Origin of the sequence: Myroides sp. (assembly GCF_032073645.1) — a bacterium.
GTDB lineage: Bacteria > Bacteroidota > Bacteroidia > Flavobacteriales > Flavobacteriaceae > Flavobacterium > Flavobacterium odoratimimum.
In genome coordinates, this window is the sequence record NZ_DAMANB010000015.1 from 1 (window position 1) to 107413 (window position 107413).

97 protein-coding genes, 2 tRNA genes and 1 pseudogene are annotated in these 107413 nt (G+C 35.1%); 57 read left to right on the forward strand and 43 right to left on the reverse strand.

Features of this window, described 5'->3' with window-relative positions; genetic code table 11:
* The first annotated feature begins 187 nt into the window (after positions 1 to 187).
* The 10 genes from RT228_RS11575 to RT228_RS11620 all read left to right on the forward strand — a co-directional run bounded on the left by RT228_RS11575 (position 188) and on the right by RT228_RS11620 (position 13690).
* Positions 188 to 556: a 3-hydroxyacyl-ACP dehydratase gene (locus tag RT228_RS11575; protein ID WP_006257934.1), complete on the forward strand. Its 369-nt coding sequence runs from the start codon at positions 188 to 190 to the stop codon at positions 554 to 556.
* 2 nt (positions 557 to 558) lie between these two features.
* Positions 559 to 1038: a hypothetical protein gene (locus tag RT228_RS11580; RefSeq protein WP_006257935.1), complete on the forward strand. Its 480-nt coding sequence runs from the start codon at positions 559 to 561 to the stop codon at positions 1036 to 1038.
* Positions 1039 to 1052: 14 nt separating this feature from the next.
* A complete protein-coding gene (locus RT228_RS11585) occupies positions 1053 to 2246 on the forward strand; it encodes a DUF2062 domain-containing protein (protein WP_006260470.1) in 1194 nt (397 codons plus the stop codon).
* Positions 2246 to 5920: a 1-acyl-sn-glycerol-3-phosphate acyltransferase gene (locus RT228_RS11590; protein WP_313138683.1), complete on the forward strand. Its 3675-nt coding sequence runs from the start codon at positions 2246 to 2248 to the stop codon at positions 5918 to 5920. The genes RT228_RS11585 and RT228_RS11590 overlap by 1 nt, the downstream gene beginning before the upstream one ends.
* A gap of 5 nt (positions 5921 to 5925) precedes the next feature.
* Positions 5926 to 7464, forward strand: a complete 1539-nt coding sequence (locus RT228_RS11595) for a phytoene desaturase family protein (RefSeq protein ID WP_006260468.1) — start codon at positions 5926 to 5928, stop codon at positions 7462 to 7464.
* Positions 7448 to 9103 (forward strand): C45 family peptidase, encoded by a 1656-nt coding sequence (locus RT228_RS11600; RefSeq protein ID WP_313138689.1) that lies wholly within the window; start codon positions 7448 to 7450, stop codon positions 9101 to 9103. The genes RT228_RS11595 and RT228_RS11600 overlap by 17 nt, the downstream gene beginning before the upstream one ends.
* Entirely contained in the window at positions 9103 to 10395 is a 1293-nt protein-coding gene (locus tag RT228_RS11605) for a phenylacetate--CoA ligase family protein (RefSeq protein ID WP_313138684.1), read from the forward strand. The genes RT228_RS11600 and RT228_RS11605 overlap by 1 nt, the downstream gene beginning before the upstream one ends.
* Before the next feature lie 94 nt (positions 10396 to 10489).
* Complete coding sequence (gene gltX / locus RT228_RS11610) at positions 10490 to 12004, forward strand: glutamate--tRNA ligase (protein WP_006260465.1); 1515 nt, start codon at positions 10490 to 10492, stop codon at positions 12002 to 12004.
* A gap of 110 nt (positions 12005 to 12114) precedes the next feature.
* Positions 12115 to 12630, forward strand: coding sequence for a hypothetical protein (locus tag RT228_RS11615; protein ID WP_006260464.1), 516 nt, complete (start codon positions 12115 to 12117; stop codon positions 12628 to 12630).
* Positions 12631 to 12703: 73 nt separating this feature from the next.
* Positions 12704 to 13690 (forward strand): SPFH domain-containing protein, encoded by a 987-nt coding sequence (locus RT228_RS11620; RefSeq protein WP_006260463.1) that lies wholly within the window; start codon positions 12704 to 12706, stop codon positions 13688 to 13690.
* Between the two features lie 46 nt (positions 13691 to 13736).
* Here RT228_RS11620 and RT228_RS11625 read toward each other — a convergent pair whose 3' ends face one another.
* From RT228_RS11625 to RT228_RS11640, 4 genes are all read right to left on the reverse strand, one after another.
* Entirely contained in the window at positions 13737 to 13988 is a 252-nt protein-coding gene (locus tag RT228_RS11625) for a DUF6327 family protein (RefSeq protein ID WP_006257944.1), read from the reverse strand.
* A 10-nt stretch (positions 13989 to 13998) separates the two neighbouring features.
* Positions 13999 to 14349, reverse strand: coding sequence for a phage holin family protein (locus RT228_RS11630; protein WP_006257945.1), 351 nt, complete (start codon positions 14347 to 14349; stop codon positions 13999 to 14001).
* 18 nt (positions 14350 to 14367) lie between these two features.
* Positions 14368 to 14709 carry a YtxH domain-containing protein gene (locus RT228_RS11635; RefSeq protein ID WP_006257946.1) on the reverse strand — a complete coding sequence of 114 codons (342 nt, stop codon included), beginning with the start codon at positions 14707 to 14709 and terminating at the stop codon, positions 14368 to 14370.
* Between the two features lie 107 nt (positions 14710 to 14816).
* Positions 14817 to 16499, reverse strand: a complete 1683-nt coding sequence (locus tag RT228_RS11640; protein WP_006260462.1) for a glutamine--tRNA ligase/YqeY domain fusion protein — start codon at positions 16497 to 16499, stop codon at positions 14817 to 14819.
* A 128-nt stretch (positions 16500 to 16627) separates the two neighbouring features.
* Here RT228_RS11640 and folB point away from each other — a divergent pair, with 128 nt between their 5' ends.
* Both folB and RT228_RS11650 read left to right on the forward strand, forming a co-directional pair.
* On the forward strand, positions 16628 to 16984 hold the full coding sequence (gene folB / locus RT228_RS11645) for a dihydroneopterin aldolase (protein ID WP_006257948.1): 357 nt from the start codon (positions 16628 to 16630) through the stop codon (positions 16982 to 16984).
* A gap of 88 nt (positions 16985 to 17072) precedes the next feature.
* Positions 17073 to 17143: transfer RNA gene (locus tag RT228_RS11650), tRNA-Cys, on the forward strand.
* Between the two features lie 104 nt (positions 17144 to 17247).
* Here the strand turns inward: RT228_RS11650 and RT228_RS11655 are convergent.
* The 5 genes from RT228_RS11655 to RT228_RS11675 all read right to left on the reverse strand — a co-directional run bounded on the left by RT228_RS11655 (position 17248) and on the right by RT228_RS11675 (position 22741).
* Complete coding sequence (locus RT228_RS11655) at positions 17248 to 17931, reverse strand: LysE family translocator (protein WP_006260461.1); 684 nt, start codon at positions 17929 to 17931, stop codon at positions 17248 to 17250.
* Between the two features lie 90 nt (positions 17932 to 18021).
* Positions 18022 to 18690: a head GIN domain-containing protein gene (locus tag RT228_RS11660; RefSeq protein WP_006260459.1), complete on the reverse strand. Its 669-nt coding sequence runs from the start codon at positions 18688 to 18690 to the stop codon at positions 18022 to 18024.
* Between the two features lies 1 nt (position 18691).
* On the reverse strand, positions 18692 to 20869 hold the full coding sequence (rnr, locus tag RT228_RS11665) for a ribonuclease R (protein ID WP_006260457.1): 2178 nt from the start codon (positions 20867 to 20869) through the stop codon (positions 18692 to 18694).
* A 404-nt stretch (positions 20870 to 21273) separates the two neighbouring features.
* A complete protein-coding gene (locus RT228_RS11670; RefSeq protein ID WP_006260456.1) occupies positions 21274 to 21867 on the reverse strand; it encodes a toxin-antitoxin system YwqK family antitoxin in 594 nt (197 codons plus the stop codon).
* Positions 21857 to 22741, reverse strand: a complete 885-nt coding sequence (locus tag RT228_RS11675; protein WP_006260455.1) for a toxin-antitoxin system YwqK family antitoxin — start codon at positions 22739 to 22741, stop codon at positions 21857 to 21859. The genes RT228_RS11670 and RT228_RS11675 overlap by 11 nt, the downstream gene beginning before the upstream one ends.
* A gap of 263 nt (positions 22742 to 23004) precedes the next feature.
* Between RT228_RS11675 and RT228_RS11680 the strand changes: the two genes are divergently transcribed.
* Both RT228_RS11680 and rpiB read left to right on the forward strand, forming a co-directional pair.
* Positions 23005 to 24618 (forward strand): AMP-binding protein, encoded by a 1614-nt coding sequence (locus tag RT228_RS11680; protein WP_313138685.1) that lies wholly within the window; start codon positions 23005 to 23007, stop codon positions 24616 to 24618.
* 48 nt (positions 24619 to 24666) lie between these two features.
* Positions 24667 to 25098 carry a ribose 5-phosphate isomerase B gene (gene rpiB, locus RT228_RS11685; RefSeq protein ID WP_006257955.1) on the forward strand — a complete coding sequence of 144 codons (432 nt, stop codon included), beginning with the start codon at positions 24667 to 24669 and terminating at the stop codon, positions 25096 to 25098.
* Between the two features lie 112 nt (positions 25099 to 25210).
* Here rpiB and RT228_RS11690 read toward each other — a convergent pair whose 3' ends face one another.
* The 5 genes from RT228_RS11690 to RT228_RS11710 form a co-directional block, all read right to left on the reverse strand.
* Positions 25211 to 25417 carry a hypothetical protein gene (locus RT228_RS11690; protein WP_006257956.1) on the reverse strand — a complete coding sequence of 69 codons (207 nt, stop codon included), beginning with the start codon at positions 25415 to 25417 and terminating at the stop codon, positions 25211 to 25213.
* Between the two features lie 6 nt (positions 25418 to 25423).
* Positions 25424 to 25894 (reverse strand): DUF6934 family protein, encoded by a 471-nt coding sequence (locus RT228_RS11695; RefSeq protein WP_006260453.1) that lies wholly within the window; start codon positions 25892 to 25894, stop codon positions 25424 to 25426.
* 176 nt (positions 25895 to 26070) lie between these two features.
* Complete coding sequence (locus RT228_RS11700; RefSeq protein ID WP_006257958.1) at positions 26071 to 26286, reverse strand: hypothetical protein; 216 nt, start codon at positions 26284 to 26286, stop codon at positions 26071 to 26073.
* Positions 26287 to 26292: 6 nt separating this feature from the next.
* On the reverse strand, positions 26293 to 26763 hold the full coding sequence (locus tag RT228_RS11705) for a DUF6934 family protein (RefSeq protein WP_006260452.1): 471 nt from the start codon (positions 26761 to 26763) through the stop codon (positions 26293 to 26295).
* An 82-nt stretch (positions 26764 to 26845) separates the two neighbouring features.
* Complete coding sequence (locus RT228_RS11710) at positions 26846 to 27991, reverse strand: Atu1372/SO_1960 family protein (protein WP_313138686.1); 1146 nt, start codon at positions 27989 to 27991, stop codon at positions 26846 to 26848.
* A gap of 66 nt (positions 27992 to 28057) precedes the next feature.
* Here RT228_RS11710 and RT228_RS11715 point away from each other — a divergent pair, with 66 nt between their 5' ends.
* The 5 genes from RT228_RS11715 (at position 28058) to RT228_RS11735 (ending at position 32910) form a co-directional block, all read left to right on the forward strand.
* A complete protein-coding gene (locus RT228_RS11715) occupies positions 28058 to 28858 on the forward strand; it encodes an AraC family transcriptional regulator (protein ID WP_036471076.1) in 801 nt (266 codons plus the stop codon).
* 73 nt (positions 28859 to 28931) lie between these two features.
* Positions 28932 to 29561 carry a hypothetical protein gene (locus RT228_RS11720; RefSeq protein WP_313138687.1) on the forward strand — a complete coding sequence of 210 codons (630 nt, stop codon included), beginning with the start codon at positions 28932 to 28934 and terminating at the stop codon, positions 29559 to 29561.
* A 347-nt stretch (positions 29562 to 29908) separates the two neighbouring features.
* Positions 29909 to 30646 carry a hypothetical protein gene (locus RT228_RS11725; RefSeq protein WP_006260448.1) on the forward strand — a complete coding sequence of 246 codons (738 nt, stop codon included), beginning with the start codon at positions 29909 to 29911 and terminating at the stop codon, positions 30644 to 30646.
* A 91-nt stretch (positions 30647 to 30737) separates the two neighbouring features.
* Complete coding sequence (locus RT228_RS11730; protein WP_006260447.1) at positions 30738 to 31682, forward strand: hypothetical protein; 945 nt, start codon at positions 30738 to 30740, stop codon at positions 31680 to 31682.
* Between the two features lie 25 nt (positions 31683 to 31707).
* Positions 31708 to 32910, forward strand: a complete 1203-nt coding sequence (locus tag RT228_RS11735; RefSeq protein WP_006260446.1) for a hypothetical protein — start codon at positions 31708 to 31710, stop codon at positions 32908 to 32910.
* A gap of 79 nt (positions 32911 to 32989) precedes the next feature.
* Here RT228_RS11735 and RT228_RS11740 read toward each other — a convergent pair whose 3' ends face one another.
* A complete protein-coding gene (locus tag RT228_RS11740) occupies positions 32990 to 33253 on the reverse strand; it encodes a DUF1294 domain-containing protein (protein WP_006260445.1) in 264 nt (87 codons plus the stop codon).
* Between the two features lie 56 nt (positions 33254 to 33309).
* Here RT228_RS11740 and RT228_RS11745 point away from each other — a divergent pair, with 56 nt between their 5' ends.
* Positions 33310 to 35436, forward strand: a complete 2127-nt coding sequence (locus RT228_RS11745; protein ID WP_006260444.1) for a Tex family protein — start codon at positions 33310 to 33312, stop codon at positions 35434 to 35436.
* A 421-nt stretch (positions 35437 to 35857) separates the two neighbouring features.
* Here the strand turns inward: RT228_RS11745 and RT228_RS11750 are convergent, their stop codons facing one another.
* On the reverse strand, positions 35858 to 36073 hold the full coding sequence (locus tag RT228_RS11750) for a twin-arginine translocase TatA/TatE family subunit (RefSeq protein WP_006257970.1): 216 nt from the start codon (positions 36071 to 36073) through the stop codon (positions 35858 to 35860).
* A 190-nt stretch (positions 36074 to 36263) separates the two neighbouring features.
* Here RT228_RS11750 and RT228_RS11755 point away from each other — a divergent pair, with 190 nt between their 5' ends.
* The 15 genes from RT228_RS11755 to purD all read left to right on the forward strand — a co-directional run bounded on the left by RT228_RS11755 (position 36264) and on the right by purD (position 54375).
* Complete coding sequence (locus tag RT228_RS11755; RefSeq protein WP_006260443.1) at positions 36264 to 37145, forward strand: murein hydrolase activator EnvC family protein; 882 nt, start codon at positions 36264 to 36266, stop codon at positions 37143 to 37145.
* Positions 37146 to 37151: 6 nt separating this feature from the next.
* Positions 37152 to 38639, forward strand: coding sequence for a GH3 auxin-responsive promoter family protein (locus tag RT228_RS11760; RefSeq protein WP_006260442.1), 1488 nt, complete (start codon positions 37152 to 37154; stop codon positions 38637 to 38639).
* Positions 38640 to 38675: 36 nt separating this feature from the next.
* On the forward strand, positions 38676 to 40355 hold the full coding sequence (locus RT228_RS11765) for a DUF6909 family protein (RefSeq protein WP_006260441.1): 1680 nt from the start codon (positions 38676 to 38678) through the stop codon (positions 40353 to 40355).
* A 126-nt stretch (positions 40356 to 40481) separates the two neighbouring features.
* Positions 40482 to 41030 carry a dTDP-4-dehydrorhamnose 3,5-epimerase gene (gene rfbC, locus RT228_RS11770; protein ID WP_006260439.1) on the forward strand — a complete coding sequence of 183 codons (549 nt, stop codon included), beginning with the start codon at positions 40482 to 40484 and terminating at the stop codon, positions 41028 to 41030.
* Positions 41027 to 41800, forward strand: coding sequence for a dTDP-4-dehydrorhamnose reductase (gene rfbD, locus RT228_RS11775; RefSeq protein ID WP_006260438.1), 774 nt, complete (start codon positions 41027 to 41029; stop codon positions 41798 to 41800). The genes rfbC and rfbD overlap by 4 nt, the downstream gene beginning before the upstream one ends.
* Positions 41801 to 41868: 68 nt before the next feature.
* Entirely contained in the window at positions 41869 to 43284 is a 1416-nt protein-coding gene (locus tag RT228_RS11780) for a D-glucuronyl C5-epimerase family protein (protein WP_155116042.1), read from the forward strand.
* Positions 43284 to 44507: a lipopolysaccharide biosynthesis protein gene (locus RT228_RS11785; RefSeq protein ID WP_006260436.1), complete on the forward strand. Its 1224-nt coding sequence runs from the start codon at positions 43284 to 43286 to the stop codon at positions 44505 to 44507. The genes RT228_RS11780 and RT228_RS11785 overlap by 1 nt, the downstream gene beginning before the upstream one ends.
* A 3-nt stretch (positions 44508 to 44510) precedes the next feature.
* Positions 44511 to 46331 carry an asparagine synthase (glutamine-hydrolyzing) gene (asnB, locus tag RT228_RS11790; RefSeq protein WP_006257978.1) on the forward strand — a complete coding sequence of 607 codons (1821 nt, stop codon included), beginning with the start codon at positions 44511 to 44513 and terminating at the stop codon, positions 46329 to 46331.
* On the forward strand, positions 46331 to 47455 hold the full coding sequence (locus tag RT228_RS11795) for a glycosyltransferase family 4 protein (protein WP_006257979.1): 1125 nt from the start codon (positions 46331 to 46333) through the stop codon (positions 47453 to 47455). Before asnB ends, RT228_RS11795 begins: the two co-directional genes overlap by 1 nt.
* A complete protein-coding gene (locus RT228_RS11800) occupies positions 47452 to 48672 on the forward strand; it encodes an O-antigen ligase family protein (protein ID WP_006257980.1) in 1221 nt (406 codons plus the stop codon). The genes RT228_RS11795 and RT228_RS11800 overlap by 4 nt, the downstream gene beginning before the upstream one ends.
* A gap of 1 nt (position 48673) precedes the next feature.
* Positions 48674 to 49951 carry an O-antigen ligase family protein gene (locus tag RT228_RS11805; protein WP_006257981.1) on the forward strand — a complete coding sequence of 426 codons (1278 nt, stop codon included), beginning with the start codon at positions 48674 to 48676 and terminating at the stop codon, positions 49949 to 49951.
* Complete coding sequence (locus RT228_RS11810) at positions 49932 to 50669, forward strand: WecB/TagA/CpsF family glycosyltransferase (RefSeq protein ID WP_006257982.1); 738 nt, start codon at positions 49932 to 49934, stop codon at positions 50667 to 50669. The genes RT228_RS11805 and RT228_RS11810 overlap by 20 nt, the downstream gene beginning before the upstream one ends.
* Positions 50666 to 51649, forward strand: a complete 984-nt coding sequence (locus RT228_RS11815; RefSeq protein WP_006257983.1) for a UDP-glucuronic acid decarboxylase family protein — start codon at positions 50666 to 50668, stop codon at positions 51647 to 51649. Before RT228_RS11810 ends, RT228_RS11815 begins: the two co-directional genes overlap by 4 nt.
* Entirely contained in the window at positions 51649 to 52998 is a 1350-nt protein-coding gene (locus RT228_RS11820; RefSeq protein WP_006257984.1) for an exopolysaccharide biosynthesis polyprenyl glycosylphosphotransferase, read from the forward strand. The genes RT228_RS11815 and RT228_RS11820 overlap by 1 nt, the downstream gene beginning before the upstream one ends.
* Positions 52999 to 53103: 105 nt before the next feature.
* On the forward strand, positions 53104 to 54375 hold the full coding sequence (gene purD, locus RT228_RS11825; RefSeq protein WP_006260435.1) for a phosphoribosylamine--glycine ligase: 1272 nt from the start codon (positions 53104 to 53106) through the stop codon (positions 54373 to 54375).
* Between the two features lie 9 nt (positions 54376 to 54384).
* On the opposite strand, the gene RT228_RS11830 is transcribed toward purD, so the two are convergent.
* Positions 54385 to 54615: a DUF6341 family protein gene (locus tag RT228_RS11830; protein ID WP_006257986.1), complete on the reverse strand. Its 231-nt coding sequence runs from the start codon at positions 54613 to 54615 to the stop codon at positions 54385 to 54387.
* A 111-nt stretch (positions 54616 to 54726) separates the two neighbouring features.
* On the opposite strand from RT228_RS11830, the gene RT228_RS11835 reads away from it, so the two are divergent.
* Positions 54727 to 55665, forward strand: coding sequence for a DUF6427 family protein (locus tag RT228_RS11835; RefSeq protein ID WP_006257987.1), 939 nt, complete (start codon positions 54727 to 54729; stop codon positions 55663 to 55665).
* Here RT228_RS11835 and upp read toward each other — a convergent pair.
* Positions 55660 to 56313 carry a uracil phosphoribosyltransferase gene (gene upp, locus RT228_RS11840; RefSeq protein WP_006257988.1) on the reverse strand — a complete coding sequence of 218 codons (654 nt, stop codon included), beginning with the start codon at positions 56311 to 56313 and terminating at the stop codon, positions 55660 to 55662. The two genes, RT228_RS11835 and upp, sit on opposite strands and share 6 nt — an antisense overlap.
* 59 nt (positions 56314 to 56372) lie before the next feature.
* Here upp and RT228_RS11845 point away from each other — a divergent pair, with 59 nt between their 5' ends.
* From RT228_RS11845 to argH, 11 genes are all read left to right on the forward strand, one after another.
* Positions 56373 to 56978: a DUF4254 domain-containing protein gene (locus tag RT228_RS11845; RefSeq protein ID WP_006260432.1), complete on the forward strand. Its 606-nt coding sequence runs from the start codon at positions 56373 to 56375 to the stop codon at positions 56976 to 56978.
* A 75-nt stretch (positions 56979 to 57053) separates the two neighbouring features.
* The gene (locus RT228_RS11850; protein WP_006260431.1) at positions 57054 to 58100 is read left to right on the forward strand and encodes a glycosyltransferase family 9 protein; all 1047 of its coding nucleotides are present in this window, start codon (positions 57054 to 57056) and stop codon (positions 58098 to 58100) included.
* Positions 58101 to 58129: 29 nt separating this feature from the next.
* Complete coding sequence (locus RT228_RS11855) at positions 58130 to 58642, forward strand: adenine phosphoribosyltransferase (protein WP_006257991.1); 513 nt, start codon at positions 58130 to 58132, stop codon at positions 58640 to 58642.
* A 685-nt stretch (positions 58643 to 59327) separates the two neighbouring features.
* Complete coding sequence (locus tag RT228_RS11860) at positions 59328 to 60008, forward strand: N-acetyltransferase (RefSeq protein ID WP_006257992.1); 681 nt, start codon at positions 59328 to 59330, stop codon at positions 60006 to 60008.
* An 18-nt stretch (positions 60009 to 60026) separates the two neighbouring features.
* Positions 60027 to 61223: an argininosuccinate synthase gene (gene argG, locus RT228_RS11865; protein ID WP_006257993.1), complete on the forward strand. Its 1197-nt coding sequence runs from the start codon at positions 60027 to 60029 to the stop codon at positions 61221 to 61223.
* A gap of 4 nt (positions 61224 to 61227) precedes the next feature.
* Entirely contained in the window at positions 61228 to 62199 is a 972-nt protein-coding gene (gene argC / locus RT228_RS11870; protein ID WP_006260429.1) for an N-acetyl-gamma-glutamyl-phosphate reductase, read from the forward strand.
* Between the two features lie 12 nt (positions 62200 to 62211).
* Positions 62212 to 63351 carry an aspartate aminotransferase family protein gene (locus tag RT228_RS11875; RefSeq protein WP_006260428.1) on the forward strand — a complete coding sequence of 380 codons (1140 nt, stop codon included), beginning with the start codon at positions 62212 to 62214 and terminating at the stop codon, positions 63349 to 63351.
* 13 nt (positions 63352 to 63364) lie between these two features.
* Positions 63365 to 64363, forward strand: a complete 999-nt coding sequence (locus RT228_RS11880) for an acetylornithine carbamoyltransferase (RefSeq protein WP_006257996.1) — start codon at positions 63365 to 63367, stop codon at positions 64361 to 64363.
* Positions 64364 to 64366: 3 nt separating this feature from the next.
* Entirely contained in the window at positions 64367 to 65146 is a 780-nt protein-coding gene (argB, locus tag RT228_RS11885; RefSeq protein WP_006260427.1) for an acetylglutamate kinase, read from the forward strand.
* A 43-nt stretch (positions 65147 to 65189) separates the two neighbouring features.
* Positions 65190 to 66248: a M20 family metallo-hydrolase gene (locus tag RT228_RS11890; RefSeq protein ID WP_006260425.1), complete on the forward strand. Its 1059-nt coding sequence runs from the start codon at positions 65190 to 65192 to the stop codon at positions 66246 to 66248.
* Positions 66249 to 66251: 3 nt separating this feature from the next.
* Positions 66252 to 67583: an argininosuccinate lyase gene (argH, locus tag RT228_RS11895; RefSeq protein WP_006260424.1), complete on the forward strand. Its 1332-nt coding sequence runs from the start codon at positions 66252 to 66254 to the stop codon at positions 67581 to 67583.
* A gap of 936 nt (positions 67584 to 68519) precedes the next feature.
* On the opposite strand, the gene RT228_RS11900 is transcribed toward argH, so the two are convergent.
* The gene (locus tag RT228_RS11900) at positions 68520 to 69572 is read right to left on the reverse strand and encodes a ferredoxin--NADP reductase (RefSeq protein ID WP_313138688.1); all 1053 of its coding nucleotides are present in this window, start codon (positions 69570 to 69572) and stop codon (positions 68520 to 68522) included.
* A gap of 321 nt (positions 69573 to 69893) precedes the next feature.
* Here RT228_RS11900 and RT228_RS11905 point away from each other — a divergent pair.
* Positions 69894 to 72356, forward strand: a pseudogene (locus tag RT228_RS11905) (DUF5686 and carboxypeptidase regulatory-like domain-containing protein).
* Between the two features lie 136 nt (positions 72357 to 72492).
* Here the strand turns inward: RT228_RS11905 and pheS are convergent.
* Positions 72493 to 73509: a phenylalanine--tRNA ligase subunit alpha gene (gene pheS / locus RT228_RS11910; protein WP_036471075.1), complete on the reverse strand. Its 1017-nt coding sequence runs from the start codon at positions 73507 to 73509 to the stop codon at positions 72493 to 72495.
* 86 nt (positions 73510 to 73595) lie between these two features.
* On the reverse strand, positions 73596 to 73952 hold the full coding sequence (locus RT228_RS11915) for a hypothetical protein (RefSeq protein WP_006258004.1): 357 nt from the start codon (positions 73950 to 73952) through the stop codon (positions 73596 to 73598).
* A gap of 95 nt (positions 73953 to 74047) precedes the next feature.
* Between RT228_RS11915 and RT228_RS11920 the strand changes: the two genes are divergently transcribed.
* Positions 74048 to 74590, forward strand: a complete 543-nt coding sequence (locus tag RT228_RS11920; RefSeq protein WP_006258005.1) for a CvpA family protein — start codon at positions 74048 to 74050, stop codon at positions 74588 to 74590.
* Here the strand turns inward: RT228_RS11920 and RT228_RS11925 are convergent.
* The 8 genes from RT228_RS11925 to RT228_RS11960 form a co-directional block, all read right to left on the reverse strand.
* Positions 74587 to 75345: a tetratricopeptide repeat protein gene (locus tag RT228_RS11925; RefSeq protein WP_006258006.1), complete on the reverse strand. Its 759-nt coding sequence runs from the start codon at positions 75343 to 75345 to the stop codon at positions 74587 to 74589. The two genes, RT228_RS11920 and RT228_RS11925, sit on opposite strands and share 4 nt — an antisense overlap.
* A gap of 6 nt (positions 75346 to 75351) precedes the next feature.
* Positions 75352 to 77112, reverse strand: a complete 1761-nt coding sequence (locus RT228_RS11930) for a BatD family protein (protein WP_006260421.1) — start codon at positions 77110 to 77112, stop codon at positions 75352 to 75354.
* A 6-nt stretch (positions 77113 to 77118) separates the two neighbouring features.
* Complete coding sequence (locus RT228_RS11935) at positions 77119 to 77994, reverse strand: tetratricopeptide repeat protein (RefSeq protein WP_006258008.1); 876 nt, start codon at positions 77992 to 77994, stop codon at positions 77119 to 77121.
* Position 77995: 1 nt separating this feature from the next.
* On the reverse strand, positions 77996 to 79027 hold the full coding sequence (locus tag RT228_RS11940; RefSeq protein ID WP_006258009.1) for a VWA domain-containing protein: 1032 nt from the start codon (positions 79025 to 79027) through the stop codon (positions 77996 to 77998).
* Positions 79028 to 79033: 6 nt separating this feature from the next.
* Positions 79034 to 80038 (reverse strand): vWA domain-containing protein, encoded by a 1005-nt coding sequence (locus RT228_RS11945; RefSeq protein ID WP_006260420.1) that lies wholly within the window; start codon positions 80036 to 80038, stop codon positions 79034 to 79036.
* A 2-nt stretch (positions 80039 to 80040) separates the two neighbouring features.
* Positions 80041 to 81663 carry a BatD family protein gene (locus tag RT228_RS11950; protein ID WP_006260419.1) on the reverse strand — a complete coding sequence of 541 codons (1623 nt, stop codon included), beginning with the start codon at positions 81661 to 81663 and terminating at the stop codon, positions 80041 to 80043.
* 5 nt (positions 81664 to 81668) lie between these two features.
* Complete coding sequence (locus tag RT228_RS11955) at positions 81669 to 82532, reverse strand: DUF58 domain-containing protein (protein WP_006258012.1); 864 nt, start codon at positions 82530 to 82532, stop codon at positions 81669 to 81671.
* A gap of 92 nt (positions 82533 to 82624) precedes the next feature.
* Positions 82625 to 83629, reverse strand: coding sequence for an AAA family ATPase (locus tag RT228_RS11960; RefSeq protein WP_006258013.1), 1005 nt, complete (start codon positions 83627 to 83629; stop codon positions 82625 to 82627).
* A gap of 169 nt (positions 83630 to 83798) precedes the next feature.
* Here RT228_RS11960 and RT228_RS11965 point away from each other — a divergent pair, with 169 nt between their 5' ends.
* Genes RT228_RS11965 through RT228_RS11975 form a run of 3 tightly spaced genes read left to right on the forward strand, consistent with a single transcriptional unit; the run spans position 83799 to position 86278 of the window.
* Entirely contained in the window at positions 83799 to 84947 is a 1149-nt protein-coding gene (locus RT228_RS11965) for a DUF5929 domain-containing protein (protein ID WP_006260418.1), read from the forward strand.
* Positions 84940 to 85680: a metallophosphoesterase family protein gene (locus RT228_RS11970; protein WP_006260417.1), complete on the forward strand. Its 741-nt coding sequence runs from the start codon at positions 84940 to 84942 to the stop codon at positions 85678 to 85680. The genes RT228_RS11965 and RT228_RS11970 overlap by 8 nt, the downstream gene beginning before the upstream one ends.
* Before the next feature lie 40 nt (positions 85681 to 85720).
* Positions 85721 to 86278 carry a DUF3575 domain-containing protein gene (locus tag RT228_RS11975; RefSeq protein WP_006258016.1) on the forward strand — a complete coding sequence of 186 codons (558 nt, stop codon included), beginning with the start codon at positions 85721 to 85723 and terminating at the stop codon, positions 86276 to 86278.
* 71 nt (positions 86279 to 86349) lie between these two features.
* Here RT228_RS11975 and RT228_RS11980 read toward each other — a convergent pair whose 3' ends face one another.
* The 6 genes from RT228_RS11980 to dut all read right to left on the reverse strand — a co-directional run bounded on the left by RT228_RS11980 (position 86350) and on the right by dut (position 92240).
* A complete protein-coding gene (locus tag RT228_RS11980; protein WP_006258017.1) occupies positions 86350 to 87897 on the reverse strand; it encodes an aldehyde dehydrogenase family protein in 1548 nt (515 codons plus the stop codon).
* Between the two features lie 85 nt (positions 87898 to 87982).
* Positions 87983 to 88516, reverse strand: a complete 534-nt coding sequence (locus RT228_RS11985; protein WP_006258018.1) for a 3-hydroxyanthranilate 3,4-dioxygenase — start codon at positions 88514 to 88516, stop codon at positions 87983 to 87985.
* A gap of 15 nt (positions 88517 to 88531) precedes the next feature.
* On the reverse strand, positions 88532 to 89788 hold the full coding sequence (locus RT228_RS11990; RefSeq protein WP_006260416.1) for a murein hydrolase activator EnvC family protein: 1257 nt from the start codon (positions 89786 to 89788) through the stop codon (positions 88532 to 88534).
* Positions 89789 to 89811: 23 nt separating this feature from the next.
* Positions 89812 to 90597 carry a DUF4292 domain-containing protein gene (locus tag RT228_RS11995; RefSeq protein ID WP_006260415.1) on the reverse strand — a complete coding sequence of 262 codons (786 nt, stop codon included), beginning with the start codon at positions 90595 to 90597 and terminating at the stop codon, positions 89812 to 89814.
* A gap of 168 nt (positions 90598 to 90765) precedes the next feature.
* Positions 90766 to 91776 carry a sugar nucleotidyltransferase gene (locus RT228_RS12000; protein ID WP_006260414.1) on the reverse strand — a complete coding sequence of 337 codons (1011 nt, stop codon included), beginning with the start codon at positions 91774 to 91776 and terminating at the stop codon, positions 90766 to 90768.
* A 26-nt stretch (positions 91777 to 91802) separates the two neighbouring features.
* Positions 91803 to 92240: a dUTP diphosphatase gene (dut, locus tag RT228_RS12005; RefSeq protein WP_006260413.1), complete on the reverse strand. Its 438-nt coding sequence runs from the start codon at positions 92238 to 92240 to the stop codon at positions 91803 to 91805.
* A 439-nt stretch (positions 92241 to 92679) separates the two neighbouring features.
* Between dut and xseA the strand changes: the two genes are divergently transcribed.
* Together xseA and xseB are read left to right on the forward strand one after the other, a co-directional pair.
* On the forward strand, positions 92680 to 94161 hold the full coding sequence (gene xseA, locus RT228_RS12010) for an exodeoxyribonuclease VII large subunit (RefSeq protein ID WP_006260412.1): 1482 nt from the start codon (positions 92680 to 92682) through the stop codon (positions 94159 to 94161).
* The gene (xseB, locus tag RT228_RS12015; protein WP_006260411.1) at positions 94128 to 94322 is read left to right on the forward strand and encodes an exodeoxyribonuclease VII small subunit; all 195 of its coding nucleotides are present in this window, start codon (positions 94128 to 94130) and stop codon (positions 94320 to 94322) included. Before xseA ends, xseB begins: the two co-directional genes overlap by 34 nt.
* A gap of 132 nt (positions 94323 to 94454) precedes the next feature.
* Here the strand turns inward: xseB and RT228_RS12020 are convergent, their stop codons facing one another.
* From RT228_RS12020 to RT228_RS12030, 3 genes are all read right to left on the reverse strand, one after another.
* On the reverse strand, positions 94455 to 95798 hold the full coding sequence (locus RT228_RS12020) for a mechanosensitive ion channel family protein (RefSeq protein WP_006260410.1): 1344 nt from the start codon (positions 95796 to 95798) through the stop codon (positions 94455 to 94457).
* 237 nt (positions 95799 to 96035) lie between these two features.
* Positions 96036 to 96941 carry a flagellar motor protein MotB gene (locus RT228_RS12025; RefSeq protein WP_006260409.1) on the reverse strand — a complete coding sequence of 302 codons (906 nt, stop codon included), beginning with the start codon at positions 96939 to 96941 and terminating at the stop codon, positions 96036 to 96038.
* Between the two features lie 31 nt (positions 96942 to 96972).
* Positions 96973 to 97737: an exodeoxyribonuclease III gene (locus tag RT228_RS12030; RefSeq protein WP_006258027.1), complete on the reverse strand. Its 765-nt coding sequence runs from the start codon at positions 97735 to 97737 to the stop codon at positions 96973 to 96975.
* A 194-nt stretch (positions 97738 to 97931) separates the two neighbouring features.
* Here RT228_RS12030 and RT228_RS12035 point away from each other — a divergent pair, with 194 nt between their 5' ends.
* A complete protein-coding gene (locus RT228_RS12035) occupies positions 97932 to 99767 on the forward strand; it encodes a GNAT family N-acyltransferase (protein WP_006260408.1) in 1836 nt (611 codons plus the stop codon).
* Positions 99768 to 99800: 33 nt separating this feature from the next.
* Here RT228_RS12035 and RT228_RS12040 read toward each other — a convergent pair whose 3' ends face one another.
* The 5 genes from RT228_RS12040 to serS all read right to left on the reverse strand — a co-directional run bounded on the left by RT228_RS12040 (position 99801) and on the right by serS (position 104591).
* Complete coding sequence (locus RT228_RS12040) at positions 99801 to 100745, reverse strand: 2-hydroxyacid dehydrogenase (protein ID WP_006260407.1); 945 nt, start codon at positions 100743 to 100745, stop codon at positions 99801 to 99803.
* A 24-nt stretch (positions 100746 to 100769) separates the two neighbouring features.
* Positions 100770 to 102122 carry a magnesium transporter gene (gene mgtE / locus RT228_RS12045; protein ID WP_006258030.1) on the reverse strand — a complete coding sequence of 451 codons (1353 nt, stop codon included), beginning with the start codon at positions 102120 to 102122 and terminating at the stop codon, positions 100770 to 100772.
* The gene (gene rsmA, locus RT228_RS12050) at positions 102112 to 102891 is read right to left on the reverse strand and encodes a 16S rRNA (adenine(1518)-N(6)/adenine(1519)-N(6))-dimethyltransferase RsmA (RefSeq protein ID WP_006258031.1); all 780 of its coding nucleotides are present in this window, start codon (positions 102889 to 102891) and stop codon (positions 102112 to 102114) included. The genes mgtE and rsmA overlap by 11 nt, the downstream gene beginning before the upstream one ends.
* A 7-nt stretch (positions 102892 to 102898) precedes the next feature.
* Positions 102899 to 103213 (reverse strand): DUF4286 family protein, encoded by a 315-nt coding sequence (locus tag RT228_RS12055; RefSeq protein WP_006258032.1) that lies wholly within the window; start codon positions 103211 to 103213, stop codon positions 102899 to 102901.
* Positions 103214 to 103319: 106 nt separating this feature from the next.
* On the reverse strand, positions 103320 to 104591 hold the full coding sequence (gene serS / locus RT228_RS12060) for a serine--tRNA ligase (protein WP_006260406.1): 1272 nt from the start codon (positions 104589 to 104591) through the stop codon (positions 103320 to 103322).
* 315 nt (positions 104592 to 104906) lie between these two features.
* On the opposite strand from serS, the gene rseP reads away from it, so the two are divergent.
* Together rseP and RT228_RS12070 are read left to right on the forward strand one after the other, a co-directional pair.
* Positions 104907 to 106250 (forward strand): RIP metalloprotease RseP, encoded by a 1344-nt coding sequence (gene rseP / locus RT228_RS12065; RefSeq protein WP_006258035.1) that lies wholly within the window; start codon positions 104907 to 104909, stop codon positions 106248 to 106250.
* Positions 106251 to 106340: 90 nt separating this feature from the next.
* Positions 106341 to 106414 (forward strand) — tRNA-Asn (locus RT228_RS12070).
* The last annotated feature ends 999 nt before the right edge of the window (positions 106415 to 107413 follow it).

Genomic DNA, 107413 nt, shown 5'->3' on the forward strand with positions numbered 1-107413 from the left:
TTATTGTTATAGGACTAAAGAAATTTCAGAAAACTAAAAAGTCAAGATGACTTCATAGATTAAATAAGAAAATAAATGCTAGAACTTCTGTTTTTTTTGTGAAGAAGTTAAATGGCGTTTAAATAACAGTATGTTTTTTTTAATTAGTTTTGCATTAAAGTTTTTTTAAGAAATAATATAGGTATTTATGCTTATCGACAATTTTTATGAAGTAGTTAATTTAGAAGAGACTACAGCGAATCAATATACTGCCTTAGTACGATTAAATACCACGCATGATGTATTTAAAGGACATTTTCCAAATAATCCTGTAATGCCTGGTATATGTATGATGCAGATCATTAAAGAATTGTCTGAATCAATCTCGAAGTGTGAACTTTTTATGGAACAGGTAATCAATGTGAAGTTTATGGCCTTGATTAATCCTGAGAAGTGTAATGAACTAACGTTTTCGCTACAGGTAGATGAGGTAGACGAAATCGTAAAGGTGAAGAGTACTATCGACTTTGTAGGTACTATCGCTTTAAAAATGAGTAGTACTTATAGCAAGAAATAGATATGAAATTCTTAACTGTTATTTTCATTAGTGCAATGATGCTGTTTCAGACTTCGACGACTAGTATCAGAGAACGTTTTGAACACGCGGGAGAGTCTGTAGAACTAGCAGAAGCGTTCTATAATCAGACTCTAAAATTAGATAACACAGATTTGGGCAATGCTTACAAAGGAAGTGCGCTAATCACGAAAGCTAAATTCGAGAAAGGTATTAAGAATAAAAAAGCGCTAATCGTACAGGGGGCTGCACTGCTAGATGGAGCAGTAGCTAGTAAGCCAAAGGATGTAGAAATAAGATTAATCAGGCTCATTATACAAGAACACGTACCGAATATCGTGAAGTATAAAGCGAATATACAAGAAGATAAACTGGTAATACTAGAGAACTATAGCAATCAGTCTGCTGATGTAAAGAAATGGATTAGTAGTTATGCGAAACAATCAAAAGCATTTACTACTGATGACAGAAATAAACTTCTGTAATGGAAGATGAATAAATGAAAGAAGACCTTACCTTACCTAACATACATAATACCATAGGCGAATTGGGCATTTGTGTCTTGATTCCCACTTATAATAACCACAAGACTTTACGGCGTGTTATCGATGGAGTATTGTCTTATACGAATAAGATAATTGTCATTAACGATGGCTCTACAGATGATACCTCAGCTATTTTAGCAGATTATAACAGAGAGTTGCATACTATTCATTTACCAGAGAATAAGGGGAAAGGAAATGCACTGACTGTTGGGTTTAGAGAAGCTATACGCCAAGGGTATCAATATGCTATCACAATAGATAGTGATGGACAACATTATCCGAGTGATATTCCTGTGTTTGTCCAGGCGTTGATGGAGAGTGAAGAGAAGAAACTATTGCTTATTGGTTCTCGCAATATGGAGCAAGAGGGTGTACCGAAGAAGAGTAGCTTTGGCAACCGATTTTCTAACTTTTGGTTTTGGTTTGAGACGGGTATTACTTTGACAGATACTCAATCAGGGTATCGCTTATATCCTTTGCAGTCTTTGGCAAAGAAATATTACACAAATAAATTTGAATTCGAAATAGAGGTTATTGTGCGAGCAGCATGGAATGATGTAGCTGTGCGCAATGTACCTGTACAAGTACTCTATGATGAGTCTGAGCGGGTATCTCACTTTAGACCATTTAAGGACTTTACGCGTATTAGTATACTGAATACAGTTTTGGTAACCTTACTGTTGGTCTATATTATCCCAAGGAATTTTTTTAGACGTTTCAAAAAAAAAAGGTTTAAAGATTTTTTGAGAGAAGATATACTAGGAAGTGATGATTCGAATAGGGTCAAAGCGATATCTATAGGACTAGGGGTATTTATCGGTATAGCGCCACTGTGGGGACTACAGTCGTTCTTATCTATTTTTTTAGCTATCACATTCAGGTTGAATAAAGTGTTGGCATTTACGTTTTCGAATGTGAGTATACCACCGATGATACCTATTATCGTATTTGCATCTTTGCAGCTAGGATATTATTTGGTTCCACATGGGACGAAAGATATTATCTTAGATGAGTATTCTATAACCTCTATGTCTGCACACTTAGTACAGTATCTAGTGGGAAGTATCGTCCTAGCAAGTGTAATGAGTGTACTGTTCGGAACAGTGAGTTATGTATTATTATCTGTATTCAATAAAAAAAGGAAGTAATGTCAAGTGTATTTTATCATATTTATAAATGGGGAGAGAAGAAGAAAGTAATGTTCTTTATACTATCCTTACTTTTTGTGGTATTAACAGCTTATGGGGCTTTAAATATTAAGTTTGAAGAGGATATCACTCGTATATTACCAAAGAATGAAAAGACAAGCATTACTTCGAAAGTACTTAGTCAGCTGCGTTTCTCAGATAAGATATCAGTTATCATAGAGAAACAACAAGAGGGAACTACAGAAGACTTAGTGACGTTAGCTGATCAGTTCTTAGATTCTCTAGCGGTGAAGAACGAATATGTCAAGTCTATACAAGGCAAGGTAGATGATGAGAATATCAATGAAGCAATTAACTTTGTCTATGCACACTTGCCCCTGTTTTTAGAAGAAAGTGACTATGAAAAAATAGCTGTCAAACTGAATAATGATAGTTTAAAGCAAGTCGTAGAAGCCAACTATAAGACACTAATCTCTCCTACGGGAATGGTAGCGAAGCAGTTCATACAGCGAGACCCAATGGGGATAGGCTTTATGGCACTACAGAAGCTGCAACAACTCAATATCGGTGATGACTTCCACCTTGTGGATGGGTATATCATGAACAAAGATGAGGATAAGCTACTCTTGTTCATCGATCCTGTATATGACGGTACAGAGACGGAGCACAATACTATTTTTATCAACTATTTAGAAGAGGTAAAAGAGAGCTTGAATGGAACGTATGCTGATAAAGTAAGTGTAGATTATTTCGGAGCTTCTTTTGTAGCTGTAGCTAATGCTAAGCAGATCAAGAGTGATATACAGAAGACCGTAGCTATATCTGTGACAGTGCTCATGGTTCTATTAGTAGCCTTTTATCGCAAACTATTTATTCCAGTCATACTGTTTATCCCGACTATATGTGCTGCATTAGTAGCCTTGTTTGTCTTGTATTTTATCAAGGATTCTATATCTGCTATATCGTTGAGTGTAGGGGCTATATTGATAGGAATTACGATAGACTACGCCCTGCATATTATGACACACTACAAGCATAGTGGAGATATAAAAGAAGTGTATAGAGAGATCACTAGACCTATCATAATGAGTTGTGCTACGACAGCCATTGCTTTTTTATGTCTAGTATTTGTGCATTCAGAAGCCTTAAAAGACTTGGGAATATTTGCGTCTATTACAGTGATGGCAGCAGGTCTATTCTCCTTGCTATTCATACCTCATCTGTATAAACCGTCTGAGAAAGATTTGGTAGGCAAGTCGAATACACTAATAGATAAAGTAGCTAAGTTTCCCTTTGATAAGAGTAAGTGGTTGTTTGGACTATGTCTTTTAGCGATTGTAGTAAGTTGTTTTACTTTTGACAAGACTACTTTCGATAAGGATTTGTCTTCGATGAACTACTTTCCAGAAGAATTAAAACAAGCAGAAGAAAAGCTCAATAGTACCTTAGATAGCAATAGTAAATCCTTGTATATAACGTGCTATGGAGAATCTGTAGATGATGTGGTAGAAGATAATGCACGACTAGCTCAGCACTTAAAGAGTGAGAAAGCAGATGGACATATCTTGCAGTATAGTTCACTAGGCAATATTGTATTATCTAAGAGTCAACAAGAGCAGAAGATTAAGCTTTGGGACACATTCTGGGCAAAGCAAAATATATCAAGTATAAAGCATACACTGATCAGAGAAGGACAGCGATATGACTTTATGGAAAGTACGTATGAGGGGTTCTATGATTTATTAGATACGAGCTTTGGTGTTATTCCAATTCAAGAATATACAAAGTTGAATCCTCAGATTATGGATGAGTTCTTCATAGAGAAGGATGGATTCTATACAATTAATACGTTGGTCAAAGTACAAGAAAACAATAGAGTTGCATTTGTCGATGAGTTAAAAGGGCCAGAAGAGTATTTGGTGATTGATAGGAAGGCTATTAATGAGACTTTCTTGAGTAATCTGGTGAAAGACTTTACGAGTTTGGTCAATTATTCTTTGATTGCTGTATTGTTGATTCTATGGTTTTTCTTTAGACGTATAGAGATGGTACTAGTGAGTATGGTACCGATCATTATTACCGGATTTATTACTACAGGTCTGATGGGACTGTTTCACATAGAGTTTAATATCTTTAGTTCGATCGTGTGTACCTTGATATTCGGTCAGGGAGTGGACTTCACTATATTTATGACCAGTGCCCTACAGAAAGAATATACAACGGGTAAGAATGAGAGTGTGATGTATCGTTCGTCTATTATCTTGGCTGTATTGACAACACTATTAGCTATAGGTACACTGATATTTGCTAAGCATCCAGCCTTGCGTTCTATCTCTGTAGTGTCTTTGATAGGATTGTCTGTATCGGCTATTTCGGCATTTGTATTATATCCTCGTTTATATCGCTTCTGTTTTACAAATAGACAGCAGAAAGGAAAGTCACCTATTACGTTGCGTTTAGTATTGTTTAGTATTGTATCATTTACCTATTTTGGGGTATGTGGTGTATTGTACTCTTTTATTGCAAGGATATTGATGTTCATATTGCCTATGCGAAAAGTAGTTAAGTTGAGGTTGTTTGGCAAGGGAATGTCTTTGTATATGGCTTCTGTATTATACTTAAACCCATTTGTGAAAAAAGGGATTATCAATAAGCAAAAAGAAGACTTCAAGAAGCCAGCAGTTATTATAGCTAATCATACGTCATTCTTAGATTCATTGACGATAGGAATGGTTAACTCAAATATAGTCTATCTAGTGAATGACTGGGTGTATAAGTCACCTATCTTTGGTAGAGCGGTACAGATGGCTGGGTTCTATCCTGTATCTAATGGGGTAGATAATAGTGTAGATAATAGTGTAGAGCACTTAGAGGAACGTGTGAAACAAGGATTCTCGTTGATGATATTTCCTGAAGGAACACGCTCATTGACCAATGATGTACAGCGCTTCCACAAAGGAGCTTTCTTCTTAGCAGAGACCTTGAAGTTAGATATTATACCTATGTATATACATGGGAATGCTGAGGTTAATGGAAAGAGAGATTATATCATATATGGAGGGCACATTATTACTACAGTAGGAGAACGCATTACTTATGAAGATAGATCGTATGGTGAGGATTACTCAGAGCGAACAAAGAAGATAAGTAAATTCTACAAAGAACAGTTTAGAGCTATTAGAAGACAACTAGAGGATAAGAATTACTTTAGACGTAAATTGTTCTTAGGATATTTCTATAAAGAAGGCAGTATATTGAAAGAGGTGAAAGATGATTTTAAGCATTATGCAGAGGACTATTATGAATTGGATAATCACTTGTCTGACAAAGAGAAGATATTGCATGTGGGAGAGGACTATGGACAGATTAATTTCTTGTTAACTTTACAACAGAGCAAGCGCAAAGTGTATGCTTATATTCAAGATGATTACAAGCGTAGCGTAGCACAAACCAATTATGTAACAAAGTGTAGAACGGTAGAATATATAACTGATGTATTTGAAATAGATGGTAGTGTCAATACGCTGTTAGTATCTACAATAGTAAGTAGTGAAGTACCTACTACTATCCATAAGATAGTAGTGTTACATAGAAAAGTAAAGGAGTATGTACCTGATAGAAGTTTCAAATTATCTGTACAGAATGAATATATCAGTGTGTATCTAAGAGAATAAAAGTTATGGAGAAGAAGTATGATGTAGTTGTGATAGGAAGCGGTCTGGGGGGATTAGCTTCTGCTGTAATATTAGCAAAAGAAGGAAAGAAAGTCTGCGTACTGGAGAAGAACACACAGTATGGAGGTAACCTACAGACGTTCGCTCGTGATAAGTCTGTGTTCGATACAGGGGTACACTATATCGGAGGTTTAGATGTCGGTGAGAATCTGTATAAGTATTTCTCTTATCTAGAGATTATGGATAAGTTGAAACTATATCGCTTAGATGAGAATGGATATGACTTTATCTCCTTTGAAGATGAAAATATTGACTATCCACATGCCCAAGGGTATGAAAACTTTGTGCAACAATTACTTGTGTTCTTCCCTGAAGAAGAAGAGGCACTGCGCAAGTATTGTGATACTATCAATGATATCTGTCACCGCTTCCCGATGTATTACCTCGAAGGAGGGAAAGGATATGACGAGAATATCGTAAGTATTAAGTTGATCGATTTCTTAGATGAAATAACAAGTAATGAAAAGTTAAAAGCAGTGCTTATAGGTTCTAACTTTTTATACGTAGCAGATAAGGAGAAAACGCCACTGTATGTACATGCCTTGACAGTCAATTCTTACATACAGAGCGCTTGGAGATGTGTGAATGGAGGAAGTCAAATCAGTAGAGCGCTTATTAAAGTGCTGAAGAACTATGGAGGAGAGATCTACAAGAATAAAGAAGTTGTAAGTTTTGTTTTTGACAACCAACAAATAGCTTTGTGTAAAACGGCAGATGGAATGCAGTATGCAGCAGATCAGTTCGTCTCTAATATTAACTTGAAACACACGATACGCATGGTGGGTGCAGAGAGGTTTTCTAAACCATTTGTAAAGCGTATTATGAGTCTAGAGGAGGTACCTTCGGTATTCTCACTTTATATTGTATTTAAAAAAGAGTGCTATCCTTATCAGAATAGCAACATATACTATTATAACAGTATAGATGATGTATGGGATACACATCAAAAAGCTGAAGGTAGATGGCCTAATTTGTTAGTAGCTTCTATGAACTGTACTTCTCCTGCACAAGAATGGGCAGATAGTATGACAGTGATGACCTATATGGATTTCGAGGAAGTCAAACAATGGGGAGAGACATACAATGTATCGACTATTAAGAATCTAGGAACTAGAGGAAATAGCTATGAGGATTTCAAACGAGAAAAAGAGCAACTTCTATTAGCTAAGTTAGAGTCTAAATATCCTGGTATCTGCGGGGCTATAAAGAGTGTTCATTCCTCTTCGCCCTTGACTTATAGAGATTTTATAGGGTCAGAACGAGGAAATATGTACGGATTTATCAAGGATGCTAATAGCCCTATGAAGACATTTATCTCTCCGAGATCGAAGATAGGCAACTTATTCTTCTCAGGGCAGAATGTGCGTATGCACGGAGTAATGGGAGTGACTATAGGTGCATTTGTAACTTGTCTAGAGATGGTAGATAAAGATTCTTTGCTAACGAAACTCAATAAGTATAGAGATGATGAAGCATTGGTATAGATATATTGGGACTCTAATCATATGTGCTTTACTAGGAAGTTGTGGTGTAAAGAAAGGATTGAAAGATGTTCCTATTCTAGAAGGATGGGATGCCGCTACGCCAGAAGTTAGTATCATACAGGATAGTATTCGCATAACTGATAAAGGCTTTTTAAGTAAGAATAAACAACAATTATGGGAATTGTATGTTAGTGGTGATCCTTATCAAATTGGATTAAATACAGGAGCTCTAACAAAGGATTTGTATCAAAAGCAAGAAACAATCTTCTTCTCAAAAGTAGAGGAGTTTGTACCACCTGGATTTAAACAGAGGATGTTGATCAAGCTATTGAAATATTACAATAGAGACTTGTATCAATATATCCCGAATGAAAACAAAGCTGAAATATACGGGCTAAGTAAGTATGCTACTACTCGATTTGACTTCTTAGGACCAGCTTACCAGCGCAATCTTTATCTTCACGGAGCACATGATATTGGACATGCTTTTCAGGATCTTGCTTTAGTAGGTTGTACATCGCTTGCAGTATGGGATGAGAACTCTGCTGACGGTGGTTTGTTGATAGGGAGAAACTTTGACTTTTATGTAGGAGATGATTTTGCAGAGAATAAGATTATTGCTTTTATACAACCTGATAAAGGAAATGCGTTTATGTCTGTGACATGGGGAGGTATGACAGGTGTGGTATCAGGAATGAATGAAAAGGGACTTACTGTAACACTAAATGCTGGAAAGTCTTCTATCCCACTGAAGGCAAAAACACCTATCTCTGTAGTAGCTCGTGAAATATTACAATATGCTGATAATATAGAACAAGCGATCGCCATTGCTAAGACAAAGAAAGTATTTGTATCTGAGTCTATCATGGTGGGAAGTGCGGCAGATAGAAAGGCAATATTGATAGAGATAGCACCTAAGAACTTTGGGGTATATGACGTAGTGAATAGCAGTGCATTAATCTGCTCGAATCACTTCCAGAGTGACGCCTTTAAAAAGGATAAGCGAAATACCAAACAAATTGAGAAGAGTCACTCGCAATACAGATGGGATAAGGTCAATGAGTATGTACATAATGCTGAGGTGTTGACTCCTCAGAAGATGGTAGAGATACTCAGAGATACAAAAGGACTAAATGGAAAGGAAATAGGATATGGAAATGAGAAGGCATTGAATCAACTCTTAGCACACCATGGTATTGTCTTTCAACCTGAGAAAAGACTCGTATGGATATCTTCTAATCCTTATCAACTAGGAGAGTTCGTTGCGTATGATTTGAATGAGATTTTTAGTAAAGAAAATAGAGGTTATCATTTAGGGGTTGATAGTTTAACGATAGCCAAAGACAAGTTTATCGATAGTAATGCGTTTAAAGATTATGAACGCTTTAGAGTAGAAGACCAAGTCTTTCAGCAAGTGATAAAGGATAAGGAAAAAGTCTCAGAGGAATACATTAAAACGTATCAGGCGTTGAATCCTGAGTATTGGTTAGTCTATTACCGTACAGCATTGTATTATATGCAAAAGAAGCAGTATTCTTTAGCTCGTGAAGAGTTTAATACAGCGCTGACTAAAGAAGTGACAACCTTACCTGCCGAACAGAAAATAAAGAAGTATTTAAAGAAAATAAGAAATAAGTAATGGAAAGTTCTCGTATAGATTATCAACCTAAAGAAGATATTCTGAAATATCAAGAGCAAAGGCTACAAGAAGTCTTAGCTTATGTCAATGAATACTCTCCTTTCTATAAAACTTTGTTTAAAGAGAAAGGTATTGATATAGCTACTATTAAAACAATAGAAGATTTACAGCAATTACCTTTGACAACTAAAGATGATTTGCAGAGACAGAATGATGCTTTCTTCTGTGTACCTAAAACTTCTATTATTGATTATGCCACTACTTCGGGAACATTGGGAGACCCTGTTACATTTGGGTTGACCGATGGTGACTTGGAGCGATTAGCAGAGAATGAGTATCAATCCTTCAAATGTGCTGGGGTACAACAGGGGGATGTGGTACAACTAATGACTACCATAGATAGACGATTTATGGCCGGTTTGGCTTATTTCTTAGGGTTGAGAAAGTTGGGTGCAGGTGTTATTCGTGTAGGTGCTGGAATACCACAGTTGCAATGGGACTCTATCTTACAATATCAACCAAAGTATCTAATAGCTGTTCCTTCATTTTTATTGAAGTTGATAGACTATGCCGAGAAGAATGACATAGACTATAATAACAGTAGTGTAAAAGGCGTAATCTGTATTGGAGAAGCGCTTCGTAAGGATGATTTGACACCTTCTGTTCTGGCTCAGCGAATCACAGAGAAGTGGGATATTAAATTATATTCAACATATGCTTCTACAGAGATGGGAGCGGCATTTACAGAATGTGAGTTTACACAAGGAGGACATATGAATCCGGAGTTGATTATCACTGAAGTATTAGATGACGAGAATCATTTAGTAACAGATGGAGAATTAGGAGAGTTGACGGTGACTACATTGGGGGTTGAGGCGCTGCCTTTAATCCGTTTTAAGACAGGTGACATGGTGCGTAAACATGTATCTCCTTGTCGTTGTGGTAGACATACTTATCGCTTAGGACCTGTAGAAGGACGCAAGAGACATATGTTAAAATACAAGGGGACAACATTATATCCACCTGCAATAGTTGATTTGCTTAATTCTTTTCCACAGATTAAGTTACACCTGATCGAGGTATCTACTAATGATATTGGGACAGATGAGATAGTAATTCGCATTGTGACTGAAGATACGAGTCAAGAATTCTCTAAGAATATCAAAGATACCTTTAGAGCTAAACTACGTGTAGCGCCTAAAGTAGTCTTTGAAGCATTTGATACACTGCAACCTATCGTGTTTAATCCAATGAGTCGTAAACCTATTACATTTATTGATAAACGCGTTTGATCTATTTAGAAATAGATAGAGTAGTAAAATATTATATTAAATATCAGTAGATAAATGGCCTTAGTATTTATCTTTGTAAAAAATTTTAAACAAAATGGCTAAGCAAGTTCGCGTGCGTTTTGCACCAAGTCCAACAGGACCATTACACATTGGTGGCGTAAGAACCGCATTATTCAATTATTTATTCGCTAAAAAGCACAATGGGGTATTCTATATCAGAATAGAGGATACTGACCAAAATCGTTTTGTACCAGGAGCTGAGGCTTATATATTAGAAGCTTTAGAATGGTTAGGGATTTCACCTGATGAGACTATCGGTAAGAATGAAAAGTTCGGACCTTATAGACAGAGTGAACGCAAGGAATTGTACAAACAATATGCTGATCAACTAATCGAGAGTGGATGGGCATACTACGCTTTTGATACTGCTGAAGAATTAGACGAATTAAGAAAAGTAGCTGAAGCTGAAGGAAAGACATTTATATATAATCATACGAATAGAGAGCAGCTGAGCACTTCTCTTAAATTAAGTAAAGAAGAAGTGGATACTAAGATAGCTAATGGTGAGGCTTATGTTATCCGCTTTAAGATTCCTGTAGGTGAGACTTTACATCTAAAAGATATTATCAGAGGTGATATCAAGTTCGAAACGAGCTTATTAGATGATAAAGTGTTGTATAAAAGTGACGGAATGCCGACATATCACTTAGCTAATATCGTGGATGACCATCTAATGGAGACATCACACGTGATTAGAGGTGAAGAGTGGTTACCTTCTCTTCCACTACACGAGTTGTTATACAAAGCATTCGGATGGGAAGCTCCTGAGTTCGCTCACCTTCCTCTGATCCTTAAGCCAGTAGGTAACGGTAAGTTATCTAAGCGTGATGGAGATAAACTAGGATTCCCTGTGTTCCCATTAGATTGGCAAGATCCTACATCTGGAGAGAAATCTTCTGGATATAGAGAGAGAGGATTCTACCCTGAGACAGTGGTGAACTTCCTTGCTTTATTAGGATGGAATGACGGTACAGATCAAGAGATTTTCTCTTTAGAAGAGTTAGTAGAGAAGTTCGATTTAACACGTGTACACAAGGCAGGTGCTAAGTTTGACCCAGAGAAGAACAAATGGTTTAATCAACACTATCTGAAACTACAGAGCGATGCTGACTTAGCTAAGGCATACCAAGTAATCTTAAAAGATAACAGTATCGAAGCGACAGATGCTTATGTAGAGAAAGTAGTAGGATTAATCAAAGAGAGAGCAACATTCGTAGCTGATTTCTATGAGTTGAGTGATTTCTTCTTTGTAAAACCAACAGAATACGATGCTAAGGCATTAAAGAATTGGAAAGAGGATACATCTGATATTATGACACAAGTGTCTGAAGTAATAAAAGGTATCGAGACATTCGAAGCGAAGAATATAGAGTCTATCGTGAAGGATTGGATCAATGAGCAAGGCATCGGAATGGGGAAAGTGATGCAACCACTTCGCCTTAGTCTAGTAGGTGCTGTGAAGGGCCCAGACTTATTTGACATCATCGAGATGATCGGTAAAGAGGAGACTATAGAGAGAATAGCTATCGCTGTAGAAGCGAATAAATAAGATATAGAAGAGGTCTGAACATCGTTCAGGCCTCTTTTTTTATTATTACATATTCTATGATATTTTGGATATAAATGTCTAAATTTAGGTGTGTATTAAAACGTAATGCTATGAAAAAGGTTGGTTATATTATTTTATTTCTATTCACAGGTTTATTATTTAATGGATGTTCTAGTGATGACAATGGAGGATCTAATGCTGAGAGTGAATGGATAAAATTTGTTCAAAAGCACTTAATTGGGGAATGGACACCTCAGCAGATAGAGGTAAAACCCATTATAGGACAGGCAGTATTTAGCTCTCCTTATCCTCATACACCTAGCTGTAACAAAGATCTATTAGTCCTTCAAAAAGACTTTACAGGTAACTTCGATCACTATGTACAGGGTTGTCAAGTGAGCAAAACCAACTTCAAATGGAATCACAGATTAGGCGAACTGAGCTTTACACTAGAGAATGGTAGTGTGATACCCATGATCTTATTAAAAAAGTCAGAGAAGGCTCTCGTACTAGCAGTTCCGGCTAAGGCTGTAAAAGAGTATCTTATCCCTTTATTTCCAGAAATAGAGTATATAGAAGATAGTCAATTGAACCTGCTTTTTGCTAATATTATACTGACAAAGTAATAAATAATGAATTATTCTTTTAAATAAGGATATAAATATTTATTTTAACAGAATAATTCATAAAAATTGCACTATGACACCAATGTACTTTATAGTCGGAGCGGTAATTATACTATTACTTCTTGGCTTTTTTACGGTGAAGCAGCAGTCAGCTGTGATCATTGAACGATTCGGAAGATTTAATAGTATTAGACATTCTGGATTACAAATTAAGATACCTTTTGTGGATAGAAAGGCAGGAGTGGTAAATCTTCGTATCCAACAATTAGATGTATTAATCGAGACTAAAACGAAAGATAACGTATTCGTTAAACTAAAAGTTTCTATTCAGTTTAAGGTTATCCAAGATAGAGTAGAAGATGCATTCTACAAGCTAGAATATCCTCATGATCAGATTACTTCGTATGTATTCGACGTAGTGCGTGCAGAAGTACCTAAGTTGATCTTAGATGATGTGTTCGAGCGAAAAGATAATATCGCTATCGCGGTGAAACGCGAATTAAATGAAGCGATGACAACATACGGATATGATATCATCAATACACTAATCACGGATATCGATCCTGATATCCAGGTAAAAAATGCGATGAACCGTATTAATGCGGCGGATAGAGAGAAAGTAGCTGCTGAATATGAAGCAGAAGCAAGTAGAATCCGTATCGTAGCAAAAGCAAAAGCTGAGGCTGAATCTAAGCGCTTACAAGGACAGGGTATCGCTGATCAACGTAGAGAGATCGCACAAGGACTAGTAGAGAGTGTGGATGTATTAAATAAAGTAGGTATTAACTCACAAGAAGCTTCTGCGCTAATCGTGGTTACACAGCACTATGATACGTTACAGTCTGTAGGTGCAGATAGCCGTTCTAACTTGATCCTATTACCAAATGCTCCATCAGCAGCGAGCGATATGCTTACGAATATGGTAGCTTCATTTGCAGCTAGTAGCAAGATAAAAGAAATGAGTACTATGGAAGGTGTTTCTAAGCGTTCTGAGGACTTTTCTTCTAAAGAATATAATGATTACTCATCAAGCTATGAAGATGGCTTAGAAGATGAATAAATACAAAAAGGGCTCCATCTAGATGGAGCCCTTTCTTATTAAAAAACTATTTGTTTTTAGTTCTATTCTTAAAGAAGTATTTTAAAGCAGTTGTTATTAAAAACGCTTGAATATTACTCGAACCTTTTACATAAGATGTAACTGAGCCTAATGTATTTCTAACGACTCTGTCAGGTGATAATTCTGTTTTTATATTATCTACTGCTCTAAAGACTTTGTGATAGTGTATATCTTTTTTCAGTTTTAGAACTTCTAGATCATATTTGATTTCTTCAAAAGAAGAATAAGACTTTCTCATCGTACCAGTTTTAATCGTTAAATATTATCTCAGATAACTTTCTAAGAAATGGTTTTTCTACTAGAGGTTTTCTAAATAGATAAGCTAATACAGCTATCAGCATATAGAATGCTGCTACTATTAAAAAACCTAGAGCTGTACTCTCAAGACAAGCTGCTAAAGCATAAGCTGCAAATAAAGATAAGAAAAGTAGAGACATCATAACAAACAGACATACTAGAAGTAAAGTCATAAACTTGCTCCCAGCTTTGGCTGTAATTTTAAACCCCCATAAGCGATAGTAATCTAAACTTGTATTGATAAACTCTTCAGAGTTAGTCTTAATGTCGTCTAGATTCTCTTTTATATCCTTAAATGCCATTTCTTATATACTACTTGATTACTTCTTAGCGTTTTCAGCTATACTGTTTCCTTTAGACTTTAACTCTGCTAATTTTTTTTCTAAAGCAGCGATAACGTCATCTTTTTTGTCTTCTGTATGAGCTAAAAATTCATCAAATCCAGCTTCGAAATCTTGTTTCTTTTTTGCTACAGTTTGACGTACTTGTTTTTTTAATTCATCAATTTTATCACTTAAATCATCTTTTGACTCATTAAATGTTTTTTTGATTTTTTTACGTGTTTTTTTTCCTTCGTCAGGTGCAAATAATATTCCTAGACCTGCTCCTACTACTACTCCAGCTAATACTGCGATAGTTGTATTTCCTAAATGATTTGACATAGCTTTTAATTTTTAAAATGATTAATACTCTAAGGTATAAAAAAAGCAGTGTTTTAACCGTTAATTTTTAGTTAAAACACTGCTTTTGTGTAATTTTTATAGAAGTATTACTTTTGTTCTACTTTTGCCCAAGTATCTCTTAAACCTACGGTTTTATTGAATACTAGCGCTTCTGGAGTACTGTTTTTATCTACACAGAAATAGCCTAAACGTTGGAATTGGAATTTATCTCCTTCTACCGCTGTACTTAGACTTGGTTCTAGATATCCTTTCACTACCTCTAATGAGTTAGGATTGATAAAATCTAAGAAGTCTACCTCTTTATTACCATCAGGGTTCTCATCTACGAATAGACGGTCATAGATACGCACTTCTGCTTCTACTGCATGAGGTACAGATACCCAGTGTATAGTTCCTTTTACTTTTCGCTTGCTCGCTTCAGATCCACTACCACTTCTACTGTCAGCATCATAAGTAGCGTGTATCTCAGTGATGTTGCCATTCTCGTCTTTTACTACGCTTTCACCTTTGATGATATAAGCATTTTTAAGGCGTACTTCTTTTCCTAAAGTCAATCTAAAGAATTTGCTATTCGCTTCTTCTTTGAAGTCTTCTCTTTCGATATAAAGCTCTTTAGAGAAAGGAACTTTACGGAAAGTCATTACTTCTTCTTCAGGGTTATTCTCTGCATCTAGCCACTCTTCTTGTCCTTCTGGATAGTTAGTGATTACTAGTTTTACAGGATCTAATACTGCCATCACACGAGGAGCTATCTTATTAAGGTCTTCTCTAATGCAGAATTCTAATAGAGATACATCGATAAGGTTATCACGCTTAGCGATACCTATCGTATCAGCGTAGTTTCTAATAGAAGCTGCTGTGTATCCTCTTCTTCTCAGTCCTGATATCGTAGACATACGTGGGTCATCCCATCCTGTCACGTGTCCTTCGCTTACTAGACGAGCTAGCTTACGCTTACTTACTACTGTATGTGATAAGTTTCTTCTAGCGAATTCGCGTTGTTTAGGTCTGATATTATTCTCATCTACCACTTGATCTAAGAACCAATCATATAACTCTCTATGAGGTAAGAACTCTAATGTACAGAATGAATGTGAGATGCTCTCTAAGTAATCACTCTCTCCGTGAGCCCAGTCATACATAGGGTATATACACCAGTCATTATTCGTTCTGTGGTGTGCTTTTTTCATGATTCTATACATGATAGGATCACGCATAAGCATATTCGTATGTGCCATGTCTATCTTAGCACGTAAAATATGAGTTCCTTCTTCAAATTCGCCATTCTTCATTCTCTCGAATAAATCAAGGTTCTCTTCTACAGATCTATTTCTATATGGACTATCTACACCTACTGTAGATGGAGTACCTTTTTGCTGAGCCATTTCTTCTGAAGTTTGGCTATCAACATAAGCTTTACCGTCCTTAATCATTTGGACAGCCCAGTCGTATAGCTGTTGGAAATAGTCAGATGCATAAACTTCATTTGCCCATTTGTACCCTAGCCACTCTACGTCTTGCTTGATTGCGTCAACAAACTCCTGTTCTTCTTTAGAAGGATTGGTATCATCAAAGCGCAAGTTCACAGGCGCATTGTATTTAAGACCTAATCCAAAGTTTAAACAAATAGAACTCGCGTGACCTAAATGCAAATAACCATTAGGCTCAGGCGGAAAACGGAAATGAAGTTTTTCTGTTGGCAAACCATTCTTGATATCTTCTTCAATGATTTGCTCAATAAAGTTTAATGATTTCTCTTTTGTTGACATGGAAATAATTATTATAACTACAAAGGTATCAAAAAACTAATCAAAAGCTGATAGTCTTTTAGCATATTATGAATTATAGGAGGCAAATAATTTGTACTTTTAGCCATTATTAAACAAACAAATGTGTTATGGGAATAATTAGATTAAACAATATTAGAACGTTTTCTTTTCATGGATGTATGGATGAAGAGGCAAAAATAGGTTCGGATTACCGAGTAGATTTAATTGCGAAAGGAGATTTTACGATGGCTGCTTCTACAGATGATTTGAAACATTCTATAGACTACGTTCACTTAAATACAATCGTGAAGGAAGAGATGGCTATTCGATCTAAGTTATTAGAGCATGTAGCACAACGAATCATCGACAGAGTAATCCTAGAAATAAGAATGGTAGAAGAAATAACAGTATTAGTCTCTAAAATAAACCCTCCTGTAGGTGGTGATGTAGAATATGTAACTGTTGAAATGCAAGGAGTTAGATAATATCGTCTTGAATTGTTGTAAAAAAGTACATTAATTGGTTTTGAAATATCAAAATATTTAGTAAGTTTGCAATCCAATTCAAGGACAAGGCTTCGTGTCCGAGTGGCTAGGAAGCGGTCTGCAAAACCGTCTACAGCGGTTCGAATCCGCTCGAAGCCTCAACTAAAGGATAGTGATTTCACTATCCTTTTTTTATGCATTATAGTTAACGTTATATCTTATTATAAAAACAAAGGGATTAGTAATTCACTAAGCCCTTTGCTTTATCTCTTACTCTCTAGATTAGGGAGAGGGAGATTAATATGATTATCTGCAGATTTTGGAAGTATTCCTTTAATCATAATGACTAGCCCGAATACCATAATAACGATACTGCTTATTTTTTTTATCTTTAAGATATTGGTTGCTGTGAGCTTTTCGCGTAGTTTCTTTGCTAAGAATATTTTGAAAAGATCTGTAACGAAGTACGCTAGAATAGTGAACCCAAAGAAGGTAAACATCTTATTAGGATTCATATCCATCTGCGGGCCTAATGTTATAATAATCCCTAACCAAAAACCGAGTACTCCTACATTGATAAAATTAAGTAGGAACCCTTTTGCAAATAAGTTTAAGTATTCTCGTCTTAGATTAGGTGGGGCTATTTGTAAGGTTTGTACTTGTACCTTTTTTAGTTTGATAAAAGAGATAATCCCATAAGTAAGCATAATCATTCCCCCAAAGAGGAATAGTGCAGGGTCATCCTTTATCGCATTGATTAATTTAAAGCTACTAAAGAACGCTATAGCGAAGAATACCGCATCAGCTAATATAACACCTATATCGAAGGCTATAGCTGCCTTAAACCCTCTTGTAATACTTGTCTCAATAAGAATAAAAAAAACAGGTCCGATCATAAAACTCAGAAAGAATCCAAGAGTGACACCTGTTAATAAATCATCAAACATCTTATATAATTAAAAAATGCCAATTCTAGAATTGGCATTTATTCATAATCTTTTGCAAGATACATTTTTTTGTATAAAAACGTATTATTACTAATCTACTTTTTTAATTACTCCACCTAGAACATTCTTTTCACTAATTGTTTTAGGGGTTCCATGAACTCTGATTTCCCCACCTGCTCTCACCTTTGCTTCTACGAGTTCAGTAGCTCTTACTTCTGCAATACCACCAGCATTTACAGTAACGATAGTTTGATTTGTTTCTAAGTCTTGACTCTTTACTTTAGCACCAGAACTATTCAGTACATCTTGTACATTTGCTTTTCCTTTTAGTGTAATAACTGAACCCGCACTTGACTTAACAATTGCTTTGTCTACATCTATATTTAGATTAATCATTCCACCAGTCTTCGCATTTATAATTAGTGTAGTTGCTTTGATAGGAGTTTCTCCTTTTATGCTAGCCCCTTCGCCTGCTACTACTTCAGATAGCTTGTTGTAGTATAGTTTTACTTTGATATCATCTCCTTGAAAACTATTAATGAAGTTCATCTTTATTTTTAGAACTCCGTTCTTGTTTACTACGTTTACATAGTCTTCTTTATCTCCTTCAATTTCTATTTTACCTTCTTCTCCAGGAACTAAAGTTACTGCAATTTGATCAAAAACATTAACTTTTGAAAAGTCTCCTATTGATTTCGTTTTTTGTGCAAAAGAAATTGTACTTGCCATTACGGCAATGAATAAAACGATTTTTTTCATCTTAGTTTACCTTTTTAATATAGTTGAAATCTAATTGTTTTTTTACAAGATCTGCATTCTTAACAGTAACGATAACCTCATCACCTAGCTGAAGCATCTTTTTCGTTGCTTGTCCTACTAATGCATATTGTTTCTCTTCGAATACGTAATAGTCTTCTTTTATTTCTCTAATACGCACCATACCTTCACACTTGTTATCTACTATCTCTACATAGATACCCCATTCTGTAACACCTGAGATAACACCCAAGAACTCTGTACCTTGCTGATCTTGCATATATTTCACTTGCATGTATTTGATACTATCTCTTTCTGCATTGGCCGCTAGGTTCTCTCTAGAAGAACAGTGAGAACATTTTACTTCATATAACTCCGGATTTACGTTATCACCATGGTCTAAATAGTGTTGTAATAATCTATGAGCCATTACGTCAGGATAACGACGAATAGGTGAAGTAAAGTGAGAATAGTAATCAAACGCTAATCCATAGTGCCCGATATTGTTCGTAGAATAACTCGCTTTACTCATACATCTAATCGCTAGAGTATCTACTAAGTTTTGTTCTTTTTTACCTTCTACATCTTTTAGAAGTTTGTTGATAGACTTAGAGATACTAGACTTAGACTTGAAGTTAATATTATGTCCAAAGCGTGCAATCACAGTCTGTAGACCAAATAACTTCTCTTGATCTGGTTCGTCGTGTATACGGTATACGAATGTTTTCTTTTGTTTACCAATAAACTCAGATACTTTTCTATTCGCTAATAACATGAATTCCTCAATCAAATGATTAGCTTCTTTTGATTGTTTGAAGAATACACCTACTGGCTCAGCTGCTTCGTTTAGGTTAAACTTAACCTCTACTTTATCAAAAGAAATAGCACCATCTGACATACGGTTCTTACGCATGATCATTGCTAATTCATTTAGCTTTAATACTGCATCAGCTACTTCTTCACTTACTTCTTGATCTTCTCCTGTAAGCGAGATATCAGCAGGAATAACTCTGTCTTTAGAGTCAATGATATACTGAGCTTCTTCGTAAGCCATACGTTGGTCAGAATGCGTTACAGTACGACCAAACCATTTGTTTCTGATTTCTGCTTTATCGTCTAATTCAAATACAGCAGAGAAAGTATATTTATCTTCATTAGGTCTTAACGAACAAGCAAAGTTAGATAACACCTCAGGTAGCATAGGTACAGTTCTATCCACTAGATATACAGAAGTAGCTCTGTTATAAGCCTCTTCATCTAGGATAGTTCCTTCTTTTACATAGTGAGATACGTCAGCGATGTGAATACCTATTTCGTAGAATCCATTTTCTAACTGACGGAATGATAAGGCATCATCGAAGTCTTTTGCATCTTTAGGGTCAATCGTGAACGTAAGAATATCACGCATATCTCTACGCTTCGCTATTTCCTCTTCAGTGATAGAAGTATCTAAGTGATTAGCATATTCATCTACTTCTTTAGGGAATTCTGCTGTTAATCCATATTCAGCTAAAATAGCGTGTATTTCAGTATTGTGTTCTCCTTGTTTACCAAGTACTTTCATCACTTTACCGAATGGGCTATCTGCTTTCTCTGGCCAATCTTCTATTTCTACCACGACTACATCCCCATCACGTGCCTCTCCTACTTTTTCTTTAGGAACGAATATATCTGTGTACATTTTAGCATCTGCAGTAGATACGAAAGCAAAGTTTTTTTGAATCTCGATAACTCCCACAAATTGTTTTTTGTGTCTTTCTAAGATTTCTACTACTTCTCCTTCTGGTTTTTTACCTTTTCGTTTGTTGTAGATATATGCTTTAACGAAGTCACCATCTAAAGCCTTGTTTAGGTTATTTGTTGGGATAAACACATCCTCCTCTACTCCTTCTACTACTAGATAAGCAGTCTTACGAGAAGTCATATCGATATAACCTTCTACATAGTTTGCTTTAGGAATGAATTTGTATTTACCAGTTTCGATCTCTTCTATTTTTCCTTTTGAGATAAGGTGTTTAAGCTCTTTGATAATCTCATTTCTACCTTGAGTATCGTTTATTTCTAATTGAGCAGCGATCTGTTTATAGTTATACGTTTTAGTCGTATTCTTTGATAAGAATTTTAATATTTTTGGAGCAAAGTCAAATGCTTTACTCTTTTTATGTTTAATTTTTTTTGCCATTTTCTAATTCATTATGTTTACCTAAAATAGGGTTGGTAATTATCCTTAAATGTACGAATTACTAACTGTTTTCTCCTATTTTTTAGTAATATTTTAATTTGATTGTTTTAATCAGCGATAGTATTTCTTCTTTTGTAGCTAAGTTTTTGAAGAAATAGGTCGAGAAATAACTCTTTTAGAGAAAGGAAGGTAGAGTTATTTAATACTTATATTTTATCGTTGATCAGTACACTGTACTTTCATTTCTTGAAGTACGTTTGATTCTGCAAATTTATAATGTTCTAGTTTATTTTCCAAAAACTCCCTAAAAAGAGGGATAAAATAATACAAAAAGCAAGAATAAGGTACCTCAATATCCTATTCTTGCTTTACAATTTATTCTTTTAACGTAGTGTAAAAGTGGATTAGTCAAAGTTTAACCCATGTGAGAACTTCCCATTTTCGTAATAGTCTATTTTGATTACTTTTCCATTTTTATAGTAACTTCTTTGGTCAAGTTTTCCTCTAGTTGTAAACTTATCTTCTTGGGTAATAATGCCCTCTACGTATGTTGTTGTATATTTTATTTTACCATTGTCATAAAAGCGATGGTGCAATTCTTTCTTATCGTTTCTGAAGAATGCCTCATATTCTAGCTTGCCATCATCATTATAGAACTTACTTATTCCCTCTTTTACTCCCTCTTGATAGGAATAGATTCCCTTTGTTTTACCATTCTCATAATAGGTTCTGTATTCTCCTTCTAGCTTGCCTAGTACATATTTACCTTCAGAAAAAAGCACTCCATTGCGATAGTAAGTTTTTCTGATTCCAGTACGCATTCCTTCTTCATAAGTAACATCTTCTACTTTTATATCATAGTCATTGTATCGTTGTATTTTGCCATTTAGCGGCTTGCCGTCTAGTTGATATAATACAGCTTCTTCTTGTCCATATACAGTTGTTATTGAGCAAGTAAGTAATAATGATAAAATTAGAAATATAGCTTTATTCTTCATCTTCATCAGGATTAAAGGTTTGCATTGCTTTTATAACTAGAGGTTCATATACCTTCTTATAAATAATATCAGATTGATCTATTAGCTTACCTTTCCCATTGTGTAGAGTCGACCTACCTACTTCATACCCATTTTGGAAAGTTCTTCTGATGTATAGATCAGCAGCAACATATTGTTTGTACTCCCCATCTAGCAGACCGTTGATATAGTTCATTTCTTTGACAGGATTACCTTTAGTATCTGTCACCTTTCTTAAACCACTCCTCTTGCCATTTAGATAATAATTGTCTTCTAGCAAGGTTCCTGCAGGAGCATATATCTTCTCAGGTCCTTCCTTTTTATCCTTTTTATAAAGTGTTTTAATCTTTACTTTGCCATTAGGGTGATAATAGAAGAATTCTCCATCGAGTTTATTCTGGATATAGGTAGATTTCTGAAGAAGTTTACCATCTAAGTAATCTTTAGAGATACCATTAAGTACTCCGTTTTTATAATTGTACTCATCTTCTAGCATTCCATTTTCTGAGTAAGACTGAGCTAAGCCTTCTCTATCTCCATTAGCATAAGTTACAGAATAGGTTAGTTTCCCATTAGCATAGTATTCTTTAAAAGCTCCGCTTAGTTTGCTGTCTTTGTAGGTACATTCCTTTTTTAGCTTTCCATTATCGTAGTAGCTTTTATTCATACCTTCTTTTTTACCATTGACTAAGGTTGCTTCTTCCGCTAATTGGTTGTTAGCATAGAAGCATTTTAGCTTCCCATTTATGGGTTTATTCGTATCCGCATATTTGTAAGTACCGTAGTCTATTTGTGCATATATACTTATAGAACAGAAGACTGTGCATAGTATTGATATTAATCTAAGTTGTCTCATATTCAGCTGTTTTAATTATACATATAGAGGTACTATAAAGTTACTGATTTATAATCTGTTAGTTATTCTTGCTATATCTCTATTTATGGTATTAATTACTTGTTTGTTTGACTAAAAGAAGGGAGTTAGAGAGTAGAATAATTTTTTGAGGATAATGATGCCTTTTATCTAGTATAGCTAAGATTCTTTATAGCAATTAATTATATAAACCGAATTGTATTTAAAATTTCGTACTTTAGAAAAACCAACAAAAAACTATATTTATGAATACTATTTCTTATGTGCATGGTGCATCTGATACACCATTGTTAGGAGAAACCATAGGACAGAATCTAAAAAAGATAACAGATCAATACCCCAAAAATGAGGCATTAGTCAGTGTTCATCAAGGATTCAGAGCAACGTATCAAGAGTTCTATAACTTGACGACTCAAGTTGCAAAATCATTATTAGCGCATAATATACAGAAAGGAGATCGCGTAGGGATATGGGCGCCCAACTGTTATGAGTGGGTGCTTATGCAGTATGCTACGGCTCGTATAGGCGTGATATTAGTTAATATTAACCCTGCTTATCGAGCACATGAGATCGAGTTTGCGGTTAATCAATCTGAAATATCCCTTATTGTATCTGCTCCAAGTTTTAAAAGTAGTGATTACCGAAAGATTATCTCCTTGATTTTTGAAGATTGTCCTTCGTTAAAAGAAGTTGTTTTCTTAGGAGAAGAATGGGATACTTTCTTATCAGATAGCGATCAGATAACAGATGGAGAACTAGCCATCATAGAAGACTCTGTACAGTTCGGAGAAGCTGTTAATATACAATATACTTCAGGGACTACAGGTTTCCCTAAGGGAGTAACCCTTACACATCACAATATCCTAAACAACGGTTATTTTATTGGTAAGCGTTTAAAGTACACTACTACAGATAGAGTCTGTATTCCTGTGCCTTTTTATCACTGTTTCGGTATGGTTATAGGCAATCTGTGTTGTACTTCTCATGGAGCTACGATCGTGATTCCAAATGACGGATTTGACCCTGCTAAGACCCTTCAGGTAGTACAAGACGAGAAGTGTACTTCCTTATATGGAGTGCCTACTATGTTTATTGCAGAACTACAGTTGCCTAACTTTAAAGAGTATGACCTTACCTCTTTGAGAACGGGAGTGATGGCTGGCTCATTGTGTCCTGAGCAAATGATGCGTCGCGTGAAGACAGAGATGAATATGGAGGAAGTGAGTATCTGTTATGGTATGACAGAGACTTCACCTGTATCTACCCAAACACATATCGGTATTGATATTGTCAAACAGACCACGACAGTAGGAACTGTACAAGACCACCTAGAAATCAAAATTATAGATCCAGAAACAGGTAGAATAGTTCCTAGAGGAGAAGCAGGCGAACTGTGTACACGTGGGTATTCAGTGATGTTGAAATATTGGAATAACCGCACATTGACCTCTGAGGTATTAGATGAGAATAGATGGATGCATACAGGAGACTTGGCTACTATGGATGATCAAGGGTATATTTCGATTACAGGACGTATTAAAGACCTTATTATTCGTGGAGGGGAGAATATATCTCCGAAGTGGATAGAAGACTTCTTATACACTCATCCCTCTATTGCAGATGTGCAGGTTATCGGGGTTCCAGATGAGAAATATGGAGAAGAGATTATGGCTTGGGTAATCTTAAAACCTGGAATAACCTTGACAGGTGAAGAATTAAAAGGCTTCTGTACCGAGAAGATAGCCCACTTCAGAATACCGAAGTATTGGAAGTTCGTATCGGAATTCCCAATGACCATATCAGGTAAGGTAAGAAAAGTAGAGATGAGACAAATAGCAGTGGAAGAATTAGGGCTGTAGAAAAGATTTATTCTTAACTTTGTACAAAATTATTCAACACAACACACAATGAAAATAGCAATCGGAAATGATCACGCGGGACCTGAATACAAAAAGGCTATCGTTAAGTATCTAGAAGAAAAAGGATTTACAGTAACTAACTATGGGACAGATGATTTTTCGTCTGTTGACTATCCAGATTTTGGACATAAAGTAGCTACAGATGTAGAAGAAGGTAAAGTTGATTTTGGTATCGTAATCTGTGGAAGCGGAAACGGTATAGCTATGACTGCTAATAAACATCAAGGTGTGCGTTGTGCCCTTTGTTGGACAAAAGAGATTGCTGAGTTAGCAAGACTGCACAATGATGCTAATGTGATCAGTATACCTGCTCGTTATACTTCTATAGAGCAAGCTGTAGCGATGGTAGAGACTTTCTTAAACACAGCTTTCGAAGGTGGAAGACACCAGAATAGAGTGAACAAGATTACTTGTGCCTAAACAAGTAAATACTATAATGTAAAAAGAACAAAAGCACGTAGTCTCTAGATTACGTGCTTTTTTATTTTATAACAGTCTTGTTTTTTATTATCAGTAGTAAGTTATTGAATAACTATTCTTGTGCTTTTTTTTCTGCTCTATTTCTTTCTAACATTTCATTAAAACGTTGCCATTCTCCAGAAGCTTTTAGTTCATTGATTAAAGCAATTGTACCTTCTAGCTTCCCTGTATTATCAATAATAACCTCTTCTCTATCAGAGTATGTAACTTTATGTAAGATAGGTTCTTCGTTTTTATTAAAATCAATTTCTTTTTTCATAATGCATTACTTTATACTGTTCATATTAGGTGTGATTAGAAAGCCTTGATATTCTTTATTCTTAGCAAAGAATATTAACTTTCCTTCTATATCAAATCCATAGATATTAAAATATTTAGACAGTTCCTCATAGTTATTTGATATAGCTATTCTGTATAATCGTGTTCGTGAAGGGGTACTACCTCTAAAGACTATTTTATAAACTTCTTTGTCTTGCGTGAATAGTAAAATTGCTTGAAATAGTGTAGCTAATATCTTAACCATATCACCATTATTACTAACGACTTTGTCATCTATAGCATTACTATTTACTAGGTCTTTGTTCTTATCTCCAAAACTTAGATTATATAATTCGTCTTCTATATCTAATAGTGTAAAGTTAATTATTTTTTCGATTACTTGAGTATCAGAGATACTTGTAAATTCATAACTGTAATTCCTGTTAAAAGCTGTAAGTGAATAAGATGGATACTGCATATCTAACCTATTAGCGTGTTAGAAATGACAAGTTAGGGATTATCTATAAGACGAAATAACAGTATTCAAAGACTGTGTATATCCAGAGAAGATAGATAGTAGATTCGTTAGTGATCAGAAGTATTATTAGGCAAAATAGTGAGAACTAAAAGTCCTTAGTTATTGTTGAAGGAATATTAAGATTCCTTTTGTGCCTTTTCGTATTCTTCTTTTCGTATTCTTTCTCTTTCTTCGAAAATGTCTAATTCCCCTGAAGCTCTTAGCTGTGCAAATAGATTATTTGCATATTCTATTTTACCTGATTCGTCAATGACTCTTAGGTTGTTATTAATAGTAATAATTTTAGGTTTAGTATCAGTCTTTACTTCGTTTGAATCAATCTTTTTTTTCATAATGCCTTATTTTATACTGTTTGTATTTGGTGTGATTAAGAAACCTTGATAGTTTGTATTCTTTGCAAAGAACACTACTTTTCCTTCCATATCAAATCCGTATATACTGAAATGTTTAGATAGTTCAGCATAGTTATTAGATACAGCCATTCTGTATAATCGTGTGCGTGAAGGAGTACTACCAGTAAAGTATATTTTATAAAAATCTTTGCCTTCCGTAAATTTGAGTACAGCTCTAAATATAGTAGCCAATACTTTATTCATATCACCATTATTACTGACAATTCTATCGTTTATACGCAATAAATCACCATCGTAATTGGTTCTATCTCCAAAGCTTAAGTTATAAACTTTATACTCACCTTCGACAGGTGTAAAGATAATTAATTTTTTGATTGCTTGGTTTTTGCCTATGCTTGTAAACTCATAGATTGAGTTTTCTCTATCTGTTGTAAATGAATAAGATGGATACTGCATGTCTAACCTATTAGCATGTTAGAAATGACAAGTTAGGGATTATCTATAAGACGAAATAACAGTATTCAAACACCTTTTTTGATTACTCTATCTCGAAGATAGCTTGTATCTCTACCGCAGAGTTGACAGGTACAGAAGTAGCACCTAGAGTACCTCTAGCATGTTTACCTTTTTCTCCAAATATTGCTACAGATAGATCTGATGCCACATTCATTAGATTAGCGTGCTGAGAGTAGTCAGGAGTCGTGTTGAATATACCTGTTAGTTGTACTGTTTTCTTTACTCTGTTGAGGTCACCATTCACTGCTAGTTTAAGCACTGCGATTACATTCAACATTGTCTGTTCAGTCGCTTGCTTTGCTTGTTCTTCTGTAACATCTACCCCTACCTTACCAGGATACAATATTTTACCATCCTTTAAGGCTACCTGATTGATGAATACTAGATTTCCACTGCGTGAGTAAGGCGTGTAGTTCCCCACAGGATTTGGTGCTACAGGTAGTATGATGTTCTTTTGTTTAAGCGTAGTTTCTACATCAGTGACTACTTGTTTAGGTGTACTTTCCTCTTTCTTCTGAAAAGTTCCTTTTAAGGCTTTGGCAACTTTGGCGAAGTTTTGACCTTGCGTATAAGCGATCAGCAGTTCACTTTCGCTAGGACGTTGCACCGTTTTGTTTGAAGCAAGACTACTTGTACCTAGTACACTATTGCCTTGAGGGATGCTATTATCTAGCTTCTCCGTAGCTCTGATGCCATTCGATACGAGTATCATCCCATGTACTGCTAGACTGTTCCAGAACGACTGTAAGGCTAGCTCCTTCCCTGCTCCACTACTAGCAGACATAAATACCGCCGTAGGCATTCCTTCTAGAGCATGAGTAGTCCATAGATCTACTGTCTTCGCAAAAAAGGCACTCATCGGAGTACTGATATTGCCAAAATATACAGGAGCCCCCCATACGATGCCATCATAAGTCGGTAGCTCCTCAGGAGTAGCTATCTGTAGATCATGTAACAGTGCGTTTTCTGAAGGTTGTACTAGTTTTATAGTCGCCTCTGTGTGAGGATTGTTTTCTATTCCTTTAGCGATTTCTTGCGCCATTTTATACGTACCTCCCGTATCAGAATGGATAAGTACTAATATTTTGGTTAAGGTATCTTTTGCCATGATTTGTGATGTTGTGAAGAGTAGTGCACAAGTGATTAGTGCAGTATATAATGTTTTCATATTATTTATTTTAAGTATAATCACAAAGGTATGCTTGCAGTTTATATTATATTTGTCAAAAAATATATGCAAAACGCCAATATCAAATGTGGATTGACCGAGAAACTCTTAGGAGTATATGATGATACTAATGAGGTACAGGCGTATGTATGGTATGAAGACAACTTCGTGCACGATGAGTATCAGCACGCTCATCAGCGATATCAGCTCACCTATGTAGAACAGGGCTATCAGTACCTTCACGTAGATAACTGTATCTATCTAGTCCCTCAGTATCACGTAGTATGGATACCTTCAGGACAGCAACACGCAACTACCTCTACAGCGAAGGATATCAGCCTAAAAGTACTGTTGTATAAAGATGTGCCAGCTGACTCATTCTATAATCAAGTACATATCTTCCCTGCTCCTACTGTGCTGAGGGAGATGCTACAGTATGCGACGAAGTGGAATAGAGTAATCCAAATAGAGCTAGAGAAAGAACAGTTCTTACAAGCTATTCTCATTAGTTTAAAATCGTTCTGTGAAGAGAATCAATCGCTTCAATTACCTATCCCTACTGATCATAGGTTAATACCTGTATGTGCTTATATCAACGATCATTTTACCTCAACGCTCGACTTAGATGAACTAGCCAGTATCTCTACCATGTCTGTGCGCAATCTACAGCGCCTATTCAAACTAGAGACGGGTATCACTCTACAGAAGTACCTTCAGATTATCCGTATCTTGAAGAGTATAGAGCTAGTAGATACAGGAGAATTTACCTTGAGCGAAATCGCTTTTAAAGTAGGTTATAAGAGCTTAGTTGCCTTTAGAAACTCCTACTTCGACATTATGAAAGTGTATCCTAAAATTAAAAAATAAGCGTATACACCCCTGACAAAAGGCTGTCACTGCCCTACTCTACTTTTGCTCCATAATCTTAACAATAGAGAGTATGATACGAGTAAGTAATGCACCAGTGTGTGCGATGGAGTTCACCAGTTTTAGAAAGAAAACAACAGTAAGTGACGACGAATTATTGTTTGCAGTAGCCCGATTTGAGAGTCAATTGGTGCAAGTAGAAGGCATGGTATATCATACCTTGGTTCGAAACTATGATAACGAGTATGCGAATGTGCTGTTCGCTACTTCTATGGAGGTGATAAAGACATTAGAAGCAGTGATAGGAAACACAAAAGAAACCCAAGATTTCTTCAGTATGGTAGATATAAGTACAGTGCAGGTAGAGTATCACGAGATAAGCAAACCTAACTTCATAGTGCCTTCCTACTTTGGTTGTATAGAGAATGGTAAGTTTTCTCTTAAAGATACCGCCCAAGCCTCTACTCTATTATCTGCTTCGGATGCTGTAGAAGAATCTTATCTCAATGCTTTCGAGAACACAAAAGGGCACTTTATCTCTGTCCGTAATGAGAATGAATATTCAGAAATCGTATTAGGTCAAACCTTAGGCAATACGAAGGAGATTTGCTATGGTTATTTTGGGAACGAGGCTTGTCTTTCTCTTCTTGGTTTAATCGACGAGAGTAGTATGCATTTAGGTTTTTGGTATGTGGTCGGATAAGTAAATTAAAAGTGATTCAATATTTGAATATTGACTGACATTGAGCTATTTAACTGTCGCTGACTAAATGAGGTTGTCACTGTCAATATCAGTTCAATAGCAACTAAACTGAACAGATGTGTTCAGTAATTGTACAGGTACAGATTGTCTTAAATTAGGGTTTACCTCTCTTTTTTGTGCTACTATTATTTGGGTGGTCGGCTTTTGGTCGGCTAGTGATGGGCATTTGATTGGCTTAAAACATCGCAAAATAGCCTATCACTACCCTATCACCTACTGATCATATACCGATAAGATGGAATAGTCTTTGTGCAATTTTAGAATACCAACCTATAAAATTAAAAGTTATGGCAAAGATGTCACCAAAAGGAAAAATTACAGGAGTAAGTGGGCCTGTGTATTTTAGGTCTTTAAACAATGTACAGATCGTACAAAGTAGACCTAATCGCTCAAAACAAGACAAGGGCAAGAATCCTTCCGCTAAGCTGTTTAAGCATACTGCACAGAGCCTGAAACATATACGTAAGCATGTCGAATATTTCTTAGGGATGAGGTATGAGTCTACTGCTCATCTGCGATTAATGGGGCTAGTGATGACGGCCTTGCGCAAGAATACGGTACTGCCAATAGCAGAGACTACACTGTACAATACTTCTATTGCTGAGGTAGTCGGATTTGAATGGAATACAACCAAACTATTTACAGATACCTTCTTGGTAGATATAGCTGTAGATGTGTTGGAAAATAAGGAGATAACTGTATCAGTGGCGCCATTTATCCCAATAGAACAGGTAGACTTCCCTCCTATGTGTACACATGCTAGTTTGCGCATAGAAGGTTTCTTTATGGCAGATACAGATGAGATGCTCGGTAAGCAAACCAGCACATTATCTATTGATTTCAAAAAGAGTGATGAGATGGTCAGTCCTCACCCGCTATCTGTCCTGATACCTCATCGCGATTATCTAAAGATGGTGGTGGCAGAGATACAGTTCTTCTACCCGATTAATAACAATCCTGATCAGTTGACACTGTACAATTCTAAGGTGTATAATCCTAGTGTGGTGGTGTATGTGGGGAGGTAATTATTGAATAAAAATTTACTGTATATTTATAGTAATTGTTTTGATAATAAATGGTTTATTAGAATAGTAGCTAAAAATAAAAGAGTAAGTCATGAATAGACTAATAGTTATGCTGATACTAGTTTTCGGCTTGAATGCTTGTGGACAACAGCCAAATAAGGTTCAAGATAAATTGAATCCAAGCTTTGTAGAGAAGACAAAAGAGCTGTTTAAAGAAGTAAAAGTGTATGATGATGAGTTAGAGTACATTCTTGAGGTTAAAGAATCACACGGTTGTACTTATGAAGTATTAGTGAATGGTTTTCCTGTTTTGAGTCATTATGCATCAGGAGTTTTTACTGGTAATATTCCTATTAATCAAGCTATAGTAAAGAGTGGTGTACAGAAAGTAGAAGTAATAGTCACTCCATCTGTAGATGTAAACTATGTTAGTGAGAAGAGCTTAGATCTAAGTAAGACTAAATTTGATTTTAATATTGTCTGTCAAAATAAAAACAGAGAATCTACTACTGTTCATACCTATTCTTTACCAAAGCATGAGAGCTCTTTAATGGTATTTGAAGACAGTTTTGTTTTTGATGCTCCTTATGTTTATTACGAACACGATGTACAACATTGGATGAATAGTGTTGATCTTCAGCCAGAGGACAGGGTTAAGTTATTAAAGGAGGTAGAAATCTTTTACAACGAGATTATAGAACTTCTTAGTAAAGGGGAAGCGGAACATTTGGCGCGTATTGCCTATCAAAGCCAACGGGATTATCATCGCTATTCTTATCTAAAAAGTAGTAGTTATGCTAGTTTCTTAATTGATTTTTGGAAAAATAGCTATAAAACCAAAGAGATAGAACCTTTAAAAGATTATGAAATGAGGTTCTATGCCAATGGTCGTATAGTAAGGTTAGTAAGGATAGATAAGGAGAATTATAATAAATCACCCTTGATATTGGTAACTCGTGAAGGTGGTGGAACTAGTTTTTATGAGATTAGTTTACATAGACCTAAAGAAGGAGGTGCTTTAGAAGTGATTAGATGATAAGAAAAATAGAAGGTTTTTAAATATGAAGAAGTTAAATTACTTTGTTTGTGCAAATAGGGGATATTATATTGAGTTAGATTGGAGCTGGGAAGTAAGCCATAGTTTTAAAGATTTTGAATCAGGCTTAATATATGTACATACAGTAGATCAAAATGAAGATAGATGGGTATCTGGTGCAGGTATGATTAGACAACCACAAAAGAGTTATATCCTTGAACCAAAGTATGGTAAAATAATGACATATAAAGAATGGAAGGCTTTCTTTAATTATGATATGCAAACTATTTATACTGAAGACGGGATGTTTAAATACACAAGACAGCGTAAATATGATGATAAAGTAGATTGTGATTATATAGATGAAACGTTAGTCTTTTTAAAAGGAGGTCATGTGACTACAAGTCAAGGTGTTGCTTTTTATGGAGAAAAAAAGGATACTTTATTAGAAAGTACGATTAAAGAAATAGAGGAACGAATTAGAATTAAACAGGAGTATGCTAATAGACCATCTATAGTTGATTTTAGTAAGGGATATGAGGATAAGTTAGAGGATTATGACATATTATTTGCTTATTATAAGCAGACTAATGTTGTTCTGAATATTTTTGATAAGGGCGTTTATAAGGTTTATGAATTAAATAAATCGAAACAATTTGATTTTAGAGAGTTAGTGAGAGCTGGAACAATAAGTCCTATTATTGAATTTTCAAGTATTAAGAACTTATGGGAATCTTTTGTACAAGATGAAGATTGGTACCTAAAGTATATTCGTTGTTATAATATTAAAACAAGTCCATTTGCTTTAGCGAGTGTTGTGTTGGGGACTATAAATGAACTACATAGGCAACAAAGTTTTACCTTTAAAGAATATGAACAAATAAACAGTTGGATAAATTTAGTTTATAGTGATGAATATAGAGGAGAAGAAATAAAACAGTGGTGCTCTAACTGTCATAGTTTAGTTAAGTTTTATAGTAGGTATCCTAAACATATCTGTAGAGAATGTTCAGATAAAAAGATGTATGATAAGGATGGATTACTTTTAGACATTGTTTATTTAGGATATGATGGAATAGAAGTAAAACATTTAAAGAGTAATAATGTAGTTGAGAAAACAGAGACTACTTTTTATTTTGATGATTGTCATTTAGATGGAAAAATATTTACAGCACAGCCTGCTAGATTTGGAGGTATAGTTTTTCAATTGAGAGAAGACTCAATATGAAGTTGCTTTGGCTTAAAACTGCAGAAGAGTAATATACAAGAGACTTATGACTGCGGTTATAGGTCTTTTTTTATGCATTTTATCGTTTAAAGACGATAAAGAATAAGGCTACTTGTATGGCTAGGATGGCATAAAACTTTACTTTAAAAGAGTCTTTAGAAATCTTATGTCTAAGTTTCTTCATCGCAATCCATGCACCTAGTGTTCCTCCAAAAAAGCAAAGAGACAGGAGGTTCTTCTCAGAAACACGTCTTTTGTTTTTAATCGCTTGTTCTTTGTCAAAGGCAAACATGGAGAAAGCTAAATAGTTTATTATAAGTAGATATAGGAATAAAAACTTCATGAGATTTATTTATTGTGACAAAGGTAGTATTTTAGCTATTCTTAAAATAATAAAATATGACGTTGATAGAGTTTATTCAACAGGCTGTGAGTGCTAGTGCAAAAAGTATAGAGAATACGCTGTCTCTGTTAGGAGAGGGATGTACTATACCGTTTATCGCTAGATATAGAAAAGATAGAACTGGTAATCTAGATGAGGTAATTATCGAAAAGATAGCAAAGTATAGTGAGCTGTACGAAGGGATAGTAAAGAGAAAGGAGTCTATATTAGGTTCTATAGAAGAACAGGGAAAGCTAACGGATGAATTGCGCAATAAGATTACAAATAGCTTTGATCTAACAGAGATAGAAGATTTGTACTTGCCCTATAAGAAGACACGTAAGACGAAGGCTGATACAGCTAGAGAGAACGGTCTAGAGCCATTGGCTAAAGTGATTATGGCTCAGAATGCTCAGGATGTTGAGTCTATCGCTGCTAAATACCTTAATGATAAGGTAGGAAGTGAAGAAGAGGCTATACAAGGGGCATCTGATATCATCGCTGAATGGATTAATGAAAATATGTATGTGAGAAAATCACTGAGAAGAAAGTTCCAACGCAGTGGGGTGATCAGTACTAAGGTAGTAAAGGCAAAAAAAGAAGAAGAGCATGCGCAGAAGTTTGAGCAATATTTTGATTGGGCAGAACCTGTGTATAAGATACCTGCACATCGATTATTGGCTATTCTAAGAGCAGAGAAAGAAGGTTATATCAAGTTTAATGTTGGTATTGATAAGAGTGAGGCTATTAGCTTCATAGAAGATAATGTAGTTATAGGTAAGAATGAGTGTGGTAAGATAGTAGAGAAGGCAGTAGCGGATAGCTATAAACGTCTGTTAGAGCCTGCATTGTCTAATGAAGCCTTGGTAGAAGCGAAGGAGAAGGCAGATTTAAACTCTATACAGGTATTTGCGGATAACCTTACTCAGTTGTTATTAGGTTCGCCATTAGGAGAGAAACGCATATTAGCTATCGACCCAGGGTTTAAGACTGGGTGTAAGGTGGTTTGTTTAGACGAGCAAGGAGATTTGTTATACAACGAGACTATATTTCCTCATGCTCCTCAGAAGGATACTACTATGGCGATGAAGAAGATTCGCTCTATGGTCAATGCATACAATGTAGAAGCTATCGCTATCGGTAATGGTACTGCCTCTAGAGAAACGGAGTTCTTTATTAAGAAAATAGCTTTTGATAAGCCTGTACAAGTATTCGTAGTGAATGAGGCTGGAGCATCTGTGTACTCTGCGTCTAAGATAGCGAGAGAAGAGTTTCCTACTTATGATGTGACAGTGAGAGGTGCTGTGTCTATCGGGCGTCGTCTGTCTGATCCATTAGCAGAGCTAGTGAAGATAGATCCTAAGTCTATCGGAGTAGGACAGTATCAGCATGATGTAGATCAGTCTATGCTTAAAAAAGAGCTAGATAATGTGGTGATGAAGTGTGTAAACTCAGTAGGAGTTAACCTAAATACTGCTAGTAAATCATTATTGAGCTATGTGTCTGGGATAGGTGAGAAGATGGCTGAGAATATAGTGCAATACAGAACTGAGAATGGGCCATTCGAGAGCAGAACAGAGCTTAAGAAAGTACCTCGACTAGGAGATAAAGCCTTCCAACAGGCAGCTGCATTTGTGCGTATTAAGAATGCTAAGAATCCACTAGACGACTCTGCTGTACATCCAGAGGCTTATGGTGTGGTAGAGAAGATCGCTAAAGATATGAAGGTATCTATAGGGGATATGATCTCAAATAAAGAACTTATCGCTAAAGTAGATGCTAATAAATATACTACAGGGGAGGTGGGAGCGTTAGCGCTTCAAGATATCTTAAAAGAATTAGAGAAGCCTGGGTTAGACCCTAGACGCAGTGCTAAGGTATTCGAGTTTGATCCTAGTGTGAAACAGATTACAGACTTAAAAATAGGTCAGGTACTGCCTGGTATTATCAATAATATTACCAACTTTGGTTGTTTCGTTGATGTAGGGATTAAGGAGAGTGGTCTAGTGCATATCTCTCAACTTAAGGCAGGCTTTGTATCAGACGTGAATGAAGTAGTGAAGTTACACCAGCATGTACAAGTGAAGGTGACGGATGTAGATGTCGCTAAAAAGAGAATACAATTGTCTATGATATTAGATTAAACTCAGGCTCCGCATTTGCCCAATACTACGAATAAATGCTACTTGACATCTCTCTCATTTCTTCTAAAACCATACGATAGTATGCTTTTTTCATAAGTTCAGAGCTGTTTTGTAGAATTTACTCTCGTTAATAGGTCTATCGCGTATTCTAGGTTAAAAAAATAAAAAAAACATTTCTCAATCTTGTTTTTGGCACGATACTTGTTTTTAAACTAGTACTTGAGTTTGAAAACAATAATGTTGTTATTGAAAAAGAAAACAAGCAGGTAAGTAGTGTTTTTATTATGTTTTATAAGTGAAGTGCCTATCTTTTATTGTCAAGATAGGTACTTTTTTTTTGAGCTATAGTGATGTATAGAAACAAAAAAAGCGTTATACGGCAAGCCATATAACGCGTAAAATATATAAGTTTAGAACAGAATTATTCTGTCTTAGAGTTATCTTGTGTATTCTCTTTTTTAGTTGTCTGTTGAGCGTTTTCGTCTCTAGTAGCATCTTTAAATTCTTTGATACCAGAACCAAGTCCTCTCATTAATTCAGGGATCTTTTTACCTCCGAATAACAATAGAATGATAGCTACAATAACTATAATTTGCCATGGCCCAACCATTCCTAAAAATATGTGTAATGAGTTCATAATAATCTTTTTGAAACATTAAGTAGCGACAAATATAGTAAGAAAAATGTAAAACGTTTATTCGTAATAGGTTTTATTTAACTTTTAACGTTTATGTAGTAAGGAATTTTCTTTTAAACTGTGAATATTTAGGTAAAGTGATAGAGTCAAATTTTATAATTATTATATTTGTGTAGTAAAATAGGTACAGATGTTAGGAAAGGGACATAAAAGAAAAAAGTGGAAAAATACACTTTTAAGTAAATACCGTATTGTTATCGTTAATGATAAGACGTTCGAAGATGTAAAGTCTTTTAAGCTTAATTTACTTAATGTTTTTGGTGCCAGTACTACATTGGTATTTTTATTTATTCTATCAACTGTTTTACTGTTGGTATTAACTCCGTTAAAGGAATATATACCTGGATACTCTTCTGCTGAGCTAAAGCAAAGGGCTGTAGAATTAGCTCTGAAAGTAGATTCGCTAGAGAATGAGTCTAGACAGAATCAACAGTATCTAAGTGCAATCAAAAGCGCACTGTTAGGAGAAATACAGGTGACAGAGGCTAGTATAGATTCTTTAAAACTAACTCAGAAACCATTGAATCAAATCGAACATAAAGATCCTAGTGAAACAGATATGAAGCTAAGAGAAATGGTTCGACTAGAGGATAAGTATAATCTCTTCGAAGAGAGTAAACCTAAAGTTAGCCAAGTCCTGTTTAGCCCAATTAATGCAGAAATAGTTAGAAAATACGATAGTAGAGCAATGCACTTCGGTATTGACTTTAGAGCACCTGCTAATACACCTGTAAAAGCGATCAGTAAAGGGACTGTGCTATTCGTAGACTGGACTATAAAAGATGGTTATACAATCATCTTGTTACACGATGAAGGTTTAATATCTGTATATAAACACTTAACTTCTATTACTAAAGGAGAGTATGAAAGTGTAAGGTCAGGAGAAGTAATCGGTCTTTTTGATGGAAGTAGTGAGGCTACTGCATTAAATGCTTCTACAAAATACTTCCACTTCGAATTATGGAAGGATGCCTATCCATTAGATAGCTCATTATTTATAGATTTAGAATAAGAGAATATGTCAATAAAATCATTTGGAGCTAAAGTATTTGCTTCAATTATACATAAGAAAACACAAAAGTGGGTCAATGATCCCATTAATACGCAAAAGAAGGTTTTTGAACAATTGTTAGAGGATGCTAAGCACACTGCATTTGGAAAAGACCATAATTTTGCTTATATTAAAAGCTACGAAGATTTCGTACAACAAGTACCTATTCGAGATTATGAAGGATTAAGGCCTTATGTAGATAGAGTAGTAGCTGGAGAAAGTGATGTGCTGTGGAAAGGGAAACCACTTTATTTTGCAAAGACTTCGGGTACAACTTCGGGTGCTAAGTATATCCCATTGACCAAAGAGTCTATGCCGTATCATATAGAAGCTGCTCGTAATGCAATATTAGCTTATGTATATGAGACAGGTAAAGCGGACTTCGTAAATGGTAAAATGATCTTCTTACAAGGGAGCCCTATACTAGATGAGAAAAATGGTATAAAATTAGGTAGACTATCAGGGATAGTAGCTCACTATGTTCCTGCTTATTTACAGAAGAATAGACTGCCTAGTCTAGAAACAAACTGTATAGAGGACTGGGAGACTAAAGTAGATGCTATCGTGGAAGAGACAGTAGATCAGAATATGAGTGTGATCTCTGGTATTCCGAGCTGGGTACAGATGTACTTCGAAAAACTAAAGGAGAAAAAAGGTAAACCTGTAGGGGATATATTTCCTAACTTTAATTTGTTCATTTATGGCGGTGTAAACTATGAGCCTTATAGAGGTAAATTTGAACAAATGATCGGACGTAAGGTACCATCTATAGAGTTGTTCCCTGCTTCTGAAGGATTCTTCGCTTATCAAGATACACAGACAGAGAAAGGGATGTTATTGTTGCTAAATGCAGGTATCTTCTATGAGTTTATAAAAGTAGAGGAGTTCTTTAATGAGAATGCTAGAAGATATACGATAGGAGAGGTAGAGCTAGGTGTGAATTATGTATTAATTATCTCTACCAACGCTGGACTATGGGGATATAATATCGGTGATACGGTACAGTTCGTTAACCTGAAACCTTATAGAGTAGTGGTATCTGGGCGTATAAAGCATTTTATCTCAGCATTCGGTGAACATGTGATCGGTAAGGAGGTAGAGTCTGCTATACAAGAAGCAATGGAAGGTACGTCAGTAACGGTTAATGAGTTTACTGTAGCACCACAGATTAGTCCAGAAGAGGGCTTGCCTTACCATGAATGGCTGATAGAGTTCGGCAATGAACCTGAGGATTTAGAAGCGTTTGCTTTAAAGATAGATAATGCTCTAAGAAAGCAGAATATGTATTATGATGATCTAATTGTAGGAAAGGTGTTGAAGACATTAGTCATCTCTAAAGTAAAACAAGAAGGCTTTAATAACTATATGAAAAGTATAGGGAAGCTAGGAGGGCAAAATAAATTGCCTAGATTAAGCAATGATAGAATCATCGCTGATCAATTAAAATTATATTAGTAAAAAGAAATAATAAGACGTAAAAAGGAGAAGTATATGAAAGAGATAAAGAATATATCTAGAACGAGAGCGCAAGTGTCGTCTGCAGCTGTGGAGCGTATGTATATTACAATGCGCCATTTGTTTAACAGAGGTTTCTATAAACCGATGGGAGTGTCAGGAGATACATTAAGAGAAGCGCTATTAGAATTGCGTCCAGAAATATATGGTACTATCGCAGAAGAAAAAGTAGAGTTAAACGGATTGTTATATGTTATAGAACGCCTTCCGATCGGAATAGAGGAGTGTCGTTATATTAACTTGACATCTGATGAGGGGTATTCATTCTCTCACTTTACAGCTATCGTACCACCTAAGAGAAGAAGAAACTGTTATCGAATAGATGAGGAGCAGATGAATATCGAGATCACTAGAGGTAGATCTGATATCTATGATGTTTTGACTCACTTGACATTTATATTCATCGAATCACATAAGATTAAAGATCGTGTATTGATAGGAGAAGATGGTAAGGTAACTCGAGATTGGAAAAAGATAGAAACTGCAGCTAAAAAAGAAGAGTTTTTAGAATTAGAGGAGAAAGAGGTAATCATGTCTCACTTAGCTAATGTATTAGGACGTTCTTTTGCTGAGGTTCTAGATGTATATGAGAAATTCGCTATTCCTGAGAATCCAGATCGCTTTTTAGATGTGATTTACTGGTTAGGAAAATTAGCTATAGAAGAGGATGTATATAACGATAAACGTACAATCACCTTTAGCCCACTACTTAGAGAACGTCTTGGTCACCATATTTATGGTGAAATGTGGTCTGATAGAATAAAAGAGGTGCTTACAGCTAAAGGATTATTAGAACGTCCAATCCATATCATCAGTGCGAATATGCACAGTGTTATGAATTCTATTTTTGCTCCTTCAGTTGTAAAGAGTGAAGTAGAGGTAAGTTCTGAGCTAGAGGTATACGAAGAGCTTAGCAAGCCTGAGAACAAACACCTTAGAGATTTGGTTAATGAACGCGCTGAAAATGAAGGAATGACTTTCTTAAGAGATGAGTCAGGAACGAACATAGACGTACAAATATTCGATACTGCTAAGATAGATTTCGCTACTACAAACTTTAAGGCTCAGCAAATAGAAGGAGAGTATCCTGTGATTATCGTTATGGATTACGCTTTCGGTGAGCAGGCTTATGAGACGATCGATGAGCTTTTAAAGCCTTATAAAAAGACAACGATGATAGATGTGGAATCTGTGTCTATCATGGGTAAAGCAGGTATCTTAGTAGGAGATAAAGGAGATATCATGATTCCATTCGCTCATATTAATGAGGGAACAGGGGATAATTATCCTTTTGACAATGAATTGACAGTAGATATGTTTAAGAATGATGATATCCCTGTATTTGGAGGAACAATGGTTACTGTATTAGGTACATCACTTCAAAATAAGGATTTATTAAAGTTCTTCCACGATTCTACATGGGGTGTAATCGGTCTAGAGATGGAAGGTGCTCACTACCAAAAAGCAATACAGTCTGCTTCTAAGATCAGAAAAAGCATTAATCCTGATGTGAAAGTAAGATATGCTTACTATGCTTCTGATAACCCATTAGAGACAGGTAGTACATTAGCTTCAGGAGGGTTAGGTACAACAGGAGTAAAGCCTACTTACTTAATTACCATTAAAATACTAGAGCAGATATTTAATATTAAGTAATTAAATTCTAAATAGTTTAAGATAAATGAGCCATCACAGAATATATGTGGTGGCTTTTTATTTTGATTTATATGTTAAATTGTGAATTTAAGTGTAATTTTATAGTCTTAGAATTTAGTTGAAAAGATGAAGGTATTTACTACTCCTATACAAGATTGTGTTATCATAGAACCAAAGGTGTTCTTCGATGAGAGAGGATATTTCTTAGAGAGCTTTAATGAGGCTGTTTTTGCCAAAGAAACAGGGTTAGCTGTACGTTTTATTCAAGACAATCAATCTAAGTCTTCTAAAGGCGTTCTAAGAGGGCTTCACTACCAAAGAGGAGCTTATCAACAAGCTAAGTTAGTAAGAGTGTTACAAGGTGAGGTGTTAGATGTAGTAGTGGATCTACGCAAGGACTCTAGTACATATGGACAGCAGTTCACTCAAGTGCTATCAGCAGATAATTTTAAACAGGTGTTTATCCCTAGAGGGTGTGCGCATGGTTTTTTAGTAAATAGTGAGACGGCAATATTCGCTTATAAGTGCGATAACGTTTATAATAAAGAATCAGAAGGTGGTATCATCTATAATGATCCAAGCTTAGGAATTGATTGGGAGTTTAATCTTGATGAGGTTATCGTTTCTGATAAAGATAAAGTATTACCACTTTTCGAAAATGCTTTACCAATATGATTAAAATATTAGTTACAGGAGCTAAAGGACAAGTAGGACAATGCTTACAATCTATAAGTCAAGAATATGATGTAGTGGAATTCTTTTTCTTTGATTCTAGTCAGTTAGATATAACGAATGAAGTTTCGATAGATGAGGTTTTCAGTAAAGTGTGTCCTGATTATTGTTTTAATTTGGCTGCTTATACTGCTGTAGACAGAGCAGAAGATGAGATGGAATTAGCGTACAAAGTAAATGCTGAAGGAGTATTGTGCTTAGCAAGAGTATGTAATCAATACAATACAGCTTTAGTACACCTTTCTACTGATTTTGTATTTGATGGTCATAAACAGACTCCTTATACTGTCTTGGATATCCCCAATCCTATCAATGTGTATGGTGCTTCTAAATTAAAGGGAGAATTATACATAAAAGCGAATATGAAGCGTTACTATATCGTGCGTACTTCATGGGTGTACTCTGATTATGGTCATAATTTTAAGAAGACGATGTTGAGATTAGCAGAGACTAAAAGTGAAGTAAGTGTTGTAATGGATCAAATAGGTTGTCCTACTCATGCAATAGAATTATGTCATTTTTTAATGTCTCTGATGCAAGGAAATCATGATTATGGGGTTTATCATTATAGAGGCGATGTAATTTGCTCTTGGTATGACTTTGCGGTATCCATATTTAAAGAGAATAATATTAATATAAAAGTGAATCCAATCACTACTGAGGAATATCCTACTAGGGCTAGTAGGCCGAGGTATAGTGTGTTGGGTATGTAGATATGAAGGATTTTTATTTTATTTTATTAATAACTCTTTTGTTTTATTCATGTAAAAGAGATGTTACAGTGAGTACTTATATTAGTACCGAAAATAATGTTTTTAATGTTGAAGATACAGTTAAAGTAGGATTCAATGCAGTTGATTTTTTAGACAAAAAGGTTTTTAATAATGATAGTCTGTACCCTAAGTTTCCCTTTTCTGGTTCAAATATAGCTATGTATGATAATTTAGAAAGATCTGAAGCAGAAATTCCTCTAATTTATTATAATAGCGGGCATCACTATTATCCAATTACTTTTTGTCAAGTGGCTTTAGCATATCATGCTAATTTTTTAGAAACTAAATCAGAGAATAGTAAAGAAGAGTTTTTAAAAATATCTTCACATATCTTAAACGAGGCAGTTTTGATAGAAGACTTTGCGGTTTTACAGACGGAACTACAAGTTGAAAACTATCGACTACCTTCTAAATGGGCATCAGCTATGTCACAAGGATACGCTGTAGTAATTATGTTACAAGCTTATAATTTAACGAGAGATAATAGATATTTAGATATGTCCAATAAGTTCTTGAAATCATTTGATTATTCAATAGATAAAGGAGGAGTTTTAAATTTTTGGGATGGTTATCCTTTTTATGAAGAATATGCAGATCCTAAATCACATGTTTTGAATGGGTATATGTTTTCGCTAGCAGGATTGTATTATAGTTATCGAGTTACAGGTAATAATGATGCAAAACGTCTTTTTGATCAAGGTATAAATACTTTAAAAGCAAAAATTCATGTGTATGATTCTTTCTTTACTTCAAATTACAATAAATTACGAGTAGAAGAAATGAAGAATGAGACATATGCTTCAGCAATTAATGAAGATCCAGATCATTATCATGAATTAGAGATTTATCAACTTTTGACTCTATATTATTGGACTAATGAATCAATATTACGAGAATATGCACATAAGTTTATTAAGTATGATACTGGAAAAATTGATAGTTATTATGATTTCGATAAATTTAAGAAAGTAACTTCTTTAAAATTACAAGAAAATATAGATGTGTTAACTGATGAGTTGTGGAGTTGGGGGAATTTTTGGAGTACAAAAAATAAAGATAATGAACTAATAATAGAGTTTGATAAGTATCGAAGAAATATAGAAGGTATTGTTTTTTATAGCCCTACTGAAGAATCTTTACCACACAATTATTCTATTTATGTGTGGGAAAAAGATAATTGGGAAAAAATATATACCAATAAAGATATCTATAATAAAAATAGAAAGTATTATAAAACAGGAGGATTCGATACATTTATTGATATAAACTACTTTCCTGTATCATTTGCTACCAATAAGTTAAAGATAAGTTTCGATGTTGGTAGTAGAGGAAACGTGAGCTTGAGAGAAATAAATGTGTTATTTGACCAAGATGATAAAGTAGAGTATATTTTAAATTCTATTAGAAAAAATGTAATTGATTGATGAATAAGGAATTTATAAAAAATATTATTATTAATAATTTATCATTAGGATTACAGTTTGGATCAAGATGGTTACTTAGTATTGTTTTATTGTCAAAATTAGGAATTATCCCTTTTGGAATTTTTTCATTTATTTACTCGTTGGCTAATATTTTGGTATCAGTTCTACCCTTCGGTAGTCAGTTTTATTTAATAAAAGAAACAAACATAGATAAGGATAATAGTAAAGAGTTACAGGCATCAGTTCTTATACTTACTATATTATCATTTTTAGTATTTGGAGTAATTTTGATTTTAGATTTTCTAGGAGTTAATAGTTATGGTTATGTAATATATTTAGGTTGGATTTTAGGAGTAGTTTTTAGTATTAATAATATTCTTTTTTCTTATTTAAAAGGAATAGGGCAGTTTGGCTTTGAATTAAAGATAAATGTTGTTTTTTCTTTATTAATTTTTGCTCTAATGGGGTATGTAATTTATATTGAAACATTAGAAATCAATACAATTTTTTACTTATTGATTTTATTTAATCTATTAACGACAGCTACTTTTCTTAATTTATCTAAAGGTATTTCTTTGTTTAAAGATATTACAGTTCTTCTAACTAAAAAACAGTTGTTACTTGTTTGGAAAGCGAGACAGTATTATGGATTACAGGATATAGTTACAGCTTCTTTTGTTCAGGGAGGAATGTTACTATTGCCACTTTTAGTTCAAGGAGATATTTATGGAACGTATAGAGGGTTGTTATTAATTGTGGCTCCATTTGCTCTATTAAATCTTGCGTTTTCACAAGTATTATTAAATCAAATAAAAAATGTTTCTGTTGAAGAAAAAGGAATAGTATTTCATTCTCTGCAAAAAATAGCTATTCCTATTCTAGTATTGATTTTAGGAGTAATGTATGTTTTTAGAGAATTTGTTTTAGAAAAAATAGCCAAGTTAGCTTTAACAGAAACAATTAATCAAGCGTATATCGGTGTGTTAGGGATTATATTTTTCAGTTTTGTTTATTCAGGGTACGAAATGTTATTAGTAGCTTTAAATAAACAGAAAATACGTTTTTTAATTATGGTTATTGGGGCTGTAGTTAATTTAATAACCATATTCACATTGTTACCCAAATATGGAATAGTGGGAGCTATAGGAACTAATTTGATTTCAACATTTATTGTTTTTGCTTTAATTCTGTGGAGTGGGGAGAAACAATTAAAAAAATATTAAATTATGTGTGGAATTTTAGGAAGTATAAATTTACCATTTGGTGAAGCAACATTAAATACAATATATCATAGAGGTCCAGATAGTGGAGCTATTGAAAGTTTTGATATAGAGAATAGTACTGTTTTTTTAGGACATAGACGATTAGCCATTGTTGAACTAACAGAAGCAGGATATCAACCTATGACATCTATAGATCAAAATTTTGTAATTGTTTTTAACGGTGAGATATACAATCATTTAGAGCTTCGAAAGAAATTGCCTGAGATTAGTTTTAAAGGAAATTCTGATACTGAAACTATTCTTTACTATTTAGCTAAATTTGGTATTGAGGCGATAAAGGATTTTAATGGAATATTTAGTTTTTGTTTGCTAGATAAAAAGAGTCAAAAAGTGTATTTGGTTCGCGATCACTTTGGTGTTAAACCCTTATACTATTTATTAGAAGAATCTAATAAATTACTCTTCTCTTCAGAGATTAGACCTTTAAGATATTACAAGGGAAAATTAGAGATAGATCAAGAGAATGTAGCTGAGTTATTGAAACTTAGATATAATCCTTCGCCAGATACTATTTATCAAGGTATTTTAAAAGTGCGTCCTGGACATATTCTAGAGTATGACTTAGAGAAGAGCTCTATTGATATTTATAGTTATATAAACCCAGTTGCAATAGTTAAGAATTATAGCTTTAATAAGGCAGTAGGTAAATATGGTCAACTTTTTGAAGATGCTGTTAAGAGACAATTAATGTCTGATGTAGAAGTAGGTACTTTACTAAGTGGAGGAATAGACTCTGCTTTAGTTACTTATTTTGCTCAGAAACATTCTGATAATAGGCTTAAAACATATACAGTAGGGTTTGAAGAGAATGAATTTGCTAATGAAATAGAAGATGCTCAAAGGTCTGCTGATTTCTTAAAGACAGATCATCATAATATTATTATATCAGCTAGTAATTTTAAAGAGATTTTTGAAGAGACATGTCGTATTGTTGAAGAACCCTTAGGAACAACTTCAATATTACCAATGTTCTATTTAAATGAGGCTGTAAGTAAAGATTTAAAAGTAGTTTTAACAGGGCAGGGAGCAGATGAACCACTTGGTGGATATACTCGCTATAAAGGAGAAATCTTAGCAGATAAGTTTCCTTCTTTTATGTTTCAATTAATGAAGCCGATTGCTAATTACAGTAAAAAAGAGAGATGGATTAGAGCTGCTCAATCATTGTCTATTAAGAATGATGTAAAGCGTTGGGAAAACATCTATGCCCTATTTACAGATACCGAAATCAATACACTTATAAATCATAGTGATTATAAAAGCTATGATAGAATCTGTTATTACTATGAATTATTAAAGTGTAAAGACAAGAAAGGTGTTGAAGGAATGATGGCGGTTGATTTGAGAATGAATTTAGCAGATGATCTCTTAATGTATACAGATAAAGTTTCCATGAATTTTACAATAGAAACAAGGGTTCCAATGTTAGATGTTGAATTAATTAAGTTTTTAGAATCTTTACCATATGATTTTAAAATAGCTGATGGAAAAACAAAAAGAATACATAGAGCATTTGCAGAAGAAATTTTACCTACGGAAATAATTAATAGACCTAAGAAAGGTTTTATGTCTCCAACTGAAAAGTGGTTTAGAGAGGATTTAGGCGAGTATTATATACAAATGATTAAAGAAAGTGATAGTCCTTATTTTGAATTGTTTAATAAAAAGGCTGTATTGGATATTTTTGAACAACACAAAAAAGGCTTTAATAGAGAAAAACAGATTTTTACATTACTATCGATTTATTACTTATTTAATAAATAATGAAAATTGCAATTATAACATCTAGATATCCTAAAGAAAATCAGCCATACAATCATATGTTTGTTCATGTTAGGGCATTGTATTTTAAATCTCAAGGAGTAGATGTGACTATTTTAGTACCAGCAAAGGAGAAAAGTATATATAATTATCAAGGGATTCATGTAATAGAGGATGTGTCAAGTGAAATAGCTAATGTATTAGGGAAGTATGATCTATTATATCTGCATTTACTTAATCAATATCCATTAAAGAATGGTGGCTTTAGTATATACAATGCTATTTTAAAGAATAAATATCCTGTAGCAATCTATATTCATGGAACAGATGTGTTAAAGTATCCTGAGTATTTGTATGATTTTACTTGGTCAATAAAAGGTATTGTGAAGTATCTATATATTAATACTTGGAATCATTTTTGGATGAAGCGCTTCTTAAGGCAAATAAGTTTATCAAATAGGTACTTAATTATGACGCCTTCACTATGGATGAAAAACCATACTGAGAAGATTCTTGCTATAAAGTTTGAAAAGTTTTATGCAGTTCCTAATGGGGTTGATACTGAGTTGTTTGATGTTCCGTTTAATTATCAAAATAGACATAAGATTATTACAATAAGACCTCTCTCTGATGTTAAATATGGAGTTGATATGTCTATAGAATTAATGAGATTTTTACCGGATATATTTACATTAGATATTTATGGTAAAGGTTTTTTGAAGTATAAATATGAACAGCTAATAAAGAAGTATAATCTAGAGAATAGAGTTAGGATAATAGACGATTTTATAGAGAGAAAAGATTTGCCTACGTTGTTTTCTAATTATGGTATTTTTAGCGCTTTTACTTTGTTTGATTCTCAAGGAGTTATTATGTGCGAAGCTATGGCAAGTAGATTGTTAACAATAAGTAATAATAATTCTGCAATAAGTGAATTTATTGAAGATAGAATAGGGGGTTTAATTGATGATGATCTAGAGAAACTTGCACAGAGAATCATTGAGATTACTAATGATTCTCATGTGATGGAGAATATAGTAAAAGAAGGTAGGAGTGGAATGACGAAAATTAATTGGCGAAAACAAGGTGAAAAAGAACTTTTCTTATTAAAACAAATTGTGACATGAAATTAATACATGATAATGTAAAAAAGCTAGATTTTATTATAGGATATTTATTGTTTCCATTATTGATTTTGGACATGATAAATGGTATATTACATGAGAATAAGATTGAGTTTATATTTTCTTTAAGTCAATTGTATAAGTCTATTCTTATTTTATTATTAAGTGTTAGGCTTATTTTATACCCTAAAGTGTTTCAAAAAATTTTATTATATACGCTTATCCTTTTTATTCCTTCAATCACTCAATTTTGTTTTTATAATTCAGACCTCAACCTCCTTTTTCAGGACACTATTAGAACTTCGAAGTATCTAATTATTATTATCTCCTTTTATTATTTTAAATATTATCTAGTTGATAATAATAGTTTTACTATTTTATGGAGGTGGATAAAATTTTCATTTTGGATTTTAGCATCCAATTTATTGAGTAAGTTGGTAGGTTTAGGTTATCCAATGTATGAGTTTGGTAATATCGGGACAAGAGGATATTTTATTGCAGGTAATGAAATATCAGCATTACTAATTGTTCTATCTGCTATCATAGGTTATTATTATTTGGTTGTTAAAAAGGACAAGTTAGCTTTTATTTTTTATGGAGCCTTTAGTTTTGTTTTAGGTTTATTGATTAGCTCTAAAACAGGGATGCTAGGAATTGTTCTTGTTTATATTGCAATTCTTTTAAGTGTTTATGATTTTTCTAAAAATATATCTAAAGCAACAATTGGTAAGGCATTATTAGGAATTAGTAGCATATTAATTATAATTGTTCTTTTTATAACAAATACATCAATATTTGATAGATATACTTTATTTTGGGATAAGTTAGATTTTGTAACTTTTGTTTTGTCAAGCAGGAATTTATATTTCCATGAGACTTGGTTGATTATACAAGAGAAATATAATCTAATTAATTATTTTATAGGAGTTGGGCCTACGCAATATTATGAATGGGCATCTAAATTTGTAGAAATAGATATGATAGATATTTTTTTCTCTTATGGTATAATGGGGGTTTTACTTTTTTTTCAATTTTATGGAAGTCTATTAAAAGAATCTATTTTGCTTAGTAAAAAGCAGGAATTCCCTTTTGGTCGAGTAACTTTAATTCTTTTATGTTTTTTACTTTTACTATCGTGCTTATCAGGACATATATTAAATTCAGGAATAGCTGGTGTGTATATAGGATTTGGGTTTGCTATAATGTTTAAAAAGATTTAAAATGGAAAGGAAATTAGTTTTATTAGGGACATCGTTATTTTGTTTTTTAATACCTATTTACACAAAGTTGGCTAATATAGGTTTAGGCTTATTAGTAGTCAGTGTATTATTCTATATTTATAAGAATCGAAAGAATTTAGAGATTTATGGATTAAAAATATATGTAAAAAATAGCTTTAAGACGACTGTTTTTATTTTTGTATTATTGATTTTAGGTTTACTTTATACAGAAGATCTGAAGAATTCAATAAAATTGATTGAGAGGTTTTCTTCTTATTTACTTATACCTATAATATTTAGTTTTTTTCCTTTAGTTTTTTTACAGAAGATTAAGGATGTTTCATTTAAGGCATTTGTTGGTGGAACGTTTGTATCTAGTTGTATATTGATATTAAATAATTTCTATAACTATTATTTATTTAAGGGGCAAAGTATAGTTTTAGAAAGAGATATTTTTAGTTATGATTTTACTTATCACGTATTTGCTTCTTTGCTTGACTTTCATCCAGTTTTCTATGGTTTCTATGTAGTATTTGCATTGGTAATTGTTTTAGAAAATAAAACTGTATTTCATAAAACTGTAAGAGTTCTATTAGTTTTTGTTTTAGTAATTTGTTTGTTGTTTTTAAATAGTAGAAGCCCTTTTTTACTATTAACATTATATATATTATTTTGTATAATAAGAGCATTTGTTTTATTTGTAAAGTATCGCAAAGGTGGGATACAACTATTGATAGTGGTCTCTTTGGTAATATTCTCTTCTTTGGGGCTGAATCAGGTTTTAAAAGGAACATATCTTTATGAAAGAATTTCAAGCCAAGTTGTATGGGAGCTAACTGAGAATAAGGGAACATCTTATAGTGGAGAGTTTAAAAATGATAGCAGATGGAGTAGATGGGAAGCTATTTTTTATAAAGGAATGGAACATCCTTTTGTAGGCTCTGGATCAGGAAGTGAAGATAGAATTTCACTGGAAGCTTATAAACAAGAAGGATTAATTTATGCAGTAAAAGAAAAGTACGGACCTCATAATCAGTATTTGTCTTTTTTTATTGAATATGGTTTAGTAGGAGTTGCTTTGTTTTTCTATTTTCTTGTAGTTAATGTAATACATAATATTAGAGCAAAAAATTTTACTTTCTTGTTTTTATTTGTAATTATAGGTGTTGGTTCTTTATTTGATTCTATTTTATATCGTAATATGGCTATTATATTTTTTAGTTTTTATGCAAGTATTTTTACATTAATTAATTTGAAAAATGAAAGAAGAAATTTTTGATATTTCCATTGATAATTTGTCTATGAATGAGACATTAGATGTTATTAATAAATCTATAGATACTAAAGAACCTATTATGCATATAGTGGTTAATGCTGCTAAACTTGTAAATATGCAAAGTGATATAGAGTTGTTTGATAGTATTAAGAATGCTGATCTAGTTAATGCTGACGGAATGGCTGTGGTATGGGCCTCTAAATTCTTAAAAAAATCATTGAAAGAACGAGTATCAGGAGTTGATTTGTTCGTCAAACTTGTAGAAAATGCTGCAAATAGAGGAGAATCAGTCTATTTGTTAGGTGCAAATGAAGAAGTTGTAAGTAAGGTAGCAGATAAGTTTAAAGAAAAATATGGTGATCAAGTTATAGGAGGGTATCGTAATGGATACTTTACAAAAGAAGAGGAACCCAGTATTGTACAAGATATTGTGAATAGTAAAGCTACTTATTTATTTGTAGCAATTAGCTCTCCAAAAAAAGAAATATTCTTGTCAACATACAAAGAGGAATTATCTTTAATAGGTTTTACTATGGGGGTAGGTGGAAGTTTTGATGTTGTTTCAGGAAAGGTAAAGCGCGCTCCTCTATGGGTTCAACAATGTGGAATGGAATGGTTTTATAGATTTCTTCAAGAACCTAAGAGAATGTGGAAAAGAAGCTTTATTACCAATGGTAAGTTTATTTTTTTAGTAGTTAAAGAGAAGTTTAGAAAAGGATGAAAAAAATATTAATAACAGGAGCAGCAGGTTTTTTAGGCTCGCATTTATGTGATCGTTTTATAGCTGAAGGTTTTCACGTAATAGGAATGGATAATCTAATCACAGGTGATTTAAAGAATATCCAACACCTATTTCAATTAGAGAACTTTGAGTTTTATCATCATGATGTAACGAAGTTTGTGCATATACCTGGAGAATTAGATTATATACTTCATTTCGCATCACCAGCGAGTCCGATAGATTATTTAAAGATACCTATTCAGACGCTAAAAGTAGGTTCATTAGGAACGCATAATCTACTTGGCTTAGCTCGTGTAAAAGGAGCACGTATTTTGATAGCATCTACATCAGAGATATATGGAGATCCATTAGTACATCCACAGACAGAAGAATATTACGGAAATGTAAATACGATAGGACCAAGAGGGGTATATGATGAAGCTAAACGATTCCAAGAATCTATTACTATGGCATATCATACATTTCATAATGTAGAAACAAGGATAGTACGTATTTTCAACACTTATGGCCCTCGTATGAGACTTAATGATGGACGTGTTATACCTGCATTTATTGGGCAAGCATTAAGAGGAGAAGATTTAACTGTCTTTGGTGATGGTAGTCAGACTAGATCTTTCTGTTATGTAGATGATCAAGTTGAAGGTATCTATAGATTACTGTTATCAGACTATCACCTACCAGTTAATATTGGAAATCCAGATGAGATTACAATATTAGACTTTGCTAAAGAGATTATTGCCCTTACTCAGTCAGAACAAAAGATTATTTATAAGGATTTACCAATAAATGACCCTTTACAACGTTGTCCTAGTATTGAGAAGGCTAAGAAAATATTAGGTTGGGAACCAAAAGTCGGTAGAAGTGAGGGTATGAAGTTGACGTATGAGTACTTTAAAGCTTATTCAAGTGAGGATTTATTAAGAGAAGAACATAAAGATTTTTCAAAGTATATATATTAGTGAGTAAAAATTCAGGTAGATATTCGTATTTAATTAGACCATTGACTATAGCTATTGATTTGTTTGTAATCAATACAATGGCAGCTTTATACTTCTCTAGTTTAAAAGGAGTATATCTATTTCATTTAGTCATTACTATTGGTTGGATTATTGCAGCATGGATGAGCGACTTCTATGGAGTCTTCCGCCATACACGAGTAGTTAAGATTGGAGAGAAAATAGTAAAGCAGTTTGTTCTGATCTTAGTATTGATTACCTCTTTTAACGGGATTGCAGCTAGGTTTGCAGAACCTTTAGATATATTCCTATACTGTGTATATGCTTTTGGGATTATTACAGGAGTGAAGTTTTTTATCTTTTTCTCTTTAAAGTATTTTCGAAAAGTACTAGGGGGGAACTCTAGAAATATCATTTTAATAGGAAAGAGTAAGGAAATATCTTTATTAAATAAACTGTTTATAAAGAGAGGAGATCTTGGATATAGAATAGTTGCTACTTATGATGATGTATTATGTTTAGAAAAAGTAGATGAGATAGAACAACTTATCTTGGAGAATAAGGTAGATGAGATTTATATACAGTTTTCAATAATCCAAGGGGAGGATTATCATAGATTGTTAGAGTTGGCAGATAATAATTTAGTAACATTAAAGTATGTACCTACCCAAAAACAGATTATTACACATAATCTGAAGGTAGACTATTATGACTTGATAGCTATTGTCCCTAGACGTGTTATTCCTTTGGATAAGCCCTATAATAAGTTATTAAAAAGGTTATTTGATATTGTATTCTCTTCTTTAGTGATTGTATTTGTGTTGTCTTGGTTATTTCCTTTACTCGCTATTTTGATTAAAAGAGAATCTAAAGGACCTGTATTCTTTAAACAAAAAAGAACTGGAGTCAATGATGAAGAGTTTGTATGTTATAAGTTCAGGTCTATGGCTGTTAATGATGATTGTGATCAGAAGCAAGCGACTAAGAATGATATGCGTGTAACTAAGATAGGAGCTTTTATTCGTAAAACTAGCTTAGATGAATTCCCTCAGTTTATCAATGTCTTTTTAGGAGATATGTCTATCGTAGGGCCTAGACCTCATATGGTGGTTCATACGAAGTTATATTCAAAGAGAGTAAACAAGTTTATGCTACGTCACCTTATCAAGCCTGGAATTACAGGGATGGCACAGACACATGGATATAGAGGAGAAATAGAAACAGATAGAGATATTATTAATCGATTCAAGTATGATTTGTTTTATTTAGAGAACTGGTCTATACTCTTAGATTTAAAGATTGTGTATCTTACTGTTTACAATGTTTTTAAAGGAGAAAAAAAAGCATATTAATAGGAAAGCATCTAAACTAAATTAGATGCTTTTTTCTTTAGAGTAACTTTCGTTATTGTGTTATTTATATTTATTTTTGGTGTTTAATAACAAACAACACAATTAATGAAAATTTTACTATTAGGTTCAGGAGGACGTGAGCACGCACTTGCTTGGAAAATGCTTCAAAGTTCTAAATGTGAAGAGTTATTCGTAGCACCAGGAAATGCTGGTACAGCGAAAATTGCTAAGAATATAGCGGTCAATCCAAATGATTTTGAAGCAGTAAAGAAGACTGTTCTAGAGCATAAGATTGATATGGTGGTAGTAGGACCTGAAGATCCTCTTGTAAAAGGAATTGTAGATTTCTTTAAAGGAGATGATCTAGTAAATCATATTCCTGTAATAGGACCTTCTATGAAAGGAGCACAATTAGAAGGAAGTAAAGACTTCGCTAAAGAGTTTTTATTTAAACATAATATACCGACAGCTGGTTATGCTACTTTCACAAAAGATACAGTAGAAGAAGGGAAGAAGTTCTTAGAGACAGTAAAAGCTCCTTATGTATTGAAAGCAGATGGATTAGCAGCAGGTAAAGGAGTAGTTATTTTAGAAGACATCAATGAAGCTAAGGCGGAGTTAGAGAATATGTTAGTAGATGCTAAGTTTGGTGATGCTAGTTCTAAAGTAGTTATTGAAGAATTCTTGTCTGGTATAGAATTGAGTTGTTTTGTATTAACGGATGGTAAATCATATAAGTTATTACCAACAGCAAAAGACTACAAGAGAATAGGAGAAGGAGATAAAGGGTTAAATACAGGAGGTATGGGAGCAGTTTCTCCAGTTCCTTTTGCTACTGATGACTTTTTAAAGAAAGTAGAAGAGAGAGTAGTTATTCCTACTGTAAGAGGATTGCAAGAAGACAACTTAGACTTTAAAGGTTTCGTATTCATTGGATTGATTAAGGTTGGAGATGATCCATTCGTGATCGAGTATAATGTACGTATGGGAGATCCTGAGACAGAAGTGGTGATGCCTAGAGTGAAGACTGATTTAGTAGATCTTTTTGAAGCAGTGGCTAACGAAACACTTGATACAGTAGAGATAGAGTTAGATGAGCGCACAGCTACTACAGTAATGTTAGTATCGGGTGGTTATCCTGAAGAGTATGAGAAAGGAAAAGTAATTACAGGTATAGATGACGTAACAGACTCTATTGTATTCCATGCTGGAACAGCACTAAAAGATGGAGAAGTAGTGACTAATGGTGGTCGTGTATTAGCTGTTACATCTTATGGAAACAGTTACGATGAAGCATTAAAAAAATCTTATCAAAACATAGCTAAGCTAAATTTCGATAAGATTTATTACCGTTCAGATATAGGTTTCGATTTGTAAAAATCGAAACTATTTTAAAAATGAGTGGGCTGTAGTATCTTGGTCATCTTCATTATTTGCTTTGAAGATTTTTAGTTGTTTTAACCAAAAAGCAAAATAGTAGCAAGTAATAAGGATAAACGCCCAAGTAATAATATTTGCAGTCCACCAATTTGTTAATTCTAATTTTGCAAAAAGATCCATTGGAATAAATAGAACTTTTTCAAAAAGGAATCCTAATCCAAGAAAAAATGAAGTCATTGTACTTTATTTTAAATTAAATAAAATTATTTTATTAATCCGTTACTAAACTTATTCAACCGATAAAATGGAAGTATAGGCTTAATATGTACAAAAATATAAAATATATAAATGTTAGCAAGTATTTTTAGTAAAACAAAACCAATTAATTACATTATACTGACCATCTTAATTCTATTAATCAGTGTTTTGTACTTATTTATAGACCAAGATCAGTTGGTTTGGACTACTTATGAGTTTGGTAAAAGAACTGTTTTACTAGCTTTGCTAATGGTGATGATGTATTTATCACAGTTTATTGCTACTCGTAATCGATTAGTAAGGGACAATGCTTATGTACCTCTTTTATTCGTCTCTTTTTTAATGCTATTCCCTACTGTTTTAGTACATAGTAAGGTTATTATAGCCAACTACTTTATCATGTTGGCTCTGAGAAGAATATTCTCATTGCATTCATTGAAGCAGTCTAAGGAGAAGATGTTTGATACCTCTTTATGGATTTTTGTAGCAGGGTTATTTCACTTTTGGAGTGTATTATTTTTACTTCTATTGTTCTTTGCGATAACTTATTTTGGAGCAAAAGATTATAGAAACTGGTTTATCCCAATTATTGCTTTTTTCTGTGTTTCTATATTTTTAGAATTGTACTTAGTGATTACAGACGGTAGTTATTATGACTGGTTCTGGGAGAAGTGTAGAGTGAGCTTTGACTTTATGTATTTTGAAAACGTATATCAGAATATTGCTTTGGCAGTCTATGTACCTATTGCTTTACTATTCTTTGTTAGCCAAGCAGCGAGTATTTCTTCGAAGCCTTTTAATATGCAAAGCACCTATAAGAAAATACTGTTATCTTTCCTTATAGGCGTTGCTATTTATGTGATTTCTGCTGATAAAAACAACGGAACTTTAATATTTACTTTCTTCCCATTAGCTGTATTAGGAGCTAATTATATAGAAGATATTCCACAGAAGTGGAGAAGAGAAGCCATAGTATACAGTGTATTTGGACTAGGAGTATTCTTCTACTTCATGCAGTTAGTATTATAGTTTGTGTCCGTATGCTAGATCTCCAGCATCACCTAGTCCTGGTACGATATAATTGTGATCATCTAATTTCTCATCTAGAGTAGCTACCCATAGATTTACATTATCAGGAAGGTTTTCTTCTAAGTATTGTACTCCTTCAGGAGCAGCGATAACTACAGCTATATGTAGTTCTTTTGGCTTTTCTTCAGCCATTAGCTTATTGATTACAGCTACTAGAGATTGTCCTGTAGCTAACATAGGGTCAATAAGGATCAATATTTTGTCTTGGAATGAAGGTGCCGCTTGATACTCAACTAAGATCTCACTAGCCTCACCGTGTTTTCCATGACGGCGATAAGCAGATACGAATCCATTCTCAGCATTGTCAAAGAAGTTCATAAACCCTGTGTGTAGAGCTAATCCAGCACGTAGGATAGAACATAATACTACATTGTCTTCAATGCACGTTGTGTGTTTTACTCCTAGAGGAGTTTGTACAGCAATATCTTTATAAGGTAACTTCTTGCTTAACTCATAAGACATAATCTCTCCGATTCGCTCGATATTTTTTCTAAATCGCATGCTATCTTTTTGGATATTAACGTCTCTAAGTTGTGCTAGAAAGTGGTTCAGGATACTGTTTTCTGCTGAAATATAATGAATTTTCATCTCGGTATAATTAGTACGATAAAGGTATAAAAACTATATTTGTAAATAAAATAATTAGTATGTTTTCAGAATTAGCATTTCCAATATTCGAAGAGAGTATTCGTGACTATCATAAATTTGATAATGTTGACCAGCCAATCAACAACCCATATCCAAAAGATGATATCAAACATTTATTGTATTTAAAGAACTGGATTGACACTGTTCAATGGCATTTCGAAGATATTATCCGCGATCCACAGATCGATCCTGTAGCTGCATTAACTTTGAAAAGAAGAATTGATGCTTCGAATCAAGAGCGTACAGATATGGTAGAATATATTGATAGCTATTTCTTACAAAAACACAAAGATGTTCAAGTAAAAGCAACTGCTAAGATTAACTCTGAGAGTCCAGCTTGGGCTATTGACAGACTATCTATCTTAGCTCTTAAGATTTATCACATGAATGAAGAAGCTACTAGACCTGAAGCTACTCAAGATCACAGAGATAAATGTCAAGCTAAATTGGATGTACTTTTAGAACAAAAGAAAGACTTAACTACTGCTATCGATGATTTATTAAATGATATCGCTAATGGAGATAAGTATATGAAAGTATACAAGCAAATGAAAATGTACAATGATGAGGAATTAAACCCTGTATTGTACCAAAACAAGAAATAATCATATCTTTGATAAAAAAATATAGAAAGCGTGAGTATTCACGCTTTTCTTGTTCATAACCTAATTTAACTAGTTGTGGCACAGTTGAAACATATATTGGTATTTAGATTGTCTGCTATGGGGGATGTCGCTATGACAGTGCCTGTAGTGCGTGCTTTAGTAGCACAGCATCCAGATGTACGAGTGACTGTAGTATCTCGTCCTTTTTTCAAACCTTTTTTTAAAGATATAGACAGGGTTGATTTCTTTGCAGTTGACGTAAAGAAACGACACAAAGGATTCTTAGGTTTGATTAGATTATTTAGTGACTTAAAGAAGCTTAAGATTGATTATTTTGCTGATTTTCACAATGTACTACGAGCGCAGATTATCAGAACCTTATTTAGTTTAAGTGGTACTAAAGTAGCCGCATTAGACAAAGGAAGAGAAGGAAAGAAAGAACTTACTCGAGCAGAGAACAAAGTCTTTAAACAGTTGCCCACGATGTTTTCTAATCATCAGAATACATTAGCTAAACTTGGTTTTAAAGTGGATTTAACTAATCCTCAGTTCCCTGCTGTACCAGAGTTAGCCCCAGAGTTATTACAATATGTAAAGGAGAAAGATACCGTATGGATAGGAATTGCTCCTTTCGCACAGTATGATACGAAAGTGTATCCTCTTAACTTGATGCAACAAGTAGTAGATTCCTTAGCAGAACGTGAGAAGTCTATCATATTCTTATTTGGAGGAGGAGAAAAAGAAATAGCTTTATTGAACCAGCTAAAGCGCGATAACTATAATGTAATCGTGATGGCAGGTAAGGTGAAGTTTGATATAGAGATTAATCTTATACAGCATTTAGATGTAATGCTATCAATGGATTCAGGAAATGCACATATAGCAGCTATGCTTGGCAAGAAAGTTGTGACTCTGTGGGGAGCGACACATCCTTATGCGGGGTTTGCACCATTTAATCAACCAGCAGACTATTGTATCACTGCAGATAGATCAAAGTATCCATTATTACCTACGTCTGTGTATGGAAATAAGATTGTAGAAGGATATGAGAATGCGATGCATACAATAGATCCACAAGTAGTGTGTGACAAGGTTATAGAAGTAATAAAATCAGATAAATAATTGTATTTTTACAGTATAAAATATTGACTATGAACATAGCAGATTATATTAGAGATATTCAAGATTTTCCGAAGGAAGGTATTGGTTTTAAAGATATCACTCCATTATTAAATGACCATGCAGCTATGGTAGAAGCTACTAATCAGCTATTAGCATTAGTAGGTGATAAGAAGATTGATAGAGTAGTAGGGATGGAGAGTAGAGGTTACTTTTTTGCCACTTTGTTAGCAGAGAAGCTTGGAGCAGGATTTATTCCTGTGCGTAAACCAGGTAAACTTCCTTTTGACACGATATCTGAAGCGTATGGATTAGAGTACGGAACAGATATCCTAGAGATACATACTGATTCGATTAAGCCAGGAGAGAAAGTATTAATCCATGATGATGTATTAGCTACTGGAGGTACAGCAGAGGCTGTATGTAAGCTTGTAGAGCGTTTAGGAGGAGAGATAGTACAAGTAAACTTCTTAATGGAACTATCATTCTTACACGGAAGAGATAAGTTATCTAACTATGACGTGAAGAGCTTAATTAGCTACTAATATAGTAAAAAACATACTTATAGCTCTATTCAGTGTCTTATTATAAGAGACATTGAATAGGGCTTTTTTTATTGTGTTATTGGAGAATAATTCCTCTTTTTTATTCCATTTTATCACCGTTATTATAGGCTAATTTAGTGGAATATTAGGGGTGAAAACGATATCTTTATAGCGTTTAGTTAGAGAATAAAATACCCTTTTTAAAGATGGTTTTTATCTTATTTTAAATATAGGAATAGTGCAGAAATGACGTTCAAAATGAAATATTAGACAATTTGGACTAAAAATATTTTGAATCAATTACGATCAAACTCTTAGTATGTAAGGTGTTGAGCGATGTTTTATTTTTTTAATAAAAACCTTGCATAATCCAATTTTAATTAGAAAACTTTGTTCATGCTTATTTAAGCAGATATAAAACTTATGAAGAGAACCGATTTAAATATTACTTTTATCTCTAACAACATTGCTTTAGCAACTGTTGCGGTTTTCTCATTGTCTACATCGCGGTCATCTCGCGCCCGGGCTTAATCTTTTTTAGCCTTTTTTTAGTATAATGCCTTTTTTGGCATTATATCTGTACATATATCATTGATTTTTAATGCTTTTCAGACAGTCTGAGGATTATTGTACCTATTCGGTATCAATATCTTGGCTCGTTTGATTCTTAATCACTTGTTTTGAAATGAATTCAAATCAGTTTATCGTAATTCCTGCGAATGAAACACACGTAGGATATGCGGAACAAATTTGTGAAGAAATGGCTCAGTCAGCTCTTGCTAGAGGGACTGGTATTGCTAGAAGAAAACCAGAGTACGTTGCCAATAAAATGGTTGAAGGTAAGGCTGTTATCGCCCTACATGTTGATGGTACTTGGGCTGGTTTTTGTTACATAGAGACTTGGAGTCACGGTGATTATGTAGCCAATTCTGGACTGATTGTGAACCCTGTTTTTAGAAAAGAGGGACTGGCAAAAGCTATTAAAAAATGTGTTTTTGAATTATCTAGAAAGAAATATCCAAAGGCTAAAATATTCGGTCTAACTACAGGGTTTGCTGTTATGAAGATCAACTCAGATTTAGGCTATGAACCTGTGCCTTACTCAGAACTTACTCAGGATGAGATGTTCTGGAAAGGGTGTGAGAGTTGTGTAAACTTCCAAATCTTACAGAGTAAAGAGAAGAAGAACTGTCTTTGTACAGCCATGCTTTGGAACCCAGAAGATAAAGAAAAAGAGCTTCGGAATAAAATAGACCAAAAGACCAAAGCAAAAGAGAGACTTAAAAATATGCAGAAAAAGTACTCATTGCTGAAACGATTGCAAATGCAATTGAAGAAAACAGTCAAAAAAACACATCTATTTTAATTTTAAAACACATCAATCATGAATAATAAGAAAGTTGTATTAGCATTTAGCGGAGGATTAGACACGAGCTTCTGTGTAATTTATTTAAAAGAAGAATTAGGGTATGAAGTACACTCTGTAGTGGTAAACACAGGTGGATTTGATGCAGTAGAAGTGAAGGCTATCGAAGAGAAAGCGTATGCTTTAGGAGTTGCTTCTCACACGACTATCGATGAGACAGAAGACTACTATAATGACAGTGTGAAGTACTTGATATTTGGTAACGTATTGAAGAATGCTACTTACCCATTATCAGTAAGTGCTGAGCGTGTGTGTCAGGCTACAGCTATTGCTAACTACGCTAAGAAGATTGGTGCCGAAGCGGTAGCTCACGGTAGTACAGGGGCAGGGAATGACCAAGTGCGTTTTGATATGATCTTTAATATATTGGTGCCTAGTGTACAGATTATTACGCCAATTAGAGATCTAAAATTAAGCAGAGAAGAAGAGATCGAGTTCTTACAAAAACACGGTGTCGAAATCAATGCAGAGAAAGCAAAATATTCAATTAATAAAGGTTTATGGGGAACTTCAGTAGGTGGAAAAGAAACCCTAACCTCTAATCTATATTTACCAGAAGAGGCATGGCCTACACCAGTGACTAAAGCAACTCCTGAGACAGTGGAGATTACTTTTGAGAAGGGTGAGCCAGTAGCTTTAAATGGTAAGAAACTAAAACCTACTGAGGTTATCCAACAGTTACAAGACTTAGCTCAACCATTCGGTATCGGTAGAGATATCCACGTAGGAGACACGATTATCGGGATTAAAGGGAGAGTTGGTTTTGAAGCAGCAGGACCTATCATCTTGGTAAAAGCACACCACACTTTAGAGAAACATACGTTGACGAAGTGGCAACTGAGCTGGAAAGAACAGTTAGCATCATTCTATGGTAACTACTTACACGAAGGACAGTTCCACGATCCAGTAATGAGAGATATGGAAGCATTCTTGAGCAGTACACAGCAGACTGTAAGTGGTAAGGTAATCGTAGAGTTACACCCACACCGTTTTGTAGTGATAGGTATAGAGTCAGCGCATGACCTAATGTCTAATAAGTTTGGTAGCTATGGAGAGATGAACAATGCATGGACAGGCGAAGATGTAAAAGGGTTCTCTAAGATCTTTGGTAACCAAGTCATGATTTGGCACAAAGTTAATAACCAAGACCAATAGAATTATGCAGACAATAAAAGTAGGAATAGTAGGAGGTGCTGGCTATACGGGAGGAGAGTTGTTGAGACTTCTCTTACCTCATCCCGCAGTAGAGATCACCTTTGTACACTCTAACAGTAGCGCTGGTAAGCCGGTATATGAGATTCACAGTGACCTATTCGGAGATACAGACTTACATTTTACGAATGTGTTGATGGAGGATATCGATGTATTGTTTTTGTGTATGGGGCATGGAGATTCTAAAGTGTTCTTAGCAGAGAATGACATTGATAAGGAGATTAAGATTATAGACCTCAGCCAAGACTTTAGATTAAAAGATACAGCAGGAGAGTTCGTTTACGGCTTGCCAGAGTTGAATAAAGAGAAGATAAAGAAAGCGAATTATATAGCTAATCCAGGTTGTTTTGCTACAGCATTACAGTTAGCCTTGTTGCCTTTAGCACATGTAGCTAAGATGCCTGAGTCTGTTTATATCAATGCTTTGACAGGGTCTACAGGAGCTGGACAGAGTTTATCTACTACATCTCACTTTAGTTGGAGAGCGAATAATATATCAGTATATAAAGCCTTCACTCACCAACACCTTAGCGAGATAGGAGAAAGCCTTGTACAACTACAATCTGACTATGTACAGAACATTAAGTTTATCCCAGAGAGAGGAGACTTCGCTAGAGGGATTTTTGCAAGTGTGATGTTTGAATCGACTTTGACAGAAGATGAGCTTTATACCATGTACAATACGTATTATGCATCGCATCCATTTACACACGTAAGTAAAAAGGGCATCGACCTAAAGCAAGTGGTAAATACGAACAAATGCTTGGTGTCTATCGTAAAGAATGAAAATGATGTATTAGTGACTAGTGCGATAGATAACTTACTGAAAGGAGCAAGCGGACAAGCTGTTCAAAACATGAACTTGCTATTCGGATTAGACGAAAAAACAGGTTTACAACTAAAAGCTTCGGCTTTCTAACAACGATTAATTATGATGAAATTATATGATGTATACCCACTTAACCCTATCGAGATTGTAAAAGGATTAGGGAGTAGAGTATATGACAGCACGGGTCAAGAGTATTTAGACTTATATGGAGGGCACGCTGTGATCTCTATCGGACATACTCATCCGCACTATGTAGCGAGATTAACGGACCAATTAAACAAAATCGGATTTTATTCTAATTCTATAGAAATCCCTCTTCAGCAGCAATTAGCTGCCTTATTAGGGGAAGTAGCTGGGTTGGACAATTATCAATTGTTTTTGTGTAATTCAGGAGCAGAAGCAAATGAAAATGCTTTAAAATTAGCTTCTTTTTATAATGGTAAAAAGAAAGTTATCGCTTTTGATAAAGCTTTTCATGGGAGAACTTCTCTTGCTGTTTCTGCTACTGATAACCCAAAGATAGTTGCCCCAGTCAATCAAACAGAGAACATTGTGTTCTTGCCTTTTAACGATGAGCAAGCTCTTGAACAAGCTTTCGCATCTTACGGTGATGAAGTAACAGCAGTGATTATCGAAGGAATACAAGGTGTAGGTGGGATTAAGGTAGCTACAGATAGCTTCTTAGCGAAAATCAGAAGTCTTACTACGCAATATGATGCAGTATTTATCGCAGATGAAGTACAGTGTGGATATGGACGTACAGGGGCTTTCTACGCAGTGAATGACGGTGGAGTGAGTGCTGATATCTATACGATGGCGAAAGGAATGGGGAATGGATTCCCTATTGGAGCAATAGCGATAGGAGAGCAGTTTAAGCCTTGGCATGGACAGTTAGGAACTACTTTTGGAGGAAATCACTTAGCATGTGCAGCAGCATTATCTGTATTAGAAGTAATGAAGCAAGACAACCTAATGGCAAATACCGCACAGGTTGGAAATTACTTAATCAATGAATTAAAGAAATTAGACAAGATACAGGAAGTAAGAGGAAAAGGACTGATGATCGGAATAGACCTTGCTCCTGAGTTAAAAGATGTTCGTAAAGAACTATTAGTGAAAGACCACATCTTCACGGGTAATGCAAGCCCTAATGTAATTCGGTTGTTACCAGCATTAAATCTGACTCAAGCTGATGCAGATTTATTCTTGGATAAATTCAACAACAGATTACAACAATTCTAAAAAGACAATTACAATGAAACAATTTTTTTCCGTTAACGATATACCTTCTCTATCTAAAGCAGTAAATAGCGCATTAGCGTGTAAGGCAAACCCTTTTGCAGAAGAAACTCTTGGTAAGCACAAAACAATAGGTTTAGTATTCTTAAACCCAAGTTTGCGTACAAGGATGAGTACTCAGAAGGCTGCTGCTAACTTAGGGATGAATGTAATGGTGATGAATATGACATCAGACGGTTGGGCTTTAGAGACTAAAGACGGCGTAGTGATGGACGGAAATACAGCAGAGCATATTAGAGAAGCCGCAGCTGTGATGGGAGAGTACTGTGATATATTAGGACTTCGTTCGTTCCCAGGGCTAAAAGATGCTGAGGAAGACTATAGCGAAGAATTGTTTAGCAAGTTCGCTAAGTACTGTGGCAAACCTGTAGTGAGCTTAGAGAGCGCGACAAGACATCCCCTACAGAGCTTCACAGACTTGATCACCATAGTAGAGCACTTTGATTATAATTATGATGCTGCACAAGATAAATTAGTACCTCAAGGCAAAAAACCTAAAGTAGTATTGACATGGGCACCGCACGTTAAGGCACTTCCGCAGGCAGTACCGAACTCTTTCGCAGAGTGGATGTGTAGAGCTCAGGCAGAAGGTCTTGTAGACTTTGTAGTAACTCATCCAGAGGGTTATGCGCTGAAAGAGGAGTTTACAGTAGGAGCTACAGTGACTACTAATCAGGATGAAGCTTTAGCAGATGCAGACTTCGTATATGTAAAGAACTGGTCGAGTTATGAAGACTACGGACAGATAACGTGTACAGATAAGTCTTGGATGTTGACTCTTGATAAATTAGAAGCAACGAATCAAGCCAAAGTAATGCACTGCCTACCTGTTAGACGTGATTTAGTAATCTCGTCAGAAGTATTAGATAGCGAGCACGCTATCGTGATACAAGAAGCAGGGAACAGAGTATGGGCAGCACAAGCTGTATTAAAAGAAATGCTTAAAAACCAATAAAATATGCAAAGCCTTACAGTTATTAAGATAGGAGGTAATATCGTCGATGACGAGTCTGCGTTAAACGCTTTTTTAGACATCTATGCTCGTATAGAAGGCCCTAAGGTCTTAGTACATGGTGGAGGTAAATTAGCTACGCGTATGGCTGCGCAGTTAGGGATAGAAACTCAGATGGTCAATGGGCGTCGTATCACTGACGAAGCGATGTTGCCTATAGCTGTAATGGTGTATGCGGGTTTAATAAACAAACAAATCACAGCGCAACTTCAAGCAAGAGGTTGTGATGCGATGGGAATCTCAGGAGCAGACGCTAAGCTGATACAGAGTCATAAACGCCCTACTGAGCCAATAGACTATGGTTATGTAGGGGACTTTGAAGCAAGCGATGTGAATGTGGTTCGATTACAACAATTGTTAGAGATAGGGATTAATCCTGTATTCTCTGCGATTACGGCTGATAAGGAAGGCCAACTACTAAATACCAATGCAGATACTATTGCCTCTAATATAGCAGTTGCTCTCGCTACTAAGTATAAAGTAGCCTTAGTATATTGCTTTGAGCGCAAAGGGGTACTGCAAGACATTAACGATGAGAACTCTGTGATCACTACCATTAATCAAGAGAACTTTACACAACTAAAACAACAAGGGGTGATAGCTGATGGTATGTTGCCAAAGATAGAGAACGCTTTGGCGGCTGTCAACCAAGGAGTAGATAAGGTATGTATCAAGAAAGCAGAGGATCTATTAGATATAAAAGCTGGTACTACGATTCAACTTTAATATAATATAACAAGACAACTACCCATAACTATACAAAACCACAATGAAAGACAACTTATCACAACAGGCAATAGCTTTATTAGAAAGCCTTATAGCATCTCCATCTTTTAGTAAAGAAGAGCACTTGACTTCTGATCTAATCGCTAACTTTTTAGAGTCTCATGGAGTAGTTATTCACCGAGAGCTTTTTAATGTATGGGCGTTTAATAAGCACTATGATCCGAGTAAGCCTACGATCTTATTGAACTCTCACCATGATACTGTGAGACCAAATAAAGACTATACTCGTGACCCTTTTAAGCCTGAGATTATAGATGGCAAGTTGTTCGGATTGGGGAGTAATGATGCTGGAGGGTGCTTGGTCTCTTTAATCGCTACATTTCTTCACTTCTATGAGAAAGAAGGAATGAAGTATAACTTCTGTATCGCTGCTACGGCAGAAGAAGAGATATCGGGGAATGATGGCTTGGAATTTGTAATACCTAAATTAGGAGAATTAGAATTCGCTATCGTAGGAGAACCTACACAAATGCATTTAGCTGTAGCAGAACGTGGACTGATGGTACTCGACTGTGTAGCTCATGGGCGCTCAGGACATGCAGCGCGTAATGAAGGAGACAATGCGATATTTAAAGCAATAAAAGATATAGAGTGGTTTAATACCTATCAGTTCCCTAAGGTATCTGAAGAGTTTGGACCTATCAAGATGAGTGTAACGATGATCAATGCAGGTACACAGCATAATGTGGTGCCTTCTACTTGTGATTTTGTAGTAGATGTACGTGTGACAGATGCTTATACAAACGAAGAAGTATTAGAGATGGTGAGACAGCATGTAGACTGCGAGGTTAATGCGCGTTCTACTCGACTAAAGCCTTCGTCTATAGCTAAAGATCACCCTATCGTACAGGCGGGTATAGCACTAGGTAGAGAGACGTATGGCTCACCTACAACGAGTGACCAAGCCTTGTTAAGTATTCCATCGCTTAAGTGTGGACCTGGCGACTCTGCTCGCTCGCATACAGCAGACGAATTCGTCTATGTAAAGGAGATAGAAGAGGGAATAGCCTTGTATATAGAGATGTTAACGCAAATCGTGTAGCAAATGAAATTATGGCAAAAAAACACTACTGTAGATAGTAATGTAGATACCTTCACAGTAGGACAAGATAGAGTGTTAGATATGAACCTAGCGGCATTTGACGTTATGGGGTCACTAGCACATACACAGATGTTAGAAAGTATAGGGCTATTAGAGTCAGAAGACTTAGACCTTATCCAAAAAGAATTAAAACAGATATACCAAGAGATATTAGCTGGTCAATTCGAGATAGAAGATGATGTAGAAGATATACACTCTCAAGTAGAGTTATTATTGACTAGGAGAATAGGTGAAGCTGGTAAGAAGATACATTCAGGACGTTCTAGAAACGACCAAGTATTAGTAGACCTTAAACTTTATTTTCGCCATGAGATAGAGGAGATAGTTACTAAGACGAAGGAGGTATTTGATACACTACAGCAATTGAGTAATCAGTATAAAGATGTTTTACTGCCTGGTTATACGCATTTACAAATCGCAATGCCTTCGTCATTTGGCTTGTGGTTTGGGGCGTATGCAGAGAGCCTTGTAGACGATTTAGAGATGATGCTAGCTGCGTGGAAGGTTACGAATAAGAACCCATTGGGTTCGGCTGCGGGCTATGGTTCATCATTTCCACTAAACAGGCAGATGACTACAGAACTATTAGGCTTCCAGTCTATGAACTATAATGTAGTCTATGCACAGATGGGCAGAGGGAAGACGGAGCGTATCTTAGCACAAGGACTAAGTGCTATTGCAGCTACTTTAGCTAAGTTCGCGATGGATGGATGCTTGTATATGAGTCAGAACATGGGTTTTATCAAATTCCCAGATCATTTGACTACAGGTTCGAGCATTATGCCACATAAGAAGAATCCAGACGTTCTAGAGCTTATTCGTTCAAGATGTAATAAGATACAAGCCTTGCCTAACGAAATAGCCTTAATGACTACTAATTTGCCTTCTGGGTACCACAGAGATCTTCAGTTATTAAAAGAGAACTTGTTCCCAGCTTTCACGTCATTAAAAGAGTGTTTAGATATTCTTAAACTGATGTTGAACAATATAGAGGTGAATAAAGAGATATTAAGCGATCCGAAATACGACTATTTGTTTAGCGTTGAGGTAGTGAATGATTATGTACTAAAGGGGATGCCTTTTAGAGAAGCATATAAAGAGATAGGGCTGTCGATAGAGGCAGGCACTTATCAACCGTCAAAAGAGGTAAACCATACACATGAAGGTAGTGTAGGTAACCTGATGAATGAAGCAATCAAAGGAGAGTTTGACCGTGTGTACACGTCATTCAACTTTGACCAAGTAAATGAGAAACTAGTAAGTTTAGTGTTGTGATAGATTGAAAGAGGCTTTTCCACGCGGTGGGAGAGCCTCTTACTATTTATTAATTTATCACTGTTAACTATAATTGATTTAGGGCTGTATGAAGTATAATGCTTCGTACAGCTCTTTTTTTATAATTTATAATTAGTTATATATCAACTTAGTTATCGTTTTTCGTGTCACATCTCATGGTATGTTTTCTTTTTACGTTTGTTTCTTTTAAATATAAAATTATGAATACAAAAGAGAAATTATTACATGATATGTTGTCATGTTCAAGATGTTTTAAACACGACGTATATATTCTTTATACAGTAATTCAGTTACATTCACGTGTTTTAAATATGAAGATACTAAACAAAGAGGATAATGAAATGATAGAAAGTAACTATAGAGTATTGAAGAGTTTAAGAAGCCCTTTTGATAAGGATAAAAAACTTATAGATGTTTACACATATATAGTTATAGGCTGCATTTTTAATATTTTATATGATTCTGTAAAATGGAAATTACCTTTAAAAAGAAGTGGTTTCAGGTACAAAAAATTATTGTAATAAGATAGTTTTTGGTAGTAGAGCTATATGTGAAATGTTAGAATAGCTAATATAATGTTATTAGCTATAATTGATTTAGGGCTGTATGAAGTATAATGCTTTGTACAGCTCTTTTTTATTGTGATGTTTTAATGTGTTTTATATTTCGACCCGGATTTGCAATCTGAGTATTATTTCTAAAGTATTAAATGTGCTTTTATTACCTTTTTTTGTGGGGTGGTCGGCATGTGGTCGGCATGTGGTCGGCATGTGATGGGCATTTGGTCGGCTTAAAAGTACCAAAAATAGCCTATCACTAGCCTATCATATAGGGAGCAATAGACTATCACCTCGGAGTATTATCGCAAAAAAAAGCTCTCCACTGTGGGAGAGCTTAGATTATATCGTATATCTATTATATATCGTCGTAGTCTACATAGATTTCGTCTGATGTAACGATAGCTTGACATGATAGGATAAGTCCGTCTGCTATCTCATCATCTGTAAGGATGCTGTTCTTCTTCATCACAGCAGATCCTTTAACGATCTTACACATACATGAGCTACAGATACCACCCTGACATGAGTATGGAGCATCTATACCGGCTTTAAGCACACCGTTTAGTAATACTTCACTCTTCGGCATCTCGAAGCTAGCTTCTTCGTTATCTACTAGTGCAGTCACCTTAGTAGTACCTCCTTCTGCCTGTACAGGGTTTACACCATCTGTGTTAGGAGTGAAGATCTCAAAAGCAATTTTGTCTTTAGCAACTCCTCTATCTTGTAGAGTAGCACTTACAGTATCGATCATGTCTTCTGGACCACATAAGAAGAAACGAGCGAACGCTACATCTTTGTGTTTGTTGTTTACTACGAAGTTGATTGCTGCTTTATCTATACGTCCGAAGATAGAATCGTTCTCTCTAATACGAGAGTAAACGAAGTGGATGAATAGACGCTCTGCGTATTGTTCTTGTAGTTTGTATAATTCGTCGTGGAAGATAGCCTCTTCCGCATTTTTATTACCGTATACTAGTACGAACTTGCTGTTAGGCTCTTGCTCTAATACTGTCTTTAGTATAGACATCACAGGAGTGATACCGCTACCTGCTGCAAAGGCTGCATAGTTATTAGCTACTGAATCATTTGGCTCAAAAGTGAATCTTCCTTCTGGGCTTTCTACTTCTAGCTGATCACCAGCTTTCAGTGTGTCATTAGCAAATGTAGAGAACACACCGTGTTCTACTTTTTTTACTGCTACACGTACTTCTCCACTAGTAGGAGTAGAGCAGATAGAGTAAGCTCTACGAATCTCTTTCCCCTCGTGTTGGTATTTAATATTAAGATATTGACCTGCTGTGAATGCAAATTCCTCTTTTAGGTTGGCAGGAATATCAAATGTTATTGATACTGCATTAGGAGTCTCTCTGCGAACTTCTTTTACAGTTAATAGGTTGAATCTTGACATAGGTAGTTTAGTTTGAACTGACAAAAATACAAAAGAGAATGAGTTAAAGGTGTATTTAATGTTATAATGACTAATTCTTTTACAGTTAATTAACGCTTTAGAACTTTCTCTACTTAGGTATTGTCTTATTCTGAGTGAGTATATAGTGGTATGAAGTCAATGAATATGAAGGTTAGCGATGTGATGAGGTATGATCACTGTATGAAGAGTTCTGTTATTTAGTATAATATCATGGTCAAGGTGTAACAATGCAATAAATACAATGTCTAATAGTTACTATTAAATAAAACCTAACCAATGAAACAATTTGTTACACTTTTTATGCTTTTGTTTGGCTTGACTGTATTCGGTCAACTAAAGGGAAGTATAAAAGACAAAGAGGGTAAGCCCATTAGTTATACTACGGTATATCTAGAAAAAAGCCAACAGAATACAATAAGTAATGAACAAGGACTATATGAATTAAGCTTACCTCAGAAGGGGGAGTACACAATCGTATATCAATTCTTAGGCTATAAGACGCTGCGAAAGAATATTACCTATACAGGAGTTGCCCAAGAGGTAAATGTGGTACTGGAGTCTGAAGACTTCATACTAGAAGATATCGTGATCACAGCTGGTAAGAATCCTGCAGATGATCTGATCCGTCTAGCGATAAAGAACAAGCAGAAGAATACAGAAGGAATGTCTGCTTTCACTGCAGATTTTTACTCTAAAGGGATGCTGAAGACGCTGAAGATGTCTAAGTTTTTTCAAAAGAAGGTACAGGTGAATGGCAGTGGATTATCTGGTTTGGATTCACTAGGTAGAGGGATAGTGTATCTGTCAGAGACGGTGTCTAGCCTAAAGTATCAAAAACCACATAAACTAAAGGAACATATCATCGCGTCTAAGGTAAGTGGGAGCAATAGTGGATATAGCTTTAATACTGCGGATGAGTCCTTCTATGACTTCTATGATAATCATATCGTGATCGGAGATATGGATACTAAACTAATCTCTCCGATAGCAGATGCAGCGTTCTCATACTATAAGTACAGGCTAGAGGCTACCTTCAGAGATCAAGGGGTATTGATTAATAAAATCAAGGTAACGCCTAAGTCATCAGTTCAGCCTGTGTTCTCAGGTGATCTATACTTAGTAGATGGGATAGGGGCTATCTATGGTATAGATTTAAAAGTAACGGGAGTAAGTGTACAGTAACCACTGATAGAAGAGATCAATGTGAGTCAGAACTTTAGTTATAATGAGGAGAATAAGAGCTGGGTGAAGCGCTCGCAGAACCTTGACTTAGTGTTTGGAGCATTAGGAGTACGGATACAAGCCGTGTTCTTAAGTGTGTTTAACAATTATAACTTCACACCTAATTTCACTAGAGCGAGCTTTGATAAAGAGATTTTATCCTTTGCGAAGGATGTGAATAAGAAAGGGGATGATTTCTGGAAAGAGAATAGATTATTTGCTTTGTCAGAAGAGGAGTTGAATGATTATCGAGTGAAGGATAGTATCAGAATAATTAAGGAGTCTCCTGCATATAAAGATAGTATTCGCAAAAAGCACAATAGATTTAAGATAGGTGATGTGTTCGGTGGGTATAACTATAGAGGAGAAGATAATAAGTATAGCATCGGCTACACAGGGTTAATAGGGATGGATAAACCTGGATTTAATACTGTGCAGGGGTTCAATATGAAGACGGATGTGTATGGTTCTATCTACGATAAGGATAAGATAGGGTATACGTATGGTAAAGCTAGTTTTGGCTACGGGTTTGCCTCTGATAGGCTGAGAGTGTATGGAAAGCTATTGCGCCAGTTTAAGGGAGCGTCTAAGTCAGCAGTATATATAGAAGGAGGAAGTAAGATAGAACAGTATAATAAGGAGAATATACCTGAACTACTAAATACTGCATTCTCCCTATTAATGAGAAAGAACTATGCGAAGTACTATAATCACAATGATGTGTATGTGGGGTATTACGGTCAGTTCTTCAATGAAGCTCTAAAGGTACACAGTGCGATAGGGTATGAGGATAGAAGCCCGCTGTATAATAATGCGAATGGCTCATTCTATAAGGGTAGTAGAGCTTATACCTCTAATGATCCACTAGCTCCTCTAGATATGAACAGTAGCCCGATCACGAATCATCATCTATACAAGTTTAGAGTTGGTACTACGCTATCCTTAGGGATGAACTATGTAAGCTATCCTACTAAGCGTATCTATATGCGCAATCCTAACTATCCTCTGATAGAGGTGAACTATGAAAAGGGATTCAGTGGTAGTGAGAAAGGATTAGAATACGATAAGCTGGAAGCTAGGTTTAGCCAAGGACTAACGGTGAGTAATAAAGGGAGATTTGAGTATAATGTATTGATGGGTAAATATTTTGGTGCTGATGGTATCTCTTATGTGGATAGAAAACACTTCACAGGTAACGAGACTCATCTAAACATCACGAATGATAGACTGACTTCATTTAACTTATTGCCATATTATGCTCTAAGTACGAATAAGTCTTATGTAGAGAGTCATTTTGAGTATGATTTTAAAGGATTCTTGATTAATAAGGTTCCTTTGCTAAGAGAGACAGGATGGAATGTAGTATTGGGCTACCACAATGCGATGGTAAGCGATATAAAGCCATATCACGAGTTTACAGCAGGTCTGTCTAACTTCGGATTTGGTAAGATTAATTTCTTCCGTATAGACTATGTACGCTCTTATCAAGGAGGAACGTTTACTAAAGACGGTATTATGATAGGAGTGAAGAAGAGTTTCTAGTTAATCATCCAGTATTGTTAGATATATATAGCCCTTATAATCCATGTAGTGATTATAAGGGTCTATATGTAAAGGGATATAAAAAAACACCTCATCTAGATCAGATGAGGTGTTTTTACTATATATCGTTTTCTTATTAGAAGTTCGATTTAAATTGTTCTAAGAAACGTACATCGTTCTCAAAGAACATACGGATATCTCCGATTTGGTATAATAGCATAGCTATACGCTCTATCCCCATACCAAAGGCAAAACCACTGTACTCAGTAGGGTCGATATTACAGTTCTTAAGAACGTTAGGGTCAACCATACCACATCCCATGATCTCTAACCACCCTGTACCTTTAGTAATACGGTAGTCTGTCTCAGTCTTTAATCCCCAATAGATATCTACCTCAGCACTAGGCTCAGTAAATGGGAAGTATGATGGACGTAATCTAATCTTAGATTTACCAAACATCTCTTTAGTGAAGTATAACAAAGTCTGTTTTAAGTCAGCAAAAGAAACATCTTTATCAATGTAAAGACCTTCTACTTGGTGGAATATACAGTGTGAACGAGATGATATAGCTTCGTTTCTAAATACACGCCCTGGAGATATAGTTCTCAGTGGTGGTGTATTCTTCTCCATATAACGAGTCTGTACAGATGAGGTATGTGTACGTAATAGTTGTTCTGGATTCGTCTGAACGAAGAATGTATCTTGCATATCACGAGCTGGGTGATACTCTGGGAAGTTCAACGCAGAGAAGTTATGCCAATCATCTTCAATCTCAGGACCTTCAGAGATATTAAAACCAATGTTATTAAATATATCAACGATTTGGTTCTTCACTAATGAAATAGGGTGTCTAGACCCAATCTCTAGAGGGTAACCTGGACGTGTTAAGTCTCCATAAAGACCTTGCACATCTTTAGATTCTAGTTCATCTTGAATAGATTTTACTTTATTCTCGACAGTGCTTTTTAATAGATTGATAGCTTGACCAAACTCTTTTTTCTGCTCATTAGGCACCGTTTTAAAGTGTGCAAATAAGTCGTTTAAAATTCCTTTTTTAGATAAGAATTTAATTCTAAATGTTTCAAGCGTCTCTTTGTTATCGGTGTTAAAGTGTTCCGCTTCACCGATGTATTCTTTTATTTTATCTATCATCTTAAGTAAAGTAAAAAGCAAATTTACTGCTTTTCAATTAGACATAAAATTATAAACAGCTATAATTTTTATAATTGTTTCTTATGTTAGTCAATAAACTTACTTTCTAAGAAGTAATTGACTATCGCTTCTTTCATTAAAACCGATTGTTCACCTGCTTTAAGGCTAGGTAGGTTTTCTTTTACATTATAGTGTGGCCATCCGTCTTGGTCAAAGTGATCAAACTCGTAATAACCATAAGGTTCTAATAGACGACAGATAGCAATATGCATTAAGTTCACTTTGTCGTCTTTTTTATATCTCTTTTTGATTTTACCTAGTTCTTGTACTCCGATTAAATATATGATAGCTTCTAAGTCTAGTGTCTCTCCGTCTCCGAATCGGTCAGATACTTTCTGAACGACAGCGTCCCATCTAGCTTTTAATTGTTCATCTCTTGCCATATTGTTAGTTGTAATGGTGACAAATATACTACAGTTCTGCTCTATTGTAATTAATAGAATTGTAATATCTTCGCACAGAATATATTTGAGTATTTATGTTTTTAGATATTATATGCCTTATCGCCGTTATTTTTGCTATTATAAAAGGAGCTAGAGATGGTTTTTTTATTTCAGTAGTTTCTTTTCTATCTCTATTTATCGGAATAATAGGAGCATTGAAATTCTCAAATATTATCAAAGAATTTCTGATGAATTCTCTAGGATGGGAGTCACCTTCTATTCCTTTACTCGCTTTTGTTTTGGCTTTTGTGTTGGCAGTATTAGCTGCACGCTTCATCGCTCAGTTAGCAACTAAGTTTGTACAAGCGGTATTCTTAGGGCTGTTCAACAGACTTTTTGGGGCTGTATTTCAGATCTTGATTGTGATCCTAGTAGGAAGTATCTTTCTCTCTATATTCGATGAGGTTAACGCGATATTTAAGTTCGTTAGTCATGAAACATTAATGAACTCTACTAGTTATAAAATATATGTATCTCTGTCTGAGTCTGTACTACCTAGTTTATACGATTTAGTTAAATCTTTATTCTCTAAGAGTATCGATATGATACAGGATATAAAAGAACCCGAAACGATCTAGATATACTTAATCGTATTCTCTTCTATCCATCCTTCTTGCTGATCATCTAGTTTCACTCTGATCCACAATGCTTTTTTCTCTAAGATATACACCTTAGTACCCTCGTGTAGTTCTTTTAGTGTACGAGAGGTGTTCTTCGCTTCTTCTTTAAGGTTTACTTTTTCAGTAAATAAGATAGCAGCTGTAGTCTTAGAAGCATACTTCTGCTCAAATGTAGCTGCGTAGACACTACCTCCTATCACTAGGATAGAAACAAGCATCAATACAAAGCTAATACGCTTAATAGTACTGCTGTGATTCAGATAATATACCACAAAACACAATAGTACTACAAAGGACATCACTGTGGCTAGTGTAGCCCATTGGTCAACGGATAGCTTCCCTAATGACTGGTGAAGTATGTCTTCGTTATCATACTGCTTCACTATCGTAATATCGTCTATAAGTTCTTTGCGTGCATAGTTTAGATTAGTCTCTATAGCAGTGTCACTAGGATTAAGCTTTAAGGCCTTCTCATAGTAATAAACAGCATTGACGTAATCGCGTGTTTTATAATAAGCATTCGCTAGATTAAAGAATACTTCTGGTGAAGAAGCTTCTTGTTTCTCTATGGCTTTAAAGGCTGTGATTGCTTCACTATATTTTTCTTTTTGATACAAGGCATTCCCCTTGTCAAATTGTTGTTTCCAAGAATCCGTTTGTGCCCATGTATGAAAGCTCAAAACAAATATAAAAAGAGTGATGATGTGTTTCATGTTGGTCTATTTGAATTGTTTTTCTAGTTCAGAGATTACTGTAATCGCATTGTCATAATCCTTATTGATATTAACCTGATCAGTCGGAGCGTAACGAGCCCATTCACAAGCGTTCTTTATATCCATAAAGTTCTTAATGGCTTCTTCAGTAATATTTCTATCTGTTAGAATCTCTGTAATGTTTTCATTGCTCATCTCACTAGTCACCATGTCTAGCTTCGCTTTTAGGAAGTTGTGCAGACAGCGCTCTAGTGCTTCATAGAACAATTCTTTGTTATTGATGTTTTTCTTCGCTTCTCCTAAGTATTTCCTAGCTAGTCTATTGTTGTTTCTCAATCGGATACCATCTGTGTCTGACGCATATCTACGACGCTGTATCACTACAAGTAAGAATAGCGGTATAGCTGCGAATGGCAGTACTGTAAGGGCGTAGAATAACGTAGTGTCCCAATACGTACTAGTAGATGCTTCTACTACTGTAGGTGTAGCTTTATTCGGTTGGAACAATTCGCTCTTATCTACTACGTCTGTGTCTTTTGCTTCTGTATTAGTTGGTAGGGTAGGCCCTTCTAGTACATTAATCGCTAAGCTGTCAATGTGAATAGTCTTATACTTCTTAGTACTTAAGTCAAAATATGAGAACTCCATAGGGTCAATCATATAATCCCCTTTATACTGAGGGATAATGATGTAATCGTTCACTCTGCTACCTTGCATACCATGTACCCCAGAAGTAATCTTATCTGAACTAGTAGGGTCATACATCTCTAGAGCAGAGTGCGCAGTAGGGGTGGGAATGGTCAATAAATCCAAGTTACCCTTACCTGCAACTTCAACTTTTAGGTTTAGTTGCTCGCCTGATTTAAGGCTTGTCTTAGTAGGAGTTACTTTAAATGTAAATGTCCCAACACCTCCAGAGAAGTTGTCAGGCTTACCTGCTTTAGGAAGGTCTTTCGCCTTGATAGTTACTCTACCTGTACTGTATTCTTTCTCCATATACCCAAACTCAGGATATCCGAAGAAGTCACGTCTACCTGTAGGAACTTCTGCCTGTATCATTAACTCAAGAGGATCTATACTAAGATTGCCTGCTTCTTGGGCCATTAATACATCTTGCTTTAATACAATGTAGTTATAATCTGTCCCTTTATACTTACCTAGCTTCACTTCAGGTCGTCTAGGGATGTCTACATTGTGCACCCAGAACTTCTCATAAGTAGGTATTTTTCTTCCTGTATATCCTGCGATATTGGTATTGAAGTACAGTTTATACGTTATCGTTACAGGTTCGTTTATATAAGGATTCTGATTCGTCACCTCAGCGACTAGATGTATTTCATCTAGAGCTTTCTGCTGTACTTGATTATATTGCTGTCTAGGATCTTGCTTTGCTACAGCGTCAGATACTGTAATGGTAATCGGTTTGGTTTTATAGACCTGTCCATCTATTTCTATAGATGCTGAACCTATAGATAGAGTTCCTTTCTTCTTCGGTTGTAAGAAGTAAGAATAGGTTTTATTAAAAGACTTTTTACCATTTGTCCAAGCGTAGCTAACAGATTGGTTAGGCCCTCCAACTACAGTGAAATTGTCAAAACGAGGTGGAGAGAAGTTATCTCCATCTTGGTTCATAGCAAAGTCAACGCGAACATTGTCGTTAAGCGGTATGTTATCTCTACTTACTGTTGCTTCAAAGCTGATTTGAGCTAAGATTGCTTGGGTGCAAATCAGAGCGAATAATAATATGTAGTAACGCAGTGTTTTCATTGTATTCTACCAGTCTTTTTTTCTTTGTTCATTTTGTCCAGCAGGTTGTCCTTTCTCTGGTTTACCACCTTTAGGGCCTCTATTAATTAGCCTCTGCTGTACATCTTTTTCATTTTTATTCATCGCATCTAATATTCGATCCATCTGATCTTGATTAGGTGTTTTAGGGGTATTCTGTTTAGGTTGATCTTTCTTGTCTTGGTCTCCTTTATCGTCTTTATCTTTATCATTCTGACCATCTTTGTTCTTGTCATCCTGATCTCCTTTATCATTTTGATCTTGATCTTTCTTGTCTTGGTCTCCTTTATCCCCTTTGTCTTTATTATCTTTATTTTGGTCTTGATCTTTGTTGTCCTTGTTTTGGTCTTTATTCTGATCTTGATTATCCTTATTCTGATCTTTGTTTTGGTCTTGATTATCCTTGTTGTCTTGATTGTCTTGAGGATTCTCTTTGTTCATTTTCTTCGCTACAGCGTAGTTATAACGAGTCTCATCATCTTTAGGATTGTTTAATAAAGCCTTTTTGTAAGCTTGTTCTGCTGCTTGATAATTCTTAGATTTCATATAAGCATTCCCCAAGTTATGATAGGCTTGGTGCTTAGCTTCTTTGGTTGTCGCTTTTTGTATGGCTCTAAGGTAGGCAGCTTCTGCTTCTTTGGTTAATTGCTGTTTGTATAAAGAGTTTCCTAAGTTATAATCAGCTACAGACTTACTGTCTTTAGAATTAGCTATTCTATAAGAAGATTCTGCATGAGTATAATGTTTGTTCTCGAATACTTCATTACCTGTGCTCAGTGCTCTACCAGCAGACTGTGCAAATGAGTAAGCAGTAAACAATAAAAATATCGTGATGTAGAATGAGTTTTTCATAATTAATCGCATGCTATTCTTTTTCATTGAACAAATTAAGTTTCTTCATCCAGATAGTCTTTCTTTCTAGTATGAATAAATCGATAAAGATCAGTAAGAAAGCAAATCCTAAGAACCACTGATATTGAGATTGGTACTCTGCGATTTGTTGATCTTCAAAATCTGTTTTTTCTATTTTGCTAAGGTCGTTTTTAATAAGGTCTACAATCTCTTGCGTATTCGAACCGTAATAATACTTTCCTCCAGTAGCATCAGCTATATATTTAAGTGTAGATGGATTGAGCTTTGTAGTAACGATCTCATTGTTCCAATCTCTTTTATATTCTACGCCTTTAGGTGTCTTAATAGGGATAGGCCCTCCTGCCTCTGTTCCTACACCGATGGTGATAATCTTTACTTTCTTTTCTTTTGCTATTTTGATAGCATTCTCCATTTCTTCTCCGTGGTCTTCTCCATCAGAGATAAGGATCATGACTTTGCTTGTATTGGGATTGTCATAGAAATTAGAAGCTACATAGATAGCGTCCTCAAATGCGGTACCTTGTGAAGAGACCATATCTGTGTTCATCGTCTGAAGATACATCTTAGCAACGTAATGATCTGTAGTGATAGGCAACATCGGGAATGCTGTACCTGCATATCCTACTATACCTATTCTATCTGGTCCTAGATTATTGATAATCTGAGAGACTAGTTGTTTCATCTTTGCCAATCTATCAGGAGCCATATCCTGAGCTAACATACTCTTAGATACGTCTAATGTGAATACGATATCAACACCTTGTCTTTTGACTGTAATAACCTTTGTTCCTATCTTAGGATTGATTAAAGCAATTACAATAGATATTAGAGCTACTAGATAAATAGATGCCTTAATGATTGGTTTATTCTTAGATTGATTAGGTGCCAAAGTTTTAATTGCTTTAGCTGTAGCAAATGATTGTTGCTTCTTTTTCTTCCACAAGATATCCCCAATAAAGATTAAAATCAATATTGCTATGATTGAAAATAGAAAAAGATATTGTTTATTGTCTAACTCCCACATAATCTATTATATGAATCCTCTGAATAATGTTTTTTGTAATGTGAAATCAATACACAATAGAATAAAAGCAAGTAACACTAAGAATTGAAACTTGTCATCAGATTTAACGAACTTCTGTTCGTCAATCTTCGTTTTCTCTAATTGATTGATTTCTTCATAAATTGCTTTAAGCTTACTAGTATCTGTTGCTCTAAAGTATTTACCTCCTGTTGTCTTTGCGATAGACTTCATAAGCTCTTCATCTAGTTCTACAGGTACTTTCTCATATACTATTTCACCGTTCTCTCTTATTCCTACTGGAGATTCTGCTAACCCATTAGTACCGATACCAATAGTATATACTTTAATATTGTATTCTTTAGAGATCTCAGCAGCTAATGTAGGGTCTACTGTACCTGTATTATTGACACCATCTGTAAGAAGTATGATAATCTTACTTTTAGCAGGGCTGTCTTTTAATCTGTTTACTGATGTCGCTAAACCTACACCTATAGCAGTACCATCTCTTAGTACATTGTCATATTTTATACTCTTAAGATCATTTAGTATCAGTAATTTATCACTAGTCACTGGCGTCTTAGTATATGCTTCAGCAGCATAAATAACTAATCCTATACGATCTGTCACACGCTGTGATACGAAGTCTGCAGCTACAGTTTTTAATGCTTCTAAACGGTTTGGTTTTAGATCTCGTGCTAACATACTTCCTGATACGTCCATAGCCATCACGATATCGATACCATGCGTAGAGTGTATCTGTGAATCTACATTCACGATTTGAGGCCTAGCCATACCTACTATAATGGCACTAAGGGCTAGTACTCGTAAGATAATAGAAATAGGCAATAACTTTACTAATAGTGAAGTATGCTCTTGTACACCTTGTATAGTGCTTAGCTTGACAGTAGCACGCTGTTTCTTTCTGTTTTTATACCATACAAATAAGACTATTGGTAATAGTATAAATAGCCAGAAGAACTCAGGATTGGCAAAAGTTATATTCTGTATCATTGTTATTTCTCCTCTTTTTTATACTGTATTGAATCAAACATACGTTCTACTAGCTTAGGAGCTATCTCATCTTCTGCTAGATAGAATATCCATACTTGATCTTTGTTAGCACCATTGTCTGTTAATACTCCTTCGAACATTACTTTCTCTTCTACTTGATTAGTAGGGTTCTTGAATGCAAACTCACCATAAACAAGTGTCCCGAGAATACCATTTGCATTCTCAAAGCGTTCATCTTTATACTCTAAGTTTTCTATTTTATTGTTTTGTGTCAGCAATGAAATAGAATAAGTAATCAATTCCTTATCAGTATATTTATATTCCTTAGTGGTAACTACATTATTTAATACAATGTGAATAGGGTCTTCTAGTACACCATATTTAAATTGATTAAGTGATGATATACCATCAGGTTTTCCTTCTTGCAATAAAGGTTCATTCTTACGGATTAGAACTTCAGGAGTTGAGATAGTCAGTCCTGGAGCAGTACCGTACGTACTAGTAATCCATTCTTTGTTCATCAGTTTCTTCGTATTGTTGAATGTAAACCAATGATAGTCTTCTTTAGCAGAAGTATTGATAATATACACTATCCCAGTCACAACAACTAAGAATGCTGTGATGGCTGTAGGGATCCATATACGTATTCTTTTCTTTTTCTTTTTACTTTCCTCTCTTCTTCTGATTAACTCTGTTTGTGTTGCAGCAGAGATAGGATAAGCCGTATTGATACTGTCTATGACATTCTGTATCTTAGAAGTATCTGCTGTTATTTCGCCTTCAGTAGGTTGAGACTTAGCGAACTTAACTAAGTCTGCGGACTCTAGAACTCGTTTTAATTCTTTAATTACGACAGGATCTAGCTTTACCTTCTTATCATTTAAAGTAGCCTTAAGAATAGTGATAATTTCGAAAGTCGTCAATTCTTTTGCTGAGATTCCAAAAGTATCTTCTATAAACCCTCTAGTGATAATACTCATATCAGAATAGTATGGTTTAGCATCACCTCTATTCCAGTTTTTCTTCTCTTCTAGTTTCTTAAGTTTTTTAACTGCTTTCTCATAAGGAGTTTTGTATTTATCATCCTCCGTAAGGTTCTTCTCTTGTTGTCTTCTGATATAGATATAGATACCTATCCCCGCTAGTATGGCAATGAAGATAAACAGTAGATAATACCAATCTGTAGAGAAAGAAGCTCCTTCTTTAGAGATTGACTTGATCTCATATAGAGGTTGTTTTAATGTATCTACTGCTACATCTTGTACATGTATCTGTATAGAGTCTGTATGAAATAGCTTAGCATCTACTATAACAGGTACAGCAGGAATACTAAAATCACCTGGGTCGAATTGAGTCAAGTGATATTTCTTAATAAGCTCCTGTGTATTATCATTCTTAATCGTATCAATAGGGAATGACTCTACTACATCAAAGTTCCCTATCTGTTCTGTTGCAGGAAATGTAATTAAACTCCCTGTGTTAGAATGGGCCTTTATGGTGTATAGAAAGGTGTCTCCTATTTTTATAGCAGTAGTATCTACTTGCGTTTCTACTCTATTTTGAGCTAGAGTAGAGAAAGTAGCAACTAAAAAAATAATAGCGATATGTAGAAAATTAGATTTCATTGTCCTTATCTCGATTTAAAGTATCCTAGTAATTTTTTGACATAACTATCATTTACTTCAATATTGATAGTTCCTGCTCCACATTTTTGAAATACTTTGGTAAAGTTTTCTTCTTGCTTGTGGAAGTGAGAAGCATAGGCTTTTCTTACACTAGCATCAGAAGTATTGATTAACTGTTCTGTATGAGTCTCTGCATCGAATACATTGATAAGACCTACATTAGGAAGTTCTTTCTCTCTTTTATCGTAGATTCTTATGCCTGTAATATCGTGTTTTTTTGCCGATATCCTTAAAGTCTGTTCAAAAGAGTGTGTAATGAAGTCTGAAAGCACAAAGACAATAGCTTTCTTCTTGACTACCTTCGAGAGATACTCAAGAGCAAAGCCTACATCTGTCTTTAGACTTTTAGGTTTGAAGTCGATAAGCTCTCTGATTATTCTCAGCACATGTGTTTTTCCCTTTTTAGGAGGAATGAATAACTCTATCTGATCAGAGAACAGTATTAGACCTATTTTATCATTGTTTTGAGTAGCAGAGAAGGCAAGTGTAGCAGCTATTTCGAGTACAATATCCTCTTTAAACTGATCAGTAGACCCGAACGCTTCCGAACCACTCACATCCACTAAGAGCATCATTGTTAACTCACGCTCTTCTTCGAATACTTTGATATAAGGCTCATTATAACGTGCAGTAACATTCCAGTCTATAGCCCTTACATCATCGCCAAATTGATATTGACGCACCTCTGAGAAGGTCATACCTTTCCCTTTAAAAGAAGTGTGATACTCTCCCGAAAAAATATGGTCACTTAATCGCTTTGTTTTTATTTCGATCTTCTTGACCTTCTTTAAGATATCTTTGGTTTCCATGACTATACAGCTTTCAAATTAACAAAATCATCAAAACCTATCTACACTTAACTATAAATAGGTTTTGTATATTAAAAGTTATCCTTGTTCTACTAAGGAACTTCTATTTCATTTACGATTTGGTTAATAATATCTACAGAAGTAATATTCTCAGCCTCTGCTTCATAAGTAACCCCGATTCTATGGCGTAATACATCTATTACTACTGCTCTCACATCTTCTGGAATTACATACCCTCTCTTTTTGATAAAAGCGTAACATTTAGCTGCTAGAGCTAAGTTGATACTTCCACGAGGAGATGCACCGAAGCTAATCATAGGTTTTAACTTCTCTAGTTTAAATTGTTCTGGATAACGAGTAGCGAAGATAATATCTAAGATATACTTCTCTATTTTCTCATCCATATATACTTTCTTAACAGCTTCTTGAGCTCGTTGTATTTGTTCTAGAGTTACTACAGCATTAACTTGAGGTTTCTCACCAGCTAAGTTTTGACGGATAACAAGTCTTTCATCCTCTAATTTAGGATAATCAATAACTGTCTTAAGCATAAAACGGTCCATCTGTGCCTCTGGTAGAGGGTAAGTACCTTCTTGCTCCACTGGGTTTTGAGTAGCCATAACTAAGAATGGCTTGTCTAGTTTGAAAGTGTCATCACTGATAGTTACTTGTTTCTCTTGCATCGCTTCTAGTAATGCAGATTGTACCTTAGCAGGAGCACGGTTAATCTCATCCGCTAGAATGAAGTTAGCGAATATAGGTCCCTTTCTGATCGAAAAGTCATTTTCTTTTACGTTATAGATCATTGTACCGATAACGTCTGCTGGTAATAAGTCAGGCGTAAACTGGATGCGGTTAAATGTTCCATGTACTGCTTTAGATAAAGTATTAATGGCTAAAGTTTTTGCTAATCCAGGTACTCCTTCTAGTAGAATATGCCCCTGTCCTAACAAACCAATTAAAAGTCTATCGATCATATGTTTCTGACCAACAATAACTTTATTCATCTCCATGGTTAGGATATCGATAAATGCACTCTCTCTTTCTATTAATTCGTTTAATTCACGGATATCATAATTAGATCCTGTTGTGTCCATATCTATAGTTTTTTTTCTAAAGTAATATACTTTTCTGATTCTTACCGCAAATTCAAAAAATATTCTCTATTAAGTTGTTAATGTATGGTTAAATATAACAAAGAGGTTTCTGATTTAGGTCTGAATTGTGAGTTTCTTTTTATAATTTTAAGAACAAAACAAGAATGTTGTGATTAATAAGCGATTACTTATTAAAAATTTACTAGCGCATTATGATGAGAATAGCTTTTATGATAAGAAGAGGCAACTCAATCTGCACAGTAAATCAGGCAAAGCTAAGTTTTTAAAACATATCTGTGCTTTAGCGAATTCAAATCCAGACAATAGCTCCTATTTATTAGTAGGGATAGAAGATGAAGATAACGAAATAGTAGGTGTAGACTTCTATGATGACAGTAAGATTCAGAACTTAGTCAACGCTTATTTAGATAACCCTCCGCTTATCATCTATGATAATGTGGCTTTTAATGACCTACCCAAAGATAAGGTAGTAGGTCTTGTCTCTATTCGATCAGGTATCGGTCTAACGACGTTTAAGCGGTCAATCAGTGAGATAGCAGAAGGAAGTTATTTCGTGAGGATAGGCAGTACCTCTGTTCCTGATGCAGTAGTACCTCGTAGCACGAATAGGGAAATAGTAAAAAGCATAGAGAAGAACTCTCAGAATGATCTAGCGAGTATCTTAGATAGTGTTATCACCTTTATGACAGATACGCATCGAGATATGAAGCCGAGATATAATGTTTTTAGAGAACAATTTATCATCTGTTGGGCAGGTAATAAAAAGATGGTTAGGGGGATGCCTTTTTATTCTAGAGTAGATATAGAGTTTGTCAATGAGCAGATTAAGTTGTTTTATTCAGATCTTGACTCTGTCACGATTGCGTATAATGGGCATAAGTTTGTGATAACAGAGTATCTAAATCTAGGGCTGAATGATAAGACGAGTTATTACCCATTCGAAGAAGTGATGATCTCCTTCTCAGAGAACGGGACTTATTCTATGACCAACACAGTCTTGTTTAAAGCACCATCCTATAACAGGAATATCCTTGGGCATATCTACGGATCTAGTCTTAATGTTATTTATAAACTTCAGAACAACCTTAAACTGACTTCTAAGGAAGAACGTGTGTTGGGTAAACTATGTTTTAATATGATGCTGTGTTACCTAAACGGTTTTGAAGATGCTAAAGATGAACTAATCTCCGTTAAAGATTATCTAAAATATTCGAATGACCCTCAGCTCTTTATAGCCTTTAAGGAAGTAATGCGTATCTTGCGTAAACTGAAATACGAAACAGAAATAGATGAGTAGAACACTAGTTATAGGAGATATACACGGTGGTTATAAGGCGCTATTACAAGTGATGGAACGTGCAAAAGTAACCCCTTCAGATAAATTAATTTTTTTAGGAGACTATGTAGATGGATGGAGTGAATCTGAGAAGGTAGTAGAGTATTTATTAGCTTTGAAGGAGACACATAATTGTACATTCTTAAGAGGTAACCATGAGACGCTTTTAGTGAATTGGTTAGAAACAGGTAAGGAGAATAAACTATGGGAAGGCAATGGAGGAGACGCTTCTGTTAAATCTTATTCTTTAGACAATATCACAAAAGAAATGAGAGAGAAGCATCTCCATTTCTTTAGAAGCTTACAGAACTATTATATCGATGAGAACAATAGACTCTTCGTTCATGCAGGTTTTACGAACTTAAGAGGGGTGAAGGACGAGTATATTGAAGAAGGCCTTTATTGGGACAGAACGTTATGGGAGATGGTATTATCTATGGATACAACGATCAGTAAGGAAGACATTAGATATCCGAAGAGATTATTACATTATCATGAAATCTTTATAGGGCATACACCTGTTACTAATTATGGTTTTAAGCATCCTATGAACTTTGCCAATGTATGGAATATAGATACAGGAGCAGCATTCTTAGGACGTATTTCTATTCTAGATATAGAGACAAAGGAGTATTGGCAGAGCGATGTAGTCGCTGAGCTATACCCAGATGAGGAGGGAAGGAACCATAAATAAAAAACACTTTTATTATATTTGTCACACACAATCTTGTTATATGAAGAAAATATATTTAGTACTATTACTCTTAGTAGGTACAGTAGGAGCTAGAGCACAGGCTGTTAATGAAGTAAAAGTGAATGTGTTTAATACACTTGCACTTGCATCAGTAGAAATCGGGTATGAGCACTTTATCGGGCACAACCAGTCGATAGGAGCTAATTTTAATATCAACGACCGTTTTTCTTACCACAAAGAAAAAGGAGGAAAGAACCAAAAGTTTAATACCAATAGTTTAGTTGTTAACTACAACTACTATTTTGGGTCAGGGAATGATGCACATGGCAGTGGTTATGTAGTATCTCCTTTCTTGAAATACCGTTTTGGAGATTTTAAAGAGAATCTATGGTCAGAAGCAGCAGATACATCTATCAGAACTAAAGTAGATATGAATAGCTTCATCTTTGGAGTAGGCTTCGGGTATAAGTGGGCTTTAGGAGACTCATTCACGATTCATCCTTTTGCAGATATTGCGAGAAACTTCAGTAGTGAAGTGAATGACAGATTCTCTGCTATTGAGTTTAATGCAGGGATTAACTTAGGATATAGATTCTAAACACCTAGATAATAGAATAAAATAGAGGGTGCTTACTAACTGTAAGCACCCTCTATTTTTATACATATAGACTAGAAGTCAAATTTAATACCTTGTGCTAATGGTAGCTCTGTACCATAGTTGATTGTATTCGTCTGTCTTCTCATATAAGCTTTCCACGCGTCTGACCCAGACTCTCTTCCTCCACCAGTCTCTTTCTCACCTCCGAATGCGCCTCCGATCTCAGCACCAGATGTACCGATATTCACATTAGCGATACCACAGTCAGAGCCTGCATGAGATAAGAATAACTCCATTTCTCTCATACTATTCGTGAAGATAGAAGAAGATAGCCCTTGAGGCACCCCGTTTTGCATAGCGATAGCCTCTTCGATATCTTTGTACTTCATGATGTATAAGATAGGTGCGAATGTCTCAGCCTGTATAATTTCGTAAGTATTCTTACCTTCTATGATACACGGTTTTACATAACATCCACTCTCATACCCAGCACCTTCTAGTACACCACCTTCTACGATGACCTTACCACCTTCAGCTTTTGCCTTTTCTATAGCGTCTAAGTAATCTTTTACAGCTGCTTTATCGATAAGTGGTCCTACGTGATTAGTAGCGTCTAATGGGTTCCCTATTTTTAATTGTGCATACGCCTTTTGTAGTACATCTACTGTTTTATCATATACGCTCTCGTGTACGATCAGCCTTCTCGTACTAGTACAGCGCTGTCCTGCAGTACCTACAGCTCCGAATACAGCCCCTACTAATACCATGTTGATATCAGCATGCTCAGATACGATGATAGCATTATTACCTCCAAGCTCTAGGATAGTATTACCGAAGCGTTCTGCTACAGTCTTAGATACATGTCTACCTATACGAGTAGACCCCGTGAATGACACTAGAGGGATTCTAGGATCCGTGTTGATTAGATCACCACACTCATTACCGATAACTAGGTTACATACACCTTCAGGGATATTGTTTTTCTTGAATACGCCAGCTACGATATTCTGACACGCTACACCACATAATGGTGTCTTAGAACTAGGTTTCCAGATACACACATCACCACATACCCATGCGATCATGGTATTCCAACTCCATACTGCTACCGGGAAGTTAAATGCAGAGATAACACCTACCACTCCGATAGGGTGCCACTGCTCATACATACGGTGCATAGGGCGCTCAGAATGCATCGTTAGTCCGTATAACTGACGAGATAGACCTACTGCGAAGTCACAGATGTCGATCATCTCCTGTACCTCACCTAGACCTTCTTGAAGGCTTTTTCCCATCTCGTATGATACTAGCTTGCCTAAGTATTCTTTTTTATTTCGAAGTTCTTCACCTATTTGTCTTACGATTTCGCCTCGTTTAGGAGCAGGTACTAGTCTCCAGCTTTTAAAAGCCTCCTCTGCAGTAGCCATTACTTTTTGGTAATCTTCTTTTGTAGAAGCTTTTACTTTTCCGATAAGTTGACCGTCTACAGGAGAATAAGATTCTATAATCCTACCGTTAGAAAAAGAGTTAAGACCTGTAGAAGAACCATTGTTCTCTGCCACGAGTCCTAATTTTTCTAATACTTCCGAAATACCAAATTGGTTATTAGATGTCGTCATTTGTTTTTTTATTTATAGTTTGTAATTGATTGTTACTTGCTAATATAAAAAAAAATTGACAGGGAGTGTAATGTACAGTAATCTACTATTCTACGAATTTTGCATCAGTAGGCATCACAGTCTGACAACACTTACAGGTTCTCAATTCTTCAGATGAGTAGAAATGTTTAAAATGAGGTAAGAAATCTTTCTCTATATCCGTCAATTCAAAATAGACTTCATATAATTTATGATTACAATTTTCGCAGAACCACATTAATCCATCTTTTGCCCCAGGGTCTTTTCTCTTTTTCTCTACCACTAGACCTACAGAGTTCTCTGTACGGATAGGTGAGTGAGGTACCTTAGCAGGTAGTAGATAAATGTCTCCTTCGTTTAAGGTAATGCGCTTGCGCTCGTTATTTTCTTGTATATCGATATAGATAGTTCCTTCTAGTTGAAAGAAGAACTCTTCAGCTTCATTATAGTGAAAATCCTTTCTAGCATTAGGGCCACCTACGACCATAATGATATAATCAGCTGCTTCAGGGTAAATATTTTTATTGCCAACAGGTGGTTTTAATAAATCTTTATTCTCTTTTACCCATTTAAATATATTGAATGATGACTGTGTACTCATAGTATGATATATGAATTAATTACTTCTGCTCAGCCAACTTTGTGGGTTATAGATATCTGTATTTCGAGACAGTAAGAACTTCAGCACCGTCTGACCATTACTATTCGTACTGATAGACCCGATGTCTTGTTTTAGACTTACTTTATCTCCTTTTTTCACAGATACATCACCTAAGTTTTGATAAACAGTTATATAATCTCCATGTTGTATTAAGACAGCTTTATTACCACCAGGTAATACCTGTACCTGAAGCACATCCCCTCCGAATACTGCTCTAGCTCTAGCGCCTGCCTCAGTAGTGATCTCTACACCACTATTGTGTATCGTCAGCTGAGTCTGTACAGGGTGAGGCTGATCTCCATAAGGTAGAGAGATATATCCTTTAGCTACTGGCCAAGGTAGTTTACCTTGATTTGCTCTAAAGTTATCTGCTACGATTTTCCCTTCTGGAGTAAGCTCAAAGGCAGTAGCAGACTTAGTAGAGGCAGTAGACTTAGTCGTCTTCTTACCTTCTTTAGCGGCTTTCTCTCTAGCGATACGGTTCGCTTCTTCAATCGCTTCTTTGATTAATTGCTTGATTTTTCTATCGATTGCCTTTGTCTCCTCTTGCTTTTGCTTGATGTGTTTGTTATACTTTTGCTGATCTTTTTGTACGATCGACATTAGGTTCTTTTGTTCTCCTAGATCCTCTTGTAAGTTCTTTTCGTTCTGTTGTTGTTCAGTAAGTAGCTTTTGCTGTTTTGCTTTTTGTGTACTTAGTCTAGCGAGTGCCTCTTTTAGAGATTCAGCCTTAGCCTTCACCTCATCTGCTTGAGATTTTCTATAGTCAGCATATTGCTTCATATACTGTACTCGTTTATAAGCTTGAAGGAAGTTATCTGATGATAATACGAACATCAGTCTACTTTGGCTAGACTTTGTTTTATATGATTTTAATACCAGATCAGCATAGTCTTTTCTAAGTTTAGCCAACTCTGCTTCTAGGGTATTAACCTCTTTTTCTGTTTTAGAGATATTGCTATTTGTTGCAGATATTTGTTTTTGAACATTGTTTATTAACTGTCTATTTAAGTTAATCTTACGGTTGTTCTCATCTATTTCTAATAGAATATTTCTCTCTTTCGTCTTTTCTTTTTTAAGTAAATCTTTGACAATATTTATCTCCACTAAGATTTGCTGCTTTCTACGCTCCAGTTGTTCTTGCGTTTCTTTCTTTTGCCCGTAAGCAAAAACAGTACATATTAATAATAAGGATAAATACGCTCGTCTCATTTGTAGATTACTTCTTGTTGATCTTATTGTTTTATTCCGACTTGTTTATAACCTGCTGGAACTTTGTAATTAAAGTTCAAGTTATCATTAAAAGTCACATTGTCATAACGAATGTTCAAATGTATGCTTTTTTCTTGTCTTGCATCTATATTTATTTCAGTAGGAGTCGTATATTTTCCCACTTTTTTATATTCTGGATACGAAATAGTGACAATTCTATTGCTAGATGCCTGAGATATCTCTTCTTTTTTCAATAATCCATTTTGGTCTTCGAAGAAATAAGCAGATTGAATATCTTCTTCTACCTTAGCTTTGATTTTGTGCAATCCTTCTTCTATAGATGCTTCATACTTATTAGTTCCTGACTGAGCATCTAGAGCCTGGCCTAATAACAGATTCTGAAACTTAGTATAGTTAAGGTCTGTACCTAGCCACTGGCTTAGCATACTGAAGTCTCCTTTGAAGAATACCTTATTCCACTTCTCATAGTACTGCACTCCTTCTGGAGTTACATATACCTTCGCTATCGGAATACCTATAAAGCGAATGTTCAGCAAGATCTGTTTATCCTTTTCGATAAAGATATCCATAGAGAACTTCTTAGACTCGTTATCTGCCTCATAAGACGCAGAAGAGCGAATAGCAGTGGTAGTGAAGTCTACTATTTGTTTATTGTGGTTGTTTAGAATCGTAAGCACAGTTTTAGCATTACTAGCCTCACTCTCGTCTAGTATACCATCCATGTTCTTCTTCTTACATCCTACGACTAGAAATAAAGTACATATAATAAGTAGGGATATCTTTTTCATAATTGTCTAAAACTATTTTATAGTAGCAAGATAGATAAAAAAAATCCGTTTTAAATAAAGTTTAAAACGGATTTAATATTTTAGAGCCTGTTCCTGTATTCAATAAGGATGCAGATATAGTCAAATAAATATATCAACAGAGTATACAGGCGACGTCTATATCATGATTTAGTCTAGTACAGAGTAGTCTCCGATACTGATACTCGTATGCTTACCGTCATAAGTAGCATGGTTACCCACCATAGCATTATCTAGATTTGCATTTTTGATCGTAGAGTTTGTTTGGATAAGACTGTTTTTGATGGTAGCATTTTCTACTTTACAGTTGTCTCCTAGAGATACATTAGGTCCTACAGTCGTATTCACTAATACTACATTTTCTCCGATATAACATGGACGGATGATCGTACTGTTCTCTAGCACTACATTACTAGATACATAGTTAGCGTTCTCTTGTTCTAAGAAACCTAGCATTCTATTATTCGTATCTACAGTTACATTTTTATTACCACAGTCCATCCACTCATCTACCTGACCAGGTACGAAGCGCATTCCTTTTTGCTTCATATTCTCTAGAGCGTCTGTTAGTTGGTATTCACCTCCTTTGATAATATTATTATCTAGTAAGTACTCTAATTCTTTGCGCAACGTTTCACCACTTTTAAAGTAGTAGATACCGATGATTGCTAGATCAGAGACGAACTCTTTAGGCTTCTCTACGAAATCTACGATGTCGTTTTTATCATTTAGTTGTACTACACCGAATGCGCTAGGATCTTCTACTTGTTTTACCCAGATAACGCTGTCAGCATCTTTCTCTAGGTTAAAGTCAGCGCGGAATAACGTATCTGCATACGCTACCACGATAGGTCCTTGCATTGCTTCTTTAGCACATAGGATAGCATGAGCAGTTCCTAGAGCTTCGTTTTGATAACATATAGTCCCTTTCGCTCCTAGTTTAGCAGCGATAGCGATTAAGTCTTCTTCTACTTTTTTTCCAAAGCTCTCGTGGATGATAAATGCAATCTCATCTATCGTATCGTTAAGAACTTTAGCGATGTCTTCTACTAATCGGTGTACAATAGGTTTCCCAGCGATAGGGATTAATGGTTTAGGAACAGTTAATGTGTGAGGACGAAGTCTAGACCCACGACCAGCCATTGGTACAATAATTTTCATTTTCTAATATCTTTATATTACAATATCTATTTTACTCCAGTACTCCCAAAACCTCCAGCACCTCTCTCTGTATCAGTAAGTACTTCTACAGGTTGCCATTGGATTTGTTCGTATTTAGCGATTACCATTTGAGCAATGCGTTCCCCGTTCTCTATCACGAAAGGTTCTTTTGACAGATTGACTAAGATAATACCTATTTCACCTCTATAATCAGCATCTATAGTACCAGGGCTATTTAGTAAGGTGATTCCTCTTTTTGCAGCTAATCCACTTCTAGGTCTGATTTGTGCTTCGTATCCCTCAGGTAGTTCTATAAATAGACCTGTAGGTACGATGGCTCTCTCTAGAGAGTTTAGCGTGATAGATTCTTCTAAGTTCGCTCTAAGATCCATCCCCGCAGACTGATTCGTCTCATAATTCGGCAATGAATGTTTAGATTTATTGATGATTTTTACGGTAGTCATATCTATTTTTTAATGGTTAACAAAGATAAAAAAGTTATACTGATTAAAAGAACATTATGCGATTAAGTATGAGTGTGATATTGTGTTTTTTATGTTTTTATAGGGGTGGTCGGCTTGTGGTCGGCATTTGATGGGCATGTGGTCGGCTAAAAAGTGCTATAAATAAGCCGACCACCTACCGATCAATAGCCTAGCAAATAATGATCACAAGGACTAGACTCAAAGAATGAAGTTATAATCCTGCTGAAATGAGGAGATGTAAATAAGGAGTTGTTATAAATTATAGCAATTCTGATCGATAAGGCACTTTAGATTCTTTTCGGAGCTATTTTTGTGCTATTCATAAATGTAATAACGAGAGATGATGACCATAGATTTCGTTTAGATATCTTAATAAAGATTGTATTTTTGGTCTAAAGAGTTTCTAGATTTTAAACAGATGTATATAGACAATAAGTATTATCGACTGAGCACTATCCTCTATAGAGTGAAGGATATAGTAGATAAGGCTATATCGAATAACTACTTTTGGTTAAGGGCAGAGATAGGTCAACTAAAAGAAGACCGAAAGGGACATCTCTATCTAGAACTCGTAGAGCACAAAGATGGAGTAGTATTAGCTAAGTGTCGTGCGAATATCTGGCAATCTAATGCCTATGTGATTAAAAAAACCTTAGGGGAGAATGCGAATGAGATACTGAAGAATGGGGCTGAGATCATGTGCTATTGCGAAGTCACGTTTAGTAATCTATACGGGATGTCTATTAATATACATCAGATAGACTTGTCATACTCATTAGGAGAAGTAGAACGCATAAAGCAGGAAAATCTAAGAAAGCTAGTAGAGCAGGGATATCATCAGAAGAATAAAGAACTGTATCTACCTGCTGTGCTTCAACGCATAGCCTTAGTAAGTTCTAAAGGGACAGCGGGGCATGCCGATTTTATAAAACAACTAGAGGAGAACGAGTATAACTTCGTCTATCATCTAGATCATTATGACTGTCAAGTGCAGGGTGATGGGGCTGTAGCGTCTATACAAGAGGCGCTGAGTGAGATAGAGGCAGATATGTATGATGTGATTGTACTGATTAGAGGGGGAGGATCTGCGCTAGACTTAGATGTGTTTAATCACTACGAGTTAGCAGTGACGCTAGCAACGAGTCATACACCAGTATTTACTGGGATAGGGCATGAGACTGATAGTTCGTTAGCTGACTTTGTAGCTAATCGCTATTTTAAAACGCCGAGTGCCGTAGCGGCTTATATCGTGGAGCGAACTGCTCTGTTCTATACGGATATCAGTAGGATGTATGAAGGCATTATGCAATCTTATAAACAGCATATCACTGTAGAACAGCATAAACTAGAAGTAGCAGAGAAGGAGATAAGGTTATATGGAGTGGCACAAGCCAAACAAAAAAAGCAAGAACTAGGTACGTTATCTAATAGACTGATAACAGAGGTGAGAAAACGCCTTCATACAGAAGAGTCGTTTATAGAGAGTGCGACGCAGTCTATCTCCTATCGGGCTCAACGCATAACAGGTAAAGAAAATCAGACGCTAAAAGAAAAAACGAAGCTAGTCGCTTATTTAGCACAACAATGTATCGATGTACATCAACAACAACTGAATACTTCACTTGAGAAATTAGTATATCAGGCAAAAGGGCAGTTGAAGAAAGAACGTGTACGATTAGTTACCTTCGAAGAGATTACGACAGCGTATGACCTGAGTTCTATTCTAAGGAAAGGGTTTGCGATCGTGATGCACAATGGGCAACTGTTGAATGAACACAAAGAATTAAATATAGGAGATGAGCTAGAGATAGCGATCTATAATAAGAAGTATAGAATTATATTAGCAGAAATAAAAGAAGTGAAGCAATGGAACAACTTACTTATGAAAAAGCCGCTTTAGAATTAGAAGCAATTCTGAATGATTTAAAGAATGATGAAGTCACAGTAGACGAATTAGCGAGTAAAGTAGAGCGCGCATCTAAACTAATAGTGTTCTGTAAAGAGAAACTCACAACTACAGAACAACAAGTAGAAGGCATTATAGAGAAACTAGGACTATAAAATAAGAACACGATCATAGAGATACTCCATGACCGTGTTCGTCGTATGTAGTTTACTATATTATAGTCTTTCTTTCATGTCTAAGAGAAGACAGGCTATAGCGACCTGTTATAATCATGGTAATAAGTATCCTTAGTTACCAAACGAATCATGATTAGTCATGCTGTTCTGTAGGAAATGTCGTACATCATCAGAAGAAGGCAACTCATATACATCTAGGTGAAAATAATCTACAGCGGCTAATATGTGGTCGAATATGTCTGCCATGATATTCTCATATACTGCCCACACAGTGGTATTCGTGAAGGTGTATATCTCTATCGGTAGCCCGTGCTCTGTAGGTTGTAAGTGCCTTACCATAAGATGATATTCTTTGTGAATATTAGGGTTCTGTTCTATATACCTCGTCACATAAGCTCTGAACATTCCTATATTTGTTATTCTACGTCCGTTGATAGGCATAGATTGATCAGCTTGTGTTCTCTCGTTGTATTCTTCTATTTCTTTTTGACGCTCTTCTATATACGGAGCTAATAGTTGTATCTTTTTAAGTAGTTCTATCTCATCCTTCTCTAGATAGCGGATAGAAGAGATTTTAATATTGATACTTCTCTTAATCCTTCTACCTCCAGAAGTTTGCATACCTCTATAGTTTTTAAACGAATCACTGATTAGAAGGTGAGTCGGTATGGTGGTGATTGTCTTGTCAAAGTTCTGCACCTTCACCGTACTTAGGTTCATCTCTAGTACTGTACCATCTGCACCATACTTCGCCATCTCTATCCAGTCTCCTACGCGTACCATATCATTAGAAGAAACTTGAATACTCGCTACGAATCCCATAATAGTATCTTTAAACACTAATAAAAGAATAGCAGAGGCAGCTCCTAATGAGATTAAGAATTTGATAGGGTCTGTACCTGTGATGATAGAGAATATAATAATCCCTGAGAAGAAATAGACTAGTATACTAGATACTTGTGCGTAGCTATCTAGAGGTTTGTCTGCTAGACGTGGCTTGCTCTTTAGATAATCGCGGGTACTGCGTATAGTAGATCTAATCACTAAGGTCAGAGCCACTGTGACTAAGATATCTGTCAAAGACATCACAAACTTCGTTAGGTTCGGAAAGCCTAAAAAGAATATCGGAAATAAGATTTTCGCTAAGGCAATCGGAATTAAGTGTGTGACATTGTGAAAGAATTTATTTTCTACTAATAAGTCATCGAACGTCGTTTTAGTCTTAGAACTAAAAGTCTTTACTAAGACAATAAAAAAGTTCTTTAGAATATAATCTAAAATGAACATACAGATTGTAAAGGACGTTAGTAATAGAATAGCTGTCACCACATGGGTAGCATATTCTGATAGACCTAAGAAGTCTAGCAGGTTGTAGAACCACTGATATAGTCCGTTGAAATCTTCTGTATTGATAATAGTGTTAATATTAGTAACTAGATAGTTATTAATCATCATGTAATTATGGCTTTTATATTTATAGCTCTTTTAATATAAGCATTATAGCAGACAAATACAAATGAGTACTGCTAATGTGTGTGAAAAGTAATTAATTTTTTAGAGAAATCACTTAAGAAAAGTATAAACTGTTGAAAAAACAGGTGAGTCTGAAGAGAGTGTATTGTCATGATGTAAAAAAAGGCGAAATGCTTAACATCTCGCCTTTTAGTGGGTATTTTATATTTTCTTTTAATGCTATAATTGATTCAGCATAGAGTTGATTTTATCCAGATTAGGAGTTAGGATAACTTCTATACGTCTGTTCTTCGCTTTGCCTTCAGCAGTGGTGTTACTTGCTAGCGGAGCATATTCACTTCTACCTGCAGCTGTAAGATTTCTCTTATCTATCTGAGGCGTTTGCTCTAGAATAGACACGATAGTTAAAGATCGTTTAGTAGATAAGTCCCAATTGGTCTTCACTCCATCTCCTAGATTACCTAATATCTTATCATTATCTGTATGCCCTTCTATCAGTACTGTGATATCAGGGTTATCAGCTAATACCTTGCCTAGCTCTACTACTGCCTCTTTTCCTTCATCACTGATCGTCCAACTACCAGATTTAAATAACAATTTGTTTTCCATAGAGACATAGACACGTCCATTTTTTTGTTCGATGGTCAGTCCTCTTCCTTCGAATGCGTTTAGGGCATTAGATAAGTTGTCTTTTAGGGTACGCATCTGCTTATCATTAGCCGCTAAGATACTCTCTAGCTCAGCTACACGTCTTGATTTCTCTTCTAGTTCCGTTTTGGCTTTAGCTAGTCTAGCAGCCTCTGCTTTTAGTGTTTCTTCACTGTGCTTCTCTAGATTGTTATAAGAGCTTTCTAGGTCTCTTAGTTTGTTCTGTGCAGCGGCTATCTCAGCATTAAGATTACTTCTCTCTTGTTGAAGTTCTTTTAACTGAGCAGCTAGTTGTCTTTTGATATTTTCTAAGTCTGTATTAGAACTATTCATCAGGTCTAATTCACTACTTAGCTGTTCGTTTTCGGCTAACGCATCTTTGTATTGTTGGTCTAGTTCATTGTATAACTTGCGTGTCACACATGATGATAACATGGTAAGCGCTAATAAGCCTAGGCTAATCTTTTTAATTGACATAGTTTGTTGTTTTATGAGGGAAAAATAGGGGTTATGCGTCTATCTCTACGAGTATTGGGCAGTGATCAGAGTGCTTTACATCAGGTAGTATAGTCGCGTGTTTTATCTTGCTTCTCATATTCTCTGTCACTAAGTGATAGTCTATTCTCCACCCTTTATTATTATTACGAGCATTCGCTCTGTATGTCCACCAGCTGTAGTTATGTGGCTCTTGGTTGAACATACGGAAGCTGTCTATAAACCCATTGTTGATAAATTTGTCTAACCATGCACGTTCTTCTGGTAAGAAACCTGATACTTTAGCATTGCGCACAGGGTCATGGATATCGATAGCTTGGTGACAGATATTATAGTCTCCACAGATCACTAGGTTAGGAATCTCTTTCTTTAGGTTATCGATATAGTTGAAGAAGTCATCCATATACTGATATTTAAAGTCTAGTCGCTCTATATTAGAAGCAGACGGTAGGTATAGAGACATCACAGAGATATCGTCATAATCTACTCTTAAGTTTCTACCTTCGAAATCCATATAGTCTATACCTGTTCCGAATACTACGTTCTTAGGTTCTTGTTTACACAAGATAGCTACTCCACTATAACCAGCTTTCTGAGCAGAATAATAGTATTGGTATGGATATCCAGCAGCTAGTATATCCGCTACAGGTATTTGATCTTCTTTTGCTTTTATTTCTTGTAGACATATAATGTCTGGATTCTCTTCTTGAATCCATTCTATAAATCCTTTGTTTATAGCAGCACGTATTCCATTTACGTTATACGAGATTATCTTCATATAAAATGAGTATGTAGTTTAAAAAATCAAAAATATAAAAAATATATTTTTTGATTTAATATCTTATCTTTGTTTTAATCAGTTATTTATACATTTTGTAATTTCTTTTTTATGAATTATAGTACTAGTCTGATAAAATAAAATGGAATAGCTGAAGATTTTAGTATATTTGTATTACTTAATTTTGAATTTTAATGGGGTTAGTAACGGCGAAAGAAGTAGCAAAGGCAATTAACGTAGATAAGTATGGTTTTCTAGGAACCTTTACGGGGTGGATGTTGATGAAGGCGCTTAAAATCACTACGTTAAATAAAATTTACGACCGCAATAAGCATTTGTCTAATCTAGATTTTTTAAATGCTATCTTAGAAGAATTTCAAATAGAATTTGAAATAGATCCAGAAGAACTTAAGAGACTGCCTAAGAAAGGGCCTTATATAACTATTTCTAATCATCCATTAGGAGGAATAGACGGTATTCTATTGCTTAAACTGATGTTAGAGCATGATCCTGATTTTAAAATTATCGCTAACTTTTTATTACATCGCATAAAGCCATTAAAGCCTTATATTATGCCTGTAAATCCTTTTGAAAACAATAAGGATGTTAAATCAAGCGTTATAGGATTAAAAGATACTTTAAGACATTTAAGTGATGGAAAGCCTTTAGGAATTTTCCCTGCTGGGGAAGTGTCTACGTATAAAGATGATAAACTTATCGTAGATAAACCTTGGGAAGAAGGAGCGATTAAGCTGATAAAGAAAGCAAATGTACCTGTAGTACCTATTTATTTTCATGCAACAAATAGTAAGTTATTCTATTTCTTGTCTCAAATAAATCCTACGTTGCGTACAGCTAAACTGCCTTCTGAACTATTGACTCAAAAAAATAGAGTGATCAAAGTAAGGATAGGTAGACCGATATCAGTAGAAGAACAAAGTGAACACTATGATATAAATGATTATGGTAATTTCCTGCGTTTTAAAACATACTTATTGTCGAATGCATATAAGGATGAAGATATACGTAAATGGATTAAAGTACCTTCATTTAATTTCAAATTACCAAAAAGCGTGAAAGATATTATTGAGGCACAGCCAGTAGAGAAGATTTTAGAAGAGATTAATACGCTGAGAGAAGGTGATTATAGATTATTACAGAGTAAGAATTACGAGATATTCTTGTGTAAATCAGATCTAATACCAACGATTCTAACAGAATTAGGACGTTTAAGAGAAATTACGTTTAGACAAGTAGGAGAGGGAACGAATAATGAATTGGACTTAGATCAATACGATAAGTATTATCACCATATGTTCTTATGGGATAATGATACTCAACAGATTTGTGGAGCATACCGTATGGGATTGGGAACAGAGATTTATAAGAAATATGGAATCAATGGGTTCTATTTAAATGAGTTGTTCCGCTTTGAGTCTGAGTTATATCCGATGATGTCTCAGTCTATAGAGATGGGTAGAGCTTTTATCATTAAAGAGTATCAACAAAAACCAATGCCTCTATTCTTATTGTGGAAAGGTATTGTACATACTACATTGAGATATCCTGAACACAAATACTTAATCGGTGGAGTGAGTATTAGTAATCAGTTCTCTGATTTCTCTAAATCATTAATGATTGAGTTTATGAGATCACACTATTTTGATCCTTATATCGCTCAGTACGTCACTCCTAAGATGGAATATAAAGTAAATCTTAAGGATAGTGAGAAAGATTTGATTTTTAGTGAGACAGATTCTGATTTAAATAAATTCGATAAGATCATTGAGGATGTAGAACCAGGAAAGTTAAGATTGCCTGTATTAATTAAAAAATACATTAAGCAGAATGCAAAGGTGATCGCTTTTAATGTCGATCCATTGTTTAATAATGCAATAGATGGTCTGATGTATATCAAGATTGCTGATCTACCAGAAAGCACAGTGAAACCTGTAATGGAAGAATTCGAAGCTGAACTTGAAAGAAAGATTCAAGAAGAAAATAACAAAAGCGAAAAGCAACAGTCATAAAAAAGGAGTTTCTATTGAAACTCCTTTTTGTTTTTAGTATAGTAATTTGATTTTGTCTATAATCGTTTGCGCTAGTTTTTCTTTGCTTTCTATAGTCCATCCTCCGATATGAGGGGATAGTAATACATTCTTAGCTTGTATCAAGTATTGCATAGGTTCAGGAAGAGTGTTATCAGAGAACATATTCTCGAAAGAAGACTTCTCGTACTCTAATACGTCTAATGCAGCACCTCTTACTTTACCAGACTTTAAAGCTTCGACTAGATCTGTAGTATTGACAGACTTCCCTCTAGCTGTATTTATAAACCAGAAAGGCTTTTTGAATCCTTGGATTAGTTCCTTGTTGATGAGATACATAGTCTCCGGTGTCTGTGGAGTATGTAGGCTTAGGATATCAGCTCGTTCCTGTAACTCTGCTAAACTTACTTGTTTTGCATAGGCATTCTCTAGTCCTTCTCTGATATCGTGGAAGATTACTTCACAGTCAAACCCTTGTAAGCGTTTGGCAAAAGCATTTCCCATATTTCCATAGCCTATAATACCTACTGTTTTACCTTCTATCTCATGTCCTCTGTTTCCTTCTCTAATCCAGATTCCTTGTCTTACTTCTTGGTCAACTAAGTTGAGTTTATTCATTAGGCTTAGTAGCATCCCTAAGGCGTGTTCTCCTACTGCAGTTCTATTACCTTCTGGAGCAGCGATAAGCGCTATACCTTTAGTCTCTGCATATGCACAGTCTATATTCTCTAGTCCTGCACCGACACGTCCAATGAACTTTAAGTTAGTTGCTTTCTCTAAAAAAGATTGATCAATAGAAAAGCGACTTCGGATAATGATACCTTCATATTCGTGTATGCTTTCTGCTATTTCTTCTTTACTAGCAGTGTAGTTTTCTACATTTTCGTATCCTAGTTCTGCTAGTTGTGTAATCATTAAAGGATGATTACTATCTATATGTAATACTTTCTTAGTGTTCATGGTTGTGATGTAGCTTTAAATAATCTAGAAACCTAAAATAACTTTTGCAATTGAAAAGTAAATTAAGATTCCAAAGATATCATTACTTGTAGTGATAAAAGGTCCTGTTGCTAAAGCGGGGTCTATACCATATTTATTCAGTAAGATCGGTACAAAGGTACCGATAAGACTAGCGATGATTATTACACTAATCAGCGCTATAGATACAGTGATACCTATGATGTAATCTACTCCTAATAAGAAGTGACTTCCTAGCATCATCAGAATAGCAAGTAAGAAACCATTCAGTAAACTAAGCGTTACTTCTTTTCCTAATCGTTTCCATATAGATCCAGTGATAGAGTTATTAGCTAGTCCTTGTACGATAATAGCAGAAGATTGAACTCCAACATTACCTGCCATAGCCGCAATAAGAGGGGTGAAGAAGAATAGTACACCAAACTTCTCCATAGCTCCTTCAAAACTTCTAGATACATTAACAGCTACGAATCCACCTATCATGGCTAATATTAACCAAGGTAATCTAGCTCGTGTCAGCATAAGGATACTGTCATTAGCCTCTACGTCTTGAGAAATACCTGCTGCTAATTGATAATCTTTATCTGCTTCTTCTTTAATAACGTCTACGATGTCATCTATGGTAATACGACCTACTAACCTTCCCATTTCATCTATAACAGGAATGGCTTCTAAGTCATACTTCTGCATAATACGAGCTACCTCTACATCTTTTGTATCTACTTTTACTGAGTCTACATTTCTAATATAGACATCACTAATATGTGTAGTAGTAGAAGAGGTAAGAAGGTCTTTTAGTGACAGTCTTCCTTTTAGTCTACCTTCATTATCTATTACATAGATAGAATGTACTCTAGATACGTGCTCAGCCTGTTTGCGCATTTCTTTGACACAAGTAAGCACTGACCAATTTTCATTGACAGAGACATACTCTTTGGCCATTAGTCCCCCTGCAGTGTCCTCGTCATAACGCAATAGTTCAACGATGTCCTTTGCATGCTCTAAATCTTCCAGCTCAGAAAGAACCTCTTCCTTCTTAGATTCTGGTAATTCAGAGATAATATCAGCAGCGTCATCCGTGTCTAATTCGTCTAACTCCTCTGCAATTTCTTTTGGAGATAGCGTTTTTAAGATCTTTTCACGGACATCTTCATTTAATTCTAAAAGGATTTCTGCTGTTACTTCACTATCTAATATATCGAATATGTATATCGCTTCTTCTCCAGAAAGCTCATTCATAATCTCTGCTATATCGGCATAGTGTAAATCTTTAAGAATTTCTAATAATTCCTTTTCATTCTTTTCAGCGATTAAATCTTCGAATTGTTGTAAAGATTCTCTACTGATTTTAAACTCCATAGGCTTCTATTTTCTTTGTTAGTTCTATAAATTCTTTATAGTCTAATTGTTCTGGTCTTAAATTAAATACTTCTTCGGATCTTATTTCCTCTGGCAAGTTAAAGCTTTTTAAGCTGTTGCGTAATGTCTTTCTTCTCTGATTAAAGGCAGTTTTTACTACTGTAAAGAATAATTTCTCACTACAAGGTAGACTGTAATCTTCTTTACGGATCATACGCATTACTCCTGACTTTACTTTTGGAGGTGGGTTAAATACGTGTTCGTCTACAGTGAACAAATATTCTGTTTCATAGAATGCTTGTGCTAATACTGAAAGTATACCATAAGCTTTAGTTCCTTTTTTCTCACAGATACGTTCTGCTACTTCTTTTTGGAACATCCCTGAGAACTCAGGGATATAGTCTCTTAGTTCTAATGCTCTAAACACGATTTGTGTAGAGATATTATAAGGGAAGTTACCGATTACAGCGAAAGGCTCTTGATTAAAAGCACGTACTATATCGAATTTTAGAAAGTCTTGTGCGAATATATGGTCGTGTAGTTTGTTATAATGAGCATGTAGATAATCTACAGACTCTGTATCTATTTCTACTACGAATGTTTCTATCGGTTTGTCTAATATATATTTGGTTAGAACTCCCATACCTGGACCAATCTCTAATACCTTCTTATATCCTTCTAATGTCAAGGTATCAGCGATTCTCTTTGCGACACTTTCGTCAGTTAAGAAATGCTGACCTAAGTGTTTTTTTGCTCTTACTTTATCCATGGTTATCTTATTGATGTTCGCTGATTAATTCTAGTTCTGTTTTAAATGTTAGCATAAGCTCACCAAAAAGCCGTTTAGCCTCGTTCTCAAAACGATCAAAGTCTTCTTTATAGAACTGATCTAGTAACTCTTTACTCTGTGTTTCGAATTGAATAGAATAAGTTTTTCCTCCCATTTCTTCTTCGATGAGTACTTTGACAATTTTAGCTTTGTCAAACTTTCCAGTTGCTAATATTCCTGGTATATAAGCGTTTTTTGTCCATTGCATCCATACGTCATGTGCGCTTTCATGAATGTTGACTGTGATATTATATATGATCATAATTTTAATTACACTGAATGAATTATTTTTTGCAAAGATAAAAAAAGCACCAAATGTCTTATTTCGAATATTTGGTGCTTTTTGTTTATAAGGTTATTGGTGTTAATTAGTCGATAATATCAAATCCTGTGTAAGGGCGTAAAACTTCTGGAATTACGATTCCTTCTGGTGTTTGATAGTTTTCTAAGATACCTGCTAGTACACGAGGTAATGCTAATGAACTACCATTTAAAGTATGTGCTAATTGGTTTTTACCATCTTTATCTCTGAATCTTAATTTCAATCTATTCGCTTGGAATGTCTCGAAGTTAGATACAGAACTAATTTCTAACCATCTGTCTTGTGCTGTAGAGAACACTTCGAAGTCATAAGTAAGAGCTGATGTGAATCCCATATCTCCACCACATAATCTTAAGATTCTATATGGAAGTTTAAGGTCGTTCAATAGTCCTTTAATATGTTCTACCATTCCGTCTAATGCTTGATAAGAATTATCAGGGTGTTCGATACGTACGATTTCTACTTTGTCAAATTGGTGAAGGCGGTTAAGACCTCTTACGTGTGCTCCATAAGATCCCGCTTCTCTACGGAAACATGGTGTATAAGCTGTACACATAATAGGTAACTCTGTCTCTTGTAAGATAACATCTCTAAAGATATTAGTCACAGGAACCTCTGCTGTTGGGATTAAGTATAAATCGTCAACTGTACTGTGATACATTTGTCCTTCTTTATCTGGCAATTGTCCTGTACCGTATCCTGATGCCTCATTGATTAAGTGAGGAACTTGATACTCTCTATATCCTGCATCTGTATTTTTGTCTAAGAAGTAAGAGATTAACGCACGTTGTAGACGAGCACCTTTACCTTTATATACAGGGAAACCTGCTCCAGTGATTTTGTTCCCTAGTTCAAAGTCAATGATGTCATATTTCTTTGCTAATTCCCAGTGCGGTAAAGCACCTTCGTGTAGTGTAGGTACTTCTCCTGCTTCGAATACATTTAAGTTATCATCAGCATCTTTACCAGCAGGTACAATATCTGTTGGTACGTTTGGTATAGTGTATAACTTCTCTGTTAATAATGCAGATACATTATTAAGTTCTTCAGTTAATTGTTTGCTTTGGTCACGTAAGTTTGATGTTTTCTCTTTGATGATTTCAGCTTTTGCTTTTTCACCACTTTTCATCAACTCCCCGATGCTTTTGGATAGTTTGTTCGATTCTGCTAATACATTGTCTAATTCCACCTGTGTGCTTCTTCTTTTCTCATCTAATTCAAGCACTTCTTTTAGCAAATCGGCAACATCAAGATTTCTTTTGGCTAATCCTTTAACCACTTGCTCTTGATTTTCTCTAATAAAAGCTATCTGTAACATATTATAAATATTAATTGTAAAGCAAAGTTAGAAAATACTTTTCTATTAGCAGCTATTTTACGTACCTCTTTATAAGTTTTGTAGAACATTATGCACTTTATTTGGTAGTTTATTAGCTTTTCTAAATAATAATTTAATAAATAGAATTACTTTAGAATAATATGTGAAGTGCTTTTTAGCTTTATTACACTTTGTTTATCTTGTTATTTATGTGAAAGAATTGATAATTTAAGCCTTGATTTAAAAAAAAGTGAGATTAGTTAAAGTAATATTTTACTTTTGTCTGAATAATATTAGAGTCTGTAAAAAATAAAAATGGATATACTTATTAAATTATCTCAATTCTTATTGAGTTTGTCGTTGTTAATTATCTTACACGAGTTAGGGCATTTTATTCCTGCTAAACTTTTTAAAACACGTGTCGAGAAGTTTTACTTATTTTTTGATGTTAAGTTTTCTTTGTTTAAAAAGAAGATAGGAGATACTGTTTATGGTATTGGGTGGTTGCCATTAGGAGGGTATGTAAAAATATCTGGTATGGTGGACGAAAGTATGGATACAGACCAATTAGCTGGTGAGCCACAACCTTGGGAGTTTAGATCTAAACCTGCTTGGCAACGTTTGATCATTATGTTAGGTGGAGTTACGGTGAACTTTATTTTAGCCTTTGTTATCTATATTGGTATGGCTTATGCGTATGGTGAGTCATATATAGCTAATAAAGATGTAAAGAGTGGAATCTGGGTTCAGAATCCTATCTTAGAAGACGCTGGTCTAAAAACGGGAGACAAGGTATTAAAGGTTGATGGAAAGGAGATTGTGAAGTTTAATAGTCTGCCAGAGGCAATCCTTATGGGGAAAGATATCGAGGTAGAGCGTGCTGGTGTTGTAGAGCATGTACAGTTGCCAGTTGACTTTTTGGGACAAATCACAGAGAATAAAGGAAATGGTTTCATAGGATTGCGTATTCCTTTTATTGTAGCAGGATTTGGTGAAAACTCTATTAATGAAGGTACATTAATGGTTAAAGATATTGTGAAGTCTATTAATGGGGTAGAAACACCTTTCTTTGATATGGTAAGCAATGTGTTAGAAGAAAACAAAGGAAAGACTGTTGCTGTTGTAGTGAATCGCGATGGAAAAGATACGACTGTTGATGTAAAGGTAAATCAAGAAGGTAAGATAGAGACATATTATGCTCCTGCTTTGCCATTTGATAATTTACAAAAACTTGGACTATATGAGATAAGTAGAGAGCAATACTCTTTAGCAGAAGCTATTCCTGCGGGGTTACACATGGGGAAAGATAGAATCATGAGTTATTTCGGACAGTTAAAGAAAATTGTACAACCTGAGACAGGTGCTTATAAAGGAGTAGGAGGGTTTAAAGCGATTTATGATATCTTCCCTCAGTTCTGGAGCTGGCAAGTGTTCTGGAGTATTACAGCGATGTTATCTATCATGTTAGGGGTTATGAACTTATTACCAATCCCTGCTTTAGATGGTGGGCATGTTATCTTTTTATTGTACGAGATGATCTCTGGAAGAAAGCCAAGTGATAAATTCTTGGGTAACGCTCAGATGGTAGGATTCTTCATACTTATTGCATTATTGTTATTCGCGAATGGGAATGATATTTATAAGGCAATTTTTAATTAGATGAAAAAAATATAAAAAAAATGCTTGTTGTGTTTGCAGAAATGAAAAATCGTATTATATTTGCATCGCAATAAAGGTAAGACATCACCTTCCTCCTTAGCTCAGTTGGTTAGAGCATCTGACTGTTAATCAGAGGGTCCTTGGTTCGAGCCCAAGAGGGGGAGCAGAGAAGCCAGTCATTGACTGGCTTTTTTCTTATAACCGTTTAGGTTATGGAATTTTAAAAACAAGAATACAAGTAAAGAAATTTACTTTTTAAGGGGATTTGAAAAGCGATATCGAATAGGTATCGCTTTTCGCTTTTCTAGAATATCTGTGATATACTATATATTAAGGTATATAAGAGAATGATTGTTCATTGCTTGAATCCTTTAAAGAAGAAAAATAATTATAGAATAGAGCTCTTGTCAGTAGGCAAGAGCTTTTTTCATTAAAGAATGTATTACCTACAGCCTTAGTCTATATAGTCTAGGGCTTTTTTATTGTCATCATAAGTTAACCCCCTTCAAGAGTGCGACAAGACCTCTTCAATATTGCTTCAAGAAAGAGGTGCTCAGATAGAGCAATCTTGGAGAAATGTTGAAGCAGTGTTGAAGCGGTGTTGAAGAAGTAGGCATAAAGGCTTGCTATTACTGGGATACAGAAGTGTTTTGGCTTTAGAAAGATAATACTGGTAATTTACTTTACTTTTTGATAGACAATTGTTTGTGAGGGTAAGTGCTCAATGTGAGAATAAAAAAAGCGTGTTAGTTTTTCTTCAAAACAAGGATATAGCTACTTTATAATGAACTTTTCTTCAAAAAACACACACCTATATAAGTAGATCAACTACAAAAAAGTAGATAAAACACCTCTATATAGGATAAAGTAACATCTATAAATAGAGAGAAAGGTTGTAATAAGGCATATTCTCAATTATTACATATATATAATAGAGTACAATATTGAGTACTGCTCTTTACGTATATATAGTATAGAGACGCCATAAGGCTATAACCTTTAAAAAAAGACAAAAAAACTTTCACTCGTAAAAGGTGGTATAATAATGAGTTATGAAATACTTTTCAAAAACATTGAAAAAAAGGCAAAGATAAGTTTGGAAGTAAGAGAAAAGATACTACTTTTGCATCCGCATTAGAGAAGTGATAACGACTCTAGAGGCA

Coding starts and splice junctions, on each gene's coding strand:
- RT228_RS11955 (WP_006258012.1), bottom strand. CDS start 82,532: ATGGAAACCAAAGATATCTTAAAGAAGGTCAAGAAGATCGAAATAAAA.
- RT228_RS11915 (WP_006258004.1), bottom strand. CDS start 73,952: ATGGCAAGAGATGAACAATTAAAAGCTAGATGGGACGCTGTCGTTCAG.
- RT228_RS11735 (WP_006260446.1), top strand. CDS start 31,708: ATGAAGAAGTTAAATTACTTTGTTTGTGCAAATAGGGGATATTATATT.
- RT228_RS11740 (WP_006260445.1), bottom strand. CDS start 33,253: ATGAAGTTTTTATTCCTATATCTACTTATAATAAACTATTTAGCTTTC.
- RT228_RS11720 (WP_313138687.1), top strand. CDS start 28,932: ATGATACGAGTAAGTAATGCACCAGTGTGTGCGATGGAGTTCACCAGT.
- RT228_RS11830 (WP_006257986.1), bottom strand. CDS start 54,615: ATGACTTCATTTTTTCTTGGATTAGGATTCCTTTTTGAAAAAGTTCTA.
- RT228_RS11585 (WP_006260470.1), top strand. CDS start 1,053: ATGAAAGAAGACCTTACCTTACCTAACATACATAATACCATAGGCGAA.
- RT228_RS11615 (WP_006260464.1), top strand. CDS start 12,115: ATGAAAAAGGTTGGTTATATTATTTTATTTCTATTCACAGGTTTATTA.
- RT228_RS11620 (WP_006260463.1), top strand. CDS start 12,704: ATGACACCAATGTACTTTATAGTCGGAGCGGTAATTATACTATTACTT.
- RT228_RS11940 (WP_006258009.1), bottom strand. CDS start 79,027: ATGTGGGAGTTAGACAATAAACAATATCTTTTTCTATTTTCAATCATA.
- serS (WP_006260406.1), bottom strand. CDS start 104,591: ATGTTACAGATAGCTTTTATTAGAGAAAATCAAGAGCAAGTGGTTAAA.
- RT228_RS11655 (WP_006260461.1), bottom strand. CDS start 17,931: ATGTTTGATGATTTATTAACAGGTGTCACTCTTGGATTCTTTCTGAGT.
- rnr (WP_006260457.1), bottom strand. CDS start 20,869: ATGGCAAAAAAAATTAAACATAAAAAGAGTAAAGCATTTGACTTTGCT.
- RT228_RS11860 (WP_006257992.1), top strand. CDS start 59,328: ATGAATTCAAATCAGTTTATCGTAATTCCTGCGAATGAAACACACGTA.
- RT228_RS11920 (WP_006258005.1), top strand. CDS start 74,048: ATGTTTTTAGATATTATATGCCTTATCGCCGTTATTTTTGCTATTATA.
- purD (WP_006260435.1), top strand. CDS start 53,104: ATGAAAATTTTACTATTAGGTTCAGGAGGACGTGAGCACGCACTTGCT.
- RT228_RS11980 (WP_006258017.1), bottom strand. CDS start 87,897: ATGACGACATCTAATAACCAATTTGGTATTTCGGAAGTATTAGAAAAA.
- RT228_RS12055 (WP_006258032.1), bottom strand. CDS start 103,213: ATGATCATATATAATATCACAGTCAACATTCATGAAAGCGCACATGAC.
- argC (WP_006260429.1), top strand. CDS start 61,228: ATGCAGACAATAAAAGTAGGAATAGTAGGAGGTGCTGGCTATACGGGA.
- RT228_RS11635 (WP_006257946.1), bottom strand. CDS start 14,709: ATGTCAAATCATTTAGGAAATACAACTATCGCAGTATTAGCTGGAGTA.
- RT228_RS11695 (WP_006260453.1), bottom strand. CDS start 25,894: ATGCAGTATCCATCTTATTCACTTACAGCTTTTAACAGGAATTACAGT.
- gltX (WP_006260465.1), top strand. CDS start 10,490: ATGGCTAAGCAAGTTCGCGTGCGTTTTGCACCAAGTCCAACAGGACCA.
- RT228_RS11675 (WP_006260455.1), bottom strand. CDS start 22,741: ATGAGACAACTTAGATTAATATCAATACTATGCACAGTCTTCTGTTCT.
- xseA (WP_006260412.1), top strand. CDS start 92,680: ATGTATATAGACAATAAGTATTATCGACTGAGCACTATCCTCTATAGA.
- RT228_RS11765 (WP_006260441.1), top strand. CDS start 38,676: ATGAAAGAGATAAAGAATATATCTAGAACGAGAGCGCAAGTGTCGTCT.
- RT228_RS12040 (WP_006260407.1), bottom strand. CDS start 100,745: ATGAACACTAAGAAAGTATTACATATAGATAGTAATCATCCTTTAATG.
- RT228_RS11990 (WP_006260416.1), bottom strand. CDS start 89,788: ATGAGACGAGCGTATTTATCCTTATTATTAATATGTACTGTTTTTGCT.
- xseB (WP_006260411.1), top strand. CDS start 94,128: ATGGAACAACTTACTTATGAAAAAGCCGCTTTAGAATTAGAAGCAATT.
- RT228_RS11815 (WP_006257983.1), top strand. CDS start 50,666: ATGAAAAAAATATTAATAACAGGAGCAGCAGGTTTTTTAGGCTCGCAT.
- RT228_RS12030 (WP_006258027.1), bottom strand. CDS start 97,737: ATGAAGATAATCTCGTATAACGTAAATGGAATACGTGCTGCTATAAAC.
- RT228_RS11700 (WP_006257958.1), bottom strand. CDS start 26,286: ATGAAAAAAAAGATTGATTCAAACGAAGTAAAGACTGATACTAAACCT.
- RT228_RS11985 (WP_006258018.1), bottom strand. CDS start 88,516: ATGAGTACACAGTCATCATTCAATATATTTAAATGGGTAAAAGAGAAT.
- RT228_RS11800 (WP_006257980.1), top strand. CDS start 47,452: ATGAAATTAATACATGATAATGTAAAAAAGCTAGATTTTATTATAGGA.
- RT228_RS11710 (WP_313138686.1), bottom strand. CDS start 27,991: ATGAAAACATTATATACTGCACTAATCACTTGTGCACTACTCTTCACA.
- RT228_RS11835 (WP_006257987.1), top strand. CDS start 54,727: ATGTTAGCAAGTATTTTTAGTAAAACAAAACCAATTAATTACATTATA.
- RT228_RS12035 (WP_006260408.1), top strand. CDS start 97,932: ATGGGGTTAGTAACGGCGAAAGAAGTAGCAAAGGCAATTAACGTAGAT.
- RT228_RS11935 (WP_006258008.1), bottom strand. CDS start 77,994: ATGCGATTAATTATGAAAAACTCATTCTACATCACGATATTTTTATTG.
- RT228_RS11625 (WP_006257944.1), bottom strand. CDS start 13,988: ATGAGAAAGTCTTATTCTTCTTTTGAAGAAATCAAATATGATCTAGAA.
- RT228_RS11575 (WP_006257934.1), top strand. CDS start 188: ATGCTTATCGACAATTTTTATGAAGTAGTTAATTTAGAAGAGACTACA.
- RT228_RS11795 (WP_006257979.1), top strand. CDS start 46,331: ATGAAAATTGCAATTATAACATCTAGATATCCTAAAGAAAATCAGCCA.
- RT228_RS11945 (WP_006260420.1), bottom strand. CDS start 80,038: ATGATACAGAATATAACTTTTGCCAATCCTGAGTTCTTCTGGCTATTT.
- RT228_RS11630 (WP_006257945.1), bottom strand. CDS start 14,349: ATGGCATTTAAGGATATAAAAGAGAATCTAGACGACATTAAGACTAAC.
- RT228_RS12000 (WP_006260414.1), bottom strand. CDS start 91,776: ATGAAAATTATTGTACCAATGGCTGGTCGTGGGTCTAGACTTCGTCCT.
- RT228_RS11875 (WP_006260428.1), top strand. CDS start 62,212: ATGATGAAATTATATGATGTATACCCACTTAACCCTATCGAGATTGTA.
- rsmA (WP_006258031.1), bottom strand. CDS start 102,891: ATGGATAAAGTAAGAGCAAAAAAACACTTAGGTCAGCATTTCTTAACT.
- RT228_RS12020 (WP_006260410.1), bottom strand. CDS start 95,798: ATGATGATTAATAACTATCTAGTTACTAATATTAACACTATTATCAAT.
- RT228_RS11960 (WP_006258013.1), bottom strand. CDS start 83,629: ATGGACACAACAGGATCTAATTATGATATCCGTGAATTAAACGAATTA.
- RT228_RS11690 (WP_006257956.1), bottom strand. CDS start 25,417: ATGAAAAAAGAAATTGATTTTAATAAAAACGAAGAACCTATCTTACAT.
- RT228_RS11925 (WP_006258006.1), bottom strand. CDS start 75,345: ATGAAACACATCATCACTCTTTTTATATTTGTTTTGAGCTTTCATACA.
- RT228_RS11785 (WP_006260436.1), top strand. CDS start 43,284: ATGAATAAGGAATTTATAAAAAATATTATTATTAATAATTTATCATTA.
- RT228_RS11595 (WP_006260468.1), top strand. CDS start 5,926: ATGGAGAAGAAGTATGATGTAGTTGTGATAGGAAGCGGTCTGGGGGGA.
- RT228_RS11600 (WP_313138689.1), top strand. CDS start 7,448: ATGAAGCATTGGTATAGATATATTGGGACTCTAATCATATGTGCTTTA.
- RT228_RS11970 (WP_006260417.1), top strand. CDS start 84,940: ATGAGTAGAACACTAGTTATAGGAGATATACACGGTGGTTATAAGGCG.
- RT228_RS11855 (WP_006257991.1), top strand. CDS start 58,130: ATGAACATAGCAGATTATATTAGAGATATTCAAGATTTTCCGAAGGAA.
- RT228_RS11750 (WP_006257970.1), bottom strand. CDS start 36,073: ATGAACTCATTACACATATTTTTAGGAATGGTTGGGCCATGGCAAATT.
- RT228_RS11755 (WP_006260443.1), top strand. CDS start 36,264: ATGTTAGGAAAGGGACATAAAAGAAAAAAGTGGAAAAATACACTTTTA.
- RT228_RS11950 (WP_006260419.1), bottom strand. CDS start 81,663: ATGAAATCTAATTTTCTACATATCGCTATTATTTTTTTAGTTGCTACT.
- RT228_RS11715 (WP_036471076.1), top strand. CDS start 28,058: ATGCAAAACGCCAATATCAAATGTGGATTGACCGAGAAACTCTTAGGA.
- RT228_RS11640 (WP_006260462.1), bottom strand. CDS start 16,499: ATGTCAACAAAAGAGAAATCATTAAACTTTATTGAGCAAATCATTGAA.
- RT228_RS11810 (WP_006257982.1), top strand. CDS start 49,932: ATGAAAGAAGAAATTTTTGATATTTCCATTGATAATTTGTCTATGAAT.
- RT228_RS11660 (WP_006260459.1), bottom strand. CDS start 18,690: ATGAAAAAAATCGTTTTATTCATTGCCGTAATGGCAAGTACAATTTCT.
- RT228_RS11995 (WP_006260415.1), bottom strand. CDS start 90,597: ATGAAAAAGATATCCCTACTTATTATATGTACTTTATTTCTAGTCGTA.
- argB (WP_006260427.1), top strand. CDS start 64,367: ATGCAAAGCCTTACAGTTATTAAGATAGGAGGTAATATCGTCGATGAC.
- RT228_RS11680 (WP_313138685.1), top strand. CDS start 23,005: ATGAATACTATTTCTTATGTGCATGGTGCATCTGATACACCATTGTTA.
- pheS (WP_036471075.1), bottom strand. CDS start 73,509: ATGATAGATAAAATAAAAGAATACATCGGTGAAGCGGAACACTTTAAC.
- RT228_RS11670 (WP_006260456.1), bottom strand. CDS start 21,867: ATGAAGAATAAAGCTATATTTCTAATTTTATCATTATTACTTACTTGC.
- folB (WP_006257948.1), top strand. CDS start 16,628: ATGGGAATAATTAGATTAAACAATATTAGAACGTTTTCTTTTCATGGA.
- RT228_RS12025 (WP_006260409.1), bottom strand. CDS start 96,941: ATGTCAATTAAAAAGATTAGCCTAGGCTTATTAGCGCTTACCATGTTA.
- argG (WP_006257993.1), top strand. CDS start 60,027: ATGAATAATAAGAAAGTTGTATTAGCATTTAGCGGAGGATTAGACACG.
- upp (WP_006257988.1), bottom strand. CDS start 56,313: ATGAAAATTCATTATATTTCAGCAGAAAACAGTATCCTGAACCACTTT.
- asnB (WP_006257978.1), top strand. CDS start 44,511: ATGTGTGGAATTTTAGGAAGTATAAATTTACCATTTGGTGAAGCAACA.
- rpiB (WP_006257955.1), top strand. CDS start 24,667: ATGAAAATAGCAATCGGAAATGATCACGCGGGACCTGAATACAAAAAG.
- argH (WP_006260424.1), top strand. CDS start 66,252: ATGAAATTATGGCAAAAAAACACTACTGTAGATAGTAATGTAGATACC.
- RT228_RS11730 (WP_006260447.1), top strand. CDS start 30,738: ATGAATAGACTAATAGTTATGCTGATACTAGTTTTCGGCTTGAATGCT.
- RT228_RS11580 (WP_006257935.1), top strand. CDS start 559: ATGAAATTCTTAACTGTTATTTTCATTAGTGCAATGATGCTGTTTCAG.
- RT228_RS11745 (WP_006260444.1), top strand. CDS start 33,310: ATGACGTTGATAGAGTTTATTCAACAGGCTGTGAGTGCTAGTGCAAAA.
- RT228_RS11590 (WP_313138683.1), top strand. CDS start 2,246: ATGTCAAGTGTATTTTATCATATTTATAAATGGGGAGAGAAGAAGAAA.
- RT228_RS11930 (WP_006260421.1), bottom strand. CDS start 77,112: ATGAAAACACTGCGTTACTACATATTATTATTCGCTCTGATTTGCACC.
- RT228_RS11605 (WP_313138684.1), top strand. CDS start 9,103: ATGGAAAGTTCTCGTATAGATTATCAACCTAAAGAAGATATTCTGAAA.
- RT228_RS11900 (WP_313138688.1), bottom strand. CDS start 69,572: ATGTCAAGATTCAACCTATTAACTGTAAAAGAAGTTCGCAGAGAGACT.
- dut (WP_006260413.1), bottom strand. CDS start 92,240: ATGACTACCGTAAAAATCATCAATAAATCTAAACATTCATTGCCGAAT.
- rfbD (WP_006260438.1), top strand. CDS start 41,027: ATGATTAAAATATTAGTTACAGGAGCTAAAGGACAAGTAGGACAATGC.
- rseP (WP_006258035.1), top strand. CDS start 104,907: ATGGATATACTTATTAAATTATCTCAATTCTTATTGAGTTTGTCGTTG.
- RT228_RS11880 (WP_006257996.1), top strand. CDS start 63,365: ATGAAACAATTTTTTTCCGTTAACGATATACCTTCTCTATCTAAAGCA.
- RT228_RS11725 (WP_006260448.1), top strand. CDS start 29,909: ATGGCAAAGATGTCACCAAAAGGAAAAATTACAGGAGTAAGTGGGCCT.
- RT228_RS11975 (WP_006258016.1), top strand. CDS start 85,721: ATGAAGAAAATATATTTAGTACTATTACTCTTAGTAGGTACAGTAGGA.
- rfbC (WP_006260439.1), top strand. CDS start 40,482: ATGAAGGTATTTACTACTCCTATACAAGATTGTGTTATCATAGAACCA.
- mgtE (WP_006258030.1), bottom strand. CDS start 102,122: ATGGAGTTTAAAATCAGTAGAGAATCTTTACAACAATTCGAAGATTTA.
- RT228_RS11805 (WP_006257981.1), top strand. CDS start 48,674: ATGGAAAGGAAATTAGTTTTATTAGGGACATCGTTATTTTGTTTTTTA.
- RT228_RS11845 (WP_006260432.1), top strand. CDS start 56,373: ATGTTTTCAGAATTAGCATTTCCAATATTCGAAGAGAGTATTCGTGAC.
- RT228_RS11760 (WP_006260442.1), top strand. CDS start 37,152: ATGTCAATAAAATCATTTGGAGCTAAAGTATTTGCTTCAATTATACAT.
- RT228_RS11890 (WP_006260425.1), top strand. CDS start 65,190: ATGAAAGACAACTTATCACAACAGGCAATAGCTTTATTAGAAAGCCTT.
- RT228_RS11705 (WP_006260452.1), bottom strand. CDS start 26,763: ATGCAGTATCCATCTTATTCATTTACAACAGATAGAGAAAACTCAATC.